Raw genomic sequence first — 115,343 nt, forward strand, 5'->3', positions numbered from 1 at the left:
TTCTCCTGTTGGAAAAACAACCAGATAACCAGCATTGGATTGATCTATATTCTCAATTCGATACTTATAGGTTACCGATTCAAAATTCCACTTATTGATATTAGGCAAATAAAAAACAGTAGGTGATTTAGAATCTAAACTTTCATTCCATTCGCAAACAAATTCGCCTGTTTTAGAATTATAGTTATTAGAAATTAGAGTCCCCGAAACCACATAAGGCTGTGGACGCACAAGCGCCTCTTTAAAATATAAAAGATCCTCAACACCTTGGCTATATGCCCAGTAGGTTTCGCTAAAAAAGTACTTATCAATATATCCCAGATTTGCTTCAGCCAGATTTTTCATCCCTGCTGAATTACCTGAAAGCGCCCCCCATTCCCCTATAATAACAGGCACATTCATACGCCGACTACTTTTGTGAACATTTTCATAAATAACCTCTAACCGAGCATGGCTTGAATTTTCTAAATTTTCGGTATCCACTAACAAATCGTAAACATGTGCCGCGTAAGCAATTAACGAATCTTTCTCATGACCTGCTAAATGCATGGGTTCCAGTGCCGTTTCAATTCCACTATTACAAAAGTAACTGTGGTTTATAAACAAGAGCTTCTCTTGGTCTATGGAGCGTATACTATCTGCTACTTTTTGGTAAAATGGCTGTAATGCTGTTTTTTCAAAGACACTGTTTAATTCGTACAACGCTCCAATTAAATCAGAAAAAAGTTCCTTGTCATTTAAATTCTTTAAAGCTTCGTATCGACCAGTGGTTGTCGACCATTGTGAAATCAAACCCTCAATAGCAACGTATTCTCCCGTTTGCTCTTCCAATATGTTAGCATAGGCACCAAACAACACAGGCATAAACGATTGAGCTACCGAACCCGGAAATGGTTCATTCATTAAATCATATCCAATAACAGTATTATTCCCTTTATAGCGTTGAGCCAATACCTTCCATGCATTTACATAATAATCCTGTACTCCAATGCCATTCTTTACCGGTGTGTTTTTCCAAAAATTATCAAAGGCTGTTTGTACTGCAGGACTGATTAAATACGAATCGCTCCAGACTTCACCTTCATAGTGAGGTTGTCCGCCATCAAGAGTAGCCCACTTGGGTGCACCATCACTATATTTTACACTAAATAAATCCTGATGCATATCAAGATACACAAATAAACTTGCCGCTTCTGCCCATTTAATTTGCTGATCAATTTTCTTTAAATACACTTCATTGTATTTGCCTGGTTCAGTTTCCAAACCATCCCAAATAACTCCCAAACGTACCACATTAAATCCCCACTTTTTAAAGTTCTTGAAGGTGATGGAGTCTTCAGTGCCTATATAACCAACTTCAGGATTTTTATTAACCAGGTTCACCCCGTTTAATATCACTTTTCTACCTAACTGATCCACAAAGGAAGTGCCTGATATACTAATTTTGGTTGGCAATAAATTTTCTGAGGTTTCCGTAATGCCTTGAACACAAGAAAGCATAAAGGCCACTAAAAGTGTAAAAATTATAAATGCTATTTTACTTCTCATTATTTTCTAAATTGAGCCATCACCGGATAGTGATCAGATAGCAAATCATTATCCACTCCATTTAACGCCTGAGCGACAAGACTATTAATATACAATGCCCGTGAAACAAGCATATAATCTATTCGTTCACCACAACTATCTACCTGGCTTTCTGTCTCAAAATATCTAGGTATTAATGCAGGCGTAGGAAAGCTGATTCTTTGCTCCAGAGCCTGTGAATACGGTAACAATACATCATATAAGTTCATTGACAAAAACCCGGAAATCACAGAATAATCCAACTGGCCATTATCTAAATTTCCGTTAAGTCCGGTTTTCTTATTATCTTCCTTTTCCATGCGTTTTATAAGTTCTCCATTAAGATCATAAAGATGTTGATCGAACGGTGAATTGGAATTAAAATCACCGAGCACTATAAGTTTGTCTGTCGTCTTTAAAATGTCTTCAATTTTACGAAACAACACCTTCATTTCATTTCTCCGCTTAGCGATGTTTTCCGGATTTAAATGCACTATTATATAATCGACATCCTGAATTTTACAATGCAAAGCACCATGATGTAAATCTTTAAGTATTCTTTCTTTAAGCTCTATTGGATATTTAGAAGTAATCCCAACAGAATACCCTGTATTCTTTAAAAGCAATGTATAATTATGCCCCCATTGTTTGGCTTCCTCCTGTAACCTTTGGTCGGTATAGGAACACAACTCCTGAAGCGCTGCTACATCAACATCCTGTTGCTTCATCCAGGTCTGGAAATTTTTCAAACGCATCGTATCCTTACCGAAATCAAATCCGTTCCAAATGTTATAAGTAAGTACTTTAAATGTATCTGCTTCCTGTGAATAGATATTCACAAAAAACAAACCTGTAATGATGTATAATATATATTTCATTTTTATCATATTTTCAATATTAATAGAACTAGAAATCGTTGAGGCTAAACTTCAAAAAAACCGGTACCACGACATGTAATACCGGTTAAAACAATTCAACAATTACATAAAAAAATCAACTAACTCTTTAGCTGTAATTTTAAAGCTTTTCCTTCCATACCGTCTCCCAACTCTGTCTTGTTTAAAATCTCCAACACGGTTGGAGCAATTTGGTTAGTGAACAAACGCTCTTCCGAAGATACTTCTCCCAAAGCTTCTACTCCCTGACCAAAAACAATCATCCAAACTTGATCGGCACCGTTTATTTTTCTACCGTGATTTCTCCAATCGTCAACAGGCTTCTCACCACGACCATGATCTGTAGAAATAATAAATACGGTATTGTCTTTATAAAAGTCATCTTGCTGGGTAAAATCATATAATTTCTTGATCAATCCATCGGTATTTCTAGCAGCCTTTAAATAGGAATCATATTCCCCATCATGGGCAAAATCATCGGTTTCCCCAAAAGCCACATACACCACTTCTGGATGCTCCCGCTTCATATACTCAACAGCATAACCTGCCGTAAAGGCATCCAACCTTACCGAATCCCATGGCGATGGCACCTCTGGCTGAAGTTCATTCAAAAACAATTCTTTTTGCGATAAACTATCGCCTTTTGCAGTTTTAAAACCGGCATTTACAGGAATTCCAGAACGCTCTTCATTAATGATATAAGGAAATACATCCCAACTGCCAAACGCAGCTATTTTCCCGTTATAGGCAGACGTATTTTGAAGTCTTTCCAAGAAGGTCACATTTGGATTGTTTATTTTCTCGTTACTTGTGATATGCTCGTCATCGGCCTTTCCTGTTAAGATTTCATTATAGCCCGGATACGAAAACCACATGTTATTGGTTAAGTTCACATAACTCCCTAAGTTTCTATTGCCATGGATTTGTCCCATTTTAGCAACTTGCCCCCAAACAAAAGGCATCAAGGTTGCTCTTCTTTCATTAGGATTTTCTCGCCAAAATTCAGTTTTTAATCTTTTGGGATTATCTACATATTTTTTGTTTTCCACCAATTTGACATCAGCACCAGAAAACAACTCCTGCCAACGCAATCCGTCCATAGTAATCACAACAACCTTTGGAGTGTCTGTTTTTGTTTGGGCTTTTACAGTGCTCATTGACAGTAGCAATACCCCTACTGATAATAGTATTCTTTTCATCACTTTAATATTTATTGTTTTGTTTCAAATGATAATACTTGGGACCATTCACTCCAGTTCAGGTTTTGGTCCCTGTACCTTACCCTCCAATAATAGGTCGTGTTAGGTTTTAGCCTATTGGTTTTCTCATCGGTTAAATCATCCCCCTTCTGGCGGTCTTCCAAATAGTACCAATTCTCAAACTGCTTCCAACTATCAAAAACAGGCTTTTCAAAACTTTGATCTTCCGACACCTGCCAATGGGAAGCCGCGTGAAACGCATCCTTAAAATCACTTTCAAAAGGACCTGCTTTCAGCATAACCCCTTCAATAGATTCCTGTGCATTGGGTGAAATCGCCACCGGAGCTTTTGGCTTTCTTTCCTTTTTCCAAACGGTAATACTATCCGTTAGCTCATTATCCTTTGTTCCAACAATATTGTTTCCACGACTGATTCTCTTTATGGTGAATTTTGGGTTGTGATGATCCCCATCTACTTCTACCATGACAAACCCATATTCATCCTGGGTTACAGTGAATTCATTGTAATCGCGACCTTCGTACTCTCCCCAGTTATCAATAGCGCCCCCAGCCGAAGCAACATTGATCCACAAATGCTTGTGCTCTTTGGATTGTCCTCTGGAATATCCGTGTGTGTGCCCAAAAAAATGAATACTAGGCTTTCCTGTTTTCGTTGAAAAATCCTCCAGCATTTTCACCACTTTTCCACTAAAATCCGTTTCCCCAGGAATCCACAATTCGGATTTATGAGGATGGTGCATTTGAGCAAAAACAAAATCGATATCTTCATTGTTTGCTGTGTCTTCCAACAGTTGTCTCAACCACTCGTATTGGTGTTTGCTATCTCTGTAACCATCGTTGGAATTTAAACCGATAACACGTGTATTTCCATAGTCTTTATACCACCAATGCTCAGCATAGGCAGGTGTTCCATTTTCCGGAAGGCTGAAATATTTAAAGTAGAACACCGAGTTGTTTTCATGGTTTCCTATAGCAGGATACACAGGCACTTCGGAAAACAACTTTTCTCCCGGTTTGAAGAAATCGTTTTGCCATTGGCCATATTTCGTACCGTCCTGCACCAAATCACCCGGGATTAAAACCATTGCCAAATTTTCTGGCAATTCACCTTCAAAAGCCTTATCCAGATATTGTAAAATACCATCGTTAACCACTTCCAAAAACTTATCGGGATGATTGTGATCCTTTTGCATATCGCTCATAGCCACAATATTGAAAGACTCTTGATCTGAGGCAAAAGGAGGCGTTTTAAACTGATAAATATCCGAGACCAATTTCCCCGTTCTCACACGGTAATAATACTCGGTAAAACGTTTCAAGCCTTCCAATTTCACGGTATGTAATCTTGACTTTCCGAAGTCTACATTTTCAGCAGTACCTATTGATTTCTTGCCCAGTTTAGGTGTTGGCCCGTATTCTACAATACTTTCTTCACCTTGACTGGTTTCCCACATAATCTTGATTGAACTTGGTTCTGCATCCTGAAGGTAGGGTTTCACTAAAAACTCCATCTTTTCGCTTTGTGAGAAAACTGAATGTAAACTTATAAATGCGATTACCGCTAATCCTATTTTTTTCATGTTATTGATTTCCATTTACAATGGTTAAACTTGTATCTAATATGTGCAATGCTTTATCCAAATCTTCTCGTGAAATGGTCAAAGCGGGCGACAACTGCAAGACGTTACCCGAGGACACTTTAAAACTCAGTCCTTGTTTTAAACATTCGTACATGACTTGCTCAGCTTCTTCAACAGCTTTTTCTTTGGTGATTCTATCTTTTACCAACTCAATTCCCCAAAGCATTCCCAAGCCTCTCACATCACCAATGATATCATGTTTCTTTTTGAGTGATGACAAAGCAGTTTCTAAATATGTTTCGTCTTGATGAACTTTTTCCAAAAGGCCTCCATTTTGTAAAAGCTCAATAGTGGTCAGACCTGCTACAGAGCCCAAAGGACTTTTTTCATGAGTATAATGACCTAGGGAAATATCTCCAAAGACATTGTAATCGTCTCTAGTGATAATGGCCGCCTGAGGGACAATGCCTCCACCCAATCCTTTGCCAATACAAAGAATATCTGGCTCAATGCCATAATGCTCGAAGGCAAACATCTTCCCTGTTCTACCTAAGGCAATTGGGATTTCATCCAAGACCAGCAGTACGCCATAGGTATCGCAAAGTTTTCGGGCTTCTTGCCAAAAATGCTTTGATGGGATTTGCACATCGGTATTTCTGATGGTTTCGGCAATAAACACTCCTATGTCATTCTCTTTTGAAAACACATATTCCAAATACTCCAAGCATTTGTCTTCGTTGTTTTCAAAAATACCCCGATAGGTCACTGGTGGGGGAATACGTTCCACACCCGGCATTAAAGGCCCCATATATTCTCTAAAAACCGATTCCCCCCCTACACTAATGGCATCCAAGGAAGCACCATGGAAGGAATCCCAAAACGAGACCACTTTAAACTTTTTAGTTATGGCGCGTCCCAACTTTAAAGCAATCCCAACAGCAGAACTTCCATTAGGGGTTAAGAGTACCCTGTTTAAATTGGAAGGTGTCAAGGAGGCTAACTTTTCAGCGAAATTGATGGCGGGCTCGTTGGTAAATCGTCTAGGTGAAAATGACAGTGTTTGCAGTTGTTTGATCAAATTTTCAACTAGTTTAGGATTTCCATATCCTATTTGATGTACATTATTACCGTGAAAATCCAAATAGGTTTTCCCTGAAATATTTTCAAATGAAGGTCCTTCGCAGGCTTGTAAAACATCTAAACATGGCGTAGACATAGACTGATGCAAAAAATAACGCGCGTCCTTTTCCAACAACTCAGCCGTACTTTCATCCACTTCTGTTTTCAACCAAGATTCTCGAGCGGGAGTCATGTTGATATCCCCCTCGGTTCTTTTGTTCAGGGAAGTACTATCTTGATTCATATGGTCCAAATTGTTTTAGCAACTCACGTGTTTGGGTAGTATCATTCAACACAAAAACTTTGTAAGCATCTCCACCCTTTTCCACTCGCACTACCACATGTCCGTTTTGACTTTTGTATTGATCCAGCTTTCCTCCAATAACATCTCTATTGGCCTGGAGCATAGTGGTAGAAAACACATCTCTTTCACCAGGATATATTTTTTCGGATAAAATTCTTCGCAATACATCATCCCCTGGATGATCAGAGGACCAATTTTGCTGCACCCAAACTCTTGGGCGAATCGTTCTTACATAATAGGCATTTTGCGAATCCCTGTTCCCGTGATGGTTCAAGGCAGCTACATCTACAGCTCCAACCACCGGTGCAATATTAGATTCCAAACTATTGAAATTCGTACCACCCAATTCATCAATTCCATTCACATCGCCTCCTGTGAAATAATCGAATTTTCCATAGGTAATTTTAATACAGGTACTTAACGGATTTTCACCTGGATAGTCGCCTTCCTTGAATAAATCAAAAGTAAAATTCTTCTCTCCCGTCCAGATTTGACCATTTACGGCCACATTCTGGATATGAAATTCAGGATAATTCTCAGGTGCATATAACAATTGAATTTGATACTTCTCTCCGGCCTTTAGCGTTTCGTGAACCAATCCGTTGGTTTTATTCTGAAAATCTATAAACTTCCAGTATTCCCTTAAGGTAGCCATCATTTTATAGGAATCATTGATGAAACGCTCCTGCGACTGCACCTTTTTATCTTTTAGATTGATAGGAAACTCACTCCCTCGATCAATGAGTGTTTTTATGGGCATCAAGGTTCCCACTTCCATAATCCCCGTAAGCTGATAGCCCCCAGGAGCCAGTGTTCTCACTGAATCGGCTTCCCCAAAATGGTCATCGTGATAATGAGTAATCAGGGCATAGTCCAAATTCACGGGTTTGCTTTTAGGAGCAAACTGACGGATATAATCTACAATCCATTCCGGTGCCGATTTGGTATTATTAGGTTTCAGCACTTCATTCCTTGCAGACAAGGTCCTTGGATGGGTTTCGGAAGTATCCCCAGCATCGATCAGTAAGGTGGTACCATCGGGCATTATGACGAAGCAAGCATCACCACGCCCTGTGTTAATGTGGTGAATTTCCATTACTCCTTCTTCCCAAGAAGGAAATTCTTCCTGGGAGAAAAGAAGTAAACTAGACAAAAAACCACACAATAAAAGCTTGTATTTCTTCTTAAAAATCATGTTTATTTTAAAATTGTAGCAGGAATGATTTGTTTGGTCATGGTTTTGGTTTGGTAGGACACATCCAACCAACTTCCGCCACCACCGTTAAACCAAACTACCTCTAAAGGATATACCCCTGGTTTAAGCGTTATTTTTCCGCCTTTTTCTTTGACACCGTGGTCGCCATCATTATCAACCACCATTTCATTGTTTACCTTTAAATAACTTCCGTCATCAGATCTTGTGTAAAAACTGTACTCATCCTCCGTTTCAACAACAATTTGAGTAGAGAATCTCACCACGGTATTTTCCTTGATTTTAGCCTCAATTTCATCTGAAGTAATTTCAAAACAAAGCCCAGTTTCATTAGCCTTTTGATTCCCTAAGAACGGAATGCTCGTCAAGTCATTCATATAAAATATGTCATAGGAAACCGTAGGCTTTGCATTGGCAGGAATGATTCTAAAAAACGCTTCGGTTACTGTACTGGCCACAGCTCCTTCTTTAAAAACCGCACTTTTCACCACGGTATTTTCAGTAACTTTAAAAGGTTCTTTGTAAAGCTCTGAAGATGCATTTGGCATGCTGCCATCCAATGTGTATCTAAGTTCTCCGCTTCCGTTAATAACAACTTCAGCATCATCCTTGAACATACCTCCCGCTCTTTTATACGTATCGAAATTTGGCAAAATAACAGGCGCTGCAAATCGTTTTGCAATAGGATAGGCATCTGCTTCATCAAAACCAACAAAGGCATTTTTTACAGGGCGCCCAATACAGGCCATTGGCAATTTTACGCCCAGAGCAAAGGCCACCGTAGCCGCATTGTCATATTGGTACACAGGGTATTCAAGGGTTACGCCCTTTTTTACAGATTTCCCCCAAACGATAAACGGAATTTCCATTTCCTGCAGCGTTTCTCCTCCATGACCATTCCCCAAACCACCATGGTCCGAACTGATAACAACTACCGTATCGTCTGCCATTGGAGACGATTTGATAGCCTCCATAACTTGTCCCAATAAAGCATCGGCTTTCTCTACAGATTTGTAATACTCCGCAGTACCATGCCCATATTCATGCCCCGCATGGTCTACGTGGTCAAAATGAACGAAGGTAAATGTGGGCTGTTTTTCTGAAATATATTGTATTGCCGTCTTAGCGGTCTCATCTTCACCTTTAGGGTTGACATCAAAGTCTACAGCATCTTTTTCAAACAAACGCCCGAAACCTCCCCAATCGTAAATGGCACCGATTTCGGCATTTGGTATTTGCTTGTTGATATCATTAAATATGGTTGGAAAAAGGAAGTCTTCACTTTTAACAACCGTAGGCATCACAAAATTGTTCTTTTCCCAATTGTTGGATGTTATACCGTGTTGCTCCGGACCGGCCGCCATAATCATAGACGCCCAATTGGTACTAGAACTGGAAGGCAGTACAGACCTTGCCTGCATGGAAGAAGCGCCTTCGCTTATAATTTTATCAAAATTTGGGGTTTGTGCATTTTCAATCCCATCTGGACTTAAGCCATCAAAACCAATTACCACTACATGCTTTACAGGTACAAACTCCTGTGTCTTTTCTGAAACACAAGACCATAGGGAACAAATCCCTATGGTCATGCTTAAAATTTTAGTAAACTTCATGCTGTTCTAAAACCTAGTTATTATCAGCAACATCCCACCAAAGGCGGATATTGATATCATCACCTCCCATATGGTTAACCGCCTCTTGATAATTGGCATTATTAGTAGATTTCACATCGTTTGGATACATAAAGCGTACTGGAACTTTACCACTATTGGCAGCACCAGGCCCTGGAACCACTTCTGGCATCCCTGTACGTCTCCAGTCTGACCAACCTTCAAAACCAGTGTAGAACAAACCAATCCACTTTTGCAAAGCAATCAACTCCAATTTCTCTTGTGTAGATCCTGTGTAAAGAACTCCTGCTTGATCTAAATAAGCCTCAAGATCTGTATTGGCCATTGCATTTGCAATATCTGTCCACTCTGCCACTCTTTCCGTGTAATATTCAAAAGATGCCACAATCCCATTTTCGTAGTAGTTTTGTGCAGTATCACCCGAAGAAATCAAGCCTCTTTCTTTAGCTTCCGCCAAAATGAAAGCCAATTCAGAATAGCTCATCAAAATAGTTTGGGAAGCGGTAGCCGAAGCCAATTCTGTATTACAAGCTCTACAAGCCAATAGGATTCCCATTCTAGAAATATAGTTGGAACCAGACTCCTCTGGATTTCCAGAAGGGCTGTAAGACAAGGCAGCTTCGTCATCCAAACCATTAGGCATCCCTACGTAATCGTCCCAGTTATCTGAGTAAATTCCTGCTCCAGAAGCCGATGTTGGTTGTGCAAATACTTTTAAACGGGTATCGTTGAATGCTTTCAAACGCGTTTCCAAGGTTTGACTTAAACGCACCTCATCGAAACTCCCCGAACGCGTAGTATATTTAGGCTGTGGGTTATCGGTATTCCATTGGATAACGGCCATGTCTTCATTCCCTCCAAAAACAGGATATTGAGAAGGGTTAGACACAATCTGCTGCATTTCCTGCTGTGCTCTTGCCTGATCTACATCGCTAATACGCATTAGCAAACGCAAACGCAAGGAGTTGGCAAATTTCCGCCACATGCCCACATTTCCTCCGTAAATAATATCTCCAGAAATGTTTGTAGCATTGGCAAGGACTTCATTGGCAAGTGCCAAGTCGTTCAACAACCCTTCATAAATTTCACTTTGATATGAAAAATCTGGCGTAATGTTATTGTCCCTAAGCCCCATGATGGCATTGGCATAAGGGATATCTCCATAGGCATCTGTAGCATAGGAGTAAATGAAGGATTTCAATACCAAACCAACACCATAGTACCCTTGCATATTTTCGTTATCCCGAGATACGTTGATCACGTTCATGACATCTCTCATATTGTCATATGTAAAGTTGTAAGGATTGGAAGCTGGATTCCAGATATAACGATCTTGATCTGTAAACTGTAAACGGGCTGCGTACTGAACGGTTGTAAAGCCTTCTTCCCAAGCTTCACCTCCCCAGTAATATCCCACTTCGCGCATAATTCCAGGAATTAAGTATTCCGGTGAGGCAGACCCTGGATAATTGGGGTTTGTGTTTACTTCTTCAAAGTCCTTTGTGCAAGACAGTGCTGTAGCCAACACGCCTCCTAGGAGCACTAATTTTTTGGTTTTATATAAATTTAATTTCATGAGTAACAATTTTTTAGAAATCGATATTAATGTTGAATGTAAAAGTTCTGGTACTTGGCAAAGACATGTTCTCTATACCAGGCTGTAAAGTTCCTCCAGCAACAGCAACGGTTTCTGGATCAAAGTGCGGGTTGTCTGTCCATAACACCAAGTTGCGCCCAGTTAGGGAGAAGCGTACGTTTTCAGCAAAGATTTTATCAGTAAAAGAGTTTGGTAAGCTATACCCTAAAGTCACTTCTCTCAATTTGGTGTAAGATGCGTCGTATTTTGCGGCTTCCACATTATTACGATCGTAGTAGCTGTAGTTCCAAGTTCTCGCGTTTACGTTAACGCTATTGGGCTCATACACTCCTGGAGATACCTCTACCACACCATCACCTACAATACCAGTTTCTCTACCTACCAAAGTTTCCTTCAACTGACCTGCTGTACTTGCAATGGTTTTAGTTCTAGACACTACGATACCTCCTTCTCTAATGTCAAACAAGAAACCAAAATCGAAGTTTTTGTATTTGAAGGAGTTTTGGATACCCAATGTAAAGTCTGGAGCATAATCTCCTTGGTATTCCAAATCACCTGTTTTTAGTGGCAATCCGTCAGAACCGTAAATGATTTCACCGTAATAAGGACTGTTTTTATCTTCTACTCTTTGGAATCCGATACCATAAATAGCACTTACAGAACCGCCTTCACGTGCTTGGATATAAGCGCCGTTTCTGCTGGTCAAGGTGTAGTTTACACCACCCAAATCGGTAACTTCACTTTTGTTTTTCGCAAAATTGAACATGGCATTCCAGGTGAAATCATTGGTCACCACTGGCTTGATGTTCAACATCGCCTCAATACCGTAATTTTTCACCTCTCCGGCATTGATCAGCTTACTTGTATAGCCACTAGCAATATCGGTATCAATTCCAATAATCTGGTTTTTGGTCGTACTGCTGTAGTAAGTGGCATCAAGATTCAATCTACCACCGAAGAAACGCAAATCGGCACCAAATTCATAAGAAGAGGTCAACTCCGGCTTTAAGTTGGCATTTGGAAGTGCAGAAGACTCCGTTAACACAGGATATGATCCAAAAGCAGATTCATTGTTGAAGTAACTGGTCAATTTATATGGATTGGTATCGTTACCAACCTCGGCATAAGCGGCACGCACTTTTGCAAAAGTTACAAACTTAGGCATGTTCACCATTTCGCTAAGAATCGCACTTAAGGTAGCCGATGGGTAGAAATAAGAATTGTTGCTTGTTGGCAAAGTACTAGACCAGTCATTTCTACCAGTAATATCCAAGAACAATTTATCATCGTAAGCAAAACGGGCAAAGCCATACAAACTGTTGATTCGCTTCTCATAATCAGAAACTGTAACGGCCAAAGGCGACCTTGCATTATTGAACGAATACACTCCAGGGTTGATCAACTGGTCTGCTACTGTTTGTTGGTAATCCTGTTTTTGTTTCATTTGGTTTCCACCTACAGAAAGGCTGAAATCCCATTTATCGTTAAATGTTTTGTTGTAGCTCAACAAGAAATCGGAGTTGATTTCTTCAAAAAACACATTGTCTTCTCTGTAGTACCCCAAGGGGAAACGCTGCGTACTAAACGCTCTTTTCTTCATACGAAGGTCACGGTAAAAATCTCTACCTGTACGCACCATCAAGCTAAGTGCATCGGTGATTTGGTAGTTCAAATTGATATTACCATATACTCTGTCCTTATCCTGGGCGTTGGTGTTTTCATATACATTGAAATATGGGTTGTCATGGTAGTTGTAGTTGTAATTGAATTGTTGGATTCCTTCCAAGCCATCCATCCAATAATCTCTTAAACTGGCAGTATTGATCTGACGTCCGTACCATGTCCATAAATACATTACGTTTTCAGTACCGTAACTTAAAGAAGGACGGTTACCACTGTCGCTCTTCACATAGTTTACGTTTGAATTCAAGGTAATTTCATCTGTCAAGTTGATAGATGCCGCCATGTTCACCGTATGTCTTTTCAAATCGGTGTTAGGCACTACTCCTGTTTGATCGAAGTTTTGGTAAGAGAAACGTACGCTTCCCATATCTCCCGACTTTGACACAGACAAGCTGTTGGTGTAGGTATATCCTGTTTCGAAGAAATCCTTAACGTTATCTGGATGAGACACCCAAGCCGTAGGAATGATAGGTGAAGAACTATTCAAGTCACCACCGCGAGTTCCGTCCTCTCTAGGAGAATCAAACTGAGCGATCATTAAACCAGAATCCAATCTTGGCCCCCAGCTTTCATCTACTCCATCCGCAATACCACTACCAGCACCATCAACAAAAGAGAACATCATGTTATTACCTTGTCCGTATTCATTTTGAAAATCAGGCAACGTAAAAATGTTATCAATACTCACAGCACTGTTTACATTCACTTTAAGTTTTCCTTTTTTCCCTTTTTTGGTCGTAATAATGATAGCACCGTTCGCCGCTCTCGATCCATACAATGCCGCTGCGGCAGGCCCTTTTAATATATTGATAGACTCAATGTTATCTGGGTTAATCTCCGCAGCTCCGTTACCGTAATCTACATCCTGAGTACCAGAACCTGTAGATCCTACAATTTGGTTACTAACAGGTGTACCATCCACAACAAATAGTGGAGAGTTGGCATTCATATTTAAAGAGGCATTCCCTCTAATGGTAATATTGGCAGAACCACCAATACCAGAAGACCCATTAGTAATGGTCATACCGGCAACCTTACCGGACATGCTGTTTAAAAAGTTAGGCTCTTTTGATTGGGTAAGCTCTTCTGAATCTACTTCCTGAGAGGCATATCCTAATGATTTTTTCTCCCTTTCAATCCCTAAAGCTGTTACCACGACTTCATCCAACATTGCCGCATCCGGCTCCAATACAAAGATGGTTTCTGTGGAGTCGTCGATATTCACCTCCATTTTTTTGTATCCCATATAGGAAATCACCATCACCTTGTGTCCCTCTGGCAATACAATAGAAAATTCCCCATCAAAATTGGTGGAACTTCCTATATTAGTTCCTTTAACCTGCACGGTAGCTCCCGGCAAAGGCATTTGATTTTCGTCCTGCACCACCCCATTAAATGATGTTTGTGCAAAACCTAATACACTCATAAAAAGCGTAAAGATTAATACTAGCTGTGTCTTGTTCATTTTAGATAGTTTAATTTTATTTGTTTACAAATATTAAACTACCAAGTAAACTTAACCGCTTTTCAAAATGAACAAAACATTTATAAATCCTTAATTTTGTTAAACAATTGTTAAGGCCTTTATTTTACAAATAGTAAAAAACACAAGGCAACTATTCTATTAAATAAAAATGTATTTTTAGCCAAAAAGAACGAAATGACAGATTACTTAGTTGGTATAGGCAAACATATTAAGGAGGTAAGAAAATCCAACAATCAGAATATTAGCGACATAGCGCAATTGGCAGAAGTAAGCAACGGTCTTATTTCCAGAATTGAAAATGGAAGAACCATTCCTTCCCTGCCCGTTTTATTGAATATCATCAACGCTCTCAATGTGGAAATTGCCGAATTTTTCAAGGGCATCCCCCAAACTAGCAATTCCAATTTTATAATTTCCAGAAAGGAAGACAACACAAATATTGAAAAGGAAGATGAAGCCGTTGGGTTCACTTACAAACATATTTTTAGTAAACAGATTTCTTCCCTAGGGTTTGAAACCGTACTCTTGGAAATAGCTCCCAATTCAAAACGGGAAAAAGTAACCACAGATGCTTTTGAGTTTAAATATATTCTATCTGGTGAGTGTTCCTACATTATAGGTGAAGAAGAAGTGCTGCTTAAAGAAGGGGATTCTTTATTTTTTGATGGAAGAATTCCGCACGTACCCATCAACAGAGGGACTGAATCATCAAAAATGTTGGTTATTTACTTTTTTATGTAATAGCAAATAACCAACATCGATTACTATTTTAGAAGAATACCTCTGAGTTCTGATAGAGATTCCAACACAAAATCAGGATTGGCCGATGCCAATTGTTTTGCCGTGTGAGCCCCAGTGGTCACACCAACCGTTAAACCACAAGCTGCATTTTTACCTTCCTCAATATCGATAATGGAATCTCCAGCTTTCAATACTTTTGAAGGTTCAGTGATATTGGTTTGTTTCATGGCTTCAAAAATCATATCTGGATTTGGCCTACCATTTTCCACATCATCGGCCGTAAACAAGGCATCGTAATGCACTCCCAAATCCCATTTCATTTTACCCAACAACAACTGAGCTGTTGCTTTATCATACCCTGTATTCAAGACCACCTTAATATTGGCATGCTTTAAATCCTGAATTAATTCCTCCACACCATGATAACTTGTCACTTCTAAAGCTTTATAGGCTTCCGCCAACAACACTTTGAATTTCTCAAAGATTCCATTAGACTTTGCCTCAAAATCCTCTATCCCGATTTCTTCCAAAATATCTTTAATAGCGTGATGCTTCTCTTTCCCAGCTCCAAATTCTAAAACAAAATCCAAAGTCACATCAAACCCTTCATTATTGATAACTTGCTGCAATGTTTTGTACACCAAATTACCCTCATCTACCACAGTTCCAGCCATATCAAAAATGACCAATTCTATATTATGCATATTTAAAAATTAAAAATTGTATTAATATTATGTTTTGAAAACCCAGCGCTACCGGTCATTCCCTTACCTCCAATACCTGTGACAATATGAATGTTTTCTCCAATGGTATTTTGATAGATATCTGAGGTTTTGCATTGGGAGTACATCCCAAACCAACGGTGCTGGATTTCATAATTTGGCAGGCCCATAATTTTCTTTGCTTCCTGGATAATGAAGTTGTCTATATCCATGTTCAAATCAAACCCAAGATCATCCATATTGGCAGCATCGGCATATTCATGGGAATCCCCAATTATCACCGATCCATCCATAGCCTGTTTGAACAAAATATGAACGCCCCATTTCTTTTCCAAAGCACCTTTATCCTCTTTGGCCTTTATTTCTTTATAAGATTTACATTCCTCAAAGGCTTCATAACGTCTAATGGAAAGCCCTGTTAACACAGAACCTTTCAATGTGTAATTGGCTTGCGGCTTGGTTGACATCATTTGCAATTTAGAGACTACCAAATCACTTTCTGCAAACATTTTAGGATACAAGGTTTGAAAATCGCTCCCGTTACAAATAATTACTTTTGAAGTCATAAAAATTTCATTTGTAGACGTCCTCAATTTAACTTCCCCATTGACTTCTTCACAGGTAACTACCTTCGACTTAAAAAAAATGTCCATGCCCTCAGATTTCAAAAAGGCATGAAGTTTATTGATCATCGTCAATGGCTCTACGGTAACTTCTTCCGGAAAGAACAATCCTGCTTGCACATAATCGCTTCTAAGTCCACTGTAATTGGTCAAGCACTGCCCCTTTGTCAAAAGTTTTGAGTTGTATTGATTGGCTTTATTAATTTCCGACAGCTCTTCAATAAGGGTTGCTTCTTCATAATTTGAAGCCAGGTATACCGAACCATTTTGACGTATGGATATATCAAACTTCGATTGGATATCCTTGTAAATCTCCAGACTTTCCCTTCCAAAGTTTTGCCATTTTGTATTCATTCCAGATGGCACCACCTGGCCAAAATTTCTAACCGTGGCCCCTTGTGGAAATTGATCTTTTTCAAGTATGGCAACCTTTAATCCTTTTTGTTTTGCATGGTAAGCATGGAATGTTCCCAACACACCGCCACCTACAATAATTACATCGTATTTAGTATCCATGATTTATAGTACAGCTTGTAATTCCGCTTGAGAACTACTTTGGTTTCTTTTATATTTTTTTCTGAAGTATACCAGGGAAGCAATAGAAATGACACCTCCCAAAACAGCTATGAAATAGGTTCCTTTAATGAAAAAGTCGAGCCAAGAAATGGAGCTCTGACCAAAATTCTTATAAAGCAAAACGCTCATACTTCCCAAATAACCAAAGGCATCGGCGATGTAAATTAAAAAGCCCGCATTTCCCTTAATGCGAAAGGTAGCAATCATCCTATCAAAGAAAATACAGTTAAAAGGCACATAGCAAATGTAAAGTCCAAATCCAACGGCCACCATCCAAAAGACGGGAGAAAGCAAGTTCATTTGAAATAAAAAGGTGGCAAGCCCAATGGAAATGGCACCAAAAATCAAAGCGTAATGATAAGATACAAATGCCTTAAAATTATGTTTCATGACACCTATCCTTCCCATAATTACCAATACCAAAATGGCTATAGGAATCTCACTGACGGTATACACCGAAGTATTGTTTTCAAACCCTAAGGCATCCCAAATTTCCCGTGAAAAATTGTCTCTAAAATCTCTGAAAGCTGTTAGAAACACATAGAACAGCACCAATAGAATGATAGGCAGTAAAAACGTCCTGAATACCCTTTTTCGGTCATCGGACGTCATGATAAAGCGCTCCGACCTCAACTCCTTATCTTCCTCAATTGGACTTGGCAACCCATTCAACAACACGGCAAACAAGCTAAACGGCACCACAAAAATTGCCCCGGTTATGGCCGGCATCCAAAATTGGGACACCTGAAGATGATCCATCACCAACAACCCAATAGATTTTACCGCCCCACTGGACACAATAAAGCTGGAACACAGAATAACGCCAAGTAGTTCAGACAACTTTCGACCTTCCAAATATGAAAAGACAACGCCCCAAACCATCCCCAAGGAGAGGCCATTCAAAAACATAAAAATGAAATTATAAGGCGCTGCTACCAATCCAAAACAAAGCAAAGAGGCTTCGGCAAACAAGATCATCCCCAACAGATAGAAAATACGCTTATCGGTTTTGAGTTCAGAGATTAATTTAATCCCCAAAAACTTGGCAATCATATACCCCAGCACCTGAGCGATGATCAAAATAATTTTATAATCCACACCCCATAATGAAAGGCCTTCAAAAGTAGCCACTGTAAAAGGCTTCCTAAACGCATACATACAAAAATAGGCCCCGAACGAAGCAAAGGAACCATTTAATAAAAACCGAAAATCCGTTTTGGATAACCTCACAACAAAAATTACTATTAGTAAATATTACACAGCAATAGTATCCAAATATTTACTATTAGTAAACTTTCAAAGGTTATATGATTGTTACGTAAAATTTAAGAAACCGAAGAAGTCCCCATAAAAAAGCTCCTTAAATCTTGAGATTCAAGGAGCTTTCCAATAGTTACAACAACACTATTTCTATATTTTTTAATCTTCTGCTTTTCCGAAGAGGTATCCGTAAGGCGTCCCCACAAATAAAGCACCGCCAACAATATTACCTAAGGTGGCCGGAATTAAATTGGACGTAAAAAAAGTACTCCACGTAATATCGGCGCCTTCAAAAATAGCCAATGGAATGAAATACATATTGGCAATACTGTGCTCAAATCCCATAGTAACAAAGGCCATGACAGGAATCCAAATAGCGACAATTTTTCCAATGGTATGTTTTGCCGCAATCCCTTGCCAAATGGCTAGACACACCAACCAATTGGCTCCAATACCCTTAATAAAAGTGACCAAAAAGGAATGGCTGGTTTTGCCCTCCGCAATTTTACGAACCATATCTATATACGGCGTATCACTTACCAAATGGGTTAAATGTGTGATAACATACGCTAGAAAAAGGGCACCCACAAAATTCCCAATGTAAACTAATCCCCAATTCTTCAACATGGCATAAACCCGCTGGCGTTTAGTTAAAATATTCGGAATAAAATAGGCATTGTTACCTGTAAAAAGTTCAGCACCAACAATTACCACAAGGATGAGCCCTATTGGAAATGCTGCCCCAAACAGGAATCTCGCCAATCCAGGATTGCTAGCGGCTATTCCCGGAGAACCTCCAGAAACAATAATGGACAACAGGCCTCCAAAAGCCACATAGGCCCCTGCCAAGAATGCCAAAATCAATGTTTTGCTTACCGTATAGCCTTCTTTGTTCAAGGCTATTTCATTTATGATTTTTATCCCTTCTTTAGGTGAATTCATAATAACATATTCAATAATGGTTAGTTAATCAGTTCGTTTTGGTTTAGTTCACTTTAACTTCTTTAAAGTAGTCCTTCAGAATAGCTACAGCTGCGTCAATCTCTTCTTGGGTATTCTCTCTGGCATCTTTAAGCTCATACACCCAACCTAAAGCTTCCCATTTGTGGATTCCCAATTTATGGTAAGGCTGCAGTTCTATTTTCTCGATGGTTTTATACGCTTTAAAATAGTCTCCCAAAGCGTGAAGTAATTCAGGAGTATTGGTAATTCCAGGAATCAATACATAGCGCAACCACATAGCTTTGCCTGATTGCTCCCGGTGTTTCGCAAAGTTAAAAGTGGTTTCCTTGTTTTTGGCTCCCGCCAAGGTTCGAAAGCCTTCTTCGGTCATGTGCTTGATATCGAGCATCACCAAATCGGCATAATCATCTAGAAGTTCCATAGTAGGATGATTCAGCAATCTTCCATTGGTATCCACATTGGTATGGATGCCCTCTTCTTTTAAGCGCTTAAAAAACGGAATTAAGGCTTTGGCCTGTAGAAGCGGTTCTCCACCCGAAACGGTCACACCTCCAAGATCCCCAAAATAGGGTTTCATACGAATGGCACGTTGTACTAAATCTTCAATTAGATATTCTGTACCACCTTGTGTATCTATGGTATCAGGATTGTGGCAGTATTGACATTTCAGTTTACACCCCTGCAGGAAGATTACCAATCGTATTCCTGGTCCATCATGAGTTCCAAAAGACTCTATAGAATGTACACTTAAGGTAGTATCCGGAGTTTTCATCATCGATAGGATTTAAGAATTAAAAAAAGAGGCATCCAAAAAATGTATCACACCTTTTAGAATGTTCGTATCATTTTTTGAACACCTCAGAACTTAATCAGCAGAGTTATTGTTACATAGATTGGTGGAACGAACGGGAAATGACTTCCATCTGTTGTTCTCTTGTCAATCTAATAAAGTTTACCGCGTATCCAGAAACACGAATGGTTAATTGAGGGTGATTTTCTGGATGTTCCATTGCGTCTAGCAATGTGTCTTTATCTAAAACATTCACATTTAAATGCTGCGCTCCGTTGGAGAAATATCCCGTAAGGGTTGCTACCAAGTTGTTGATGCGCTCTTCTTCAGTAGCCCCTAAAGATTTAGGTACTATGGAGAAGGTATTGGACACACCATCTTGTGAATCTTTATAATCTATTTTTGCTACGGAATTCAATGATGCAATCGCTCCATTGGTATCGCGACCGTGCATTGGGTTGGCTCCTGGTGCAAATGCTACACCTGCTGCTCTACCGTCCGGTGTTGCCCCAGTTTTTTTACCGTACACTACGTTAGAAGTAATGGTCAATACAGACATTGTAGATTCCGCATTTTTGTATACTTCCAATTGTTTCAACTCATCGTTAAAGTCTTGTACCGCATCGTGTGCAAACACATCTACTCTATCATCGTCGTTTCCATATTTAGGGAACTCCCCTTCAATTTCGAAATCAACAGTCAAGCCTTCTTCGTTTCTAATTGGTTTTACTTTGGCATATTTAATAGCCGATAATGAATCTGCCACAATTGATAGTCCTGCAATACCATAAGCGATATTGATATCTGGGTTGGTATCAATTAAGGCCATTTGCGCTTTTTCATAATAGTATTTGTCGTGCATATAGTGAATAATGTTCATGGAATCATTATATACACGTGCTACTTCTTTCATGGCTATTTTGAAGTTGGCCATTACTTTATCGATGTTCAAATACTCATCTGCATCTTGCTCGATGCCATCCACCATCAAGGTTCCGGTTTCCTCGCAACGACCACCATTTAAGGCCAACAATAAAGTTTTAGCCAAGTTGGTACGTGCTCCAAAGAACTGGATTTGTTTTCCTAATTCTTGGTAAGACACACAACAAGCGATACCGTAATCGTCAGACCCACGTAGATCACGCATTAAATCGTCATTTTCAAATTGAATTGAAGAAGTATCGATAGCTACCTTAGCACAGAATTTTCTAAAGTTCTCTGGCAATTCTGGGGACCATAACACGGTAATATTCGGTTCAGGTGATGGACCTAAGTTGTATAGGGTATGCAAGAAACGGAAGGCTGTTTTGGTTACCTTAGTACGTCCGTCTTGCAACATTCCTCCAATGGCTTCAGTTACCCAAGTTGGATCTCCTGCGAAAATTTCGTCATAGGCCGACATTCTTAAGTGACGTACCATGCGTAATTTCATCACGAATTGGTCGATATACTCTTGAGCTTCAGTTTCTGTAATAAATCCCGCATTCAAATCTCTTTCAATGTATATGTCCAAGAAGGTAGATACATTCCCCAAAGACATGGCAGCACCATCCTGCTCTTTTACAGCTGCTAGGTAAGCCATATAGGTCCATTGCACAGCTTCACGAGCAGTTGCAGCAGGACGACTCAAATCCAAATCGTACGCCTGTCCCATAGCAATCATATCCTTTAAGGCTCTGATTTGCTCAGAAACTTCTTCTCTCAGGCGAATTTTGGCATCGGTCATTGGACCATTGATATTGGCTAAATCTTCTTTTTTAGCCGCTATTAAGGCATCAATTCCGTATAAGGCTACTCTACGGTAATCCCCAATAATTCTACCACGGGCATAATTATCTGGCAATCCTGTTAAAAGCCCTAAGGATCTATATTTTCTAATTTCATCGTTATAGGCATCAAAAACACCATCATTATGGGTTTTCACATACTTAGAAAACAATTCGTCAATTTGATTTGCTGGTTGTAAACCATGCTCTTCCAACGCTTTTTGCACCACTTTATACCCTCCGAAAGGCTTCATGGCGCGTTTCAATAGGGCGTCCGTTTGCAAACCAACGATTACCTCATTATCCTTATCTATATATCCAGCTCCAAAGTTTGCAATCCCCGAAATGGTATCTACATCTACGGAGTGTAATCCATTTTTTTCTCTTTCAATTTTAGTAGCGTCCTTACAAATTTCCCAAAGCTTCTGGGTACGCTCACTCGGGCCTACCAAAAATTCACTGGTTCCATAATAAGGAGTAAGATTTTTAATTACGAAATCACGTACGTTAATCGCCTTAGTCCAAGCTCCGTTTTGGAATTCTTTAATTCCTAGGTCTTCTTTTTTTAACTCTGCTACATTCATATGATATCTGTTTAAACTGTTTTTGTCTTAACTGATTTGTTATGAGGCAAATTTCGTGACATAGCAGAGCTTAAAATATGATAAAAAGCAGTTTTTAAAGAATTGACAAGAATGCAATTTTACCCCCTAAAAACTACTATTCCTGCACAAAAAAGGCACTCCTACCTCAACTTTGTCAACACTCTCATTTCCGTATTGACATTATTGAAAATAAACCCTATTTCATTTAAGAAAATTTAAGAGCGCTTTAAGGTTTCCTTTTCAATACAAACAATTCAAAACTAGTCATCTACATTAAAAAACCACCAAAAAAGCATAGAATCATGCATTTAGTATTTTTAGATTTTCTTACAGAAAAATAAAAGTCAGATTACACTAAAATATGCTACCTCAAAATTAAACATAAAAAATGCGACCTATTATAGTCGCATTATTATTATTATTATTATTATATAGAGGTTATTCCTCTTACCCTTAATTTCCTTCTTTAATTAACTTTAAAAGAACTGACGAAGGAATGATTGCTTTCAATACCATTTGTGTTTTACTATCGTCATCGGAGTGTTGCAAAGTTTTGGTATACGTTACAGTCCCCATCACATTGCCATATTGATCGATAATCGCCGCACCACTGGATCCAGCTGCAAAGTCAGCTGAAATGGCCATCAAATTCCTATATTGCCCAAAATTGATTTCACTAAATTTATCGGTAACCATCCCGGAAGAAAATGCATAAAAATACCCTTTAGGATGGCTTACTATATACACTGGATCTCCAATTTCTGCATCTTCGGTTGCAACTCTTAGTGCGGGAAGTTCCACACCCCTAGGATCAATTTTTATAATGGCCAAATCATTAGATTTGTCTGCAAGCAAAACCTCTTTTACAGGAAAAACTGTCCCATCCTTCAACATTACCACTAGAACATCTCTGGAAGTCGTATTGTACTTTGTAACATATCCATTCACAACGTGATAATTTGTCACTATGATACCTTTTGAATCGATGATATATCCAGAAGCAGGATACGTATGTATACGTTTACACTCAGCCCCACCTTCATTTACCTCTCCACATCTACCCGCTGAAGACACTATTACAGTAGATTCAGACACTTGATCATATATATTACCTGGACTCATTTTTTTCTTTTTCATCGATTTAAGGTTTACGTCCACGGAACCATAACCTTTTGCCTTAAAGGTAGTATTCATTGAATCTGCCGACACCACATCTCCTAAATCAATCAGTTTCTCAGACCGGCCTTTCAATTTTACCTTATATTGAGTAATATTATTTTTATAATTCTGACCTTGTAGCGGTTTTGCAATGAAAATTGTTATTAAAATGATAAATGTTTTAAAAAAATACTTCATAATTATTGGATTAATACCTGTCTAAATTATAGACAATTTAATACTGTTACTCGTTTAGGCCCGCAAGTTACATTTTTATTAAAAAAAGCTTTAGCTATCAAATGAAAATAAACATCCAATTCATTTTTAAAATTATCACTTCGATGTTTTTATGATAAAAAAATTATTCCTTTAGGGCCTGATCCATTAGCCTCCTCATCCAATTAAGACATCTGAAAATATGATTAATAAAAGAACAATTGTAAGCTTCCCTAACAATCTATATGAATCATGAGGCAAGGTTCCCAAAGCATTATCTCCCCTAACCATACTATTCACATTTTCAACTATTCAAAACAATCAAATTGACAATGTCAGCCTTTAAATTTAGAACTGAATTACTAATTATTTAATGATAAAAAAATAATCTTTTTTTTCCTACAAAACTTATAATAAAACCCTTATTTTTAGCCGCAATAACAAACATAATACTACAAACATTAACTTTTTTAACTTAATTTTTTATGAGAAAAACTCTACTTTTTCTGAGCTTTGTCTTGTTATCTTTTCAATTCAAAGCACAAACAAACTATGTTTCATTTACACTATCAGGTCTCAATGAAGATGTTGTGGCCGAAACCAGCAGTCTAGATGAAACAACTACATCTAGTGTAGACATCTTAACAGGCAACTACTGCTTTATAACTCAAGATGTAGGAAGCACCTATGGCCTTCCTGTTGACGGGGCAATCACTTATGGTGATATTCCTTATCAATTAGCACCTTACACAGGCAACAACTCCCTTAGACTAATTGGCTCCAATAATCCTCAAGCAGGAGCCGGACAACCAGAAGAGGGCAATCCTATTAGTGGCTCAGTTACTTTTTCTGAAACTGAAAAACTAGAGGTTGCTTATTTAGCGGTAACTTCAGGTAGTGGTGCCAGCCCAGTTAGTGGAACCATTAATTTTGATGATGCTAGTACACAAGCTTTCTCTTTTACTGCGCCAGATTGGTATGGAAGCGGCACCAGAATTGTCACTAACCTTGGTCGAGGAAACAGAAGTGACAATACTCTCTCTGGAACACCCTCTGGAGGGCCCTATATCTTCCAATTTGCAATCGCAATTGATATTGCAAATCAATCTAAGAATGTTACTGGAATCTCTTTCCAAAATGACACTACAAGCCAAACTATTTTTAATTTATTTGCTGTTAGTGGAAAAAAAGCAGCGCCATGTCCTTCCCCTTCAAATATTTCATTGACAGCTGTAACAGCTTATGATGCAGACCTAACTTGGGACGCTTATGATGTTAATGACACTTTTGAGGTTGCTATTGTTCCTGCTGGTGATGCTGAACCTACAGAGGGTATTGATGCAGCAACAAACACTTATAATTTTACCGATTTAACTCCTGATACTTCTTATGATGTTTACGTAAGAACGGTTTGTTCCCCAGAAGGCTATAGCTATTGGACAGGTCCTTTTAATTTTTCCACTCCTGTTTCTTGTGTTGCTCCAACAGGACTTACAGTTTCTTCCATTACTACCTCTACAGCAGAAGTGTCTTGGGATGCTGGTACAGCTACGGACTGGGAATTTACCTATGTCCCAGCAGGAGATCCAGAACCTAGCTCAGGAACACCCTTAACAACTAATTCTTCAAGTCTTTCTGAATTAACAGATAATACTTCTTACGATGTATATGTTAGAGCTAATTGTGGCACTGTTGATGGCTATAGTACATGGACCACAACTACTTTTACAACTACATGTCTTCCTGCTTCTGGAATTAATGAAGGATTTGAAGACACTAACGGAGGCTTCCCTAACTGTTGGTCTGTAATTAACGGAGGTTCCGCAAATACTTGGACTGTTGAAAACACTTCTTATTACTACCCTTCCCGTAGTGGCTCCAAATATGCTAGGATAAAATACGGCTATGATGGAGCGCATAATGATTATCTAATTACACCGGCTTTTACTGTAACAGCCAATGTAAGCGATATTATTAGCTTTTGGGTTAGAAATTATAACGCAACTTATAAAGACCAATTTGATGTTTTGGTTTCTTCAACAGGAAACCAAGAAACCGATTTCACGGATACTTTAGCCTCTAATGTAGAACCTTCGACCACCTATACAGAATATAGTTATGATCTTTCAGCATACATTGGACAGACAATTTATTTTGCCATTAGAGCAACTTCTTACAATAAATATTATTTATTTGTGGACGATTTTGCTACTTCAGGAGCGCCACTTTGTGAGGTTACCGCATCTGATTTAACAGCTAGCACAACACCAACCACGGCTACTTTATCTTGGACTGATGCTACTGCTTCTAGCTGGGAAATATTAGTTCAAAATGCGAACCTGGATGCTCCTGATGGAGCAACAAATGGTGTTACGGTAACGGAAACCACTTATGAAGCTACAAATTCAACAACAGATCTTCAAGAGTTTTATGTACGTTCACTTTGTCCTGATGGCACAAACTATAGCCCTTGGGTAGGACCTGTTGCTTTTGGAGGAGGTTATGCACCTATAGATCTTGCAGGATTCAATGCCGACGTTATAGCCAACGGCATTGGAGACTCATCAGTATCTGCTCCTCAAGATATCGATGGATCCAATTATGCGTTTTTTAGCAAGGATTTTAAAGCAACAGAAGGCAGCAGCGATTTAACCTATGGTCTTCCTATTAATGGAACTGCATCCAGTCAAAATACAGCAAACCTTACTTATAAGTTTAATTCCTACAGTGAGAATAATTCCTTAAGAATGGTAGCCACTGGTGTCGCACAGACTCTGACCGTTTCAAATGCTTATCCCGCAGAAAAGGTTTTCCTTTTGGTTACTGCTGGTTCAGGTTCAGGTATGATCTCAGGAACCATCCATTTTGATGATAACTCAACGCAAACATTTTCTTCTTCAACTGTCCCTGATTGGTTTAATTCAAACACGCTCCCTGTTGCTTTATCTGGATTTGGAAGAATCAATACGTCTAACAACAACACCGAAAACCCAAGTGGCAACCCGCGATTGTATGAATTAGGAATAGACCTGGAAGCTGCAAACCAAAGTAAGACCATTTCATCAATAGATATCACAAAAGATTCAGGAGGAGGTATAGTTAACATCTTTGCCGCTAGTATTAAATACTCTTCTGCGACCTTATCTGTCGAAGACATTAACAATCTTCCTCAACTTAGTGTATATCCTAATCCAGTTAAAGACAATTTATATATAAATGCCCCTGAACAATCTAGCATTAAAGTATATAACATCCTAGGTAAAGAAATGTTTTTAAGCTTTCAGAATAATACGATTAATATGTCTTCTTTAAGCAATGGCATTTATTTAGTAGAAATAACCCATTTAAATCAAGTAAAAACATTTAAGGTAATTAAAGATTAATTACACAATTGTTTAATTTCGAAAAAGGACGCCAATCTAGATTGGCGTCCTTTTTTTTTACCCCCCTATCTAATAGCCTAACAAAATTCAGTTTCACAAAACAAATTCCACCATCCGAGCTCAAATAGAATCCATGGCGAAATAAATTTTTGCTATTACCAAATAGTTAATTGAAATAGAAAACCAAATGATTCTCCTATAAAATCATTAATTTTAAGGGTGTTACATAAACCCTACAGACATTATAACATTTTAAATCCAGTAATATGAAGGAAAATTCAAGTTCAACAGGCGGAAAATGTCCGTTTGTACACGGTGCCAACACCGGAGTGAAAGATTCAGTTATGGAATGGTGGCCTAACTCATTAAACTTAGATATTCTAAGTCAGCATGACACAAAAGTTAACCCACTTGGAGAAGATTTTAATTATCAGGAAGCTTTAAAATCACTCGATGTAGAAGCTCTTAAGAAAGATGTAACCAATTTAATGACCGATTCCCAAGATTGGTGGCCTGCCGATTGGGGGCACTATGGAGGATTGATGATCCGTATGGCATGGCATGCTGCAGGATCTTATAGAATTGCTGATGGTAGAGGTGGCGGAGGAACCGGAAATCAGCGATTCGCACCGCTTAATTCTTGGCCAGATAACGTGAGCTTGGATAAAGCCAGACGCTTGCTTTGGCCTATCAAAAGAAAATATGGCAATAAGGTAAGCTGGGCCGATTTAATTATTTTGGCCGGAACCATCGCTTATGAAAGTATGGGATTAAAAACCTATGGTTTTGCATTTGGTCGCGAAGATATTTGGGCTCCAGAGAAAGACACCTATTGGGGAGCTGAAAAGGAATGGCTGGCACCTAGTGACGAGCGTTATGGTGATGTTGGCAAACCAGAAACTATGGAGAACCCTTTGGCTGCCGTACAAATGGGATTGATTTATGTGAATCCGGAAGGGGTGAATGGCAAGCCCGACCCTATAAAAACAGGAGCTCAAGTACGCGAAACCTTTAAGCGTATGGCCATGAATGATGAGGAAACCGTAGCACTAACCGCAGGTGGACATACCGTTGGAAAAACCCACGGGAATGGAGATGCCAGTATTTTGGGACCGGATCCCGAATCGGCTCCTGTGGAAGCCCAAGGCTTCGGATGGGCCAACCCAACACGAACTGGCGTAGGTAAAGACTCAGTAACCAGTGGCTTGGAAGGCGCCTGGACTACCTATCCTACAAAATGGGATAATGGTTTCTTTGAAATGCTTTTCAACCACGATTGGGAACTGCGCAAAAGTCCTGCTGGGGCTTGGCAATGGGAACCGGTAAGCATTAAAGAAGAAGATATGCCTGTAGATGTGGAAGACATGACTACCAGACACAACCCAATGATGACCGATGCTGATATGTCCATGAAAATGGATCCTATCTATAGAGAAATTTCATTAAAATTTAAAGACGATTTTGAAGGCTTTTCCGATGCCTTTGCCAGAGCTTGGTTTAAGTTAACACACCGTGACATGGGACCAAAAGATCGCTGGTTTGGACCGGACGTCCCTTCCGAGGATTTAATTTGGCAGGATCCTGTTCCAAAAGGAAAATCCGATTATGATGTGGCTGCTGTGAAAACTAAAATTGCTGCTTCAGGATTGAGCATTCCTGAAATGGTTTCAACCGCTTGGGACAGTGCAAGAACCTATAGAGGGTCTGATTTTAGAGGCGGTGCCAATGGAGCGCGCATTCGTTTAGCCCCTCAAAAGGATTGGCAAGGCAATGAACCTGAAAGATTGGCCAAGGTTTTATCGATATTGGAACCAATTGCAGCTGAATTTGGAATTAGCGTTGCCGATACCATTGTGTTAGCAGGTAATGTTGGGGTTGAAAAAGCAATTACAAATGCTGGCATGGACCTAACCATACCGTTTGCTCCTGGCCGTGGTGATGCCTCTCAGGAGATGACCGATGTGGATTCTTTCGAGCCATTGGAACCTTTAGCTGACGGATTTAGAAACTGGCAGAAAAAGGACTATGTGGTCAGTTCAGAAGAAATGTTGCTGGATCGCGCTCAATTGATGGGACTAACCGCACCAGAAATGACTGTATTATTAGGTGGTATGCGTGTTATGGGAACCAACTACGAAGGCACCAAACACGGAGTATTCACCGATAATGTAGGTGCTTTAACCAACGATTTCTTTGTAAACCTAACCGATATGGCCTACACCTGGAAGCCTGTTGGCAATAATGTTTACGACATATGTGACCGTAAATCTGGAGTTACCAAATGGACAGCCACAAGAATCGACTTGGTATTTGGTTCCAATTCCATTTTAAGAGCCTATGCCGAAGTGTATGCCCAAGATGACAACAAAGAAAAGTTTGTAAAAGACTTTGTGAATGCTTGGGTGAAAGTTATGAATACCGACCGTTTTGATATATAAACCCAAAACCATTCCATTTATAAATATGAAAGCCGCTTTCTTTAGAAAGTGGCTTTTTATTTTAATCGAATAAACTTGAGGATGTTAAAATTTATGGTTCAAGAATCTCCAGTATATGACTTACCAAAACATTTAGCAAAACCGCACAATTTATCCCAACCTAATGGAGACAAACCATAGGCTTTTAAACACTACTTACTAAGCGATATTTTTTGGTCCCCAATGAGAACACAACATGTCCGGCGCAGCTTTTGTTGGATTTGGGCAACTTGGCGTTGAAAATCGCAAACAGGTTGCACAACTGGTATCGTCTTTTAAGGCCAGCTTCATATCGAAAGAATCACAAGTATAGTCATGATTTACCTTAACATGATGCACTGCACACATATGAGTTGCTTCCATATTGGCGCAATGGTCGCAGCTATGAGAGAATCTAATTGCCATGATTTCAAGTGTTTAAATTATATACAAATATACAATTCGATCACACTAAAAACAATCTAAACAATTAATTTACAATCATTTACATTTAAACTAATTTTAAATAAATTATCAATATCAAAAAATTGAATAGTTAATCAGGAGTTATAAAATCAGTTTTCCTTCAACTCACTTCCTCTTTTTGCACCATATTCATCTCTTATGACCTCTGCAAGGTATTCAAGTTGTGCTTTTTCCCCATAATTTTGAGCAATGAGTTTTTCTACAAAATCCAGAAGAGTTTCTTTTTTTCCATCAACTATTTCATAGGAATTGAAATCAACTCCACCTTCTTCATATTCGAAGAAAATTTTATCAAAAATACTGAAAATTCCCAGTTGGGCTGTTTGTTTTAAAAAATAACCCGCACGAATATTTCGTTGTTTATTTTCTGGACAAATAAAATGATCGGAGTATTTTTTTAAGAATTCTGGGAAGAAAACTTTGAATTCTTCTTTTGTTCCATTGAAGACACCAATCTTAGTAAGATCTTCTTGATATCTATCTTTATTGATTCCGGTTAATTCAACTATATAATTCATATTACAAAGAACTTTTTTTGCTTTTTGAAGTTGCTCTTCATTTAATGAATCAAGTTCTACAGGCCCACCAGAGACTGTTCCGTTTTCAATCAAGTTTTCAACACTACTTTTGGCATCCCAAACAGGATTGGTTGTTACTGTCTCAACCGGGAGTAATTTTGTAGATGTTAAGCTTAAAAGGACAATAAAACTAATGATGTATTTCATAATTTTCCTTTATTAATGGTAGACGTCACTGAATTATGTTGTGCAACTTAATTCTTTTTTTTGTTCAAACGCAAATTATATTTCTTTGTTACAGCTTTCCTTAAAAATGTTTCAATAATTGCGTTCTGTAAGGGTAATGCGCTTATCCTTTACCTTAAAACTGTTAGAAATTTAGTGTAGGGCATAAAATTTAGGATTTTGCTTTCACGAGTTAGCTTTGCCTACACATTTCCAGAAAACCACTCGAAAATGCAAAAGTTGGTTTCCTTTAGCTATCTTTAAACATACAATGTGGTAACGGCAAAGTTTCACCAACCTTTCAGCAATATAGCAATGAATAAAAGTAAGCTCATTCAATATTACAACAACCAATCGGACACTTTTCAAAGGTATTTTAATCAAGCGCAGGAAAGTATGGAAATGGAGGCCATACACCAAATGAGAGTGGCTATAAAAAAACTCAAAGCCATTTGGTGTTTACTCGAGATGCTAAGTGATAAAAAATGGAAGAAAACCAAGCATTTTTCATTGGTTAAAAATTTATTTAAATCTGCTGGAAAGTTGCGAGAAACACAGTTAAACCTACTGATGACAGAGCAATTTGAGGATATTAATTTACCGGAATACACGGAGGACTTGATAAAACAGGAAAAAAACTACAGCAAGAAACTAACCCTGTCCCTCGAAAAATTTGAGCTCCAAAAACTGGAAAGATTGAATGCGAAGTTGCTTAAAGCGATTATAAACATTCCAGACGACATTGTTTTAAAACAAGCTTTGGCCAATGTTAAAAAAAGGAACAAAAAAATCGCGAAAACCAAGGGGTTGCTTTTCAACGAACATAAACTTCATAAAATTCGGATTCAATTAAAAGCCATGCAGGAAATATTGGCTGTTATAGAAGAATTAAATACCAACAACGCAATGGTTACCCTGCGAAGTCAAATAAAGTCACTCAATGAACACATAGGCCAATGGCATGATTATAAAATACTAAGCAAATCCTTAAAGCAGTTCCTTTCCAAAAACCCACATAACCAAAATACTTCCTTGATAAAAAATGTAATTAAAGACATAAACTCTGAACAAAAAGAACGGCAACAGGAAATATTTGGGCTTATAGAGATGTACGTTGCTGAACACAACCCTAAACTGAACCGTTATATATAAATCTTCCCAAATCTAAAGTTGCTATGTAGCATTAGTCACCAAAGAAATGGATTAAGGTTCTTAAATTTATATATGAAAACGTTTGTACTACTTTTTGTCATTGGGGTTTCATTTCTTACGTCTTGTGAAAAGGATGAAGCTCCTTATTTAAGCGACCAAGAAAAGGCCGATTTGCTATTTTTGAGGGAAGAAGAAAAGTTAGCAAGGGATGTGTATCTCTATTCCTATAACATATACAATCTGAGTATATTTTCCAACATTTCCAACAGCGAGCAATCCCACATGAATGGCGTTTTATCCTTATTAAACAAGTATGAACTTGTCGATCCTGTAACCAATAATGCCGTAGGCATCTTTTCAAATAGCGAACTACAGTCACTTTACAATCAATTAACCGCTATCTCCGATATTTCCTTAAGCAAAGCCATTGAAGTAGGCGCCAATATTGAAGACTTGGACATCAATGACATCAATACCTTTGCCAATCATACTTCAAAAACCGACTTACTGGAAGTTTATGACAATTTAGCCTGTGGATCCCGCAATCATCTCCGAAGCTTTGTAGCCCAATTAGGAACTTATACACCCATTTATACCAGCCAATCGGAGTATGATGACATTATTAGTTCTTCGCAAGAGCAATGTGGTAACTTGGGAAACTGAATTGAATAGTGCAGAAAATATCTTTAGGGAATGGTATCTCAGCAGCTCCCTACACATTTAAAAACCTCTTCCACTCAAGATTCTTTTCAATATTGGATTGTTTTGTTCATGAGTTTGAACCCAGCACTACAAGCTTTGGAAGCTCACCCGGAGTATGAATCTGTCATGAAAAAGATTGACGAGCGATTTTGGAAAAACCATGACGAGTTGCAAGAAACCTTGGAGGCAAAAGGGCCGCTTTAAGCATTTCCATTTTTCTTCAGAAATACTCTTCCAATATGCAAAAATAGATTAATTGATACCAATACAATGGTTATACCCTTTTATCAAATTTCGAAGAATTAAACCATAAAAAAAGCAGCTTGATACCAAACTGCTTTTTTATTTCTCATGAATTTTAAATCCAGAGATTCATTATTCAATCAAAGAAAGTACAAAAGAATAACTATATGTTTTTCCTAGCAATCTATATGCATCATGAGGTAAGGCTCCCCAACTATTGTCGCCTCCAACTCCTCTTTGGTTTAGATCAACATGTAGATATACCTTATCCTCAAAATGAACATCCGTAGTGTGACGCTGCGCTTTGGTTTTCCCCGGATCCAAGGACTCCGTAGATACTGGCAGAGCACTAAATCCAAGTGGCTGCATCCCTTGAATTTTCAATCCCACACCATTCGTATTTACCAATGTTAACCAACGGACATCAGTTTTATATCCATTTTCTTGAGGACGTATATATTCCCACACAAACTCATCCTCCGGCGTACTTTTGTATTTTCCTAAAAATGTAGCAGTTTTTCTATCGGAATAGTTTTCCCATGGGCCACGGCCATAATACTTTAATTTGGAGTACTCTTCAGGAAGCTGCATACGCATTCCAAATCTTGGTAATTCCGGAAGTTCTTTACCGTTCATATCGATGGAAGCCGATACCTGGATATCTCCACTATTCAAAATCACATATGCAACAACGTAGGGTACCTCAACACCCGCTAATTCATAGGTTACTGTTATTGGCAATCCTAATTCGTTTTGCTTTCCAACTTCAACAGACAGCACTTTAGACATTTTATGCGCTCCCTTCCAGACTCCTAAACGCTCAGGCATGCCATTTCCAAAATCGTTATCTGTTGGAGCCCTCCAAAAATAAGGTTCAGGAAAAGCTAGCATTACTTCTTTTTCTCCCTTTTCGTGATAGGAAGTCAAGGTTCCTTTTTTAAGATCAAAAGCTCCTTCTACTGCTCCTGTTTCAAACGTCAGTACATCCCCATTTTTGGCATAAGTCAATTCCTTTTTGGGTGCATTTTTTTGAGATAGGTTTGCAAAGAAATCATTAGCACCTAACTGAAATTGCTCTCTTGCCAATTCAAAATTAGCAGGCACCAAACTAGAAGCCTTACTAGTTAAAGCATAAACATTCAGAAAATATTCTGCAGCCTTGTCTACCTGTGGCAATTGAATTTCTTGAATGAATTTACCTTGGGGCTTACCATCTATTTTAAAAGTCCCTGTCTTTACAATTTCTCCATTTCTCAATACTTCCCACTTAAAATCAAATTGATCCAGGTTGGTATAGAAATAACCATTTGATATTGTGACTTTTCCGTTCTGAAAACCAAATTTGACAGGCTGGTATACTTTTTTTACCTCATAAATAGCTGGATGCACAACCCTATCAGCCGACACCAGACCATTGGCACAGAAATTTTCATCATTCTGAAGATTTTCACCTCCCAAATCTCCTCCATAAGCCCAATATTCCTGACCATTTTCTTCCGCCTTCAAACCTTGGTCAACCCAATCCCAAATGAAGCCGCCTTGCATGTGCGGACTATTGTCTATAATATCAAAATACTCTTGGAAATTTCCATTGCTGTTCCCCATCGCGTGACTGTACTCACACATGATAAAGGGACGTTTTTTAGTTGTATCTGCGGCATAGGATTTCATATAACCTATCCCCGGATACATTGGGCAAACAATATCTGTGTTGTCTTCCTCCCCTGCCTGTTCAAACTGAACAAAACGGGTATCATCAAATGCCTTCAACCACTTATAGCCCTCATGGAACACTGGGCCATTGCCACATTCATTCCCCAATGACCATAAAATGATACTCGGATAATTTTTATCACGCTCGGCCATTCTTTTTATTCGATCCAAATGTGCTGGAGCCCATTCTGGTAAATAGGCTGGATGCACCGATTTATCAAAATACCCCTGTAAGGTGGCCCCCATACCATGGGTTTCAATATTGGCTTCGTCAACTACGTATAAACCATATTCATCGCACAACTCGTAAAGTCTGGTATCATGAGGATAGTGGCTCATTCTAATAGCATTGACATTGTGTTGCTTCATCAATTCCAAATCCTGTCTCATGGTAGCTTCATCTGGTGTATGTCCCTTTGTTCCGTGGTGCTCGTGAAGGTTGACTCCATGAACTGTAATGGCATTTCCGTTAACCAAAAGCTGAGCATTTTTTATCTCCACACTTCTAAAACCTGTTTTACCAGAAATACGATATTCTTCTTTCTTTCCAAGCTTCCAAACTATATCATACTTATACAAATAAGGAGTTTCGTCACTCCACAGATGCACATCTTTTAAAACCGTTTTAAAGTGGATTTCCTTGTTAGCACCCTTTAGGTTTTCTGTCTGCCTGAAAACTTCTTGTCCTTCTTGGTCAATCAAAATGAAGGAGACCTCTCCCTTCTTTATTTTTTTATCACCAAAAGCCCTAAAATCTAATTCAGCATCCAAAATCCCATCAGTGTAAGTGTCATTTAAACCTGCCTTGATAAAGTAGTCCCAAACCGTCACTTCCGGTAATGCCTGTAAATACACATCTCGTTCAATACCACTCAAACGCCAAAAGTCCTGATCTTCCAAATAGCTACCATCATGCCAGCGGATTACCTGCACCGCCAACAAATTATCTCCAGACGTTACATACGGAGTAATATTAAACTCTGCTGAAGTTTTTGAAGCCTTGGTCACCCCAACTTCCTCTCCGTTCAAGTAAATTCTTGCATACCCTGAAATAGATTCAAAATTCAACATGATCTCTTTCCCCTTCCAATCCTTTGGAATGGTAAAGGTCTTTCGGTAGGATCCTACGGGATTGTAATCGCCATAAATAAAAGGCGGATTCTTTGGAAACGGATAAGCAACATTGGTATAAATAGGAATGTCATACCCTTGTAATTCCCAATTGGAAGGCACTTCAATAGCCCCCCAATCAGTATCATTCAAATTAGGTTCGAAAAAATCAAGAGGCCGTTGCTCTGGGTTTTTAACCACATTGAATTTCCAATTCCCATTTAAACTTTTCACATAGGAAGAACTATTGGAATCTTTCGCATCAGCAACCACAAAATGTGCTCTCCCCTCCTCCTTGTTTCGGTCTATCACATTAGGGTTTTCCCATTCGTTTTGCTGCTGTGCAAATGCGAACTGCACAAAACAGAATAAGCCCCATATAAAATGTTTTCTTGTCATAGTTTGAGTATAATAACTGTATTAATTGAATTCTTTATTTCTATTCTATTTCCGCTTTGAAGACCGTTTTACAAAAAACGGTCTTTTATTTATTGGACACTAATTCTAGCCTCTCCGGATTGTAGCCACGGTGAAGAAAATTTCACTACTACATCGCCGTTGGTATTTCCCAACTGAACATAAGCTATCAATCTTCCGTGGTAAACCCTATGTTTATTATCGGTATAATCAGACATATCGGAATTATTACTAGCTTCAAGTCCTAACAACTTAGCATCTCCAGTAATTTGACATGTAAGTTCCTCGTCTGATAACATTACAGGAATTCCATTTTTATCCACTACCTGCACTACCAATTGGGCAAGCTCTCCCTTTTTATAGTTTCCTTCACCAGAAATTAACTTGATAGCATCAGGTCGACTAGAAGACTGAACTCTATACTGGCTTACTTGATTTCCATTGTTATCCAATCCCAATACTTCAAGGGTTCCTTTTTGAAAAGGAACATCCCAAAATATAATACCCGTCTCGTTGTTGTATGTTTTTCTTTCTCCTACGATTTTGCCATTCAAATGAAGTTCTGCCTGAGCAGCATTGGTATAGCAAACCACACGTATCATTTGGCCCTCTTCATAATTCCATACAGACCAGGCATCCATGGATGGGCTTCTTTCTCTATTCCCTGGAGAAGGATAAGTGCCCAAATAAGCCATTGGCCTATCAGACCACAACGACTGTCTAAAATAACCTCTTGGCTTGATGAAACCTCCAAAATCCAAAAGACCAGAATAAAACCCTCGGGAAGGCCAAGCGCCAGATTCCCCTAAATAATCAATTCCCGTCCACAAAAATTGCCCAAACACAAAATCCCTTGAGGTAACTTCCTTCCAAGCCAAAAAATCATGACGGTTTTCACTACCATACAAAACTCTGTTTGGGTATTCGGCATGGTCATGGTCATATAAGCTTTCGGTATAATTATACCCTGCAATATCCAAAGCAAAAGGATATTCTGTTTGATTGGACATGGCTACTCCGGCCAAACCAGCTGTGGTTGGTCTTGAAGGATCATATTCTTTTACAACCTTTACCAATTGTTGGGCTATGGCTCCTAAACGCTTGGCATCTGGCGCGTCCTTTCTATAACCTCCAAAAATAGGCTGGGTAAAACCTGTATCCCTTCCGCCATCCAAAACAGGGTGCGAGTAAGGATCGTTAGGATAATCTACCTCGTTGCCAATACTCCAAGCAAAAACAGACACATGATTACGATCGCGCTTCACCATATCTGCCAAATCCCGCTCTCCCCATTCCTTGAAAAAATCATAGGAACCTTGAAAACCTGGCTCTCCTTTATTCCATCCCTTTAACCATTTACGTTTAGGGAATTCCCATTCATCAAAGGCTTCGTTTAAGACCAAAAGTCCCAACTCATCACATAAGTTATACAGGTCCGGGGCCTGAGGGTTATGACTTGTTCTAATGGCATTGACACCTATTTCTTTTAAGGTCAACAATCTTCGTTTCCAAACCGCCTTAGGGACTGCAGCCCCAAGCACACCTCCATCATGATGTAAACAAACACCTTTCACCTTCATCCAGTTCCCATTTAGAGCAAATCCTTTATTGGAATCAAAGGTAAAATCGCGAAAACCTGTTTTTGTAAGACTCTCATCCACCACCTTTCCATTACTGTAAACAATAGTTTTTAAGGTATATAAATTTGGGGTATCTACCGACCAAAGATTTGGCCGCTTTACCTTCAAGGAAGTTGTAAGCTTTTCGGTTTGATTTGGCTGGACCTTTAATTTTCCAGTACTTTTCGCTACTAGATTATTCTTAGAATCGAATAGTTGATTTTCTACTATCAAACTTTGAGATGTTCCCAATCCATTTTCCAAGTCTACTTCGACATTTAAACGATAGCCTGAATTTAATTTTTCAGGATAGGCATACACCCCCCATTGTGAAACATGAACTGGATTGGCATATACCAACCAGGCATCCCTGTAAATCCCAGACCCCGTGTACCAGCGGGAATCGGCAGATTGACTGTGATCAACCCTAACGGCAATAACATTATCTCCCCCATATTTAATAAAAGGTGTGGCATCGTACATAAAAGACACATAACCATTAGGACGTTTCCCCAATGAGTGGCCATTTATAAATACTTCACTACGATTATAAACCCCTTCAAAATATAGATAGACTTTTTCGCCTTTTTTATCTAAAGGAATTTCCAAATGCTTTCTGTACCATCCCGCACCACCAGGCAAATACCCCGTTGCACTGGCCAACGTTGGACTCAACTGTCCTTTTACACTCCAATCGTGCGGTACAGATATCGTTTGCCAATGACTATCATCAAAATCATTTGTGGCATTTTCAGTAGCATCCTTTAAAGTAAATTTCCAGCCCTCTTTTAATTTTTCCGATTGCCCAAAAGACACTTGAGCCACCATGACTGCAGCTTGACAAAAGACCATTAATAGGACCATTATATTTTTGAATGCTTGGAACCTCTTTCCAATTACATTGACTCTTTCATCTATCATTTCTCGTTTTATTTAAAAGGTTTTACTACAACTAGCTTATCGCCTGAATCATCTACTTCAAACAAGCGAGGAATCCGAACATACTCTCCATCTTTATCTACCCAGTGGCTATGTAAAGCCATTAATAACTTTCCTTCAAAAGTTCTGAACAACATACCATGTCCATAGTTTGGAGGCGTAATTGGTCTAGGTTCCTGCACCCATGGGCCATCTAGAGTTCCACTTTCGGAATAGGCCACTCCTTGGGTATAGTCACCAAAAATCCAACTAGTCCATAACATGCCTAATTTCCCTGTTTGTGTTCTAAACAACCAAGGGCCATCCGTTACTTTATTAGGCACTAGATTCCCTTTCTCATCGAGCTCTTTACTCCAAGGACTATCACTCGCCTTAAATAAGATTTTAGCCTTCCCTTTGGTTCCGCTTAAATCAGATTTCAATTGTTTTTTTTCAATGGTTCCATCCCAATTCTGAAGCCATTCATGGCAATACACTAGATATGGCTTCCCATTATCAACCCAAAGCGTTCCATCCAAGGTTGGCATATTGGCCGGCAAGTAAACATCATCCTTCATAGGTTTGTATGGACCATTAGGTTTGTCGCTTACTAAAACATGGCAAGCCCGACGTTCAATAACATTATTCCGAAAAGTATCAATCTTCACTTCTTTGTTTGTAAACGTGGCGAAGTAGTAATATTTGTTTTTATATTCATGCAACTCAGCTGCCCAAATCATGGGGTTTGGCCCCATCCAAGACTCCTGATCTATTTCGGCTAGGTCATAAGGTCCAGACCATAAGTTCAAATCGTTACTCTTCCACAACTTTCCTCCTGTTCCAGTCATGTAATAGGTTTGAGTTTTTTGATCGGCTAGAATAGCAGGGTCACTTAAACGAATACTATCCAATGGGATATCATGGCGGGTAGTCCTCTCTATTCCTTGACCAAAACTTTTAAAAACAGAGAATACCATCACCAAAATCACTAATTGGCTTTTATAAAAACTTATTTCAGTAGGCTTGTTCATTTCAAATTAATTAATAGGATCAATTCCATTAAACGTTGGCTTCACTTCAACAATAAGTCCGTCCTCGTCAAACACCATTTTGTCGATACATACTTCACGATGAAAGCCTCCTTTTCCTCCCATAGCCACTCCTTTTGGGTAGGTAAAACGGTGATACACCAAGTACCATTCATCTTTTCCTGGAATTTGAATGGCCGAATTATGTCCAGTAGCAAAAATGTTGGTTTCAGCATCGCGCTGAATCACAATGTTATTTTCAGGAATTTGAAGTTCACCTAAAGGTGAGTCACTTATGCCGTAGCGAACTTTGTAATTAGGGCTACGGGTATCATCTTCAGACCACATAAAATAATAGGTGCCATTTCGATAGATGACATATGTTCCTTCTCTATAAGTATTATCGACTTTAAAGGTTTTATGCGTCTCTTTTTTAATGGACACCATATCCTCATTCAATTCCACTCCTGCCATATAGCCATTACCCCAATACAAATAGCTCTTTCCAGTTTTTGGATCTGTAAATACATCAGGATCTATTTCCTGCCCGTGCTCCACACCCTCTGGCTTGAAATCAATCAATGGTTTTCCGCTATCTACAAAAGGACCGGTAGGATTATCTGCAACCGCCACACCTATTTTTTGTGCTGCCGTGAAGTAGTAGAAATATTTGTATTCACCATCTATTTTCTTTTCAACAATACAAGGTGCCCATGCATTACGGTCCGCCCAGCTCACATCTTCCTTTAAATCCAGAATGGTTCCCTCATCTTTCCAATCCACCAAATTATCTGAGGAAAAGGTTTTGAAATACCAACCCGACCATCCATCAAACCCATCGGTTGTTGGATAGATATAATATTTTCCAGTTTTTTCTGAATACAGCACATCTGGATCGGCATAATAGCCTTCCAACACAGGATTATGATCTTCTGAAGCCGTCACTTTATAAGTTATATCATCATGCCCCTCAATAGAAATGTTATAATCTACAGCACCCTTTGAAAAATCCTGAGGACCTTGTGGACTTACCGAAAATCCCGGCCACATTTTAAATCCTGGATCAAAAGCAGTAAGATTAACACCTCTTTTCACAGGCAAATGAATGCTCGCTTTTTTACCATTTATATCCACATTTAGAGCCTTCAAGTCGGAAGAGGTCACCTCCATCAAAGGATCATCTTGTCTCCCCCATTTTTTTATCAAACTTTGATACTCATTCATTGTAATTGGCATCACGGTACCATGACGAGGATGAAAGTTCATGGTGACATCTTCATCAATCACCTCAAAATGCTCCAGGTCTTTGCTTTTGGTAAATTGATACCTTCCCGAACCATATACATCATACATCAAGATCCATTCATCGGAATCATTCAGCTTAAAAACTCCAGAACCTTCTACCCTGTCAGTCTCTTTATCTACACGATCCATGTTTGGATAGGAATACCCCTCTGTTAGCTTATCGGAAACTGCCAATTTAATACCAGGGGCACCGCTTTCCGATTTATGGAACAGATAGAATTTATTGTCCTTTTTTATGATATCACCATCAATACAAGCATTCCCATCTGGGTTAAAAAGCAATTGTTTTGGAGCCGATTCAAGAACCGAAAAATCTTGATTGACATAGGCATAATAAATGATGTCTGGATGATTTCCTTTCTCTTTCATGGAGAAATACACCATGTATTTTCCATTGGTTTCGTCATAAATCGTTTGAGGTGCCCATACGCGATCTACATTTCCAAATTCAGTTGGATGTGTCTCAGGGATGTTAATAATGGAACTTTCCCAATGAATCAAGTCTGTTGATTTCATTAAAATCAAAGCATAATTGTTCCACCCCATTTCTGGCACATACAAATCGGTTACCACCATATAAAAGGTTTTGCCATCTGCACCCCTTAAAATGTGTGGATCCCGAACACCGCCTGTAGAACTGATTTTTTTGGAATCTACAATAGGTTCGTTATTGTTTAAGGCACGATAATGATATCCATCCAAGCTCACCGCATAGCGAATGGCCTCTTCTCCCGGACCATTTCCTGTGAAATAGGTGAATAGGTAAGCTTCATTTTCAGGAGCCTTCTCATTACAAGCTAAAACGCTGGCCAAGAAAATCAATGACATGAATCTCCAAAAGCTAAGTTTACTTTTCATAACATTTAAAATCATCATTAATTACTTTTAATACTGAACAACCCACAGGCATGAGCCTTTAAATTTTGACTGAATTCGCCTTTGAAACTTCCAAGATTCTCATCTGTCCACATATTTGTTACTACACATTCATCTACCAACCCCAAATCTTCCAAACCAACCTTAAGTTCCCTTGGGTTTTCGTCATCAGAGATATTAAAAAGCGCCAAATAAGTCTCCCACGTTTTAGGGTTCTTTGAAGTAATAGCTACTGTACCATCTTGCTGAAAAACCTCTTTTACATCTACACTCTCACGATGCATTTTCAGCACCTCTTTATTGGTTAATAGTGATAAGGTGAACTCGTCATTACTTGGCAAATCACCACCAAACATTAAGGGCGATTTAAAGATAGAAAACAGGGTCATTAGAGAATATTGTTCCTCTTTGCTAAGCCGCGTCATGCGATCTTCGCCTCGTTCTCCTCTAATGGAAATCCTTCCAAGGGGTATCATATCACAATCTGGCCAAGTACCATTCCCTATATAGGGGTACCACTTTTGAGCTACCTCCATTAAATGGGTAAGATGCCCCCAAGTATCCCAAACATCATCCACCATACGCCACATGTTGGCATGGTTTTGAACATGTTGAGCAGCCTCTACAGGTGTTTCTCCCGGAGATGTGCTCAATACCATGGGGCGTCCACATTGGTCTATGGCGTTTCTTATAAGTTCTATTTCCCCATCATGATATGGGCGCGATAAGTCATCTACTTTCACAAAATCAACACCCCATTCTGCATACATATCAAAAATGGAATTATAATATTCCTGCGCCCCGGGTTTATCTGCCAAAATAGTGTAATTATCCCTTAACCATTGACATTGCAATTCTGTAGAATAAATTTGATCTGCAGTAATTCCGTTTGTGCCAAGTATTGGCAACTTTTGCTCTACAGCTACTTTTGGAATCCCTCGCATAATATGGATTCCAAACTTCAAACCTTTATTATGGACATATTCTGCTAAATCCTTAAAGCCTTTTCCATCCTTTGCCGAAGGAAATCGGTTCTCGGCGGGTTGATATCTTCCATACTCATCAATTACATATCTTGGATCTGTTTGATTGTAACCGCCTGCTTTATCATTTTCCACAAACCAACGGATATCAACCACGATATATTCCCAACCATAATCTTTAAGGTTTTCTGCCATATAATCGGCATTGGCTTTCACTTCATGCTCTTCCACAGTTGGCCCATAACAGTCCCAGCTATTCCATCCCATAGGAGGGGTTTGTGACCACATCTTGAATTCCCCCTTGGTAAATTCTGTTTTCTTGTTTTCTTTTGAACAGGACAACATCATCCCCAAAAACAATAATGATATGATGATATAATTCTTTTTCACTACTTTTTAGTTTTTATATTTTTATCTTATTTCGTTACCTGAAAAGTATTTAAGGAATGTGGTGCTAATACCGTATTCAAAAAACGCTTTCCTATTTTTACAGTAACTTCCTTGCTTTCATCATTAAAGTTCCCTGCAAAAACAACTTTATCTTGTTCTGGAGTTTCAATAATCATTATTGGTAACTTATCCTCCTTACCTTCTTTAGCCGAAATGATTTTACTTCCCGGAGTTACATAATGGGAATAATGTTTTACGGCATAATATTCTGGTGTGTAGGTAGCCGTTCTGGTGTTTGAATCTACACGAATCAAGGCATTTTGCTTCCATCCCCAACCACTAACCCCATCATCAGCTAAAATGGCATTCCAAAAGGTGTATTCTTCACATCCATTTCCCAAATAATGATTGATTAAATTAAAGGTGTGTTCAGCAGCCCCCCAATCGAAAGATCCCCAACCACATTCACTTTCTGTCTGTACATATTTATAATTTGGGTATTTCTCTCTAAGCTTCGGCATTATTTGCCCACCTTCCCATTGAAAGCCCAAACCTTTGATAGTTTCTGGCATACGAGGGTCTGAAAGCACCTCATCAACTACCTCAAAATGGTTTGTATTAATAGTTCCCAAATAAATCTCAATCTCTGGATGTTGCTCTTTAAGTGCAGGAGCCAAGTATTCTGTATTAAAGCGAATGATTCCCTCGGGGGTCCAAGCACATCCGGGATAAGGCGTGTAACTCCAAGCCTCATTTTGAAACATGACCATATTAATTGGAATACCTTCTCCCTGATAAGCCGAAATAAATTTGCAGAAGTAATTGGCGTAGGTGCTTAGGTACCTTGGATCCTGAATGAAATAATCGTTGACGGCCAATTTCCTTGGAAACAGGTTATCATAGGTAGTTTCCTGACCTTCAAAAAGCAATGCGTCCAATTTAGGATCCAATTCATTAAATTCTGAATTGCTCACCACCGAATAATAATGGTTAATTTTCATCCATGAAGGCGGTGACCAAGGAGATATCCAAAATGTAAGGTCTGGATTGAATTCTTGAGCAGCCTTGATAAACGGAATCAAAGTTGTTTTATCCCTATCTATATTGAAATACTGCAGTTGAAAATCTCCACTCACCTCATCACAGCTATACCAATCCCTGGCATAGTCATTGGCATTCATGGAAAAGCGCCCCATGGTAAATTGCAAATCATCATTTGGACCAAACAATTGGCTCAAAATGGTTTTCTGTTTTTGTTCTGTCAACAAATTCAATGCATCCCACCCTCGTTCGTTAAAACAAGTTCCCCATGCTTTAAAAGTTGTGATACTATCTGTTTTATCCACCGAGAGCAAAGGCTCCACCAAGGGGTTTCGTTCCAATTTCAACTTGGATTGGTTCCAAGTTTGATTTTCGGTACTGGTTGTCATAATAACTGACTGCCCATTGACCTTCGGAGTCAAAGACCCCAAAACAAGGATTGCCAAATAAACCCTCTTATAACTATTTAAACGGGATGAAAATAGCCTCCCAACAATAGCCTTGTAATTCATTTTCATTTTAAAAACGGTTCTAAAACTTGAAAAAAATGCGCAAACCAGATATTATTTAGTAAGCGCATTTTTTTAGTTATTCAAAAATTTCTATTTCTAACAATTGCACATCTCCTCTTCAACAACAACTTATTATAGTTGTACAAAAGCCAAATTGTTATATGTTAAATCATAAGGTTGGTTGGAACCACTCTTGATGACGATATAAAAGGTCTCAGGAGCATCGAAGGTATAGATTCCATCTACAGGATATTCTCCACCTGCATTGGCATCCCCTAAACTATAAGTTCCAGCATCTGTAGGACTTCCATTCCAAGTACTATAAATTACCTGATATGGAACCCCAGGTGTATAATCTTGACCATTTTGAGGTTCAATGTCACTAAATATTAGCTCCGCCCAAGTTTCATCGATTACAGAATTCACCGTTATTGTACCGCTCAATTGGTAAGTACCGGCCTCAACCGATACTTCTTGATAAATATGGGATCCTGACCAACCACCAATACCTGAAAAATTAATGGTATTAGATGAAATATCTACGGTTACGCCTGGGCTAGCCACGTGTTCAATCCAAGCGGACATATCTATCAATCCAGAATCAAAAGGATTCAATTCCCCGTAAAATTCCAATTCCGCCACATTGCAATAGCCGTCTGGGGGCGTTACGTAATATACATATCTGTAAGTTCCAGTTTCTGTAATTCCAGCTTCCGTCAAGGTTCCTGATGTAGGTTCTTCCGTAATGGTATACAGTACATCATAATCTGTTAAAGTAGGATCATTGGAACCTCTTAATTCCGCATTTACCATTCTACTTCCAAAACCATCTCTTGGCGCATATTTAATCAAGGACAATCTAACCTTATTGCCCTCTCCATAATCATAGCCCACATATCCTGAAGAAGCATATTCACTTGGAGCATCCACAAAAGTTGACAAGTCCCCATCAAAAGCATCTCCAATCAATCCATTCACACCATCCCATGAACCTGGATGCCCAATGATTGTCCCTTGCAGCAAATTCTGAACTTCTCCTGCATTTACTGTTTGGGTAACCACAGCTGGTGTTGTATCTGGGAATCCATTCACAGTTAAGGTTACTTCATATTGTCCTGAAGCTTCATAAACGTGTGTTGGATTTTCTTCAGTAGAGATAGTACCATCACCAAAATCCCAAGCAAAAGAAGTTGCATAAGTGGTACTGCTAGTGAAATTCAACTGCAAAGGATTACTTGTACTTGTGCTATAGGTAAAAGTGGCCGTTGGGTCAAATAATTCAATAGTAATAATTTGTTCCACCACAGCAGGCGTAGAACCTTCCTCTCCGTAGGCAGTTAAAGTAACCGTGTAAACGCCTTCCTCTGCATACACATGGTTTGGATGATACACCGTTTCTGTAGTACCATCTCCAAAATCCCATATGATAGATTTTCGATCCCTTACATTACTGGTAAATTCCACTTCAAAAGGATTCAATTCACTTATTGCATAAGTAAATTCGGCTTTTGGATCCACCACGTGTTCCATGGTATCATCTTCATCGCATGAAGAAAAAAGCATGAAAGCCAAACTTGCCAAGAAGAATCCATATTTTATATAATTTTTCATCATTTGTATTTTAATTATTAATGACCTAATCTTAAATATCGCTTGGAGCAGTATTGGCTGAGGTAGACCATCCCGGATTTTGATAAATCGGAGAGCTAGAACCTCCTGTTATTAGAAAGTGTGATGCCGCAATAGGGTTTAAATAATGCGCCATGGTCCATCTATACCCATCAAACACCAATTCATTTCCTGTTTTTTCATAAGGTCTCAAGTAGTCGCTCAAGGATGGAGAAGACACACTTGCTGAAGGTGTTCCATAAGTTAAGTTAGAAGCATTGTACCAATCCTGCATTGGCCCCCAAAGCTTAAATCCTTCAATATGATAAGGCTCATCAATCATTTGATCCATGGCTCTCCAACGTTTCAAGTCCATCCAACGAAGTCCTTCTGCCATCAACTCACAACGTCTTTCACGTCTGATATTATAAAGAGTTGGATCGATCAATTGTCCAGCAGAATAGGCTCCCCAATCGTTTTGGGCCTCCAAGCTCATCTGTGTATTTGAAATAGTTACTTGGTAATCGGTATTAACACCTGCTCGATTTCTTATCGCCATCCAATAAGAACTAGCCGTACCATCTAAGCTACCGTTCTTTTCGTAACACGCTTCAATGTAATTTAGGTAAGCCTCTGTCGCTCTAAATACAATAGCTCCAGTATATCCACCTCCATTGGCACATTGTGCCGCATCGTAATTCAGACCTTTTCGGATAGCATAACCAGTACTATATCCCTGTTCTGGATTGGAATTGGTAATGTTAGGAATTGGCTCTATTGGTGTGGCATGGGTGCCAATTGTAGATTCATACAAAACATTTACTTGATCTGGCTCCTTTAAAAACAACCAAAGTCTACCATCTCTATTTTGTCTTACATCAGAAATTAAATCATCGCCTTGATAATTGGATGCCGCATAAATAGGCAGTCCATCTTCCATTACGAAACTTTCTACCATTCCTCTGGTTAACCCAACACCATGGTTCCCTAATTGCGCATATACAGGCACATTATGGGTTATTCCCAGTCCTCCATCGTAACGTCTCCATAACAACACCTCATTATATCCAGACATGTCGACAGAACTAAACATGTCGAAATATGGATTATTGGCATCGCTAAGCGATTGTTGAAGCACCCCATTATTTGGTGTCAAACCATACGTATTTGCCACGGCTGCCGCGGCTTCCATAGATTGGTCAAACAACCAGTCGATTTCTCCTTCAAGACTTCCTGCCTGGAATTGGTACCCTGGATTGTAATCAGCACCGGGCCATCCAGGTCCGTTTGGTACAAAGGCCGTATTGTTAAAATATTTCAACCATGTTGCCTCATACAATGCTACTCTTGATTTCAACAATTGAGCACAGGCTTTGTTGATTCTGTTTTTGGCCCCATCCGGTGAGCCGGCAGCCAACAAATTGATTGCCTCATCAAGATCTGAAAGAATAAATCTTACCACTTCTGTTCTTGGTGCTCTTTTACTAGCCTCGGTCAAGGTTTCCCATTCATCCGGAAGGGTTGTTTCTACGATAGGAAAATCACCCAGTGTCTGTACTCTTTTAAAGTATTCATAAGCTCTAAAAAAATAAATCTCTCCTATGTAATGGTCAACATTTTGAGGGCTTCCAGTAATTTCACCAGCTTCCCAACGAGGGATTACCGTCTCTAGGAAATAGTTACATTGACGTATATTCCAAAAATCCCAATCCCCACCAGATTGTCCCACACGCCATTGTCCTGGTGCATATTTATTATCATATCCAAAGGAAGCCATATTATCGGTATTCGCATCTATACCGAAGGTTCCAAAAGACCATTGTCCATGTGTAGGCAATGTTCCATATCGTTCAATTGCATAGGCTGCAAGCTCTGCCTCATCCCACAAATATTGATCTGGTGTAATACTTGAAAGAGGCTCTCTATCCAAGAAATCGTCTTCACAGGAAGTGAAGAAAATCATACCAACCAACGCAAATACTACTGTTAATTTATAGTGTGTTTTCATTCCTTTTCAATTTTAAAAATTAATGCTTAAACCATAAGAAATGGTTCTATACAGCGGGTAATTGTTCCCTGTCCATTTCGAGCCAATAGTTTCTGGATCGAATATATCGGTCATTTTGGTCCAAGTCAAAAGATTTTCTCCTGAAATGTAAAAACGCATTTTTTGCAATCCAAGCTTGTCAATTACCTCATCTGGCAAACTATATCCAAACTGAAGGTTTTTTAGGCGCACATAAGAAGCATCTTGTAAATAGCCTGTTTGGGCATGATGGTTTTTGTTATTTCCAAATAGAGGACGCGGATAATAGGAATCCAAATTTTGACCTAATGGATGGTCTGGATCTGCACGATAGTAATCTTTATGCTGCTCCAAACCGGTAGACCACCAAACACCCCAGTCCCAGGCACCCCAGAAGTAGTAGCTGTTTACGTAATAATCACGTTTTAGTACTCCTTGGAAAAAGGCTCTAAAATCAAACCCTTTATAGTCCAAATTGATATCTACAGACATAGGAAAGCGTGCTGTATTATTTCCAATAACCTTAAGATCTCCATGATCTCCTTCGGTATAAGCTCCAGAATCAATTCTTCCATCACCATTTAAGTCACTGTACATGATGTCTCCTGCGGCCCATTGGCTTCCCAAGGCATCTTGGCCTCCATTCTGCAAAGAAGCCAAGTGCGATTCCATTGCTTCCTCATCTCTAGCAATCCCAACGGTTTCATAACCCCAAATTTCACCCAACATACGACCTTCTACATAGGTATCTAGATTTCCCGAAGGGTTTGGATAGCGAGTAATTTTTGTCTGAGAATCCGACAGCAAGAAATTAACACTATAGCCTAAGCCATTTTCCAAGCGATCTCTCCAACTTAAGGCCAATTCAAAACCATAGGTCTTTAAATCGGTATTATTAACACTTGGCACATAAGCTCCTAAAATAACTGGTAACTCTGGCGCTGGCCCCACCATATCCAAAGTATAACGGTTATAGTAATCGAAATTTGCAGAAAGCCTGTTATTAAACAAGGCCAAATCCAAACCTACATTCCAGCTTTTGATACGCTCCCAAGTCAAGCTTTGACTCACCAATCCAGGCGCTGAACTTGTATTTGGTTGCGCACCATTTATCAACCACCCTCCATTGGATGTCCCCACTGGCATTGTTTGGTAGGTAGGATACAAATTACTAGTGTTTTGATTTCCCAATTCACCATAAGACCCTCTAAATTTGAAGGTTCCTACCACATCAACCAACGGTTCCCAAAAAGGCTCTTTAGCAACATTCCATCCTGCGGAAACTGAAGGAAACCAGTTCCAACGTTTGTCTGATCTAAATCTAGAGGTTCCATCATAACGTAAATTCCCCTCTATTAAATACCGCTCCTTATAGTTATAATTTAAACGACCAAAGACACCTTCAGTAGCCCAGTGGTTATAGTCACCTGCAACACCTGGAGGAACAATTTCCCCATTAAAATCGGTTCCTGAAGTTGTATTGATGGTTGGTAGAGAGGCAACAATTATCCCATCTCTTTCAGCTGATAAAAAGCGTGTTTTGTTCAACTCTGACTGATACCCAAACAATACCTTAAAATTATGTCCCTCACCTACTTCTCTTTGATACTCAGTAATAAGGCTGGTATTTAAGTAGTTTTCCTTAAAGCCCTGTTCGTGCACTTGACTAAAGTTACCATAAGGGACAGGATTACCATCTACATCATAGTTATACGTTTTTTGAGTATCCCAATGACGGAACTCATTTCTGGTACGGTAATTTAAGGTTCCTGTAATGGTCCAATCCTTAACAGGCTCCAAAATCAATTGTCCTTGTTGATACAACCAATCATTCTGGGTTTTATCCTGTCCACCATCTCTTAAACCTAATGCTGGCGATGGCGAAGAAAATAAATTTCCATTTGGATCATAAACCGGAAGCATTGGCCACCCCTGTCTTGCAAGTGTTTCAAACAAGCCATCAGTCAAAGCCGCTGGTCTTTTAAAATCTTCACGGATAAAACGATTGCTCACACTTACTTCAGCCCATTCTGATAGCTTTGCTTTAATATTGGCCGTTGTAGTATACCTTTTAAAAGTATCTGTATTAAACTCCATAAGACCATCTTGCCCCAAATAGTTTCCAGAACCGTAATATTGAAGAGCATCAGTTCCTCCACTCACACTAAAATTGTGTTCTTCCGAAAAAGAATGATCTTTATAAATCACGTCATACCAGTCATTATTGGCTTGACCATAACCATAACCATCTGCCCAATATTGAGGGTTGCTAGGGTTTTGAACAATTTCGTCATTGGTCAACCCATTTTGATAATCAAGAATTGCCTGTAATCTCTCATCAGAAAAAAATGGGGACTGTCCTCCATTAATATTGGCATCGTTAAAATAGAGTGCAAATGTGTAGGAATCCATCATTTCCGGAACATTGATAGGCGTATTCCATCGGAAATTATTATTGTAAGTCACTCTTATTTTGCCTTCTTTACCTTTTTTGGTAGTTACCAAAATTACACCAAAAGGTGCTCTAGACCCGTAAATGGATGAGGCAGCAGCATCCTTCAACACTGAAATATTTTCAATATCCTGAGGGTTTAAAGCGTTAAGATCTCCCTCCATACCGTCTATTAAAACCAGCGGTGCTCCTGTAGAACCTTGCCCAATGGTAGCCGTACCACGAATATTTATAGTTGGACTTTCATTCAAGGCCCCTCCTGTTTGGGCAATATTTAACCCAGCTGCTGTACCTTGAAGCATTTGCGTAGCATTTTGAACTGGTCTAGATTCCAATTTTTCCGAATCAACCACCCCAACAGCTCCAGTTAAATTTTCCTTTTTCTGAGTACCATAACCAACTACAACGATTTCGCTAAGAGACGCGACATCAGTTAGCATCACCACGTCAATTTTTGTTTTAGCACCTACCAAAACCTCCTGAGTTTTCATACCGATATACGAAAACTGAAGAATATCTCCCTCTGAAATATCGGAAATGGTATAATCTCCATTAAAATCGGTAGTTACTCCATTGGTAGTACCTTTCACAATAATATTTACACCGGGTAAAGGCATACTTTGTTCATCTACCACATTACCCGTGATAGTTTTTTGTTGAGCCGATGCCAATAGTCCACAAAAGAGCATCAGCACCAAAATCATTTTTGATTTGCTTGTTTTTGATTTCGTTTCAAAACAAGGGCTCAAACCATTAAAACAACGTTTTTCATTCATAATGTTAGTAAGTCTTAGAATTAGTAAATTGTTATTTATTTAAATATGAACACATTTACAACTTAAAAAATGTGCATTTATCATTATGCTAATGTATTTTTTATGAATCAATCAAATAATCTATAATTCATCAAAATGTATCTCATTCTCACCACCTCCCCTTCAAGCCACTCTATTACAGCTACTTTACTATAAGCCAAACATGGTTAAAAATTCCATTTTTAATATCCCTTGACTCAAATTCTTCTTGGGATTGTGATACCTTAATAGCAATCACATTTTCCTCCTCATAGTTCAGATATGATTTTAAATTCAATTGAAATGAATTGGATTTTCCGATGGATTCAGTTATCTGGAGCCCATTAATAAAAATCTCGGCACCTTTACCGATACCTTCAAATTCAATAATCACATCCTTTCCAATCCAATTTTCAGGTATATTAAAATGTTTTCTATACCATCCTACAATCTCACCAGGAGCACTAGGTTTTTGAATTGAGAAATCAGCTTCGGTGGACCAATCATGAGGCAAGTCTATATTTTGCCAACCATGATCACTAAAATCATTCTCAGAAGCAAACTTGCTCTCGCCGTAACTAAACTTCCAATTGAGATCAAAAAGTTGCTTTTTCCCAACTGTTTCATGACTGTTATTACAGTTAACACAGACCACAAACAATAGCATTATTGATATTTTAAAAACTACTTTACGTAACATGTTGAGAAGTAAAATCAATGAATAAAACCAATAGTAAATGTTATCATAGAAACTCAATAATAATTGGAAAAAATTCCTTGGATAAAGCTAGATAGATAGTCCTGATGACATGCTATAGAGACTCGTCATTCTAGTGGCAGAAATCGGTCAACCCCAGAATCTTTAAGGAATTGCGGAAGGAGCTTATGAGATTTTAATTATTTTTACAGGGGGGAGCAAACAACATAAAATTTTATGACACTATTCAAAAGGCAACTACTCTTAATCATACTTTCTTTATCAGGATTTATTGCAATTGCCCAAGTCAACGAAATTAAAAAAATTGGAATTGAAGATGGCCTATCAAACAGTAATGTCGTTGGCATTACTCAGGACAAGGAAGGCTTTATATGGATATGTACCAAGGATGGCCTAAACCGATTTCATGTCAACTCTTTTAAGGTCTTTAAATCGAGTGAAACGGATCCAAATACCATTTGCAGTAATGTTCTAAACTATGTCTATGCCGATAAATTTGATGATGTAGTTTGGATTGCTTCCGAAAAAAACGGTGTAGATGCCTACAATTACAAAACGCATGTTTTCACTCATTATGAACATGATTATTTAAACCCAAATACCAACGACTTAAGCTCTAATGGAATTACGGATATTGATGGTGATGAAAATGGCAACTTATGGTTTGCAAATTATGACGCAGGGATTGATCTATTTGATAGAGCATCCGATAAGTTTATAAATTTCAACACTTCAAATACTCCGGGCTTAGGCTCCAATTATAATTGGAGTGTTTTATATGATACTGACGAAAAAATTTATGCAGGACATGTACGAGAAGGCTTTAGTATTATTAATTCAAAAACGAATACTGCCGTTAATTACAGGCATAAAATGGGAGATCCTTCTTCCTTAGCGGATAATACGGTAACCAGTATTTTAAAAGATTCCAAAGGAAGAATATGGCTGGGAACTCATAACGGTTTAACACTTTTCAACCCGATTAGTGAACGTATGGTGACCTTTAGAAATGATCCAGAAAACCCCAATTCCCTATCAAACAACTTTATTCAAAAAATGTTTGAATCCTCAGACCATAAGCTCTATATAGGTACTGAAGAAGGTGGATTGAACATTTTGGACTTAACCGATTTTAACACCAACAAAGATCTAACCTCTGTCAATTTTCAACATATTTCCTCAAATGAAACACCTAGTGGACTTTCAAGCCCTTCTGTGCATGCCGTATTCCAAGACTCCTTTGGAAATATTTGGGCAGCTGGACTTGGTGGCGGTGTGAACTTTATTCCAAACACTCCAAGCAATTTTAATAAAATTAAGTACCTGCCCTATATAAATAACACCAATAGCCTTAACGACAAACCTGCACATAGTATATGTGTGGACAAAAATAACCTAGTATGGGTGGCCAACGGTGTTGGAGGCATTGCCGTTTATGAAAACGGCACAAAAATCAAACAAATTGACAACATTCCAAATATCCCATACCAACAAAGTTTCCGAAGTCTCTCCACCTCAAAACAAAACGGTATTTGGATAGGAACATCCAAAGGCGATATTTTTTATTTTGATACAGGAAAAGAAACCTTTTCCGTTTTGGATGCTTTTCCGGATCTCAAAAACAATGCAATCTACAATCTATTTGAAGATTCCAAAGGGAATTTATGGATTGCTACGGATGTTGGGCTACGAATGTACAATCCTGTTACAAAAGAATGTCTAGCTTATACAATTCACAACTCAAACCTACCCGATGACATTATTAGAGCTATTACGGAAGATGAAGAAGGGAACTTATGGGTGGGAACCTATATAGGTGGACTTTCGGTTTTTAATCCAGATTTCAATCTTATAAAAAACTATGGCCAAACCTATAATTTTGACCGGATCAACCACATATATAGAGATCCCAAAAATAGAATTTGGATAGGAAGTGAAAATGATCTTTTCCTTATTAAAGACAAGGCTAGAGATTCTGTACTAAGAGTTGGAGAAATGTCTGGTCTGCAAGAATCCAACATTCGTGCAATTTCAAAAGGGGCTACTGATCAGGATATTTGGCTGAGCACCATTAATGGCATTAGCAAGATTGACCTCAACACAATGCATATAAGTAACTTTGATATTAGTGATGGAATTGTCCCTGGCGACTATCTAAATGCATCCGTAGCTAAGACCTCTGACGGGAAAATATATTTTGGATCTCAGGACGGGATTACCTGGTTTGACCAGAATATGCAACAATTAACCACGCCATCTGCCAATGCTTCCATTACCAAATTTTCTGTCTCTAGCAACAAAAACTATTTGAATGAGTTCTCCGATATTCCCTTTTACAATGGTATTGAATTAAACCACAATCAAAATTCCATTCAAATCAACTATAATGTTTTGGATTATTCACTTTCAAACAAAGTTGAATTTGCCTACCAAATGAAAGGACTCGATAACAATTGGTTTTTGGATGATGACAAAGATGTGACCTTCCGTAACCTAAAACCTGGAAATTACACCTTCAATCTAAAAGCGAGAATTCAAAACAGCGCATGGTCCGAAGACATAAAACCTTTAACCATAAGGATTGCACCTCCAATTTGGCTGACTTGGTGGATGAAATTGATCTACTTCATCATAATTTTGACTATGTTCTATTTCGCTCTTAAATTTTACAAAAAGAAACTTAAGATTGAAAACGATCTTCTTTTAGAAAAAAAGAGTCGTCAGCAGGAACAGGACTTAAATGAAGAAAAATTGAGGTTTTTCACCAACATTACTCACGAACTTCGCAGCCCTATGACCTTAATTTTGGGGCCTTTGGAAGACCTCATTTCAGAAGGATCGTTTACACCAGAACAATCCAAGAAACTGCACATGATCCAGCGCATTTCGAGTAGGTTGTTACGCATTGTAAATCAAATATTGGAGTTTAGAAAATCTGAAAACAAAAGCCGTAAACTGAGTGTTATAAAAGACGACCTTGCCAAATATGTTTATGAAATAGGTGATAAATATAAAGAACGCGCTAAAAGCAACGGCATTGATTACAAAATCATAATTCCGGACACCAAGACAGAAATCTTTTTCGATCCTGATGTTGTCACGATTATCACCGATAACCTATTGTCTAATGCTTTCAAATATACGCGTGAGGGCTCTATCACTCTGGAATTGAAACAATGTCTTGAAGACAATATTGAGTATACCAAAATTGTAGTTTCCGATACAGGATATGGTATTTCAGACGAGAATTTACCTTATATATTCGATCGTTATTTCCAAGCAAAAAACACCTCCCACCCTGTAAAAGGAACAGGAATTGGTCTGGCTCTTGCTAAAAATATGGTGGAGTTACATGAAGCCGAAATTACGGTGGACAGTGAGCTGAACAAAGGCACAGAATTTAAAGTCAAATTTCTTACCAACAATAGCTACCCAGAAGCTGTTCATTACTACCCTGAAGAGAACCAAATCGAAGAAATGGAAGAAAATTCTAAAAATGTCATTTTGGTAGTAGATGACGACCCTGAAATTGTTGAGTATATTTCAGATTCCTTGAGCGACATTTACAATATCATCTCTGCCGAAAATGGAAAAGTTGGGTTTGATATAGCTTCTGAGGAAATTCCAGACATTATTATCAGTGATATCATGATGCCAATTATGAATGGCTTGGAAATGTGCAAGCAACTCAAACAGGATGTAAGGACCAGCCATATTCCAATTGTCCTATTAACGGCAAAAGGCTCCCTCCATGACCAAAAGGTAGGGTATGATATGGGAATTGATTCCTATTTAACAAAACCTTTTAGTAGCAATCTTTTAAAAAGCCGTCTTAAAAACATCCTTGATATACGACAAAAACATTCTCTGTCCAATTCATCGGAATTCAAACAAAAACAGGAGCTTTTAAATGAATCAATAGGGGAACTGGATAAAGAATTTTTAAAAAAACTAACGGATGTCATTGAGGAGAATTTGGAAGATGAGAAAATGAACATCTCCTATGTGGCTGCCCAATTGAACATGAGCCACTCTACCCTTTACAGAAAAATTAAAGCTTTGACTAATCTAACTGCTAATGAATTCATTAGAAAAGTCCGTATCAATTATGCAGAACAGCTTTTGATTACAGGTCAATACAATATTTCTGAAATTATGTACCAAGTAGGTATTAACAGTAGCAGTTATTTTAGGCAATGTTTCAAAGAAGAATTTGGCGTAAACCCAAGTGATTACCTACAAAAACTAAAAGAAAACCAAGACACATAAACACTTAAAACACAACAACATAAAACCAAACCTTTACAATCGTTAGGATATCCTAAAGACGAATTAGTGACTTTTTTCGCCTAAAATGAGGCTGTGTTTTTATTTAATTTAAAGGAAATTGTAATCATAAAATTTGATTTCAAAATCCATAAATTAAATAATGAAATTATTCTCATTCCTATTTATTTTAATTGTTGTTACTACTAATGCCTTCGCACAGAGTATCGATTCCTTACGCAAACAGAATTTTAATTTTGATTGGAAATTCAATTTAGGAGACACACCAGAGGCATCCAAAATCAATTTTGATGATGCCAATTGGCGAACCTTAAATGTACCTCACGATTGGAGTATAGAAGGCACTGTCGATTCTTCCAACCCCTCCGGCAACGATGGCGGATACTTCCCTACCGGAACAGGATGGTACCGGAAGAGTTTTGAAGTTCCACAGAATTGGAACGGAAAAAAAATAGGAATTTACTTTGAAGGCGTCTATATGAATTCCGAGGTGTTTATTAATGGTAAATCCATTGGTATTCAACCGTACGGCTATACACCTTTTCACTACAATTTAACTCCTTATATTAAAGCTGGGCAAGAAAACACCATTGCCGTTAAAGTAGACAACTCCCAACAAAAAAATAGTCGTTGGTATACAGGATCTGGCATTTATCGCAATGTATGGCTAACCGTAACTGAGCCGATCCACATCGACCTTTGGGGAGTTAATATCACAACACCTGAAATCACTTCAAAAAAGGCAAAGGCACAAATACAAACTGCTATCAATAATACTTCCAAATCAAAAAGAAAGATTCTAGTACAAACTTCAATTTTTGATGACAATTCAAAAAAAGTAGGCACCAATGAATCTTGGGTAGAAGTTGAGGCAGAAAGCAAAAGCGATATCTCACAACTGATTTCTGTAAAAAGACCAGAGCTTTGGAGTCCACAATCTCCAAAACTTTATACTGCTGAACTTACCCTATTGGAACTAGGAAAACCTATCGACAGATTTACACTTGATTTCGGAATCAGACACATTGAATTTAGTATTGAAAAAGGATTTTTACTAAACGGAACAGAAGTTTTGATAAATGGTGGTTGTGTTCACCATGACAACGGCTGCCTTGGAGCCGCAGCCTATGACCGCGCAGAAGAGAAAAAGGTAGAACTATTGAAAGAAAGTGGTTTTAATGCTGTACGAGCAGCACATAACATTCCTTCGAAAGCCTTTTTAAATGCCTGTGATAGATTGGGGCTCTTGGTTATAGACGAAGCCTTTGATGGTTGGAGAGAGAGTAAAACGCCACATGACTATGCAACCTTATTTGATAATTGGTGGCAAAAAGATCTTGAAGCCATGGTTCTTAGAGACCGTAATCATCCGTCTATTATTATGTGGAGCATTGGTAACGAAATTATTGAACGAACCAAACCAGAAGCTGTTGAAACAGCTAGAATGCTAGTCAATGCCATAAAAGACATAGACAAGACAAGACCAGTAACCTCAGCAATGACCACATGGGGACAAGGATGGGATGTCTTTGATCCATTAATGGCAGAACATGATGTATGCGGATACAACTATCAATTACATGAAGCCACATCCGATCATGAAAGAGTACCGTCCCGCATAATACTTCAAACAGAATCTTATCCAAAAGATGCCTTTTTCTGTTGGAATTTGGTTGATGGTAACCCCTATATTATTGGGGATTTTGTATGGACCGCTATGGATTATCTGGGAGAATCAGGTATTGGAAGATGGTATTATTCTGGAGATGTCCCTGGAGAGCACTATGACCGTGACCTCTTTCCTTGGCATGGCGCCTACTGTGGAGATATTGATCTTACCGGATGGAGAAAGCCTATTTCTCATTACAGAAGCATGTTGTACAACGAAACCGAAAAACTATACATGGCAGTTAAGGAACCTGAACAATTACCTATAAAAACCCATGTTACCCTTTGGAGCGTTTGGCCTACTTGGGAAAGCTGGACTTGGCCAGGTAAGGAAGGGAAAGACATTGAGGTTGAAGTCTATTCAAAATACCCAAAAGTACAACTTTATCTTAACGATAAGTTGATTGAAGAAAAAGCCGTTGGTAAAGAGACGGAGTTTAAGGCAACATTCAAACTTCCCTATCAAACTGGCACTTTAAAAGCTGTTGGAATTGACAATAATGTTGCTAAGGAATCTGTTTACTTAAAAACCTCTGGAAAAGCATCAAAAATTAAATTATCCGCGGATAGAACTGAAATCGGGGCTAACGGAGAAGATTTATCCTATGTAGTTGTTGAAATTACCGATGACACAGGTATCAAATCTCCAAATGCCAATAACCTTTTACATTTTGAAATTGAAGGGCCAGGTTCCATTATTGGAGTTTCCAATGCCGATTTTAAGGATACAGACCCATACATTTCGAATTCCAGAAAAGCATTTCACGGAAGGGCTTTGATTATCATTAAAAGTAATCAAAATGAAGGAACCATCAATCTAAAAGTCAGTTCCAAGGACCTGATAGCATCTTCCATAAAAATTAAAACAAATCACCTTAAATAGAATTAGTTTATAAGTGTTATTATACTATTACAGGTGTGCCCCCGATTACATATCGGGGGTTTGTTTTTATGGACCTAAAAACAATAAACGTATCACAAAATACTGAACAACTGCAACAGTTCCACCTAAAACACCAATAGTCAAAATCAACTAATTAACAAGAGGCTCCATACTAAATCAACAGTTCAAAAAACAAAAAATAATTTTGTGATATTTTTTTTATCACAAAATTATCACAGGAATTATTACGAACCTCCTACCTATCCCAGAATGTTTTTAAGCAAGTTCAGCATACTCGACCTTTTCAATAATACTAGGCACATCGCTTTCAACTTTTGGACTAAAAAAATCTTTGCTCACCGAATAGGCTTCGAGGCGCTCTTCAGGAAAGGTATAGTTAATGATGTCCTTGATGTCTGATTGGGTAAGGTCCATGGACAGCCAGTTATGAGCATAATCGGCATCGAGTATCAATGGCTGCCGTTTTTTCTTATTATGGATTTTGGCAAACAAGGGAGAGGCTTCCCTAGTTAGGATGGTAAAGGTAATATAGGTACCGATAAGGGTATAAAGGCCTGCCAATGCCAAGGGCTTGTTTTCTTTATCCCTAAAGTAAAAAGGGTATTTTTTGCCTTTGTGTTCATGGGGTTCGAAAAAGCCAGACACGGGTATGATGCACCTTTTTTCCATGATGGATTCCCTGTAGAGAAAATGTTGGAATACTTTTTCGGAACGGGCATTTAAGCCGGCCCCATACTTCACAGATTCTTTGTAATAGGGTTTGATTTCTTCCACTGTTCTGTCCTTTGGAACGATGCCCCAACCCCCGGGTGCCAAAACCGCCGAGTTTTCTTGAGGAATGACCAACATGTTGGGATGGGAAAAGCCATTGTGATGGTAATGTGGTTGTTTGAAATAAGGCCGTAGGCTTTCATCTGCTAATTTTACCTTAAAATTCCTTTCTAAATTTTCCGGCTCTTGATATGTACTAACATGGAAACACATGACTTAAATTTACTAAAAATAACCGTTGCGACGATCGTTGCTTAGAAGCCCTCTTAAATTAGTTTACGATATCGGTATAAATAAAATTGGCCGAAATTTAAAAAGACACAAAAGCACTTCATCAAGTGAGACAATTAACAATACCCTCCAACTATTAACTTCCAACTCTAACATACAGTGTTTCAAAATCACTATCGGTCCATTTTATTTTTAGCGTATCATTTACCGAATAAGTAATGGTGCCTTTATGCTTAAGCCCCTTATGAAATACCGTAATTTTATCTTTTTACAAATTATAAGGATTATGACCTCCTTCATCAGGATCAACCACGTTAAAGGATGTTGCCGATATGTGAAAATCCGCAAAGGGAGCGGTTGGATCCTGGGACCAAAGACCAAATATTTTTGTTGTTTCCACTTCTAAATTCCGAAAGACCGTTCTTTTAGGTTGTTTAGTGTATTGCACACCATAAATTTGAGGCGTCAACCAAGATGACTTTTAAAACTTCTAAAGACAATGAACAGGCCGGTCTAACAGTTTACAGAACCAATAAAAATCACTTCAAACTTTTAAAAGACAAGAATTCCTTGGTCTTGATCAAGGCCTTTAAAGGTGACCAAACAGAAATAGCCCGTATAACTTACAAAAACAAATAGGTCTATTTTCATGTAGAAGGCAACGATTTGGACATTCAATTTAGGTACGGAGAAACTTTGGATGCACTAAAACCCATTGGATAAAAACAAAACCTGATTGTCATTGCAGACCTTCAAGGGAATGCAATGTTCAATGGCCCAGGCATAGGCATGTACGTAACCAGCAATGGCAAGGACTCCAAAACAAAGCTGTTTTTGATTGGTTTTATTATGAAGGGAAGTTATTGAAAGAACCTTCAAATTGTTGATATAAACAAAAAACAGCTCCAAAAAATGGAGCTGTTTTCTATTATTTGTGTGTTCTCGAAGTTGATACCAACTACAGCAAAATAACTAATCTAAAGATACCTTATTGCTTTGAAGCTTCTAAGGACACTTTACGAAATTCCTTCATTAACTTGGTCATTTCCAAAGTTGCTTTACGAGCTCTTGTTCCTGCGGCTTTGTTTCCATTCTCCAATTGTGCTGCTGCATCAGTTGAAAATGCTTCGAATTGTGCGCCGATTTGTTCTAAAAGTTCTTTCATAGATTCAAGGTTTAAAATTAATTCTGGCGAAAATAGCACTTTAAAGGCTATATACAAGGGATAAATCACCTAATTGCCCTTAAACAGTCCAGTATTTATATAACTTTTGAAGGAGGACATCGTTTTACCTATCGAAAAATCACCTGCTGTCCTGTAAGTCGGTTTTCTTTACCTATCTTTAATCCAAGTAATCCTACAATGGAGACCTTACACAAGCCCCTTCCCAAAACTGATGCCTTAGCCAACCATTACTTACAGATTTTTAAATTATTGCCAAGTATGAAACATACAGATATTGACACCGCCAATCCATCGACCAACTCCCCAGAAATTAAAAAAAAGAAGTCCCATCCGTTTTGGAGATGGTTCTGGCTCACTTTCCTTGTGGTTTCCCTTGCTTATGCGTGGTATTCCTTTTATGTACCTTCCAATGATGTGGCCTGGGCAGACAATATGATCTCAGCAAAGGAACTTGCCAATGATTCCAACAAGAAGATGCTCCTATTTTTCACTGGAGAGTGGTGTGTGCCATGCCGAATTATGAAACGTGAAGTTTTTGCGGATAAAGAAGTCATGCAGGCCATCAATTCGCAAGTTGTACCAGTAATGATCAATATCGACGACCCCAATGCCGCAGAAATTGTAAAGCATTATAAAATTGGAGGCACGCCAATAACAATTTTTACCGATCCTGAGGGAAGGGTACTTGATTACGCGGTTGGAAAGATTGGTAAGACGGAGTTCCTCGAAATGCTTAAAAATTGGGAGAAGGCAGGCTCCTAATTATGGCTGAGTCTGTTCGAAAAAACATTACTATTGCCGTATGGATCTTTGGATTGAAAAAAAGACGTTTGGTTGGCAAATCGTGTTCTAAAACGTGTTCACTTTCTTGTTCTAATTTAAGCAATTCATTCAAATTGGACATAAAAAAGCAGTTTAGCGTGAACTAAACTGCTTATCTGAATGATTTCCAATTAGTAGCAGGAACTGGACTCGAACCAGTAACCTTCGGGTTATGAGTTTGAAAACAACCCCGAATTTGACGCTAAAAACACCTTTATTTAGAAAAACCGTTTACGAAATGGTTTACGGTAATTAGACTTATTTTAATCAAATATAGTAATTAAATTTTAAGAATTAACATCTAAAATAAAACTAACGGTTTCAATATGCCAATAACTATTATTCCTGTAAACTGGATGAAAAATAATTACGGAAATCCCTACAAAACCATCTTATATTTTTATTATTTTAGCGGTCAACCAAGCCAACCGATCAATGCACTACACGATACAAAGCAAAGTTTTTTCGTACAATACGTATGTAAAAACAGTTAACTTTAGCCAAAATAAACAACCATACAGATATAACGGGAATAAATACCATGGTGTTTAGCCCTATGTTGTATGCCATATACCCGACATGAATGAAATTATAAATAGAATTGACAACTTACCACCAGAATTAGATTCAATTGCAAATCAAGCAAAAAAATATATTGAGAACAATTCAAACATGAATGACTCTGTTCTGAACATCCTACACCGACCTTGGGTAGCAAGATTGAACTGGGGATTGATGCTATATCAGGGAGCACAGGTCAATTGGTTCTCTGAATTCACAAAGAGAACCGGAAAAGAAATCCCTAAATTTTACATAGACTTTTTAATAAGCATCAACGGAGGATTTATTTATGACCTCTCTCTGTATGGACTGACGCCAACCCTATATAATTCAGGACAATTAAATCGAAGTATTTTACAATGTCATGATCTGACTACAGCCAACAATAATTGGATTAGAGAATTTGATGTTGACCCAGAGCTGTTTCATTTCGGTGGACGGTCTTACAATTATGATGAAAATGTCGGATATTTTTACGATGATCAAAAAATTCTTTGTTACCGAAAAAATGGTGAACTAATCAACAATTGGGACACATTTAGCAATATGTTATCGGACGAAATTAAAATTGTCGAACAAGAAATGTTGGGTGAAGTACCAGAGGGTATTGATTTAACAACAAAATAAATACGGCATACAACACAGTGTATAATTCATTGCTTCCGATTTTCCTCGCGGAAAATCCTCGCAACTTTACTATCTTAGTTTCTTAACCTGAAAATCCTGCGGATTTTCACGCAACGAAACTATACACAAACCGTTGTAAACCATGCAAAAATCTTGAATAAACAATAATGAAATACGTCATCTCCGTTATATTAGTTTTAGTATGCCTTAAAGGCTATTCACAAATTCCTGAGACACTATATGATGAAGCAAAAAAATTAGAATCTCATTACGCCACAAAAATTGACTCAATAAAAAATCTGAGTAACAATTGTAAAATAACTTATTCTTCAGATTCAAAATTTAAGTGCATTCATTTAAAGCTTAAAAATGACTCTATAATTCCATTAGACATTAGATTAAAAAATAACTATCAGGGATTTGTAGCTTTTAAATCGGACTTTGATAACTACATATTGATTAACGAGCGTGGTGCTGGATCTGGAAATCCTACATATATAGTAAAAATCGATAAGAATAATGGTAGAAGAGAAAATTATGGTGAGGAGCAAATAGATTATTAATGTTTTTAAAAAATAAAAAAAACACGGTGTACAACACCGTGTATAATTCATTGCTTCCGATTTTCCTCGCGGAAAATCCTCGCAAGTTTGCTATCTTAGTTTCTTAACACGAAAATCCTACGGATTTTCACGCAACGAAACTATACACAAACCGTTAGCCATCATTAATGAAGCACATTTCCTATATATTAATCCTAATTGTTTTTATTGGCTGTAAATCGGAGAATAAAAAATCTGACTTTGAACAAAATATAAAAACGGAAAAACAAATTAAAAGTCCAATTATTGGAAAATGGAAAGTGATTAAATCGAATGTTGAACCTTTTCAAATAATATCTAACGGAAAAAAACTTTATTTAAATACAATTTTTGAATTTTCGGAAAACGGAAAACACCAAGTTTATGAGAAGAATAAATCGGATTTTTTCTCTTCGGTTACTTATCGAATTGATGAGAAAAAATTAATTATGGTCGATTTAGATATGGTATTTGAATATGGAATTGAAAGTCTGACCACTGATTCTCTAAAATTGAAAATAAAGAAAATACCAACCTACTTTTGGACTGATGAAAATCTTTCTGACCAAAAAGTTCAGGATAAGATTGCTCAATTACAAAAAGGCGGAGTTTTACTTGAACTAGAAAAAATAAAAAACGGTGGCTAACACCGTGTATAATTCATTGCTTCCGATTTTCCTCGCGGAAAATCCTCGCAAGTTTGCTATCTTAGTTTCTTAACCCGAAAATCCTATCGGATTTTCACGCAACGAAACTATACACAAACCGTTGTGCAACATTCCCAATATCATGAAAACGAGATTAATTTCGTTGGCTAACGTGCAAATTTTGTGGAATTTTATAAACTAAAAATTTGACGTTAGTCAGAATTTCAAAAATGAACAATCTGAATAAATATGAAATGATAATTTATTGTCTGATTTATCCAATCTTGACAATGACATTTTTTATGATTTGGATTCATCAATCGACATTACCAGGTGGAGACATCGGGATGACACCTTTTCTCGTCGGAATAGTTTTGCTAATAGTATTCGGAATTGAAATCACTCTCGTTTTGCTCTTTAGAAAAAGGATAATCAGTTTGCGGAATAAATTGACCTCATTAATTGTTGCATTTCTTATTTACGAACTGACAATGTGGATTATGGGAGGATTTGGAGAAATTGTACTTTTCGAATCTTTTAAAAAACCATTTGAGGAAAATATAAAAGGTGCATTTTCATTTTCATCAATTTTCGCTCTGACAGTAATACTTGGACTGATAATATTAAATGATAAACTGAATAAAAAAAACGTTACACAACACCGTGTATAATTCATTGCTTCCGATTTTCCTCACGGAAAATCCTCGCAACTTTACTATCTTAGTTTCTTAACACGAAAATCCTGCGGATTTTCACGCAACGAAACTATACACAAACCGTTGGCTATAATGTCTTGAATGAAAAACTTCAAAATTAAAATACTTGACCAATATTGGATTGACAAAAACCCAAACAATAAAACTGATTTATGTTCCCATGGATTAATTCAGCTTGAAATTGGAGAAACAATAATTATAGATGAGCAAGATAATGACTGGACATTAAATACAGCTGGTTTAATGTTGCTAAGGACAATAAATAACTCACACGATACAAATAGTTCATTTCCAATAATTCAACATTGCGGACAACTTGCAATGCTAGGTTGCCCAATTTCAGTTGATTGGCAAGTATCACATAAAAATGGTAATGTGGTTATTTCTGACCCTAGAAAACTACTTACTACTGACAGTAAGGACCTAATTAATTACTCCATCGGACGAGTAAATGTTGAACGCAAAACTTATATTAGAGAAATTGTCAGGTTTTGTGACGAAATCAAACGATTTTTTAAAGATAAAAATAGAGACTTTACAGACGAGTATTATAAGTCTGAATGGTCAGGTTTTTGGCAAGAGTTTGATGATCTCTTAGAAAAGCACAGAATTGAGCTTAAAAACAAATCAACACTATAGCCAACACAGTGTATAATTCATTGCTTCCGATTTTCCTCACGGAAAATCCTCGCAACTTTGCTATCTTAGTTTCTTAACACGAAAATCCTACGGATTTTCACGCAACGAAACTATACACAAACCGTTGTAGATAATTATAACTTTATGTCCAAAGAACCTTTAACTGAAGAAAATCTACTGTTCTTAAATGAGTTTTACTCTTTGGTCAATGCATTTGATAACAAAAAAGAAATGGAGATAAAGGCTAATATTAAGCTTAATTATCTAATACGAATTGCAGAATTTTTAGTTATTGCCAATCCTCAATCACAAACTAAAAAGCATAAAGAAAATCTTTTAAATTACTTAAAAGTGCTTCAGAACACTTTGAATGACAACGAATATTCAAAATCAAAGTACATAGGATTAAAACACACTATGCTTTATCCAATTACTCAATGGATGAGAAAATACGGATTCCGAAGTTCATACGAATTGATAAATTTTAAAATTTATATTGGTCTTGTTTTCGATTTAATCTTTTGGGTTTTACTTTTAAAAGAACACTTTTATTTCGTTCCTATATTTACCTTATTATTTGTCCTCAATGGATTTTGGAATTTAATGAAGGTAAAAAGAGAGAAAAAATTATTGAATTTATAAAACTATCTACAACACAGTGTATAATTCATTGCTTCTGATTTTCCTCTCGGAAAATCCTCGCAACTTTACTATCTTAGTTTCTTAACCCGAAAATCCTAGCGGATTTTCACGCAACGAAACTATACACAAACCGTTGTACAACATTAAAAACTGAATTTTTGATTACCGAAATAATATCTACTGAAGGTGACCAAATTAGATTTTGTGTAAATCTGGGAAATTCGAGAATAAAGATTTTTTCGATTTTTAGAGCAGCAAGTGATGGTTCATTAGCTTTTCACGATTATTTTAAAGGAAATATAATTGGAGAATTAAATTCAGATTCTATAGAAAATGGACAGACATTTCTTGCTAAAGATGCGGAATTTAAAGATTTTAAAGTCCATAAATTTAACTTCCACAAATCAGGAACTGTTACAGTGAAGGATAAAACTGGAAATCGACCGAACGATGATTATTCATCAATTGATTTTAGAAAAATTCCTGACGCAATTACTCTTTTTGTCTATCAATTAACACAATTAGAGAAGTATCCGATAATTTCTGACCAAAAAGAATATTATGACTTGATACAAGGAAACAAAGCACATCTTCCGCCCAATGTTCAAGTAATTTTATCAAAAAAAAGTTATGATTTAAAATCTGACTTTGAGGAAAAAAATGATAGTATTCTTTTCATTAATAGTTCAATCCTTTCGCAATACGACCTTAATTTATGTATTAACGTACGTAAACATAGTTCAGGAAAATATGCCGATTTTGCCGTTTTAACGACAATAAAATATTAAAAAACGTTGTACAACACCGTGCATAATTCATTGCTTCTGATTTTCCTCGCGGAAAATCCTCGCAACTTTATTATCTTAGTTTCTTAACACGAAAATCCTGCGGATTTTCACGCAACGAAACTATACACAAACCGTTACTTGCAATTTAAACTGACCAATGAAAAAAGTAATTTTAATAACGCTAATTAGCTCATTAATTCTTGGACTAGGATATTTCGGATTAGATATGTTTGATTTTGCCAAAGAAGCAAAAACAGACATTAAAAAAAATGTGGAAAAATCAATAAACATTGAGGATTCCAATCGTATTGAACAAAAGAAAGAATTTAAACTTGACACAATTGATATTGAAAATTTCAATATTATTTTCTTTCACCCAAACGAAAATGAATTTGAAGAATTACTCAAGGAACAGAACGACGAAAACAGCGGACTTTATGAAGTTGATTCTGATTATGCTTATTACGCTAACAATTTCCTCGATTCGATTTCAAAAACTGACCTAAAAACTAAAATTATAACGGAAAGGATAATTAAATACTCAACAAAAAATGGCATTAAATATCTTGACAGACTAAAAAATCCTGAACATCCTTACGGAATAATATTCAACAATGTCATTTGTGATCCGCAAATTGAATTTGGAGTAATGACTGACATTGATATATTTCAATTGTTAGCTGAATATAATAAAAACTGCAAGTAACAATATGTAACATGCATTGCTTCTGATTTTCCTTCGGAAAATCCTCGCATGCACCAATTGTTGTTTTCGTTTAGCTATCTTTAATCCCAAAACCAAACGCAACGGCAGTGTTACATGAGCCGTTGTAAAACATTTAAAAAACTAATGACAAAACAAAAAGTATTTCTAATTCTGACTTTTATCAGTATTAATGTTTTCGGACAAACTGGGGACGAACTGAATGAACAGTCAAAGAAATTAATTGAACAACAAAAGTTTGAAGAAGCAATCCCAATTTTAAAAAAAGCGGCTGAATTGGGAAATGCCGAAGCGCAATATAATTTAGGTTATTGTTATCATGCAGGAGCTGGTGTTGAACAAAATACAAAAAAGGGTATTGAGTGGTTTGACAAATCAGCTGAACAAGGATTTAACGATGGACTTTATCAAATGATGATGGCTTATGGAAATGGTGACGGAGTTGAACAAGACTATAAAAAAGCATTCCAATTTGGGCTAAAGTGTGCTGAAAATGGAGATGGAACTTGTATGTGGAATGTTATCAACTGCTATTATTCAGGAATGGGAGCTGAAAAAAATATGGACAAAATGCTGGAATGGGCAACTCGACTTGGAAAATTTGAAAACCCAGAGAATTTATCAAAAAGCGGCTACATAACTTCAGTTAGATTACAGCTTGCCCAAATGTACAGAGATGGTGGAGAATTAGAGAAGGACTTGTTTAAAAGCTATCAATGGTTTTTAATATTCAATGAATTCAAAAGAGACTTCTCTTATGTTCAACAACAGCAAATTGTAAAAGAAATACAAGAATTAGAAACAAATCTGACCTCTAACCAAAAAGTAAACGGGCAAAAAGAAGCAGAGAAATTATTAGGCAGACCATTGGAAAATATGGAAAACCTTTACAAAGCCGAACTATAAAAACGTTTTACAACAATATATAACCGCAATTACAGCGGATTCGACTACGTCCGAATCCACTCGGAATTGCTAACGCCAGTTCTAAACCGAAAATTAACGTATTTTCACCCGTAACTGACGGTTATACGAGCCGTTGTACCACATATGCGAAACCGAAATCTGTCATACATAATTAATGTCTTTATTCTTCTTCAAACTTTTGGCTTAATTGCACAAACGTCAAAAATGGAAACCAACAAAAATCGAATGGACAGAGATTTTGTTCCTTCCTCTGGATTAAAGATTCAGTTTAGTGATTTATACAAAAGCGAAAATGAAATCATTCTAATTTTAGAAAAAACTAACGATAGCCTATACTCTATTTATGTTTATAATAAAACGACTGACTCATTAAAAATCTCAAATCAAGATTGGCATTTATTCTTAATTCAGGAGGCGAAAAACCAAAATGGACAATGGCAACCAATCGAGTTTTGGAAATATTCTACGTGCACAAATAGTTATCTATCAGATCAAATAGAACCCAGTGGAATTATAAAAACGCAATCCAAAGTTTATAACGGGAGTTTTGAAACCCAAATAAGATTTAAACTCTTAAATGACAATAAAGTTTATTATTCAAATTCCATAACTGGATTTATAAATTTATCTCAATTTGACATTCCAAATGACCAAACAGAGTTTAGGACTTATAAACGCATTGAAAGTCGTGGTGGTATAAAAATTTTAAAAAAGATAATATTTCTAGAACCAAACGGATGGACTGAATTTATAGAAAAAGAGGATGCCTATTTAGAAAAAATGGCGGAATTAAAACAAAAAAATAAGAACTAAAAATACGTGGTACAACACCATGTATAATTCATTGCTTCCGATTTTCCTCGCGGAAAATCCTCGCAATTTTGCTAACATAGTTTCTTAACCCGAAAATCCTAGCGGATTTTCACGCAACGAAACTATACACAAACCGTTGTAGCACATTACAAAAAGCCCTATCAAAATGATTTTGAAACTACCCATCTTTGTAATTCTTTTATTTCTAACATTTACAAAATCAAGTGAATTAATTACAAATCAACGGACTGATTATGAACTAAACTTAGAGTCCGCTTCAAAATACTACTTAAAGAAAAATAATATTCCGGACACAGTTTTGATAAAACTAGTTCCTACTAACTATGAGGAATTTAAAATCTATTATGAGACAACCGAACCTGATCACAACCTAGGGAAAACGGACTTTTTCTATGAGACTACTCAACTGATTTTTGACAAAGTTACTATCAATAAAAACTGGGACTTTTATATTCCAAGTCTGAATTTAGCAAGTTTCGCAGATGGTGAATATGCAGAAGGTTTTATAGAAAATCTCAAAATGATAATCGAATTGGATAAGCAAAAATTTTGCAATGCCATAAGTGAAATTAAGTTAAGAGATCGCAATCCGATAAAATACTATGGTGAATTACACAGGTGTAAATAAAAACGTGCTACAACACCATGTATAATTCATTGCTTCCGATTTTCCTCACGGAAAATCCTCGCAACTTCACTATCTTAGTTTCTTAACCCGAAAATCCTGCGGATTTTCACGCAACGAAACTATACACAAACCGTTGTAAGCCATTAAAGAAATGAAGACAAAACAAATTTTTACGTTACTTCTAACTATATTATTCTTTATTGCTTGTAATCAAAATAAAAGAATCGAAGCTTTCCCATCTACTGGTTATAAAATTGAGATTCCTGATTGGTGGAATGTAAGTGAAATTATTGACGCAAATAATATTAGTGGCACATTACCCCTTTTAGACTCCAAGAAAGATAATATTTCCATTCGTTCCTTTAATAAGTCAGAATTTATAAATTATGAAAACTTTGAAAACTGGGTTATAAAAAAATACGGTATTGGCCAACCGCCTGATTGGTCACTTGAAGACAGGATATTGAGTACTATAAAAACTTTTGATTTTGAAAATTTAGGTACCACCTATAAAACCAAAATCTTAAATAATGGCCGAGAAGTCTTGTGCTGTTACATTTTAATAGAAACTAGTACTTCATATATTTGGGTTAATTTCAAATCTACGGAAACAACATATACTAGAAATTTCAAAAAACTTGATTACTTAATGTCTACGTTTATTAAAATAAATTAAATAACGGCTTACAACACTGGCTATAATCCATTACTAACCTCCTGCTCTATCCTAAAAATATTATCTTTAACCAGCTACAATTCCTACTCGGAAAATCCTACGGATTTTACTCGCAACGGAATTATAGCCCAAACGTTGTACAACATTAGATAAAAAAATTCACTTTTGACTGAAATCTTAAATTTCATTACTGACTTCATAAGAATTGACATTTTTGTTGGATTCGGATTTTACTCAATAATCTACTTCATTTTGAGAGCTTTATTAAAAGACAAAACAGTTCTTTCAGATTTTGACAAAAGTGCTGTTCAATTAATAATTTATCTAGGCTTTGTCTGGATTATTTTGTGGCTTTTCGGAATTATGGTTTTCTATTTAGGATTAGAAAATGAGAACGAAAAAGTGGAATATATCAATCGATTGACGGGAAAATATGCTTACGCAATATGGATTCAACCAATATTTTGGTTTTTGTTGACCCAGACATATCGAATACGATTCATAAAAAAATATTTAATTAATAGAATTATAATCAGTCTACTCTTTGTTATAACATTTGAACGATTTGTAATTCTAGTAGTAACATTACACCGCGATTATTTACCAAGTAGTTGGACCTTAAATAAGGAATACGGAATTGATACAGGAGTTATAGTTGCTGGACTATTGGGGAAAATTTTAGTTTCTTTAGTAGTTTTCTGTTTGTATCATTTCGGAATGAAAAAATTAAAAAACGTTGTACAACACCATGTATAATTCATTGCTTCTGATTTTCCTCTCGGAAAATCCTCGCAACTTTGCTATCTTAGTTTCTTAAACCTGAAAATCCTGCGGATTTTCACGCAACGAAACTATACACAAACCGTTGTGGTGCATTAAAGAAAATGATGGAAAACAAAATTGAAATTCAATTAAGCAAAACTAAAATTCTTCTTCTCTTAATCGGAGCGACTGTTTTTGTGACTCTTGGAATATTGTTTATTATCAACCCAGAACAGTATGCGAACATACGTTTCCGAAATGCCGAAACAATTAGAGTTGCAGGAATAGCATCAGCAGCATTTTTTGGATTGTGTTTGGTATTTATCACAAAAAAACTATTTGACAAAAAAGTTGGACTAACAATCGACCAAAATGGAATAACCGACAACTCGAATGCAACAAGTATTGGACTTATTGAATGGGATGATATAAAAAATATTGGAACGGTTCAGGTGGCTTCAACAAAAATTCTAATGCTTGAGACAGACAAACCTGAAAAATACATTGGACGAGCAAAAAATAGGATTACGAAAAGAGCCATGAAGGCTAATCATAAAATGTACGGTTCACCATTATCAATTATTTCAAATTCACTTAAGATAAAATATGACGATTTAGAACAACTGATTAGAGAAGAATTTGAGAAGAGAAAAAAATAAAAAACGCACCACAACACTGTATAAAAATAATGCTAACTTGGCTACCTAACCCAGAGTTCGTGCGTCTTTGGTCACTCTGATTTTCCTGCGGAAAATCCTCGGACGCAAAACCGCACTATCTCTATACAAACAGTTGTACATAATAATGAAAAACCTTAATCTGAAAAAACATTTCTTCAAAATTGTACTTCTGATTTTCGGGGTTTACTTAACGTACGACTACTTTGGCAACAGAAAAAAGATAGAAAATCTGAATTACGGAATCAAAGCTAACGAGTTCAGAAAATCTTTAAATGTTCCTATTATCGATTACTATATGACAGCGCAAAATAGGCACGATGAATTTTTCGGAAATAGATGGGAATCGTGGAGAGAAAAACCCAAGGAAAATGAAATACTTCACGCTTGGAAAAATGTAATTCCATCTGAAAATGAAAAATTCATATTGAACGAGGAAATGGACGCGTTTCGGATAAAAGAATCAAATGGAAGAATAAGGCAATTAAACATATATAGTAAAATAGTTAATGATTCTATTTTGACTCGAACAGGAAGAACTTTTTTTAACACTGACCCAAGAGAGGTATTAGAACTGAATGAAATTGGAGTAGATAGTGTCGTGAAAAGCTGGAAATTAAATTATCTGATTAAAAAATAACTATGTACAACACAGTGTATAATTCATTGCTTCCGATTTTCTAAAAAATTTGTTTACAATTTTCATAAAAAACAAAAACTGTCTTACAATCAACAATGCTCCAATAATAACCAATAACCGTTATTGGAACTATATACACCCGAAAACCCCTTAAAACAAGCTATTTTCGACCACAAATGTGGTCAAATCAACTGTTCAAAAAACAAAAAAGAAATTTGCAAGACAATTGTCTTACAATTGTCTTACAAATTGTATTACAAAATTCACCTCGTCTTTTTCAATGGAAAAGGCGGTAAATTTGGAACCTTTATCGGCTTTGATAGCAGAAATTTTTCAAGCTTTTCGAAATCGAATTTTTCCTTTTCCCCATAACCCTTTATAAAATCATAGGTAGAATAGCTATTATCCCTGTCAATGGAAAGAAGACTCTTCAATACTTTATCAAATTCTTTCGAAAGATCCACTGGTACATGGTCCCCAACCTGCTTCAGCGTCTTTATATGGTCATCAAGGTAATCAGTTTCCTTATTGTATTTCTGCGCTTCACGCTTACTGTACATCCATACCAGCAACTGCATAAATTCCTTGGACTTCAAAAACGTCTGGTTTTCCAGTTCCTTGATCCTTTCCCTTTCTGCTTGGCACACCCTATCCTCCACAACTGAAGTCAATAATTCCCTCAGATACTCGGACAGCTTGACCCCCTTCATTTCTGCACGCTGATTGATTTTATTTTTAAGCGCCCTGGGTATCCTAAAGGTTACGGATTGATCGTCTGTATCGGATTTCGCCATATCACTGATAATTTTATTGTTGTTTATTTTACTAATGCTCTACTGTTGTTTTTCCTGTCGGGACTCCAAAGATATAATCCAAAAGATAGTCGTCCGCCTCCGTCTCTATCTTTGCCTTTAGTGCCTTTATCCGTTCACTCCTGTCCTGCTTGGGCACCACCGTCTCCTGCACCGTGGCCATCCCTTTGTTCAGGTTCTCCATGCCCATCAGTTCCATAATCTCGGGAAGCTCCATTTTTTCTCTTGCCACAGGGGCACTGGATGGGTTTTGCTGTTCAAGGGCCCGAAGTCCAAATCGCCTGTCAACATCCAAGCGGTGTTTTTCCAACTGATCATATTGCATCCCGAATGAACTGAGAATCTCCTCAGAAACATCGGGAACTACAATCCTTACATTGGCCTGAAGCCATTCGGCGGCAAAGGTATATCCCTTTAGCTGCTCAATATACTTTTCAAGAATGAATTCAAATGTGGCCGTATCGAATTTCTCCTTCCACTGCAAAAGTTTCAGGATGTTCCCATCAAGAAGCACGCTTTTCTGAAGCACATGGTAAAGTGATGGACTGTTGTCCTCCAAAAAATAGTTCTTGCCGTTGCCCTCGATAAGGAGAACCTTTCCTCCATATTGGTCAAAATCGATGGTATCGTTTTTCTTTTTGGCCTCTTCTATCATGGTACTTGGAATGAAAAGTACCGAGGCCTTTATGATGTTTATTCCAAGTTCATAGTTGATCTCTTCAATGGATGTCATATCGATTTCCTTATTTCTTTATAGCATTGCCGAATAGTCCTCTGGAAGCTCCGCATCGATATCCCTAAGGTATTTCTCAAGTGCTGTCATGGAACTGTGGCCTGTTATCTGCATCAGCTTGCTCTTGGCTGCGTGCGGCGAGGAATCTGCCACCAAGGCCCTGTATAGCTTTGTAATGAAGGTATGCCTGAAGCTATAGAGGCCATGGTCCTCTCCCAGTCCAAAGGATTCCTTGACCACTTTCTTGAATCGCTTGGTAAAGTAGTTGCGCTTGTTCTCTAGGCTCGTCTCCCATTCGCCTCCTATTCCCTCTGGAGTGAACAGGTAATGCCCTTTATCTTTATTCGATAGGTCAGGAAGGTCACGTAGCAAAAGGTCGGGAATGATCTTGGTCTTCATAGGGCTGTTCTTCGCCTCAAAACTGAGGGTCTTGTGCTTTAGGTCGATATCCCCAACCTTTAGCCTGCACACCTCCAATGGTCTCAGGAAATTGTAGGATATGAACTTGATGAACAAGAGCAGAGTTGGATCTTCCTTTTCCAAGAAGTCGAAGATTTCCTCCTGTTGTCCCTTGGAATAGGTCTTGTTGCGCTTTGGTGTGGATTTGAGAACCTTGATCTTGCCCACAAAGTTGGAAGGGACAATATCATTGTCCTCCAAGGTCTGGAAAAGGCTGCTAAGGCTTGCCCTGTAGTTGTTCCTGTTCCTTGGCGTAGAGGTCTCCAAAAGGCTCGTCAGAAACGTTAGCACCAGTTTCCTGTCCACCTGTTCGATGAATTCCACTTCAGGATGCTCCTTTTGGAACCATTCATAGAATACCTTGATATGGCTCTTGTATGACCTGAGGCTGCTTTCCCTGAGCTGTGCTGATTTCAGTGAAAAGTCAAAGTCGAGGGCTTCCTTAAAGCCCATGCCCCTTTCCTTAACGCTTTCCTCTATTTCTACTTCTTTTTCTTTGGGAACAACCTCGGTATTTTCAATGTTTTTTTCCTTTACCACAACTTCAGGCTCCGCTTTCCCCTTCTCTTCTTCCTGTTGGATGCCATTATACCTATCGAGATTGTTCTCATATGGACTGTAGCCTTCTTTGAGAAGTTTTAACAACCGCTGTCTATAGACACTGAGTACCGTCATGCGTTCCTCTTTTGTCCTGTAGCTGTTGGCGACTCCGTAAATATTCCTTTTGTAGCGCTCGAGCTTTCCCGTTTCTGGATTGCGATAGGAAAAATAGACCTACCATCTTTTCGATAGGTCGCCCTTGGCGGTGTGGATTTTTGGGGTGGAAAATAATTTTTTGGTAGGCAAATCGTGTTCTAAAACGTGTTCATTTTCGTGTTCAAATGTAACCAATTCATTCAAATTCGACATAAAAAAAGCAGTTTAGAGTGAACTAAACTGCTTATCTGGATGATTTCCAATTAGTAGCGGGAACTGGACTCGAACCAGTGACCTTCGGGTTATGAGCCCGACGAGCTACCTACTGCTCTATCCCGCGATATCGTGGTGCAAATATAAGACGTTTTTTGAGAATACAAAGCATATTTTAAAAAATAACTCCCAACAATTTCTTGCCGGGAGCCACACATTTATTACGGACAACTTTTAATCTTCTGGGTCCAAGGTTACTATCACCCCTCTACCCTCTGTATTTTGCACATCAAAATTTTTCATTTTTGGAAAGTTTTTTTCCAAAGCCGCCAAATCCCCCTTAAAAGCGTTGTTTCCTAAGAGCAAAACTTTCAGGTTTACCAAGCTGGCAAGCTCATTTGGCAAATCTCCATAGAAAGCATTGTTGGCCAAAACTAACTCTTCCAACCCAGCTAACTTACCAATAGACTTTGGAACAATACCTAACATTTTATTATCAAAAACACTCAACACTCTAAGTGAAGTCATTCCTGATATTTCAGTGGGCAATTTTCCGGTTATTCTATTACTACTAATTAAAAGCTCTTTAAGCTTCGCTAACTTTCCTATTGACTTTGGAATGGTCCCTTCAATATCATTATTGTACAGTTCCAGATATTCCAAATTAGCCAAATTTCCTATCTGTCGAGGAATCTCTCCCTCAATTCTATTCATAAACAATTGCAACGACACCAAAGATTTTAGATTTACAATAGAACTTGGCAAAGCCCCATTTAACTCATTAAAAGCCATATTAAGCGTTGTTAAACTTGTTAAATTCCCAATGGAAGAAGGAATCTTTCCTGTAAGGTGATTTCTGAAAAAGCTAATTTTTTTCAAGTGGACCAAATCTCCCAATGCTTCAGGAAGTGTCCCTGTAAGGTTATTGGAATCCAAGTTGAGCCCTACAACCTTATCATCTTCTATAATCACACCGCACCAGGTATATACCGGAGCATTAAGGTTCCATGTTTTAAACCAATTTTCACCTTTGGTAGAAGAATTCAATGCTATTAAGGCTGCTTTTTCTTTGGACGATATTGCGCCAAATGACAATACACTAATTAAACAGAATAGGAAGGATAGTTGGAGTGTTTTCATAACTGTAGATTTGATGCGAGAAAAAATTTACACTAACGAATATAACCTTAATTCGGTGAAATACAAATTTTTTTCGACGAAATACATAATCCCACAAAAAGAACTACAACATAAATCACTATAAACCAAAATAATGCACCCGAAACTACCATTTACAGCCCACTTGCTTGAAAGTAAAATATGTCATTATTTTTAATACTGATTTCCAAAGAGATAGGATTACAGCATACTTCACAATCTTCAATATAGGCTTGATTGGGAATAGACTTGTCTACCACAACAGAGATTTGTTGCCAACAATATGGACATTGAAAGAAATACGTTTCCATACTGTAAGTTACAGATTTTGGAACGATTTTTAATCCCTCTATTTTATATGAATGCCTATTAATTAAAACTATCAAGTTCCTCGTGAATTGTTTCCCAATCCAGCATCAGATTATCCAATTCATCTTTTTTGGCTTGATAATTTTTGAAAAAACCAGGGTCTGCTACTAAAGCATCATAATTTATAGCAAGTTCGGCATCAATAGCCTTAATTTCCTTTTCCAGTTGACTTATTTTAGCTTCAGTATTGCTCAACTTATTGGCTAAGGATTTCATCTTCTTTTGGTCCTGGTAAGATTGTTTATTGACCTCCTTTGGTTGGTCTTTTACAACATCACGCTTTTCAACGTCCCTTAAACTCTCTACATTACGCTGTTCCAAATAAAAATCGATATCTCCAAGATATTCCTTGATTCGTTGATCTTTGAATTCATACACTTTGTTGGTCAACCCTTGAAGAAAATCACGGTCGTGAGATACTAAAATCAAAGTCCCTTCAAACTTCTTCAACGCTTCTTTTAAAACGTTCTTGGATTTAATATCCAAGTGGTTGGTAGGCTCATCCATTACCAACACATTCAAGGGTTGTAGCAACAACTTTGCTAGGGCCAAACGGTTTCGTTCCCCTCCAGAAAGTACTCTCACATATTTATCAACCTCCTCACCACGGAATAGAAAAGATCCCAAAATATCCCTTACCTTGCTTCTATTGGTTTCGTTGGCCGCATCAATCATAGTATCCAAAACGGTTTTATTACCGTCCAAATATTCCGCTTGATTTTGAGCGAAATACCCTATTTGCACATTATGCCCTAACTTTAAATGACCTTCATGCTTTATTTCCCCAACAATAATTTTAGCTAAAGTAGATTTACCTTGACCATTCTGGCCAACAAAAGCAGTTTTAGAATCTCTTTCAATACTTAAATCTATGCCATTTAAAACCTGTAAAGCGCCATAATTCTTGGTAATATTTTCGGCTTCAACCACCACTTTACCAGGTGTAATGGACACTGGAAAATTTAAGGTCATTACACTGTTGTCATCTTCATCAACTTCAATACGCTCAATTTTATCCAATTTTTTGATTAAGGATTGCGCCATGGAAGCTTTGGAAGCCTTAGCCCTAAACTTTTCTATAAGTTTTTCAGTTTGCTGAATTTGCTTCTCCTGATTCTTTTGAGAAGCCAATTGTTGCTCCTTGATTTCCTTTCTAAGAACCAAGAACTTTGAATAGGGTTTGTTGTAATCGTAAATACGCCCCAAGGATATTTCTATTGTTCTGTTGGTCACATTATCCAAGAACATTTTATCGTGCGACACAATCACCACAGCTCCAGAATAACCTTTTAAAAATCCTTCCAACCAAATAATGGATTCAATATCCAAGTGGTTGGTGGGCTCATCCAATAGCAAAATATCATTGTTTTGAAGTAGCAGCTTGGCCAATTCAATACGCATACGCCACCCACCAGAGAAAGTGTCGGTAAGCTTATTGAAATCCTCTCTTTTGAAACCAAGACCCTGCAGGATTTTTTCAGTTTCACCTTGATAATTGTAACCTCCCAAGATTTCGTATTGATGCTGAATTTCATTCAAATCAACCATCAATTGGTGATAGCGTTCACTTTCATAATCGGTGCGCTCAGCCATTTCCATGTTGATTTCTTCCAATTTGCGCTCCAAATCCTTAATCTCCTGAAAGGCTTCATAGGACTCTTCCAAAACGGTTCTTCCCAGAATAAAATCAATATCCTGTCTTAAAAAGCCAATACTCAAATTTTTATCAGAAGCAATTTGTCCTGAATCAGGTTCCATATCTCCAGACAAAATCTTAAGCATGGTAGATTTACCTGCGCCATTTTTACCTATCAAACCAACCCGGTCTCCTGGATTCAGTTTAAACGTAATTTCTTCAAATAAATATTCGCCTTGAAACGAAATAGAAAGGTTATGGATATTGAGCATTTAGTGACTTTTGTTACAATTAATATTTCTATAAAACGTAACTTTACAGTTCAATAGAAAACGCAAAAATACACTATAAATCCATGATAAAAAAAGGGACCAAACTGTATAGTATTTTGAAAGGAACTTGTCCAAAGTGTCAAGAAGAATCTATGTACGTAAACAAAAATCCGTACATCATTATTGACACTTTAAAAATTCATGATCATTGCTCCCATTGTGGTACTAAATATAGATTGGAACCATCGTTTTTCTATGGCTCCATGTACGTAAGCTACGCTGTTGGTATAGCCTTTGCCGTTGCTGCGTTTGTGATAAGCTATTTAATTTTAGGAACCTCCTTAAAAACCGCCTTTATCGCTATTGTAGGTACGATGATAGCCTTTTACCCTGTTATTATGCGCTTATCAAGAAATATCTGGATCAATATTTTTATGCATTACGACAAAGAATGGGCTAAGAAGAAAACCGCTTAATGTCGATCTCGGGGTTTAGGGGTTGATTGTTTTCTATTTGCTCATATAGCTGTTCAGCCACATAAGGTGCAATCATAACACCTCTAGTTCCCAACCCATTTAAAATGTACATATTGGGTTGTTCTGGATGTTCCCCTACCAAAGGACGTCTATCCTTTACGGTTGGCCGAATACCTGCCTCCTGATCTATCACAGTAAAGTCACAATTGATAAGCTCCTTTACTTTATTCACCAATTCTTCACATCCTTCTTGACTAGGTTGATTGGTTTTATCCGTCCAATTATAGGTCGCACCAACAGTATACACATCGTCTCCAAGAGGCAATAGAAACGCTGATCCCTTCAAAATAACATCCAATTTAAGATTAGGAGCCTTAATTGTGATGGTCTCCCCTTTGGTACCATTTAAAGGCAAGTGTTGGAAATATGGATTCTTCTTTATACCAAATCCTTCGCAGAAGACAATTCTATCGGCTGTATATTCACCATAATAAAATGTGTTGGATTCAACATTCAATAGCTCATGATTGAAGGCTACAGAAACAAGCCTTCCTTCTTTTTTTAAGTAGTCCTGATAACCATCAATTAAGGCCGTGGTATCCACACGTCCGGTATGCAATACCTCCCCAAATCCAAAAGGCGCATTGATTTCTTCATTATGGTTTTTAACTAAAGAAATAGATAAGAATGGTTCCAAAGCTGGTTTATCTGATGCGGAAAACCATAAATTCTGTTCTTCAATAGAAGCAAACCTTCTATGAATAGGAATAGGATAATCAACTTGTGTCTTTAAAAGCTCTCCTACAACTTTATATTTGGGCAAGGCCAATTCCAACTGTTCCTTAGCCATCCAAACCTCAGAAAAACGTTTTAAAATAACCGGATTGTACAATCCCGCCGCTACCTTGGATGATTGTTGGGATCCGTTATCAAACACCAAAAAAGATTTATCATGTTGGCGCAATTGCTCACAAAAAGCGATACCAGCCAAACCACAACCTATTATAAAATAATCTACATTCATATTTGCAAAATTACAAGGATTGGAACAATAACTCATACCCAAAAAAGAAAAAGCCCACTAAAAAGTGGGCTTTTCTCTATATTGACAGTGATTTACCTTAGTAAGACCACATATCTTGTTCGAAGTTACGAATCTTCTCTTTGATTCTGTCAGACTCCAACAACTGCATTAAAGCGTTGTCCGCAATATACTCCTTAACTTCTCTGTCTCCATACACGTTTTCTTCCTTGTACATAACGCTGCTAAAACGTCTAGAATTTAACAAGTGATCAAACGAAATTGGTACTGCACTGTTCTTGTTGTTAAACGATTTTGCTTCGTGCAACACATCTCTGGACTCTGGGAAAAATATCCAGAATAATTCAACCAAATCTGGGTTTTCTTCGTCAATAAAGTTAACATCTGGACAAACCGGTGCTAATCCTAAAAGACGGTATCTTAATTCTCCTTGACGCTTGTCAAAATACCATAATCCTTTCATACGGTATTCTTTGATATCATAAGAAGAGATTTCTCTTTTTCTGATATACTGTGGATCTACAATACCTTCAGCATTGTATTGCTCAAAACCAAGGTTTGTAGTATCAATAAGCTTTAATGCTCCGTCAAGATCCTTAAGCGTACGCTTTTCCGTGAAATAAGAGTCTGCATAAATATTTTCAATATTACCATTTTCTACATTCTTCATGATAACATCAAATAAAGAACGTCTATTACTCCCAATATTATTAGTATCTACAGGGTAGTAAAGCGGGAAGTTGGCACGCTCATCTAAAACGACTCTTTCCCAGGTCATTTTTGAAAACAAAATGTCTCTGTCATCTACATAACCGTACTCTAATGGTCTGTCATGATCCAATGCCAACTGAGCTTCTGTTTTAACTCCTATTTGGTCTGGTGTTTTAGCATTAAGGATATTTGCCTGAGCAAATGCCCCTGTTGTGGCAACAACTCCTAAAACGGTTAATATAATATTTCTAATCTTCATCTTAAATCTTTTAATGTTTGGGACTTTAAGTCTCTACGTATAAAACGTTTGTTGTCTAACTAAATTATCTTAGTTTGTTAATTCGATAAATACTGGAGATACCTTTTTCAACTTATAACCGCTATTTCCAGAAATTTTGGCGTCGATATCGAAAATTTGAACTGCATCACCACGTTTTGCCTTACGCAACGCAGCTTTAGCACGGTCATTTAATTTATTTCCTCCAACAGTAATCGTTGGTTGACCTGGAACCTTGAATTTGAAACCTGAAACAGCTAATGGTAAATCGAAATCGAAATCTTCTAACATAGCTCCGATAGAAGAAATTTCCAAACCATTACGTTGCATTGGTACAACTCCAGCCTCCCCACGAATAGTTCCAGTTGGTGCAGGAATATCTTTAATACGGAAAGTAGCTTTGTCACTAACTTTAGTTCCATCAGGTAATGTACCAGATACATTGATAGTAACTTCTCTACCTGTTCCAGGATTCATAACATATTTACCAACACCTGACCCTTTACTTAATCCAGGAGCAGAAGCCGATACATTGTTATCAGAAACTCCAGCGAAAGAAATTGTCATTGGGTTAGATACACCTCGATAAACAACGTTCATCTTATCAGCTGAAATAGTAGCTGAGTTAGGTTTCGGTACAACCGCATAAGTACTCTTTACAGGGATTGAGATAATAGAGTCACCTTCTTTAAATTGGAACTCTCCTTCAATAGTTTGCTCACCAACATTACCAGCAGCGAACTTCAACATAGTTTGTCCAGCTTGCATAGCTTCAGCAGGTAATTCTTTACCATTGATAATTACTTTATCAGCTCTTAAGGTTTTATCATTTTTACCTAAAATGATTCTACCTGTAAACTCTTCTCCCGAGAAGAAAGCAGTTTTGTCCGGTACAACGATAGCGTCAAAGTTTGTTAAAGATGCTTCCACTTTAAGTTGCTCACCCAACATAGATTGCAATACTTCAGTTTCAGTAGTTTTAACGTCAGCTTGCATTTGAGTTAACTTTGTTAAAGAAGCAACCAATGGGAATCCTTTGTAGTTATGGCTTAACCATTCTACAGTTCCAGCACCTCTTTTTACATCGTCTGTAGCAAATTTTGCCTTAACAGCTGGTGCCATAGAAGCTGTAGTAGGATTGCTTTCCAAAATTGCAACTACTCCATCTCTAAATTTAGCGATTTCAGCCTTAAAGGTCTGTCCATCATCTTTTAGCTTATCTCCTTTAAACCAAAGGTTATCCAAATAATCACCTTTGTCCATAGACTCATACTGAGTAGGATCTTCCAACTTAGCGGTCATATCAGTTTTAAGGCTTGCGATATAAGAATCTAAACCAGTAGCCAATTGATCAATTTGATCAGCTGCATCCTTTAATGGTTTGTATTTAGCTGGTTGCTCATCAACCTTAGCTGCCAAACCATTCATAAACTGAGTGTTTCTTTCAGTAGAAGCCTCATTGGATTCGGTCAATTTTTCATTCATCAAACCGAAAGCCGAAAGTACTTCTTTTGACATATTCAATGCTAACATCGCAATGAAGATCAAATACATCAAGTTAATCATTTTCTGCCTTGCAGATAATTTTCCTCCTGCCATTTCTAATTAGTTTTTTGTGTTGTTAATTGTTTAAATTTCAGACTAAAAAACCCAATTAGTTTTTGTTCATAGCAGATAGCATTCCACCGTAAACACCGTTAAGTGTAGACAAGTTAGATGCCAAAGATTGCATTTGTTCTTTAAGTTTAGCTGCGTTTTCTACTGCTTCTTCATTAATTGAAGCCTGACGTGATGCACTTTCTAACTGTACTTTATAAAGACTGTTTAAAGACTCCATTTGAGCAGCTGCTTGAGATAATTCCTCACCATACTTTTTAGTAGCAGCGATAGAATCTACTGTAGGGCTAATTCCTTTTGCAGCACCTTCGAAGTTTTTGATGCTGTTTCCTAAACTTGCCATCAATTCACCATCAATTTTAGCTTCTTTCAACAAGTTGTCTAATTTTTTAGATAAAAGACCTTCAGCGTCTTTAGGCTCTTCTTTCTTAGCTTTTGGAGCTGACTTACCTCCAGCTAATTCTGGGTAAACCAAAGACCAATCCAATTCATCGTCTACTGGTTCGAATGCGGAAATCGCGAAAATAATTGCTTCAGATACAAGACCAATAGTTAACATTACGTTACCTGTAAGTGGTCCTAATTCGAAGTGAGTAATCTTAAAAAGTGCTCCAATGATTACGATTGATGCTCCTAATCCGTAAGCCATGTTCATAAAACGCTTACCTGCTTTTGACTGTGCCATAATTTTTTTGTTTTTTAGTTTAAGTTAATTGTATTATTACTTAAGTAGGTTAATAGATAGTTTTATTTTTAATGTGAATTTTTAGTCACTTCAGTTCCCATATAATCCTGAACAGTTCTGAAACCGATGTAACTTCTAGCTGAATCTGCATACTCATAGTCTCTTGAACTTACTTGCAAGAAATACGCAACATCTTTCCAAGAACCACCCCGAACAACTTTACGTTCGTTAGCCGCATCGTTTACATTAGGATTAATAGTTGACAAATACTCGTATGATGCTGGATCATATGAACCTTGAACCCATTCAGACACGTTACCTGCCATATTATATAAGTTATAATCGTTAGGCTCATATGCATCAGCTTCTACAGTATACAAAGCTTGATCTGCTGCATAATCTCCACGCAGTGGTTTGAAGTTTGCCATAAAGCAACCTCTATCATTTTTGGTATAAGGACCTCCCCATGGGAAAGTAGCTCCTTGAAGACCACCTCTAGCAGCGTACTCCCATTCAGCCTCTGAAGGCAACCTGAAAGAATTAACGTGAGCTCTCCCTCTAGATTTTTGGTAACCATTCTTATAAATTGTACGCCATTGACAGAATGCATTAGCTTGTTTCCAAGAAACACCTACTACTGGATACGCTCCATAAGCGTCATGCCAAAAATAGTCATTGTGCATTGGCTCGTTGTAGGAGTAAGCAAAATCGCGAATCCAAGCGGTGGTATCCGGATATACAGCTACTTCATCAGTAATCAACACATCTTTTCTTCTAAGGTTTCTGTTTTTTGCAGCCTTTTCGATATCCATATAGGTGTATTGGAACTTAAATTTACTTACATCCCAGGTACGCTGTCCATTATAGGACTCCTCTATAGGCAAATACATGGTATCCATTACTTCTGCATAATATTCATCCGGATAGTCATTGGTATCAAAAATAAGATCGACATCTTTGTTTAGTTTTCTACCTTCATATCCTGTTGGACCTAAACCACTATAGTTATCCAACATGTACTTTTCGTACACACTCATGTTGGCTGTATCTGCATCCTTGAACGCAAACTCTCCAACACCTCCATCGTCTGGTGTCTTTCCGATTTCATCGGCCAAGATAGCCAACTTAGTTCTCACAATTGAATCACGTACCCAATTCACGAACTGACGATACTCACTATTAGTGATTTCAGTTTCGTCCATATAAAACGCCCTTACGGTTACCGTTTTAGTTGGTGCATCTTGAACACCAGCAAGATCATCATCCGATTTACCCATAATAAATGCTCCTCCCGGAACAAGGGTCATACCATAAGGTTTTTCAGGATGCCATTTCTTTCCTTTAACTCCTACCAGTTCTCCTCTGTCACCAGAGCTACAACTGTGTAATAGAGCTAATACAGCGGTTAATAAAGCAAACTTCTTCATATTCATAGAAACTCGAGGTTAAATTATTTAGTTGTAATTATCTTTTTTTTCAAAAAAACACTGAGCGTATTTTTTTAAAGGCTGTAAACATATCTATATATTTTCAAAAAAACAATTTTTTTTTGATTTTTTTTGCATTTCATCCTGTAAACTTTGCATTTCATCGATGATATACTGTTAAAGAAATCAAAAAAAGTAAAGATACTAAAAACTATTCTTTTTGTAGGCTTTATACCATCTTTCAGGAATTTTGCCTTGAGTAGCCTCCACATAATCTTCGTACATGCAAGGTAATAACGTATGCTTTTTCAATTTATTATTAACATTTGGTAAAAAAGGGATTTCAATCCACCATCTTCCAGTTTTAATACTTTTAAAAAATATCAGCTCATCACCTTCAATTAACACATTGTATTTCTGATAATTAGCATCATTTTTAAAATCATCATCCTTTACCCTGCAGTTTACACCTTCGATGAAATACCATATCATTTGCGCAACCAACATCGCCGTTACCCCATCTTCCCTAGATGGCTTAAACTCATATATCCCAAAAGACGACACCTTATTACTGATGCCCGCATATCTAGCTACAGCACAAATTTCTTTCCCATCCAAACCGTTTGGAGAATAGCGTTGACTTGAGCTAAGTTCTGAGGCTTTCACCGATTTTAAATCTACACTTACTATATGCGCATCTCTCATAACCGGTTCTACCAAACTAATACTATTGGAAACTTCTCCTAATCTGTAAGCTTCAAAATAGAGCTTTTCCATCAAGTCAATTTCCTCTTGCGAATTAAAATAGGTTTGATAGCCTACAGCAGAATAGTTGAATAGATTGAAGGGCTCTTCTAAAATGATCTTTCCAAGAAAGCTATTGTTCTTAATAGGAAGTGATGCATCGCCTAAATCAAAATTACTATCCACATTTACAATGTTGATCATAGGCGCTATGGTGTCATATGCCCTGTAATTGGCATACGTTAAGTCTTGACTCCCTCCTAATATAATAGGTATGATTTGTTTTTCTAACAAACTACCTATAGTAGTTCGAAGAGCGAAATAAGTATCTTCAACACTTTCTCCTGGGAGAATATCCCCTAAATCGGCCATGGTAGTGTACCAATTTCCAGGGAACAGACTATACAAAGAAGTTCTAATAGAATCAAAAGCAACAATTTCCCCCATGTAATTGACATCATTTCGGTTTTCATGCACACCTATGATAGCCATCTGCACTCCTTCTAAATCTGGAAATCCGTGTTGTTTTGAGTGAACCCTAATTTTTTTTCCTAGTGCTTGTTGCGATAATAATTCGCTATGGGCTAGCACAGCATCGGATATGGGGGTCAAAAAACTAAAGCTCATTTATGGTACTCCTATTACTTCTTTTTGGTTGCCGTTTTTTTTCTAGTCGTTTTTTTCTTTGGAGCGTTCTTCTCAATGATAGCCTTGGCTTCATCCAAAGTCATTTTAGAAACGTCTTCCGTTTTGGGCAATTCAATTTTCACTTTGCCCTTTATAACATTATGCCTACCCCATCTGGCCTTCTCCACTCTAATACCTTCTTCTTTCCAGTCATGGATAAGCTTATCTTTCTCCTTTTGAATTTTATCTTCAATAAGTTCTATAATGTCTGATTGAGAAAGATTGTCCCAATCATACTTTTTATTGACATTAATAAACATATTGTTCCATTTTATATATGGTCCAAATCTACCTTTACCTTTTTGCACAGGTAAATCTTGATACATATATATAGGAGCGTCTGCCTTTTGTTTTTCCTTGATTAATACAATTGCATCTTCCAACTCTACACTCAAAGGATCCATTCCCTGCGGCAAGGATACGAAAGAATTTCCAAATTTCACATAGGGACCGAAACGTCCGTTGTTAACTTCTATAACTTCTCCCTCAAATTCCCCTAAAGTTTTCGGCAATTGGAACAAGTCCATAGCCTCTTCAAAAGTTATAGAACTCAACTGCTGATCTGGCGCTAAACTAGCAAATTGTGGCTTTTCTTCATCATCAACCGTCCCAATTTGTACCATAGGCCCAAATTTACCCAAGCGCACACTTACTTGTTTTCCCGTTTTAGGATCAACTCCCAAAATACGCTCTCCAGATTCTCTTTCGGCATTTTCCTCTACATCTTTTACCTGAGGATGAAAATCTTTATAGAAGTCCTTCATCATTTTGGACCAGTCAACTTTACCTTCGGCAATCTCATCAAAGTCCTCTTCAACTTTTGCCGTAAAGTTATAATCCAAAATCGTCTCAAAATGATTCACCAAGAAATCGGTTACAATCATCCCAATATCGGTAGGAACTAATTTCCCTTTATCAGAACCTACTTTTTCAGTAAGCTCTTTTTCTTTTACCGCACCGTTTTGAAGTTTCAATTGACTGTAAGGACGTTCAACTCCGTCAACATTCCCCTTTTCAACATAATTTCTATTTTGAATGGTAGAAATGGTTGGCGCATAGGTAGACGGTCTACCAATTCCCAATTCTTCCAATTGCTTCACCAAAGAAGCTTCGGTATAACGGGCTGGCGGTCTTGTATAACGTTCGGTTGCGGTTATATAATTATTAAGGAGCGTTTCATTCACCTTAAGTGCTGGCAACATTCCTTCTTGTTCAATATCTTCATCATCGGTTCCTTCCAAATACACTTTCAGGAATCCATCAAAAGTAATCACCTCTCCATTTGCAGTAAACACATTACTATCGGTAGACGAACTAATCTTTACATTGGTACGTTCCAATTTAGCTTCACTCATCTGGGAAGCAATGGCACGTTTCCAAATTAAATCATACAAACGATCTTGATCTCTATCTACACTAATGGAATGACGTGAAAAATCAGTAGGACGAATGGCCTCGTGAGCTTCCTGCGCTCCCTTGGCCTTTCCTTTATAGTTTCGTGGCTGACTGTAATCTGATCCGTAAGCTGAATTAATTTCGGCTTGGGCTCCTGCTCTTGCCTCATCAGATAGATTCACACTATCCGTTCTCATATAAGTAATCAATCCAGATTCATACAGGCGCTGTGCCAAGGTCATAGTTTTACTTACCGAAAAATACAATTTACGAGCAGCTTCCTGTTGTAGAGTAGACGTGGTAAATGGTGCTGCAGGTGATTTCTTCGCCGGCTTTTTCTCTAGATCGGCTACTTTGAACTCTGCTTTGGCATTGGCTTCCAAAAAGGCATAGGCCTCTTCTTTTGTACTGAAGTTCTTCGGAAGTTTCGCCTTGAACACTTGCCCATCCTCATTTGAAAACTCGGCATCTATTCTAAAAGACGCTTCCGCAGTAAAGTTTTGGATTTCGCGTTCGCGCTCCACAATCAACCGAACGGACACAGATTGCACCCGTCCTGCAGAAAGCCCTCCTTTCACCTTTCTCCACAACACTGGAGATAATTCATATCCAACAATTCTATCCAACACACGACGTGCCTGTTGCGCATCTACCAAATCATAATCTATCCCTCTCGGGTTTTCAATTGCTTTTTGGATAGCCGTCTTTGTAATCTCGTGAAACACGATACGCTTGGTCTTGGCTTTATCCAATTTTAAAGTCTCAGCAAGGTGCCATGCAATCGCTTCTCCTTCACGGTCCTCATCACTTGCTAACCATATGGTTTCTGCCTTACCTGCTAAATTCTTTAGTTTTTTAACAACTTCTCTCTTATCCTTGGAAACTAGATATTTTGGCTTAAAATCTCCATCAACATCTACCCCCAATTCTTTTGAAGGCAAATCTGCAATATGTCCAAAACTAGACTCCACCTTAAAATCCTTTCCAAGGAATTTTTCGATGGTTTTTGCCTTCGCTGGGGACTCAACTATTACTAAATTCTTTGCCATTTTTCTTATTTTAAGGCTACAAATGTATACCAAAAAAAATATATCCTCCTAATTTAATATTTTTTAACCCTCAGATATTGTGCAATTTTTATCGATTAACAAAAAAAGCCTGAAAAAATTCAGACTTTTACAACTATAATTAAAATGAATAGAAATGAGCTATTCCAAAGGCAATTCGTAAGGTTCAAAACCAACACTGTCCTTATATATATAGTATACCGGCAAGTAAGCAAAAGATGCTGTTATCAAAAGTCCAACCCCACAAAGAACAAGCCCAATAACTTCAGCAAACAATCCCGAAATTACAATCAAGCCAAAAGTGATAAGCCACTTCCTATTTCCCAAATCAAAACTTGACTTCACAATGTCCCCAACAGCCATTTCTGGATTAAAGGCAAAAATCACATTCATTAAACTTATCGGCACTATAACGTATAATATAGGTAATACGCACAACATTGCAGCCAAAAGAGAAATCCCGTAACTGATCAACGCCAACTTAACCACCTTTACCAAATAAGGTTTCTTCAAATAATAGAAGTAATCATCCTTTTCCACCAAACCAAGATCCTTCGCCTTGCAAATTCGGTAAAAGGATGCCTTAAGCCCAAAAGCGATGACCATGGCAAAAAAAGCAAACAGCAACATAAACACCACAAAAGGAATCATCAAAAATGGATTTACATTATTATCCTGTAAAGCTTCCGGATTCCAAATACCCATAGCCACCATTGGCAAATACATTATAATGTAGAATGGCGCCAACATGGCAATAGTTATCAAAATCATGATAAGACCTTGTACCCAAACTTTTTTAAAAAGCTCGATACAATTACTGAAGATAGTGCCAAAATCCAATGGTTTGGCAGCATTAATTTTGGATTGAAGTTCTGAAAAAGTCATATTTAATTAATTGGTTACCTGTTAAAAATAAGCCATATTATTAACATATTAAAATCAACAATAACACTGCCATCTTGTCATAGATTACAAATAAATCGTATCTTTGCACACTTATTGAACACGGAACGCTTCAGTATTATATATGGAAAAGATTATAGAAGAGAACAAGCAGGGCCAAAGCCTTGTTTTAGAACAAAAGGAAGGTAACCAGCGAAAACTGTTTATTGAAAGTTATGGTTGCCAAATGAATTTTAGCGACAGTGAAATTGTAGCCTCGATTCTTTCTGAAAACGGATTTAACACCACCCAAAACCTTGAAGATGCCGATTTGGTTTTGGTGAATACTTGCTCCATTAGAGACAAAGCAGAACAAACGGTTCGTAAACGTTTGGAAAAATATAATGCCGTAAAAAAAATCAACCCCAACATGAAAGTTGGTGTGTTGGGATGTATGGCTGAACGTTTGAAAAGTAAATTCCTAGAGGAAGAAAAAATTGTAGACCTTGTTGTAGGTCCAGATGCCTACAAAGACCTGCCTAACCTTGTTGCCGAAGTGGACGAAGGAAGGAATGCTGTAAACGTGATTCTTTCTAAAGAGGAAACCTATGGCGACATTTCTCCTGTGCGTTTAAACTCGAATGGGGTTACAGCATTTGTATCTATCACAAGAGGTTGCGACAATATGTGTACCTTCTGCGTCGTTCCTTTTACTCGTGGTCGTGAGCGCAGCCGTGACCCACAGAGTATTATGGAAGAAATCAATGATCTTTGGAGTAAAGGCTATAAAGAAGTGACCCTTTTGGGACAAAATGTAGACAGTTACCTTTGGTATGGAGGCGGACTTAAAAAAGATTTCGAAAAGGCCTCAGACATGCAAAAAGCTACGGCAGTTAACTTTGCAAACCTTTTGGAAATGTGTGCCACTGCGCTACCAAAAATGCGCTTCCGTTTTTCAACATCCAATCCTCAAGACATGACTTTGGATGTGATTGAAGCCATGGCAAAACACAATAACATCTGTAATTACATCCACTTACCGGTTCAAAGCGGAAGTAACCGTATTTTAAAGGAAATGAACCGTCAGCATACGCGTGAGGAGTATTTTGAATTGATTGACAATATCAAAAGACTCATTCCAGACTGTGCGATTTCTCAAGATATGATTTCTGGTTTTCCTGCCGAAACTGAAGAAGATCACCAAGACACATTGAGCTTGATGGAATATGTAAAATACGACTTCGGATTTATGTTTGCATATTCTGAAAGACCAGGTACTTTGGCAGAGCGAAAAATGGAAGATGATGTTCCTGAAGAAACCAAAAAACGTCGTTTGGAAGAAATCATAGTACTACAACAAAAACATGCCCTGTACCGCACCGAGCAACATCTTGGTAAAGTTGAAGAAGTGTTGATTGAAAAAGAATCCAAAAGATCTGACGCTCATTGGTCTGGAAGAAACAGTCAAAATACTGTGGTGGTATTCCCTAAAGAAAATTACAAAGTGGGTGATTTTGTTAACGTAAAAATTACTGAATGTACTTCAGCAACTTTAATAGGAGAAGCTGTAGGATATTCAGAAAATAATTAGATTATAAAAGACAGTAGGACAAAGAAAAAGGAATCAAGAAAACCTAAAATATCTTGGTTCTTTTCTCTTAACTCTAAAATCTAACAGATAAATGGAATCAGTACAAGCCATTAAACAACGATTCGGAATCATTGGTAACGACCCAAAACTTAATCGTGCCATTGAAAAAGCCATACAGGTTGCCCCTACGGACATTTCGGTATTGGTTACGGGAGAGAGTGGTGTTGGAAAAGAGAGTATTCCGAAAATTATCCATCAACTTTCACACAGAAAGCATGGAAAATATATTGCTGTTAACTGTGGTGCCATCCCAGAAGGGACCATTGACAGTGAATTGTTTGGGCACGAAAAAGGCGCCTTTACTGGAGCTACCCAAACCCGAAGTGGATATTTTGAAGTAGCCGATGGCGGAACCATATTTCTTGATGAAGTTGGAGAACTGCCTTTGACCACTCAGGTCCGTTTATTACGTGTTTTGGAAAATGGTGAGTTCATTAAGGTAGGATCAAGTAAGGTCCAAAAAACCAACGTGCGTATTGTGGCAGCGACCAACGTGAACATGTTCGAGGCCATCAAAAAGGAGAAATTCCGAGAGGATCTTTATTATCGTTTAAGCACGGTTGAAATTAACATTCCTCCACTTCGTGAACGAAAAGAAGATATCCATTTGTTGTTCAGAAAATTTGCCAGCGATTTTGCGCTTAAATATAAAATGCCAACCGTAAAACTTACGGACGATGCTATTGATTTATTGCAGAAATACAGATGGAATGGTAATATTCGTCAATTGAGAAACGTTGCAGAGCAAGCTTCGGTATTGGAACACAACAGGACATTAAACGCCCAAGCATTACAACATTATTTGCCAAGCGGCGGCAGCAATCTTCCTGCGGTGATCAGTACTACCAAATCCGAAAGTGATTTTAGTAGCGAACGTGAAATTCTCTACAAAGTCCTTTTTGACATGAAAAGCGACTTGAACGATTTGAAGAAATTGACCATGGAGCTTATGAAAAATGGCAATGTCAAAGACATTCAAAAAGACCACGAAGGTTTAATTTCCAAAATCTACGGGAATGCTTCGGCAGATGAAAATGACATAAGTGACATTGAAGATTTAGAAGTATTGTCTATTCCTGAGAAAACCCATGAACCAATCGATATTCCAGAACCTCCAATGGACAAATACCATTTTGCAGAAGAAATTGACGAGGAAGAAACACTGTCATTACAGGACAAGGAATTGGAATTAATAAAAAAATCACTTGAACGTCACCAAGGAAAACGTAAATTGGCTGCTGCCGAACTCGGTATTAGTGAACGTACCCTTTATCGCAAAATAAAACAATACGACCTATAATGAGATTTTTAACCTACTTCATTTTATGTGCCCTTTCATTGGTAATGGTATCCTGTAAAGTTTCCTATGGATTTACAGGGGCTTCAATTCCTGCTGGCACACAAACATTTCAGGTAAATTATTTCCAAAACAATGCGCCCTTGGTAGAACCAGGGCTGGATAGAGACTTTACGCTCGCCCTTCAAGATTTAATTTTGAATCAAACCAGTTTGGACTTGGTAAACTCTGGAGGAGATTTGGTATACGAAGGAGAAATTACAGAATACCGTATTTCTCCAACTACAGCCACTTCCGACAATAAAGCAGCTCAAAACAGACTCACCATTGGTGTAAATGTGCGTTTTTATGACAGAAACAACCCAGAAAGCGATCTTGAACAACGCTTTTCCTTCTTTTATGATTACCCCGCCGCGGCGCAACTTATAGGAAGCACAAGAGACACCGCCTTTGAAGAAATTTTTGAAAGGTTGACACAAGACATTTTTAATGCTACATTAGCTAAATGGTAATTTAATTCAACCTATGCAATTGCAGGATATTACATATCTACTTCAACACCCTCAGGAATTTACTTCGGAGCAATTGAGTGACATCACGGCTGTGATTAAGGAATATCCTTATTTTCAGGCGGCACGTGCATTGCATTTAAAAGGCTTGAAACACACTGAAAGCTTTAGGTACAATCCAGAATTGAAAACTACTGCTGCCTACACCACAGACCGCAGCATCCTTTTTGATTATATCACTTCAGAAGCTTTCAACCAAAATGAGATTTCATTTCAAATAAAACAGAATTCAGAGCACATCAAGCAATTAGATGTGAATGAAGAAAATGATATTTCCATAAATAAAAGTGTCCTTATTGATGATGCTCTAAAACAGCATATCAAAGACTCCGAAAGGGTTTTGGACCCATTTTTGTTTGAAGAAAAAATTACCGAAGAGGAGGAAATCGAAGAAGTTGAAATTGCTACCGAGGAAATCGAGGAACTGCCAATTATTGCTGTAGACACTGAAAATATTGAGCAAAGCCCGGAAGACCAACTTCAGATTGGGAAACCTTTGAATTTCGAAAAAAACGAAACCCACTCCTTTTCCGAATGGCTTAAAATAACCAGTTTTAAACCTATTGAAAGAAAACCAAATATTGTTTCTGAAAATGTAGCAATTCCAGATGTTCCAGAAGAGCCAGAGCCCAAACCAAAAGCAAGGCCTATGGACAACAAATTGGACCTAATTGATAAATTCTTGAGCAGCAACCCTAAAATTGTACCTTCCAAGGAAGTTGCACCAAGCCCGAAACTCAACCTCAACAAGGATGACAACCAAAATGACGGCTTAATGACAGAAACTTTGGCCAGAATTTATCTAGAACAAAAAAATTATGACAAGGCTATTCAATCTTATAAAATTTTAAGTTTGAAATATCCAGAAAAAAGTGGTTTCTTTGCAGACCAAATTAAAGCAGTTAAAAAATTACAAGAAAATAATACTAAAGAATAAGAATCATGTTTACAGTTTTTTTAATACTTATTGTGCTTATCGCATTTTTGTTGATCGTAGTGATTATGGTACAAAATCCTAAAGGAGGCGGGTTATCTTCTTCTTTCGGAGGTGGAGGCACCCAACAATTGGGAGGTGTTAAAAAAACTACCGACTTCCTAGACAAGAGTACTTGGGGATTGGCTACCGTGTTATTGGCACTTATCTTGTTATCTAATGTAGCTATTGGCGGTGGAAACGGTGCTGCAGAATCGAAAGCTTTGGACGATTCTACTGTTGAGCAACCAGTTCAAGAAACTCCTGCTGCAACAACGCCAACTACTCAAGAAAGTAATCCTGTAAGCAACGATTCAACAAACTAATTGAATTTATAAATTCATTAAAAATGCCAACCCTTTCGGTTGGCATTTTTTATTACTGAAAGTTTGTCAGTCACTTTGAATTGGCACATTTTTGGCTTCATCCAATTTCGAAAAACAAGTTTAATTAATCATAAAAATATAATACCAATGGGATTAAACATTAAACCATTAGCAGACAGAGTTCTTATTGAGCCTGTAGAAGCAGAAACTAAAACAGCTTCAGGAATCATTATCCCTGATACTGCAAAGGAAAAACCCCAAAAAGGAAAAGTTATTGCTGTAGGTAACGGAACCAAAGACGAACCTATGACTGTACAAGTTGGAGAGATGGTATTGTACGGAAAATATGCCGGTACTGAGCTAAAATTGGAAGGTAAAGATTATTTGATCATGAGAGAAAGTGACATTCTTGCAATTGTCTAATTCCCTTTCAAAAATACCAACAAGGCTCTCAATGAGTTTAACGTTTAAAAATATTTCAATTTAAATTTTAAAAGAATTTATTATGGCAAAAGATATAAAATTCGATATAGAAGCACGTGACGGTTTAAAACGTGGTGTGGATGCATTGGCAAATGCAGTAAAAGTAACTTTAGGACCTAAAGGTCGTAACGTAATCATCAGTCGTTCTTTTGGTGCGCCTCAAGTAACCAAAGATGGTGTAAGTGTAGCCAAAGAAGTAGAGCTTGAAAATGAGCTTGAAAACATGGGGGCTCAAATGGTGAAGGAAGTTGCTTCCAAAACTAACGATTTGGCTGGTGACGGTACTACTACTGCAACCGTTTTGGCACAAGCTATCGTAAAAGAAGGTTTGAAAAACGTTGCTGCCGGCGCTAATCCAATGGATTTAAAGCGTGGTATCGACAAGGCTGTTGAAGCTATTACTGCGGAATTACAAAACCAATCTCAAGAAGTAGGAAACTCTTCTGAAAAAATCAAACAAGTTGCTGCCATTTCTGCCAACAACGATGACACTATTGGTGATTTAATCGCTCAAGCTTTTTCTAAAGTTGGAAAAGAAGGTGTGATTACTGTTGAGGAAGCTAAAGGAACCGATACTTATGTAGACGTTGTGGAAGGTATGCAGTTTGACAGAGGTTACCTTTCTCCTTACTTCGTAACAGATGCAGATAAAATGATTGCCGATTTAGACAATCCATACATTTTATTGTTCGACAAAAAGATTTCTAACTTACAGGAAATTCTTCCAATTTTGGAACCAGTTGCACAATCTGGCCGTCCTCTATTAATTATTGCTGAAGATGTGGAAGGTCAAGCCTTGGCTACTTTGGTAGTAAACAAACTTCGTGGAGGTTTAAAGATTGCTGCTGTTAAAGCTCCTGGATTTGGTGATCGTCGTAAAGCGATGCTAGAAGACATCGCAATCCTTACAGGTGGTGTAGTAATTTCAGAAGAAAGAGGTTTCTCTCTTGAAAACGCAGACTTGAGCATGTTGGGAACTGCAGAAACTGTAACAATCGATAAAGACAACACTACAATTGTAAACGGTTCTGGAAGTGCTGATGACATTAAAGCAAGAGTAAACCAAATCAAAGCTCAAATTGAAACAACTACTTCAGACTACGACAAAGAAAAACTACAAGAGCGTTTGGCCAAATTGGCTGGAGGTGTAGCGGTACTTTACGTTGGTGCTGCAAGTGAAGTTGAAATGAAGGAGAAAAAAGACCGTGTGGACGATGCTTTACACGCCACAAGAGCAGCTGTTGAAGAAGGTATCGTAGCTGGTGGAGGTGTGGCCCTTGTAAGAGCCAAAGCTGTATTGGATAGTATTACTACTGAAAACTTGGATGAAGTTACAGGTATCCAAATTGTAGCACGTGCTATTGAAGCTCCTTTACGTACTATCGTTGAAAACGCAGGTGGTGAAGGAAGCGTAGTAGTTGCCAAAGTAAAAGAAGGAGAAAAAGATTTTGGTTACGACGCGAAATCTGAAACTTATGTAAACATGCTTGAGGCAGGTATTATCGATCCCAAGAAAGTAACCCGTATTGCCCTTGAAAATGCAGCTTCTGTATCAGGAATGATCTTGACCACAGAGTGTGCTTTAATCGACATTAAAGAAGATGCTCCTGCAATGCCTCCAATGGGAGGTGGCGGAATGCCAGGTATGATGTAATATCAACCTTTATTAATCATAAAAAAACCGAAGCTTAATGGCTTCGGTTTTTTTATGCTATAGCTCCCCAATCTATAATCGAAATTAAATTCAATTAAAAATTAGCCGACTTCCTAAGTCCGTATTTTTTGAAGTCCTATCACTTTTATTGATTACAAATTTTCGTTTTCCCGATGAGAGCAATGGTATTTCGCTTACATATTCAAATGTAATCTCTGCACTCGGCCCTAAATGATTTAGGAATTCTTCCTTGATGTCTTTTTCAGAATTGAAGGCCTCTTCGACATTTAATTTAAATACATAACTTTTATCCCCTTCCTGAATGAACTGATATTGTTTTACATGAGGGTATTTTAAAATATTATAGACAAAATAGGACGAAATAAAATTGCCACTAGCATCAAAAATCATGTCCATTTTTCGACCTTCTATCTGCTTTAAAACCGGATACTCACAACCATAACCTTCCTCATACCCCATCATACCGATGTCACCAGTGTCGTACCTAATCATAGGCATACAGCGATTGAAGTAGTCTGTAATCACAATTCTACCTAACTCCCCTATTTCGGCTGGCTCATTACTATCAAATTTCAACAGCTCCACATAATAACTAGCCCAATTGATATGGAATCCTAATCCATCTCCCAATAATTGCTGAGCAATGATTCCATTTTCAACATTGGAATATCTTGAAATCACTTTCACACCATAGTAGTCTTCTATGACTTCTTTGGTATCTTCATTTAGCTTTTCTCCTATCGTAATAATAAACTTAACCCCTGCGTCCTTGGTCAATCGCCTACCCGACTTTAAAATATAATCCCTTACTTCATCCAAAGCAGACGCGTATGACACAATTCCCTTTCGAATGGTATCCTTTTCTATTTCATCCAAAAGATTTTTGATATCACTTTCGGATAATTTGGCAACGGGGTGCATGTATATATGATTCTTCCAAGCTTCAAAAGGGGTTTTGCTATTGTATTGATCCCAATGACGTATGTAGAAAACTTTATCTCCAACATCAAACCCCAGAAGTTTGGCAAAATAAATTACGTCAGCAGTGTTTCTTTGCTTTTTTTCAAGGTTATGATACACTTTAAAAGGAGTTCCTGTAGAACCGCTTGTATAGGCTGAAAAATTAGTTTTATCTAAATACAATGAGGATTTAAAATTGTCATAATTATCCACTATAATATTTTTGTTAATCACAGGATAATCTGTTAGTTCTAAAGTATCTTTATAAGAATAATAAAAAGGTGTTGTGCTGGAAGCATGCTTCAAAATAGCTTTTAAATTTACACGCTGCGTTTCTTTCGAACTTTGGCACCCTAAATCATCCAGAACATCTTTAACCTCTAGATAATTATTTTTGATATTGTTACCTTTAAAAAAGTCTACCCCCCAAAAAACTTTTTGCCTTAATACCCCTAACATGCTTAAAATTTTATAATTAATGATTTATCCATAGTTCAATTTCCAATTATTATTCCTTTACAATTTTTCTTCTCTTCAACAATTTCGAATTCTGAAGAATCTCCATAATATACACGCCACTTTTCAAATAATTCAAATCATCAATCAAATATGAGTTCGTACTTTCAAAATGCTTCTTGAAAACAAGATGCCCTGAAATGTCATAAATGATAACCTCATCAATTTTCTGGTCATTTGTTCCGTCTATCTTAAGATCTAAATAACTATTAAATGGGCTTGGGGATACTGTTACCTTAAACTCCGAGGATAATTCTGTTGGGCTATAGGCATCTTTATTTAAAATTGCAGGATCATAATCAAACGGATTTGGATTGTTGATTCGAGAAGCCAACATTGTAGTGCTATCCAATCTAGAAGCTGCATTTCCTGCATCTATAGAAGCTATAAATGAACTTCCCAATTCAGCCGTAAACCCAGACAATAAATTTATTTCATTTACTGAAGTAACACGGCAATTGGTTGCTGTGGGTACCAAAAAATTGTTACCAACATCAATAACATATTGATAATAGAAATTCTCCACATCATGATAGGTGTTGGACACTGTATACCCCGATAGATTAGCTAAATGGTTTTCCGCATAAAATACTCCCAAAGCCTTACTATCCACAATATCATCAGGATCCACCAATGGCAATACTTGTCCATTAAAAACATAAGTACCATCGTAGCGAATCATGGAGGTTATAATATGATTTGACCCTCCTGGATTAGCTGTTTCCCAATCATCCCATAATTTATCAATAAAAGTATGATGTAGATAAAATATGGGATCTCTAGGTGATAAAGGAGTAGGCATGACTCCACCAACCCACCTATGCGCTCCCGCATGTACACGACCCCGTTCCATCGTATTGGCATAGTCCAAAAAATCTTGAATTGCCTGTACATTAGAAACCTCTTGTGGCGTGGGTAATAAATTTATATCATTGTTCACGTAATTACGATTCAAAACCCAAGCAGCATTAAATTGCCCCATAAAATCTTGATTCCAAACGGGCGAAGATGTTGACTGATCTACCGATGAATCCCACCAAGGAATACTAATAATAGGGTTAATCGCTTGCATTGCCTGTTCCATTTCAAACATTTGCCTTCTATGCCAAGCAAAGAAAATTTGTCGTTCTGGTTCATCAGGAAGATTAAAATGGATATCCAGCTGAGTAGGATCTGAGGAATTATCAAAATTGAAAAAATCAGAATGGAATTGAGCCAAATCTGCCACCAAATCCGGGCCATTACGAAGTTCGTAAAACGCATTAACCAATTCGTTTCTTTCGTAATCTGTCATCTCTTGATAATTTTTCCGAATGCTTTGAGCCAATAAACTTTGGACCGTTAAGCAACTTAAAAATACGGATATTTTCAAAAACTTTCTCATTAACAAATTAATTTTTAAAACTTTCCACCTTTTCCTCCAATTGTTGAATCCGAGCTTCCTGATGCAAAATATACAAAGTCAACTCTTCTATCTTCTCCAATAAAACAGCGTTCATTTCCCCCAAACCAATTCCCTGTTCCAAAACTTCGCTTTTACTAGGCACATTAATTAAATGCCCCTTTTCCTCAATATGATTTTTAACCTCTAATAAAGATGGTAACTTGTATGTACTATCAAAAACATAATCTGGCCATGAAGCCTGTAAGGCCACCCTAACTTCTTCTGCAATCATATTGCCGGCAACAGCAAGCCTGTAACCTTGTGTATTGGTGGTTCCAACTCCAATATTTCTTGCCGCAAACAAATCCCGTCCTATCCAATCTACGGTGTCCAGATTAGCATTTAAAGAGGTATAATTTATACTATTGACACTCGTAGTTACCAAAAGTTCCGAACTAGCTGCGGAAGAATTCCCAGCGGCATCCAAAGCTACTACCGTAAAACCATACTCCGTTTCAGCAGTAAGTCCTCCTATGGAAAAACTCAATGCTCCACTACTAAAACCAATACTCTGCCCATCTTGAAATACTTCATAATTAATAACCCCCACGTTATCAGTGGATGTTATCCAACCTAAATCAAAACCACTAGTTGTAACATTGCTGGCGAAAAGTCCGGTAGGAGCTGTTGGAGAAATTATATCTTGCAAAGACAAAGTAGTAACCATAAGCTCCGTACTTGATGCGGAAGCATTGCCTGCAGCATCCAAGGCCAAAACAGTAATGGCATATTCTGTTTCAGGAGTAAGTCCTGTAACTGAAAATGCTAGAACTCCTTCACTAAAACCAATGCTCTGACCGTCTCGGAACACCTCATAATCAACAACTCCAACATCGTCTGTAGAAGCCGTCCAACCTAAGTCAAAACTGTTGGCCGTTAAATTACTAGAAATAAGTCCTGTTGGTACTGATGGAGGTGTAACATCTGAACTCTCCAAAGTAGTCACCAAAAGTTCCGTACTCGCAGGAGAAGTATTTCCTGCAGCATCTATAGCTATAACCGTAATAGTATATTCCGTATTTGCTGTAAGATTCCCAACCAAAAAGGCCAAGCCTCCCCCACTTAATCCAATACTTTGTCCATTCCGAAATACCTCATAATCTACAACCCCAACATCATCTGTTGAAGCCGTCCATGTTAAATCAAAACTATTGGTAGATATATTACTTGCTATAAGGCCTGTAGGGGAAGATGGTGCTATTGTATCTGGTAAAGGTAAAGTAGTTACTAAAAGTTCTGTACTGGCTGGTGACGTATTTCCCGCTTCATCTATGGCCACAACCGTAAAACTGTATTCTGTTTCCTCAGTTAAGTTTCCGACTGAAAAACTTGGAGTACCATCACTGAAACCAATACTTTGACCTTCTTGAAACACTTCATAATTCACAACACCAACATTATCTGTCGAAGCTGTCCAACCAAGATCAAGACTAGTTGCTGTTAAATTGTTAGACACAAGGTTCGTGGGAGCTGTTGGAGGTGTTATATCAATAGCTGACAAAGTTGTCACCAAAAGTTCAGTACTGGCTGGTGAAGCATTATTCGCTGCATCCAAAGCTATGATTGTAAAGCTATATTCAGTTCCTGCAGCAAGATTTCCCACTGGAAAGCTCAAGTCTCCTCCACTAAACCCAATACTTTGTCCATCCTGAAACACTTCATAGTCCACAACTCCAATATTATCAGTTGAAGCAGTCCATCCAAGGTCAAGACTTGTGGAAGTTAAGTTACTAGCCACAAGGTTTGAAGGACTTGATGGTGATTGAGAATCTGCCACAAGAATGCTAACATTGTCGATAAATACTTCGTGCCCGACTTGCCATCCAGAGTACGGTGCTGTATAAACCCTTATGAGAGGAGAAGAGTTAGTAGCGGTTAAAGTCCATGTATATTCTGTCCACACAGTCCCTGTGATAGCAGTTGTAGCAAATCCTTGAAACCCGGTCCAATTAGCAAAGGCTGGGGAAAAGCTAAAATCTCCCTCTCTTGCCCAAATAGTAATTTGGTACTGCTGCCCAACCACAGCATTAAAGGTATAATTCATATCCCTTGAGTTTTGTCCTGTAGCAGCTACCCTAAGGCTAAAATTTCCAGAAAAGGGATTATCCAGTGAGGAAGTAATATCTGCATTACTATTCCACCCGGTAGTAGCATTTGCTTCATTTAATATAGAAGCAGCATTTGCATCATCATGTAGGTTTTGACTAAAGGCAGACCATACAGACAAGTACAACAAAAAAACACAAAAATTTTTCATAGCCTAGAGTAATTAAAAAAGATAATATAACTCGTTGAAGAAAAATATGTTATTAATCTTCTACTCTTCGGTGCTATTAATCTGTGCTTAAGAAGTCTGTATAGTATCAACAGGAGATACTCTTAAAGATATCAATATTGTGAGGAGAAAAAAAAATTACACTTCCTATTCCATAAAAAAACGACAAAATACATTTTAACACTACTAATATTACAACTTATTGATTTAAAGCGTTTTATGACTTAAAAATTAATTAAGAAACCCCTTAATTTAAATGTAAATACCTTTCAAAAAATGTATCAGAAAAGGTATAAAAATACTCTAAACACCCATTCATTTAGTTTGTGCTACTTTTAGCAAACAAAAAACCCGCTTCAACCTATATTGAAGCGGGTTTTAAATGTATTCGTTATGGTCAACTGATGAACCTTAGTTCATCACCTCATATGTGCCATCTGCTGTAATGGTTTTCCAATTATCGGACCTAAAAGGGGATGCTGGAAATCCTTCTTCATTATACAAATTGCAATCGCCTGCATCGTCGGCCCATCCATACCTAATGGCAACAGGATTCGTTACATTATCACAGTAAACAACCACCTTATTATCCTTGATATAAGCTTTGGCATAATAAAACTTTTGATCTTGTCCTGCAAGCTCAAATCCTTTTACATAACCATATCGGTCTGGAGTCATCAAACCACTACCCATATGCTCAAAAGTTACGGTAACCTGATTACCCTCTACTTGCATTGATTTATAAATAGGACTTTCACAAACGATATTCTTACCATATACATTACGTAAAGCTATCGCTGATAATCGTTTACCAACATCCTGTTTATTTGTTGGGTGAATATCCTTGGCGTTACCAATATCTGTAGTCACACACATCGCTGTATTTGGAACAGTTTGAGCCGTGTAAGACTGAGCTTCCCTTAACTCGGCCCAACGACTTCCGCTATTGCTGTTTCCATTAAACTCGTTAAAGCTCGATAATTGCACAAAATAAAAAGGAAACTCACCTTGCCCCCAATGCTTTCTCCAATCGTTGATCATTAAAGGAAAACTCTTTTTGTACTGTTCAGCTCTATGGACATTTGCCTCCCCTTGATACCAAATAACCCCTTGAAAACTATAAGGCATCAACGGATTTAACATCGCGTTATACAATAATGAAGGGTAGTTGTTAGGCGAAAATTCATAGCGCACATCAATAACGTTGAACTTCCATCCTCCTGCCAAAGCAATATCGGTATCACCAACTGTAACTTTCAAATCTGCAGGGTCTCCATAAATTCCACCACCACCAACATAATCGGTAACTTTTACAGCGATGACATTAGAACCTGCCTTAAGTATCCCTTTAGCAACGGAATACTTTCTGCTTAAATCGTACTGACCTGTAGTTCCTACTTCAACACCGTTAACATAAGTAACATCAACATCATCAACTTTTGCCAAATTCAAAATAAAAGGTTTACCCGCCAAATGAGCTGGTACTTCAAAGGTTTTTCTAAACCAAACAATCCCATCCATATTAGGCAATTGTTGGTTTTCCCATGCATCTGGAAGCATCATTGTTGGCCAAGTGGTATCTTTAAACTCTAGAGTAGTCACTTTGCCCAACTCTTCTTCACTTAATATTTTGCCTTGGATGTTTTCAATTTTCTTGGCTATAACTGCCTTTTGCTCTTTAATGACACCTTCCAAATCTAGATCTGGTAGATTGGAAATATATTTACCAAATTCATCACTCTTTGACAAACCTTCCTTGCTCGTCCATGTCTCTACACAGGTTCCTCCCCAAGTAGTATTAATCAATCCTATTGGAACATTCAATTCCTTATACAGCTTTTTAGCAAAGAAGAAGCCCACGGCCGTAAAATCCCCCACATTATCGCGGTTGGAAACCGTCCAATTTCCTTGTTTTAAATGTGACTTTGGTTGGGCACTCATATCCTGGGTCACCAAAAATTGTCTGATTTGAGGATAGTCGGCGTCATTCATTTCCTGTTCGGCATTGGTAACACCACTCACAGCAAACTCCATATTGGATTGCCCACTGCAAATCCATACTTCTCCAACCAAAATGTTTTTGATTTGAATGGTATTCTTCCCCTTAATGGTCATGGTGAATGGCCCTCCAGCCTTTTCCGCTTTCAATTCCAAAGACCATTTTCCATCCTTGTTCGCTTTAGTTTTAACTTTTTGTCCGTTAAAGGATACTTCTATTTTTTCGTTGGCATCGGCCCATCCCCAAACTGGAATAGGTTTGTTGCGTTGCAAGACCATGTCATCTGCAAACAGTAAAGGCATTTCAACCTTGGCATAGCCAAAAACGCTCAACAACAAAATAAATGGCAATACAAACTTTTTCATCTTCCTTCGTTATTTTTTAGTTTCAATTTTAATTACAAATGCTTTGTCATCGATCGTTTCACTTGGTGTGGTCAACTTCAGTCCTTCTTCTTCAAGTGAAAAAGGAAAATCCTGGTCCGATCCTAAAATGCTCACTTTTTCAATAGAAAGTCCATCTTCACCTAACACGTTTGAAGTTACAGACGATAAGGTAATTGGCGTATCATTACCGGGCCAGCCCAGTACAATTGCATAGATAGTATTTCCTTTTTTGGTGTACCTCACATCCTGAGATGTATAGGTTAATTTATCCAAAAACATCCCTGATTTCTCCTGCTTGGTTGGTCCTTCCCCGAACACTTTCCACGTTGAAGCCCCATAAATAGCCTCTCCGTTGGTGTTCAGCCAATCCCCAATAGTCAATAAAATTTGTTGTTGGTTTTCTGGAATGATGCCGTTTTCCATAGGTGAAACGTTCAACATCATTGCTCCATTTTTACTCACAATATCGGCTAACAGATCAATGATCTCATCTGCCGTTTTCAAACCTAAATCATGGGTATAGCTCCAACTTCCTACTGACACAGTTTCATCTGTCAACCAATAATCTTCGGTAATCTTGTTCATACGACCCTTTTCAAAGTCTTCTACACTCACCGATTTTGGCAACTCGCCTTCCTTATGGGTAATGACCACTTCTTGGTTACGGGCTAACGATTGATTGATATAATAGGCCGCAAATTCTTCTTTGTAGGTATCAGGAATTTTATCCAATTTCCCGTCAAAATAAATTAGATCCGGATGGTAGTTATCAATCACTTCTTTTAATTCTGCCAACCAATTACTATAAAACACCTCTTTTTCAATGTTTCCATATAAAATACTCAACTCAGGATCATTAGAGGAAGTTGGCATTTTGGGATTGTATGGAAAGTACGAGGTGTCATCCAACCATTTTGTAGAATCCTGCTGAAAAATCTGAAGGTTTCTGGCCTTGTGGAATGAGGTAACAAACTTCATCCCCTTCCCGTGGATAGCTTCACCTAGTTCTCCAACAATATCACGATTTGGGCCTTTATCCATAGAATTCCATGGATTGGTATCACTATCCCAATTGGACCAACCGTCATGGTGCTCTGCTACGATGCCTGCAAATTTAGCCCCCGACTTTTGAAATAAATCGGCCCAAGCTTCGGCATCAAAGTTTTCGGCCTTGAACATTGGCACGAAATCGTGGTATCCAAATTCTGATGGCTCACCGTAAGTTTCTACATGGTGTTTGTTTTCAACGCTACCTTCTACGTGCATCAACCTAGGATACCAATCGTTGGCAAATGCCGGCACCGACAATACACCCCAATGGGCATAGATTCCAAATTTGGCCTCACGGAACCATTCCGGAGCTTCTTGGTAAGCTGCCAAGGAATCCCAACTAGCGGCATAATGAGGTGTTTTTACGACCTCTTTTTGCGGCTCCTTTTTACTGTTGTTACATGCTGTAAACACAAAGATAAGCACCAAAAGGCTGATGCTTATCTTTGTTACTCTAATCCTATTCATCGTTCTCTTTTAATTATTAGTAACGGCATCAATAATATCCGGGAAGTACTCTTCGCCAGTCGTTCTATTGAACAATCCCATTTGGTGGTTGTCTGGATAACCATTATCCCAAACCACTGGCACCAAACCATGGCTTAAAGCAGCTTCTGTTGTTTTCTTATAATAGTAGGACCTGTAAACTTCTGCACCTTCCACTTCACCTCTATAACTTGCTCCGTATTCACCTAAAATGACACCTATACCTTGGTCTACAAAGTTAGTTTGCATTTTAGTGAATTGGGTTTCCAACCAATCTTCATCACCCCAACCGGCGGTTGCCGAAGGATCTGTAGCAATTTCTCCCCATTGACAAACTTCGTCTGTGCTGACATCCAAAGTAAATTGATAAGGGTCGTAATAGTGTACTTCCATCAACATTCTATTTGCAACTGTATCTTCTGGAAGTACCGCAAAATTAACGGTGTGATCAATGTTGGTATTGAAGCCTTGAACCGTTAAATAACGGTAAGCATTTCTTCCTCCTGTGGCACGAACTGTAGAAATGAAAGTTTGATTGAAACTGTTTTGAACCGTATAATATTCTTCCGTTGGGGTACCATAGTCGCCATCTACCATGACTTCATTGGATCCTGCAAATATCAAATGGTAATCGTAATCTCTAAAATGGATGGCAATTTGCTGCCACATTTTGGCCAACCTATCGTTTACATAATCTTGATCCTCATAGGTAGGCTGCATCCAACCACCATCCCAGTGAAGATTCACGATTGCAAACATATCATTATCCAATACGTAGTTTACCACTTCCTCTACACGGGTCAAGCCTTCATTACTGATGGTGTAATTATCATCTCCCTCTTGGATATAATTACTCCAAGCCACCGGAATTCTAATAGTATTGAATCCTGCAGCTTTCACCGCATTGATTAAGTCTTGGTTGATCAATGGATTCCCCCAAGCGGTTTCACCCCCTACAGCTTCCAAAGAATTACCAACATTCCATCCCAAGCCCATAACCTCTGTTAATTGCACAGAAGTATACTCACTCATCTGACTTGAATCTGGAGCAATTGATAAAATAGAACCTGCCTGAGTCACTTGAATTTCTTGACTAGACTCCGAAGTATACACCTTGATAACAGCTGTACGATCTGTTTCCACATCGCTTACTGCTGCTTGAACTGTAACACTTCCATTACCCAAACTAGAAGAATTGGAAAGAGTCAACCAATCTGCCTCAGTATTTACTCCCCAAGTAATATTAGGAGAAGTTGACACATTAAAAGTTGCTTCTCCTCCACTTGAAGGAAAACTCAGCTCATCAGTGCTCAAAGTAAAATTAACACTTCCTCCACTATCTTCATCGCTATCACTATTGCAGGAAGTAAAGCCTACCAGCATTACCACTAATGCCATAGCTTTAAAAATGCTATTAATTGTTTTCATAGTTAGAATCTTGAATATTAGTTAACTGTTATTGTTTGTTCTGCAACTATATTTCTTGAGGAGTTCCCCACTCGAATCTGGTAATTTCCTTTTTCAACTTCCCATGACTTGGTAGCTACATTGTAAAATGCCAACTCTTTCACAGGAATTTGAACAGTTACCGTTTGGGAAGCCCCTGCCTTAACATCTACTTTGGCAAAGCCTTTCAATTCTTGCGCCGCACGCTCAACTTTAGATTCTGGTTTAGAAACATACACCTGAACTACTTCTTTCCCTTCAACAGCTCCTGTGTTTTTCACGGAAACCTCTACAGAAATGGTTTCATTTTCTGTGTAAGCCTCGGCATTGGTTTTAACACCAGAAATTGAAAAATCTGTGTACGACAATCCATAACCGAACGGATAAAGAGGTGCTACATTTTTAGTGTCGAACCAACGGTAACCAACCAAAATACCTTCCTCATATTTCACAACATCATCACCAGGGAAGCTGTTAGTAGCATGCGCAGGAGAATCTTTTAAAGCCACTGGCATCGTCCAAGGCAATTTACCAGAAGGGTTGATATTACCCAATAACACATCGGCAAGTGCATTTCCACCTTCGGAACCATTGAACCAACTCCACACCAAGGCTTTGGTACTTTCACTCACATTTTTAATGTCGAAAGGCGCTCCGGCAATCATCACCACAATAGTATTAGGATTTACCTCCATTACTTTTTTGATCAACTCTTCCTGACCAAATGGCAAGTTCAAGTTTCTACGGTCTGAAGCTTCTGTTTCATAATCTCTGTTTGACCCGGCAAAAATGATGGCCATTTCTGAATTTTTAGCAGCTGTTAAAGCTTCTTCCAACTTCGCTAGATCCAATTCATCCACCGTAATTGGGCCTTTTAAGGTTACTTCCTGCTTTTGATCGTTTTCATTTTTTGAGTAGCGCTCCAAATAGCCTTCGGCATAGTTGATTTCAATGCTCTCTGGCAATCTGTTTTTCAATCCTTCTAAAGGCGTTACTTCACGTTTGGTTTTTACACCGGCTCCAAATCCACCCAAGGCATTTTTCTTGGTAGCATTATTTCCAATAACGGCAATGCTCTTCAAACCTTCGGTTTTAATTGGCAACATATTGGCGTCGTTTTTAAGAAGTACTACAGACTCCGACGCAATCTTGTAAGCATCTTCAAAATGCGCTTCGGTGTTGATGCTTCCGGTAGCACGACCCTTATCGTCAATGCTCTTAAGCGTGTACATTACCTGCATGATTCTACGTACGGATTTATCTACCTGAGCTTCGGCAACTTTTCCTGATTTCACGGCTTCAATCAAGGCATCTGCAAAGTAAAATTCATTGAATGGTTTTGGTGTTCCCATTTCAATATCGGTGCCATTCTCCAAAGCCTTTTTGGTATCGTGAACAGCTGCCCAATCGGAAATTACGATTCCTTCAAATCCCCATTCATCACGCAGGACTTTGTTCAACATATAGTCATTTTCACATAGGTAATCACCTCTAAATTTATTGTAAGCTCCCATAAAACTATAAGCATGGGCTTCTTCCACAGCCGCTTTAAAAGCCGGCAAGTAAATTTCACGAAGGCTACGCTCATCAATTTGAACGTCTACAAAATCACGATTGGTCTCTTGGTTGTTGGCCGCATAGTGTTTTACACAAGCCGCCACATCATTTTCCTGAAGCCCAACGATAAAAGGTACCGTCATTTTTTTGTTCAAAAACGGATCTTCGGTAAAGTATTCATAGGTTCTACCTCCAAGCGGCGTACGGATAATGTTTATAGCTGGCGACAATAACACATCCTTATCTCTTGCAATGGCTTCTTCCCCTACGCTGGTTCCAAAAACATAACTCAACTCAGGATTCCAAGTTGCCGCTACACCACCACCCGCTGGATAGTACGTCGCAAAGTCATTGTCCCAACCAGCAGCTGACCAATTGTCTTTTGAGATTTCCTCACGAACTCCCAACGGCCCATCAGCCATGGTCAATTCTGGAACTCCCAAACGCTCCACGGCAGCAGTTGCAAACATGGTGCTTCCGTGCAACATACCTACTTTTTCTTCCAAGGTCATTTGTCTCATCAACGAATCGATTTTAGCATCGAATTCGTGGGTTACCGGTTTCCCTTTATAGGTAGTCTCCACTTTGGCACTCTCGGCCACTACTTGCTCGGATGTCTTTTCTTCCTTACATGACATTGCCAGCAAAGAAGCTGCAACTACAGAGGTATATATTAATTTGTGTTTCATTTGTAATATCTATTATTCTATTTGAACTGACGGTGTCTCTAAATTGTCTGTAACTTATTTCAAGTTGATAGTCTGTGCTTGTCCGTTGTACTCGACAGTTTGTCCTTTGGCATCATAAGTAAATGCCTTTGGATTGTCTTTGTTAACAGGCACAATCACGAATGTTCTATTTTTAAGCATCCCTTCAAACGCTCCTTGACGTTCCCCAATGGTCAAAGTCCCTTCGGCCTCATTGTATTGGAATGGAATGTGTGCATACTTTCCTTGTTCATAGTTGTAGTTCACGCCTTCGTCTTCATATAAATTGAAGCTTCCATCTTTTCCTTGGTATACATACAACACGATTGTTTCGGCTGGTTTTTGATCTGTATACTGAATTTCCGGACCTACAGGAATGATAGCTCCTTCTGGAATGTACAACGGAATACGGCCATAAGGTGCCTCTACTGTTTTCGACTGTCCTCCGTTGATAAATGCTCCAGTGTAGAAATCATACCAACCAGAAGTACTTGGGAAATACACCTCACGACTGCGTGCTCCATATTCGTAAACTGGGTTTACCATTAACGATGGTCCAAACATGAACTGATCACTGATGTTTTCAACTTTCTTATCATCAGCAAAATCCATTACCAATGGACGCATAATGGTATAATCATCAAAATAGGTTTTCCCTGCCAAGGTGTAGATGTATGGCATCAAACGGTAACGCAAATTGGTGTAATACAAAATTGACTCGTAAGCTGGGTGCCCTCCCGGTGCGATGTGCCATGCCTCACGGAATGGATACTGACCATGTGCTCTGTACAATGGTGCGAAAGCACCAAATTGATACCAACGCGCATTCAACTCTCTCCATTCTTTATAATCTTCAGTCTCTTGTCCAGATTTGTTATAATCCAATTGAGCCGCGACATAACGATCCTCAACACAGAACCCACCTATATCCATGGTCCAGTAAGGAATTCCACTTACCGCGAAATTAAGTCCAGCAGAAATCTGTGCTTTCATATCTTCCCAACGGGTAGCGATATCCCCACTCCAAGTAGCGGTTGAATAACGTTGTAATCCAGCAAAACCAGATCTCGTCAACAAGAACACACGCTTATTTGGTTCAACATCTCGTTGACCATTGTAAATAGCTTCGGCATTCATCAAGGCATAAGTATTGAAGTATTCTGTTGAAGGTCCCAAAGCTGTTGGTCCTTGCAACGCTTTGCGGTATTCCATATCTGTACAATCCAAAACGTTTGGCTCACTGGCATCCATCCACCAAGCGTCGATGTTCAATGGATAGTAATGCTCATAAATTTGGTTCCAGAACAGTTTTCTTGCATCTGCAGAATAGGCATCGTAGAACGATCCAATATATCCAGGACCTACCCAATCGCGAATGCTATCCTTGATAGCCTGTCTGTACATCCATCCTTTTTGATCGAATTCCTTGAAGTGTTCTGTATTTTGATAGAACTTAGGCCATACAGAAATCATCATTTTTCCGTTCATGGCATGGATAGAGTCCAACATACCTTTTGGATTTGGGAAGCGCGCTTTATCAAACTCATGGCTTCCCCATTGGTCTTCTTCCCAGTGGTTCCAGTCCAATACAATATTATCGATAGGAATTTGGCGTGCTCTAAACTCTCTCAAAGTACTCAAAATCTCATCCTGAGTTTTGTAGCGCTCACGGCTTTGCCAGTACCCCATAGCCCATTTTGGCATCACCTGGGATTTTCCTGTAAGGGTGCGGTAACCTTTAATAATCTCGTCCATTGAGTTTCCGTGAACAAAGTAATAATCCATTTTTTTGTTCATTTCACTCCACCAAACCTGGTTGCCTTTTTCAACTTCCGGTTGTGGGGTTCTCACACGTAAACCACAGTAAGAACTTCCTCCGTTTGGTTGCCATTCTATACGCAATGGCACACGTTTACCAGCTTCCATATTGAAGGTAAACTTATAGCTGTTAGGGTTCCAAGCGGTTCTCCAACGCTCAGGTACCAAAAGCTCATCATTCAAGAATACTTTAATGTATCCTGCGTAGTACAAGATAAAGTTGAACTCACCACTTTCAGCAGCTTCAATGTCCCCTTCATACAATACTTCAGCATTTTTTAATGGGAAGTTGGCCGGTAAGTTTTTAATGCTCTTAACGTCTTCAAAGAAAATAGACGGTTCATCCCTTACAATCGTTTGCCCGCCATTATCGGCTGTTTTGTAAGTTCCGGTTAACGCATTTTCCTTGCCTTCTTTATTATAAAGTTTAAACACTTCGTTCAATTGCAGGTACGGACGGCTGTCACCAAAACGGCTCAACGCATAACTGTCCCAAAGCAATCCATAGTTTTTGTTGGACACAATAAATGGCACGGAAACTTTAGTGTTATATTGAAATAACTCTTCGCTTTTATCTTTATAATTGTATTCATCGGATTGGTGCTGTCCTAAACCATAGAACGCCTCATCTGCAGGCGAATCGAAAATTTGACGAACACTGTAACCTTTGGTTCCTTCAACCTCAATAGGCTCAAAAGTTTTTCCGCCTCCAGCTTGTTCTGACAGAACTAGCTTCCCGTTTTTATCCTTAAATGTAATTCCTCCATCAATGCTAGACACCAAGACATTTAGAGCCTTTGTTGAAAGCGTGATGGAATCACCAGTTTGCGCAACGTCAAACGGAACCGTCTTAATATTTGGAAGAATAATTAAACTAGAATCTTTTGGAAATTCCTGATCGGGAGTTGCCGACACATGAATCAATTCATCCCCTAAAACTTGCAGTCGCAGTTTATGTACATCGGTGTTGTTGGCCTGCTTCACATTAACAACAATACCATCAGTAGTTTTCTGATACAGTTGTTCCTCCTTCGCACAAGAGGCAAAAAGCAAACCCGTTAATAAACCCAGGTATATTTTGTTTCTTTTCATTGTGATTGTGTTTTCTTCCTTTAATTTATGATTTGAAATACATTTAAATATTACTTAGTTGTCACCGTAATTGTCGCCTCTTGCAAGCCATCCGAAGTCACTTTCAGTGTGGCAATTCCGGCCTTATCTGTAGATTTCACTACTACCAAACATTTTCCGTTTAGAGCTTTGTGAGTCTTCCCTTTGAACGATTCATGATTGGTTGGGTCTCCATTGCCCACAGCAAAGATTTCCCCGTTTCCTTCTATTGAAAAATTCAATTGATTTTGCGCTGTTGCCACAAAATTCCCATCGGCATCCACCACATCTACCGTTATAAATGACAGGTCTTTGCCATCTGCGGTTATGGTTTGTCTATCAGCCGTTAATTTAACTGTTGCAGCTTCTCCGGAAGTTTTTAGTTCTTTTTCAAGGACTACCTGACCATCTTTTCTGGAAACAGCTTTCACTGTTCCTGCTTCAAAAGGAATTCGCCACATCACGTGCAAATCGTCTCCCTCCTTTTTCTTAATGCCCTGTGATGTTCCGTTGACGAATAATTCCACTTCATCGGCATTGTTGTAATAAGCCCAAACATCAACGGTTTCCCCTTCAGTCCAATTCCAATGTGGGAATATGTGAAGTACATCCTTATCGGTCCATTCACTTTGGTACATGTAATAGACATCTTTTGGAAAGCCTGCCAAATCCACAATTCCGAAGTAAGAACTTCTGGAAGGCCATACATACGGCGTAGGCTCACCTATATAATCGAAACCTGTCCAGATGTACATTCCAGAAAGGAAATCGTATTTTTTAATGATCTTCCAAGTTTCCTCATGGGTGGAGCCCCAAGGAGTGCTCACCTGGTCGTAAGCTGACACGGTGTTTCCAGGATTTCCGCCATCAAAAGGTAAATCCCAACGTACTGGCCAACGCTTTAAAGTATCCGATTTTTTATCGTAATACCCTCTGGTTTGTAATCCCGAAGTGGTCTCCGTTGCAATGAACGGTGTCTCTGGGAAATTCTGTTGGTGAAAAGGAAATGTATTATGTGCGTAGTTGTAACCTATCAAGTCCAATACACCTGAAGCAGCTACAGGATTTAAACTCGCTTTTTCTACATCGAATTGTGTCGTTACATCGGCATTTGGCATGTTTACCGGTGGGTTCATCGCCACGGTAATTGGTCTAGTAGTATCCAAATTTCGAACAATCGCCTTTAATTCCTTAGCCGTGGTTACACCTTGCTCATTCCATTGCTCCTGAATTTCGTTACCTACACTCCACATAAAAATACTAGGGTGGTTACGGTCACGAATAATGAAGTCTTCCAAATCCTTTTGATGCCATTCTTTCCAGTAATTGGCATAATCGTGAGGAGATTTTGTGTTGTTCCACATGTCGAACATTTCGTCCATCACAATGAAGCCCATGGTATCACAAAGTTCTAACAGTTCTGGTGTTGGAGGGTTATGGGCGGTTCTAATGCCGTTCACCCCCATGTCTTTCATGATCTGCAATTGTCGCTCTAAAGCGCGTGTGTTTACAGCTGAACCCAAAGGCCCTAAATCGTGATGATTACAAACCCCTTTAATTTTTACTTGTTCACCATTCAACAAAAAGCCTTTGTTCCAATCGAATTCAAAAGTTCGGATACCAAAAGGTGTTGTATACTCATCTACGGTTTGCCCTGCGACCTGAACTTCGGTTTTGGCGGTGTAGATTTCAGGATGTTCCACAGACCATAGTTGCGGATTTTCCACTGTGATATTTTGAATAATCGTTTTACTGTCATTGGCATTGATACTTGCTGAAGCAGTAGCAGTGCCCACTTGTACATTGCCTTTATAAATACTTGTGATGACCGTAGCTTCTTTAGCTTCGGCATCCTCATTTTTAAGATTGATTTCCAAAACGGTTTCAGCCTGCTCTGTTGACACGTTTGGGGTTGTAATAAACGTTCCC

86 protein-coding genes and 1 tRNA gene (2 of these 87 cut by a window edge) are annotated in these 115,343 nt (G+C 38.1%); 33 read left to right on the forward strand and 54 right to left on the reverse strand.

Annotation, left to right across the window (positions count from 1 at the left end; all coding sequences use genetic code 11):
- The 9 genes from ZA06_RS02695 to ZA06_RS02735 form a co-directional block, all read right to left on the reverse strand.
- Positions 1–1,548, reverse strand: the 5' portion of a protein-coding gene (locus tag ZA06_RS02695; protein WP_082331902.1) for a cellulase family glycosylhydrolase. 33 nt of this gene lie to the left of the window's left edge; only the first 1,548 of its 1,581 coding nucleotides appear in the window; the start codon lies at positions 1,546–1,548; its stop codon lies beyond the left edge, outside the window.
- Complete coding sequence (locus tag ZA06_RS02700; RefSeq protein ID WP_168155201.1) at positions 1,548–2,444, reverse strand: endonuclease/exonuclease/phosphatase family protein; 897 nt, start codon at positions 2,442–2,444, stop codon at positions 1,548–1,550. The genes ZA06_RS02695 and ZA06_RS02700 overlap by 1 nt, the downstream gene beginning before the upstream one ends.
- A 119-nt stretch (positions 2,445–2,563) precedes the next feature.
- On the reverse strand, positions 2,564–3,661 hold the full coding sequence (locus ZA06_RS02705) for an alkaline phosphatase family protein (protein ID WP_053975872.1): 1,098 nt from the start codon (positions 3,659–3,661) through the stop codon (positions 2,564–2,566).
- 11 nt (positions 3,662–3,672) lie between these two features.
- Positions 3,673–5,262, reverse strand: a complete 1,590-nt coding sequence (locus ZA06_RS02710; RefSeq protein ID WP_053977029.1) for a fibronectin type III domain-containing protein — start codon at positions 5,260–5,262, stop codon at positions 3,673–3,675.
- A gap of 1 nt (position 5,263) precedes the next feature.
- Positions 5,264–6,625 (reverse strand): (R)-1-hydroxy-2-aminoethylphosphonate ammonia-lyase, encoded by a 1,362-nt coding sequence (gene pbfA / locus ZA06_RS02715; protein ID WP_053975873.1) that lies wholly within the window; start codon positions 6,623–6,625, stop codon positions 5,264–5,266.
- Positions 6,612–7,880 (reverse strand): ComEC/Rec2 family competence protein, encoded by a 1,269-nt coding sequence (locus tag ZA06_RS02720; protein ID WP_053975874.1) that lies wholly within the window; start codon positions 7,878–7,880, stop codon positions 6,612–6,614. Before ZA06_RS02720 ends, pbfA begins: the two co-directional genes overlap by 14 nt.
- Positions 7,881–7,882: 2 nt before the next feature.
- Positions 7,883–9,511 (reverse strand): alkaline phosphatase family protein, encoded by a 1,629-nt coding sequence (locus ZA06_RS02725; RefSeq protein ID WP_053975875.1) that lies wholly within the window; start codon positions 9,509–9,511, stop codon positions 7,883–7,885.
- Positions 9,512–9,524: 13 nt separating this feature from the next.
- The gene (locus ZA06_RS02730; protein WP_053975876.1) at positions 9,525–11,105 is read right to left on the reverse strand and encodes a SusD/RagB family nutrient-binding outer membrane lipoprotein; all 1,581 of its coding nucleotides are present in this window, start codon (positions 11,103–11,105) and stop codon (positions 9,525–9,527) included.
- A gap of 13 nt (positions 11,106–11,118) precedes the next feature.
- Positions 11,119–14,274, reverse strand: a complete 3,156-nt coding sequence (locus ZA06_RS02735; protein ID WP_053975877.1) for a SusC/RagA family TonB-linked outer membrane protein — start codon at positions 14,272–14,274, stop codon at positions 11,119–11,121.
- 195 nt (positions 14,275–14,469) lie between these two features.
- On the opposite strand from ZA06_RS02735, the gene ZA06_RS02740 reads away from it, so the two are divergent.
- Positions 14,470–15,036, forward strand: a complete 567-nt coding sequence (locus ZA06_RS02740; protein ID WP_082331903.1) for a helix-turn-helix domain-containing protein — start codon at positions 14,470–14,472, stop codon at positions 15,034–15,036.
- Positions 15,037–15,059: 23 nt separating this feature from the next.
- On the opposite strand, the gene ZA06_RS02745 is transcribed toward ZA06_RS02740, so the two are convergent.
- From ZA06_RS02745 to ZA06_RS02775, 7 genes are all read right to left on the reverse strand, one after another.
- On the reverse strand, positions 15,060–15,740 hold the full coding sequence (locus ZA06_RS02745; RefSeq protein ID WP_053975879.1) for a phosphonatase-like hydrolase: 681 nt from the start codon (positions 15,738–15,740) through the stop codon (positions 15,060–15,062).
- 2 nt (positions 15,741–15,742) lie between these two features.
- Positions 15,743–16,897, reverse strand: coding sequence for a TIGR03364 family FAD-dependent oxidoreductase (locus ZA06_RS02750; protein WP_053975880.1), 1,155 nt, complete (start codon positions 16,895–16,897; stop codon positions 15,743–15,745).
- 3 nt (positions 16,898–16,900) lie between these two features.
- Positions 16,901–18,187 (reverse strand): DUF5690 family protein, encoded by a 1,287-nt coding sequence (locus ZA06_RS02755; RefSeq protein ID WP_053975881.1) that lies wholly within the window; start codon positions 18,185–18,187, stop codon positions 16,901–16,903.
- Positions 18,188–18,376: 189 nt separating this feature from the next.
- Positions 18,377–19,159 (reverse strand): formate/nitrite transporter family protein, encoded by a 783-nt coding sequence (locus ZA06_RS02760; protein ID WP_053975882.1) that lies wholly within the window; start codon positions 19,157–19,159, stop codon positions 18,377–18,379.
- A 43-nt stretch (positions 19,160–19,202) separates the two neighbouring features.
- Entirely contained in the window at positions 19,203–19,955 is a 753-nt protein-coding gene (gene pflA / locus ZA06_RS02765; RefSeq protein ID WP_240472190.1) for a pyruvate formate-lyase-activating protein, read from the reverse strand.
- 109 nt (positions 19,956–20,064) lie between these two features.
- Positions 20,065–22,320 carry a formate C-acetyltransferase gene (pflB, locus tag ZA06_RS02770; protein WP_053975883.1) on the reverse strand — a complete coding sequence of 752 codons (2,256 nt, stop codon included), beginning with the start codon at positions 22,318–22,320 and terminating at the stop codon, positions 20,065–20,067.
- Positions 22,321–22,794: 474 nt separating this feature from the next.
- Positions 22,795–23,697 carry a S1 family peptidase gene (locus tag ZA06_RS02775; protein ID WP_053975884.1) on the reverse strand — a complete coding sequence of 301 codons (903 nt, stop codon included), beginning with the start codon at positions 23,695–23,697 and terminating at the stop codon, positions 22,795–22,797.
- 503 nt (positions 23,698–24,200) lie between these two features.
- Between ZA06_RS02775 and ZA06_RS02780 the strand changes: the two genes are divergently transcribed.
- Positions 24,201–27,098, forward strand: a complete 2,898-nt coding sequence (locus ZA06_RS02780) for a T9SS-dependent choice-of-anchor J family protein (protein ID WP_053975885.1) — start codon at positions 24,201–24,203, stop codon at positions 27,096–27,098.
- Between the two features lie 266 nt (positions 27,099–27,364).
- The gene (gene katG, locus ZA06_RS02785) at positions 27,365–29,536 is read left to right on the forward strand and encodes a catalase/peroxidase HPI (RefSeq protein WP_053975886.1); all 2,172 of its coding nucleotides are present in this window, start codon (positions 27,365–27,367) and stop codon (positions 29,534–29,536) included.
- Positions 29,537–29,734: 198 nt separating this feature from the next.
- Here the strand turns inward: katG and ZA06_RS16715 are convergent, their stop codons facing one another.
- Entirely contained in the window at positions 29,735–29,980 is a 246-nt protein-coding gene (locus ZA06_RS16715; RefSeq protein ID WP_076664041.1) for a hypothetical protein, read from the reverse strand.
- 149 nt (positions 29,981–30,129) lie between these two features.
- Positions 30,130–30,765 (reverse strand): hypothetical protein, encoded by a 636-nt coding sequence (locus ZA06_RS02790; RefSeq protein WP_053975887.1) that lies wholly within the window; start codon positions 30,763–30,765, stop codon positions 30,130–30,132.
- Positions 30,766–31,098: 333 nt separating this feature from the next.
- On the opposite strand from ZA06_RS02790, the gene ZA06_RS02795 reads away from it, so the two are divergent.
- The 3 genes from ZA06_RS02795 to ZA06_RS02805 all read left to right on the forward strand — a co-directional run bounded on the left by ZA06_RS02795 (position 31,099) and on the right by ZA06_RS02805 (position 32,841).
- Positions 31,099–31,935, forward strand: a complete 837-nt coding sequence (locus tag ZA06_RS02795; RefSeq protein WP_053975888.1) for a CHAD domain-containing protein — start codon at positions 31,099–31,101, stop codon at positions 31,933–31,935.
- Between the two features lie 72 nt (positions 31,936–32,007).
- Positions 32,008–32,598 carry a DUF2202 domain-containing protein gene (locus tag ZA06_RS02800; protein WP_053975889.1) on the forward strand — a complete coding sequence of 197 codons (591 nt, stop codon included), beginning with the start codon at positions 32,008–32,010 and terminating at the stop codon, positions 32,596–32,598.
- 30 nt (positions 32,599–32,628) lie between these two features.
- Entirely contained in the window at positions 32,629–32,841 is a 213-nt protein-coding gene (locus ZA06_RS02805) for a hypothetical protein (RefSeq protein ID WP_053975890.1), read from the forward strand.
- Positions 32,842–33,012: 171 nt separating this feature from the next.
- Here ZA06_RS02805 and ZA06_RS02810 read toward each other — a convergent pair whose 3' ends face one another.
- From ZA06_RS02810 to ZA06_RS02855, 10 genes are all read right to left on the reverse strand, one after another.
- A complete protein-coding gene (locus ZA06_RS02810) occupies positions 33,013–36,102 on the reverse strand; it encodes a glycoside hydrolase family 2 TIM barrel-domain containing protein (RefSeq protein ID WP_053975891.1) in 3,090 nt (1,029 codons plus the stop codon).
- An 89-nt stretch (positions 36,103–36,191) separates the two neighbouring features.
- Positions 36,192–38,660 (reverse strand): sugar-binding domain-containing protein, encoded by a 2,469-nt coding sequence (locus ZA06_RS02815; protein ID WP_082331904.1) that lies wholly within the window; start codon positions 38,658–38,660, stop codon positions 36,192–36,194.
- A gap of 8 nt (positions 38,661–38,668) precedes the next feature.
- A complete protein-coding gene (locus ZA06_RS02820) occupies positions 38,669–39,688 on the reverse strand; it encodes a glycoside hydrolase family 43 protein (RefSeq protein WP_240472191.1) in 1,020 nt (339 codons plus the stop codon).
- Positions 39,689–39,694: 6 nt separating this feature from the next.
- A complete protein-coding gene (locus ZA06_RS02825; protein ID WP_053977033.1) occupies positions 39,695–41,848 on the reverse strand; it encodes a family 43 glycosylhydrolase in 2,154 nt (717 codons plus the stop codon).
- Between the two features lie 17 nt (positions 41,849–41,865).
- Positions 41,866–43,239: a glycoside hydrolase family 27 protein gene (locus ZA06_RS02830; protein WP_240472192.1), complete on the reverse strand. Its 1,374-nt coding sequence runs from the start codon at positions 43,237–43,239 to the stop codon at positions 41,866–41,868.
- A gap of 26 nt (positions 43,240–43,265) precedes the next feature.
- A complete protein-coding gene (locus tag ZA06_RS02835) occupies positions 43,266–44,669 on the reverse strand; it encodes a glycoside hydrolase family 30 protein (protein WP_157503056.1) in 1,404 nt (467 codons plus the stop codon).
- Positions 44,670–44,924: 255 nt separating this feature from the next.
- Positions 44,925–46,403, reverse strand: coding sequence for a PKD domain-containing protein (locus ZA06_RS17220; RefSeq protein WP_316931738.1), 1,479 nt, complete (start codon positions 46,401–46,403; stop codon positions 44,925–44,927).
- A gap of 31 nt (positions 46,404–46,434) precedes the next feature.
- A complete protein-coding gene (locus ZA06_RS02845) occupies positions 46,435–48,408 on the reverse strand; it encodes a RagB/SusD family nutrient uptake outer membrane protein (protein WP_053975893.1) in 1,974 nt (657 codons plus the stop codon).
- A gap of 12 nt (positions 48,409–48,420) precedes the next feature.
- Entirely contained in the window at positions 48,421–51,654 is a 3,234-nt protein-coding gene (locus ZA06_RS02850; RefSeq protein WP_082331906.1) for a SusC/RagA family TonB-linked outer membrane protein, read from the reverse strand.
- 181 nt (positions 51,655–51,835) lie between these two features.
- A complete protein-coding gene (locus tag ZA06_RS02855) occupies positions 51,836–52,339 on the reverse strand; it encodes a sugar-binding domain-containing protein (RefSeq protein ID WP_053975894.1) in 504 nt (167 codons plus the stop codon).
- Between the two features lie 267 nt (positions 52,340–52,606).
- Here ZA06_RS02855 and ZA06_RS02860 point away from each other — a divergent pair, with 267 nt between their 5' ends.
- Both ZA06_RS02860 and ZA06_RS02865 read left to right on the forward strand, forming a co-directional pair.
- A complete protein-coding gene (locus ZA06_RS02860; RefSeq protein WP_053975895.1) occupies positions 52,607–56,659 on the forward strand; it encodes a hybrid sensor histidine kinase/response regulator transcription factor in 4,053 nt (1,350 codons plus the stop codon).
- A 160-nt stretch (positions 56,660–56,819) separates the two neighbouring features.
- Entirely contained in the window at positions 56,820–59,228 is a 2,409-nt protein-coding gene (locus ZA06_RS02865; RefSeq protein ID WP_053975896.1) for a sugar-binding domain-containing protein, read from the forward strand.
- A gap of 276 nt (positions 59,229–59,504) precedes the next feature.
- Here the strand turns inward: ZA06_RS02865 and ZA06_RS02870 are convergent, their stop codons facing one another.
- The gene (locus ZA06_RS02870; RefSeq protein ID WP_053975897.1) at positions 59,505–60,233 is read right to left on the reverse strand and encodes an SOS response-associated peptidase; all 729 of its coding nucleotides are present in this window, start codon (positions 60,231–60,233) and stop codon (positions 59,505–59,507) included.
- A gap of 459 nt (positions 60,234–60,692) precedes the next feature.
- Here ZA06_RS02870 and ZA06_RS16860 point away from each other — a divergent pair, with 459 nt between their 5' ends.
- Complete coding sequence (locus ZA06_RS16860) at positions 60,693–60,890, forward strand: beta-xylosidase family glycoside hydrolase (RefSeq protein ID WP_262493376.1); 198 nt, start codon at positions 60,693–60,695, stop codon at positions 60,888–60,890.
- A 349-nt stretch (positions 60,891–61,239) separates the two neighbouring features.
- Here the strand turns inward: ZA06_RS16860 and ZA06_RS02880 are convergent, their stop codons facing one another.
- Positions 61,240–61,416: a histone H1 gene (locus ZA06_RS02880; protein WP_053975899.1), complete on the reverse strand. Its 177-nt coding sequence runs from the start codon at positions 61,414–61,416 to the stop codon at positions 61,240–61,242.
- A gap of 198 nt (positions 61,417–61,614) precedes the next feature.
- On the opposite strand from ZA06_RS02880, the gene ZA06_RS02885 reads away from it, so the two are divergent.
- From ZA06_RS02885 to ZA06_RS02960, 16 genes are all read left to right on the forward strand, one after another.
- The gene (locus tag ZA06_RS02885; protein ID WP_240472193.1) at positions 61,615–62,199 is read left to right on the forward strand and encodes a thioredoxin family protein; all 585 of its coding nucleotides are present in this window, start codon (positions 61,615–61,617) and stop codon (positions 62,197–62,199) included.
- A gap of 732 nt (positions 62,200–62,931) precedes the next feature.
- Positions 62,932–63,447, forward strand: a complete 516-nt coding sequence (locus tag ZA06_RS02890; RefSeq protein WP_157503060.1) for a hypothetical protein — start codon at positions 62,932–62,934, stop codon at positions 63,445–63,447.
- A 167-nt stretch (positions 63,448–63,614) separates the two neighbouring features.
- Positions 63,615–64,010, forward strand: coding sequence for a hypothetical protein (locus ZA06_RS02895; protein WP_053975901.1), 396 nt, complete (start codon positions 63,615–63,617; stop codon positions 64,008–64,010).
- A 167-nt stretch (positions 64,011–64,177) separates the two neighbouring features.
- Entirely contained in the window at positions 64,178–64,675 is a 498-nt protein-coding gene (locus ZA06_RS02900) for a hypothetical protein (protein ID WP_053975902.1), read from the forward strand.
- Between the two features lie 302 nt (positions 64,676–64,977).
- On the forward strand, positions 64,978–65,346 hold the full coding sequence (locus tag ZA06_RS02905; RefSeq protein ID WP_157503062.1) for a hypothetical protein: 369 nt from the start codon (positions 64,978–64,980) through the stop codon (positions 65,344–65,346).
- Positions 65,347–65,472: 126 nt separating this feature from the next.
- Positions 65,473–66,030, forward strand: a complete 558-nt coding sequence (locus ZA06_RS02910) for a hypothetical protein (RefSeq protein ID WP_053975904.1) — start codon at positions 65,473–65,475, stop codon at positions 66,028–66,030.
- Positions 66,031–66,174: 144 nt separating this feature from the next.
- Entirely contained in the window at positions 66,175–66,672 is a 498-nt protein-coding gene (locus ZA06_RS02915) for a hypothetical protein (protein WP_053975905.1), read from the forward strand.
- Positions 66,673–66,830: 158 nt separating this feature from the next.
- On the forward strand, positions 66,831–67,460 hold the full coding sequence (locus tag ZA06_RS02920; RefSeq protein WP_053975906.1) for a hypothetical protein: 630 nt from the start codon (positions 66,831–66,833) through the stop codon (positions 67,458–67,460).
- 157 nt (positions 67,461–67,617) lie between these two features.
- A complete protein-coding gene (locus tag ZA06_RS02925) occupies positions 67,618–68,166 on the forward strand; it encodes a hypothetical protein (RefSeq protein ID WP_053975907.1) in 549 nt (182 codons plus the stop codon).
- Positions 68,167–68,310: 144 nt separating this feature from the next.
- Positions 68,311–69,090, forward strand: coding sequence for a tetratricopeptide repeat protein (locus ZA06_RS16720; RefSeq protein WP_168155203.1), 780 nt, complete (start codon positions 68,311–68,313; stop codon positions 69,088–69,090).
- Positions 69,091–69,315: 225 nt separating this feature from the next.
- Positions 69,316–69,924 (forward strand): hypothetical protein, encoded by a 609-nt coding sequence (locus ZA06_RS02935; RefSeq protein ID WP_053975908.1) that lies wholly within the window; start codon positions 69,316–69,318, stop codon positions 69,922–69,924.
- A 166-nt stretch (positions 69,925–70,090) separates the two neighbouring features.
- Positions 70,091–70,573, forward strand: a complete 483-nt coding sequence (locus tag ZA06_RS02940; protein WP_053975909.1) for a hypothetical protein — start codon at positions 70,091–70,093, stop codon at positions 70,571–70,573.
- Between the two features lie 151 nt (positions 70,574–70,724).
- Positions 70,725–71,249: a hypothetical protein gene (locus tag ZA06_RS02945; RefSeq protein ID WP_053975910.1), complete on the forward strand. Its 525-nt coding sequence runs from the start codon at positions 70,725–70,727 to the stop codon at positions 71,247–71,249.
- 165 nt (positions 71,250–71,414) lie between these two features.
- The gene (locus ZA06_RS02950; protein WP_053975911.1) at positions 71,415–72,005 is read left to right on the forward strand and encodes a hypothetical protein; all 591 of its coding nucleotides are present in this window, start codon (positions 71,415–71,417) and stop codon (positions 72,003–72,005) included.
- Between the two features lie 131 nt (positions 72,006–72,136).
- The gene (locus tag ZA06_RS02955) at positions 72,137–72,670 is read left to right on the forward strand and encodes an STM3941 family protein (RefSeq protein ID WP_082331975.1); all 534 of its coding nucleotides are present in this window, start codon (positions 72,137–72,139) and stop codon (positions 72,668–72,670) included.
- 145 nt (positions 72,671–72,815) lie between these two features.
- Entirely contained in the window at positions 72,816–73,328 is a 513-nt protein-coding gene (locus ZA06_RS02960) for a hypothetical protein (protein WP_053975913.1), read from the forward strand.
- Positions 73,329–73,591: 263 nt separating this feature from the next.
- Here the strand turns inward: ZA06_RS02960 and ZA06_RS02965 are convergent, their stop codons facing one another.
- The 7 genes from ZA06_RS02965 to ZA06_RS02990 all read right to left on the reverse strand — a co-directional run bounded on the left by ZA06_RS02965 (position 73,592) and on the right by ZA06_RS02990 (position 79,676).
- Positions 73,592–74,122: a hypothetical protein gene (locus ZA06_RS02965; protein WP_053975914.1), complete on the reverse strand. Its 531-nt coding sequence runs from the start codon at positions 74,120–74,122 to the stop codon at positions 73,592–73,594.
- A gap of 31 nt (positions 74,123–74,153) precedes the next feature.
- Positions 74,154–74,873 (reverse strand): hypothetical protein, encoded by a 720-nt coding sequence (locus ZA06_RS02970; RefSeq protein ID WP_053975915.1) that lies wholly within the window; start codon positions 74,871–74,873, stop codon positions 74,154–74,156.
- 18 nt (positions 74,874–74,891) lie between these two features.
- Positions 74,892–76,007 carry a tyrosine-type recombinase/integrase gene (locus tag ZA06_RS02975; RefSeq protein ID WP_053975916.1) on the reverse strand — a complete coding sequence of 372 codons (1,116 nt, stop codon included), beginning with the start codon at positions 76,005–76,007 and terminating at the stop codon, positions 74,892–74,894.
- Between the two features lie 288 nt (positions 76,008–76,295).
- Positions 76,296–76,368: transfer RNA gene (locus tag ZA06_RS02980), tRNA-Met, on the reverse strand.
- A gap of 107 nt (positions 76,369–76,475) precedes the next feature.
- The gene (locus tag ZA06_RS02985) at positions 76,476–77,381 is read right to left on the reverse strand and encodes a leucine-rich repeat domain-containing protein (protein WP_053975917.1); all 906 of its coding nucleotides are present in this window, start codon (positions 77,379–77,381) and stop codon (positions 76,476–76,478) included.
- A gap of 152 nt (positions 77,382–77,533) precedes the next feature.
- Positions 77,534–77,710, reverse strand: a complete 177-nt coding sequence (locus ZA06_RS16725) for a CPXCG motif-containing cysteine-rich protein (RefSeq protein ID WP_082331976.1) — start codon at positions 77,708–77,710, stop codon at positions 77,534–77,536.
- Positions 77,711–77,768: 58 nt separating this feature from the next.
- The gene (locus tag ZA06_RS02990; RefSeq protein ID WP_053975918.1) at positions 77,769–79,676 is read right to left on the reverse strand and encodes an ABC-F family ATP-binding cassette domain-containing protein; all 1,908 of its coding nucleotides are present in this window, start codon (positions 79,674–79,676) and stop codon (positions 77,769–77,771) included.
- A gap of 83 nt (positions 79,677–79,759) precedes the next feature.
- On the opposite strand from ZA06_RS02990, the gene ZA06_RS02995 reads away from it, so the two are divergent.
- Positions 79,760–80,152, forward strand: a complete 393-nt coding sequence (locus ZA06_RS02995) for a DUF983 domain-containing protein (RefSeq protein WP_053975919.1) — start codon at positions 79,760–79,762, stop codon at positions 80,150–80,152.
- On the opposite strand, the gene ZA06_RS03000 is transcribed toward ZA06_RS02995, so the two are convergent.
- The 8 genes from ZA06_RS03000 to ZA06_RS03035 all read right to left on the reverse strand — a co-directional run bounded on the left by ZA06_RS03000 (position 80,133) and on the right by ZA06_RS03035 (position 90,689).
- The gene (locus tag ZA06_RS03000; protein WP_053977039.1) at positions 80,133–81,176 is read right to left on the reverse strand and encodes an NAD(P)/FAD-dependent oxidoreductase; all 1,044 of its coding nucleotides are present in this window, start codon (positions 81,174–81,176) and stop codon (positions 80,133–80,135) included. The genes ZA06_RS02995 and ZA06_RS03000 overlap by 20 nt on opposite strands.
- Positions 81,177–81,273: 97 nt before the next feature.
- Positions 81,274–82,164: a type IX secretion system ring subunit PorN/GldN gene (gene porN / locus ZA06_RS03005; protein ID WP_053975920.1), complete on the reverse strand. Its 891-nt coding sequence runs from the start codon at positions 82,162–82,164 to the stop codon at positions 81,274–81,276.
- A 69-nt stretch (positions 82,165–82,233) separates the two neighbouring features.
- Positions 82,234–83,781 (reverse strand): type IX secretion system motor protein PorM/GldM, encoded by a 1,548-nt coding sequence (gene porM / locus ZA06_RS03010; protein ID WP_053975921.1) that lies wholly within the window; start codon positions 83,779–83,781, stop codon positions 82,234–82,236.
- Between the two features lie 55 nt (positions 83,782–83,836).
- Complete coding sequence (gene porL / locus ZA06_RS03015) at positions 83,837–84,484, reverse strand: type IX secretion system motor protein PorL/GldL (RefSeq protein ID WP_053975922.1); 648 nt, start codon at positions 84,482–84,484, stop codon at positions 83,837–83,839.
- 68 nt (positions 84,485–84,552) lie between these two features.
- A complete protein-coding gene (gene porK, locus ZA06_RS03020; protein WP_053975923.1) occupies positions 84,553–85,911 on the reverse strand; it encodes a T9SS ring complex lipoprotein PorK/GldK in 1,359 nt (452 codons plus the stop codon).
- 204 nt (positions 85,912–86,115) lie between these two features.
- Positions 86,116–87,282 (reverse strand): formimidoylglutamase, encoded by a 1,167-nt coding sequence (locus tag ZA06_RS03025; protein ID WP_053975924.1) that lies wholly within the window; start codon positions 87,280–87,282, stop codon positions 86,116–86,118.
- A gap of 14 nt (positions 87,283–87,296) precedes the next feature.
- Entirely contained in the window at positions 87,297–89,786 is a 2,490-nt protein-coding gene (topA, locus tag ZA06_RS03030; protein WP_053975925.1) for a type I DNA topoisomerase, read from the reverse strand.
- A gap of 159 nt (positions 89,787–89,945) precedes the next feature.
- On the reverse strand, positions 89,946–90,689 hold the full coding sequence (locus tag ZA06_RS03035) for a hypothetical protein (RefSeq protein ID WP_053975926.1): 744 nt from the start codon (positions 90,687–90,689) through the stop codon (positions 89,946–89,948).
- A gap of 142 nt (positions 90,690–90,831) precedes the next feature.
- On the opposite strand from ZA06_RS03035, the gene miaB reads away from it, so the two are divergent.
- The 7 genes from miaB to groL all read left to right on the forward strand — a co-directional run bounded on the left by miaB (position 90,832) and on the right by groL (position 97,639).
- The gene (miaB, locus tag ZA06_RS03040; protein WP_053975927.1) at positions 90,832–92,277 is read left to right on the forward strand and encodes a tRNA (N6-isopentenyl adenosine(37)-C2)-methylthiotransferase MiaB; all 1,446 of its coding nucleotides are present in this window, start codon (positions 90,832–90,834) and stop codon (positions 92,275–92,277) included.
- 91 nt (positions 92,278–92,368) lie between these two features.
- A complete protein-coding gene (locus ZA06_RS03045) occupies positions 92,369–93,637 on the forward strand; it encodes a sigma-54 interaction domain-containing protein (protein WP_053975928.1) in 1,269 nt (422 codons plus the stop codon).
- Positions 93,637–94,146 carry an LptE family protein gene (locus ZA06_RS03050; protein WP_053975929.1) on the forward strand — a complete coding sequence of 170 codons (510 nt, stop codon included), beginning with the start codon at positions 93,637–93,639 and terminating at the stop codon, positions 94,144–94,146. Before ZA06_RS03045 ends, ZA06_RS03050 begins: the two co-directional genes overlap by 1 nt.
- Before the next feature lie 13 nt (positions 94,147–94,159).
- Entirely contained in the window at positions 94,160–95,140 is a 981-nt protein-coding gene (locus tag ZA06_RS03055) for a hypothetical protein (protein WP_053975930.1), read from the forward strand.
- A 5-nt stretch (positions 95,141–95,145) separates the two neighbouring features.
- Positions 95,146–95,502: a preprotein translocase subunit SecG gene (gene secG, locus ZA06_RS03060; RefSeq protein WP_053975931.1), complete on the forward strand. Its 357-nt coding sequence runs from the start codon at positions 95,146–95,148 to the stop codon at positions 95,500–95,502.
- A gap of 147 nt (positions 95,503–95,649) precedes the next feature.
- The gene (locus ZA06_RS03065) at positions 95,650–95,925 is read left to right on the forward strand and encodes a co-chaperone GroES (RefSeq protein WP_053977040.1); all 276 of its coding nucleotides are present in this window, start codon (positions 95,650–95,652) and stop codon (positions 95,923–95,925) included.
- An 82-nt stretch (positions 95,926–96,007) separates the two neighbouring features.
- A complete protein-coding gene (gene groL / locus ZA06_RS03070; RefSeq protein ID WP_053975932.1) occupies positions 96,008–97,639 on the forward strand; it encodes a chaperonin GroEL in 1,632 nt (543 codons plus the stop codon).
- 90 nt (positions 97,640–97,729) lie between these two features.
- Here groL and ZA06_RS03075 read toward each other — a convergent pair whose 3' ends face one another.
- The 9 genes from ZA06_RS03075 to galB all read right to left on the reverse strand — a co-directional run.
- Positions 97,730–99,079, reverse strand: coding sequence for a phenylacetate--CoA ligase family protein (locus tag ZA06_RS03075; RefSeq protein WP_053975933.1), 1,350 nt, complete (start codon positions 99,077–99,079; stop codon positions 97,730–97,732).
- A gap of 49 nt (positions 99,080–99,128) precedes the next feature.
- Positions 99,129–100,430, reverse strand: coding sequence for a tyrosinase family protein (locus ZA06_RS03080; RefSeq protein ID WP_168155204.1), 1,302 nt, complete (start codon positions 100,428–100,430; stop codon positions 99,129–99,131).
- Between the two features lie 97 nt (positions 100,431–100,527).
- Positions 100,528–102,837, reverse strand: a complete 2,310-nt coding sequence (locus tag ZA06_RS03085) for a fibronectin type III domain-containing protein (RefSeq protein ID WP_053975935.1) — start codon at positions 102,835–102,837, stop codon at positions 100,528–100,530.
- Positions 102,838–103,266: 429 nt separating this feature from the next.
- Positions 103,267–105,219 (reverse strand): sialate O-acetylesterase, encoded by a 1,953-nt coding sequence (locus ZA06_RS03090; protein ID WP_053975936.1) that lies wholly within the window; start codon positions 105,217–105,219, stop codon positions 103,267–103,269.
- A gap of 9 nt (positions 105,220–105,228) precedes the next feature.
- Positions 105,229–106,758 carry an alpha-L-fucosidase gene (locus tag ZA06_RS03095; RefSeq protein ID WP_053975937.1) on the reverse strand — a complete coding sequence of 510 codons (1,530 nt, stop codon included), beginning with the start codon at positions 106,756–106,758 and terminating at the stop codon, positions 105,229–105,231.
- A gap of 9 nt (positions 106,759–106,767) precedes the next feature.
- Positions 106,768–108,204, reverse strand: a complete 1,437-nt coding sequence (locus tag ZA06_RS03100; RefSeq protein WP_053975938.1) for a cellulase family glycosylhydrolase — start codon at positions 108,202–108,204, stop codon at positions 106,768–106,770.
- A 17-nt stretch (positions 108,205–108,221) separates the two neighbouring features.
- Entirely contained in the window at positions 108,222–110,468 is a 2,247-nt protein-coding gene (locus ZA06_RS03105) for a glycoside hydrolase family 3 C-terminal domain-containing protein (protein WP_053975939.1), read from the reverse strand.
- 54 nt (positions 110,469–110,522) lie between these two features.
- Complete coding sequence (locus tag ZA06_RS03110) at positions 110,523–113,396, reverse strand: TIM-barrel domain-containing protein (protein ID WP_157503064.1); 2,874 nt, start codon at positions 113,394–113,396, stop codon at positions 110,523–110,525.
- A 50-nt stretch (positions 113,397–113,446) separates the two neighbouring features.
- Positions 113,447–115,343, reverse strand: partial view of a beta-galactosidase GalB gene (gene galB, locus ZA06_RS03115; RefSeq protein WP_316931740.1) — the 3' portion only. The gene runs 539 nt beyond the window's last position; 1,897 of the gene's 2,436 nt are visible here — the last part of the coding sequence; the start codon falls outside the window, past its right edge; its stop codon occupies positions 113,447–113,449.

Origin of the sequence: Mangrovimonas xylaniphaga (assembly GCF_001280435.1) — a bacterium.
Classification (GTDB): Bacteria; Bacteroidota; Bacteroidia; order Flavobacteriales; family Flavobacteriaceae; genus Mangrovimonas_A; species Mangrovimonas_A xylaniphaga.

What these genes read in the sequence shown, in the direction of transcription:
- ZA06_RS03090 (WP_053975936.1), bottom strand. Translation starts at nt 105,219, where the DNA reads ATGAAAAAGTTTGTATTGCCATTTATTTTGTTGTTGAGCGTTTTTGGC.
- ZA06_RS02940 (WP_053975909.1), top strand. Translation starts at nt 70,091, where the DNA reads ATGATTTTGAAACTACCCATCTTTGTAATTCTTTTATTTCTAACATTT.
- ZA06_RS02915 (WP_053975905.1), top strand. Translation starts at nt 66,175, where the DNA reads ATGTCCAAAGAACCTTTAACTGAAGAAAATCTACTGTTCTTAAATGAG.
- ZA06_RS17220 (WP_316931738.1), bottom strand. Translation starts at nt 46,403, where the DNA reads ATGAAAAATTATATAAAATATGGATTCTTCTTGGCAAGTTTGGCTTTC.
- ZA06_RS03100 (WP_053975938.1), bottom strand. Translation starts at nt 108,204, where the DNA reads ATGAAAACAATTAATAGCATTTTTAAAGCTATGGCATTAGTGGTAATG.
- ZA06_RS02820 (WP_240472191.1), bottom strand. Translation starts at nt 39,688, where the DNA reads ATGAACAAGCCTACTGAAATAAGTTTTTATAAAAGCCAATTAGTGATT.
- pflB (WP_053975883.1), bottom strand. Translation starts at nt 22,320, where the DNA reads ATGAATGTAGCAGAGTTAAAAAAAGAAGACCTAGGAATTAAAGAATTC.
- ZA06_RS02895 (WP_053975901.1), top strand. Translation starts at nt 63,615, where the DNA reads ATGAAATACGTCATCTCCGTTATATTAGTTTTAGTATGCCTTAAAGGC.
- ZA06_RS02835 (WP_157503056.1), bottom strand. Translation starts at nt 44,669, where the DNA reads ATGACAACCAGTACCGAAAATCAAACTTGGAACCAATCCAAGTTGAAA.
- ZA06_RS03055 (WP_053975930.1), top strand. Translation starts at nt 94,160, where the DNA reads ATGCAATTGCAGGATATTACATATCTACTTCAACACCCTCAGGAATTT.
- ZA06_RS02730 (WP_053975876.1), bottom strand. Translation starts at nt 11,105, where the DNA reads ATGAAATTAAATTTATATAAAACCAAAAAATTAGTGCTCCTAGGAGGC.
- ZA06_RS02850 (WP_082331906.1), bottom strand. Translation starts at nt 51,654, where the DNA reads ATGAATGAAAAACGTTGTTTTAATGGTTTGAGCCCTTGTTTTGAAACG.
- ZA06_RS02870 (WP_053975897.1), bottom strand. Translation starts at nt 60,233, where the DNA reads ATGTGTTTCCATGTTAGTACATATCAAGAGCCGGAAAATTTAGAAAGG.
- topA (WP_053975925.1), bottom strand. Translation starts at nt 89,786, where the DNA reads ATGGCAAAGAATTTAGTAATAGTTGAGTCCCCAGCGAAGGCAAAAACC.
- ZA06_RS02790 (WP_053975887.1), bottom strand. Translation starts at nt 30,765, where the DNA reads ATGAAATACATCATTAGTTTTATTGTCCTTTTAAGCTTAACATCTACA.
- porN (WP_053975920.1), bottom strand. Translation starts at nt 82,164, where the DNA reads ATGAAGATTAGAAATATTATATTAACCGTTTTAGGAGTTGTTGCCACA.
- ZA06_RS02855 (WP_053975894.1), bottom strand. Translation starts at nt 52,339, where the DNA reads ATGCTATTGTTTGTGGTCTGTGTTAACTGTAATAACAGTCATGAAACA.
- ZA06_RS16720 (WP_168155203.1), top strand. Translation starts at nt 68,311, where the DNA reads ATGACAAAACAAAAAGTATTTCTAATTCTGACTTTTATCAGTATTAAT.
- pbfA (WP_053975873.1), bottom strand. Translation starts at nt 6,625, where the DNA reads ATGAATCAAGATAGTACTTCCCTGAACAAAAGAACCGAGGGGGATATC.
- ZA06_RS02710 (WP_053977029.1), bottom strand. Translation starts at nt 5,262, where the DNA reads ATGAAAAAAATAGGATTAGCGGTAATCGCATTTATAAGTTTACATTCA.
- ZA06_RS02825 (WP_053977033.1), bottom strand. Translation starts at nt 41,848, where the DNA reads ATGAAAAGTAAACTTAGCTTTTGGAGATTCATGTCATTGATTTTCTTG.
- ZA06_RS02780 (WP_053975885.1), top strand. Translation starts at nt 24,201, where the DNA reads ATGAGAAAAACTCTACTTTTTCTGAGCTTTGTCTTGTTATCTTTTCAA.
- ZA06_RS02845 (WP_053975893.1), bottom strand. Translation starts at nt 48,408, where the DNA reads ATGAAAACACACTATAAATTAACAGTAGTATTTGCGTTGGTTGGTATG.
- ZA06_RS03080 (WP_168155204.1), bottom strand. Translation starts at nt 100,430, where the DNA reads ATGACAGATTACGAAAGAAACGAATTGGTTAATGCGTTTTACGAACTT.
- ZA06_RS02885 (WP_240472193.1), top strand. Translation starts at nt 61,615, where the DNA reads ATGGAGACCTTACACAAGCCCCTTCCCAAAACTGATGCCTTAGCCAAC.
- ZA06_RS02880 (WP_053975899.1), bottom strand. Translation starts at nt 61,416, where the DNA reads ATGAAAGAACTTTTAGAACAAATCGGCGCACAATTCGAAGCATTTTCA.
- ZA06_RS03045 (WP_053975928.1), top strand. Translation starts at nt 92,369, where the DNA reads ATGGAATCAGTACAAGCCATTAAACAACGATTCGGAATCATTGGTAAC.
- ZA06_RS02945 (WP_053975910.1), top strand. Translation starts at nt 70,725, where the DNA reads ATGAAGACAAAACAAATTTTTACGTTACTTCTAACTATATTATTCTTT.
- ZA06_RS02735 (WP_053975877.1), bottom strand. Translation starts at nt 14,274, where the DNA reads ATGAACAAGACACAGCTAGTATTAATCTTTACGCTTTTTATGAGTGTA.
- ZA06_RS02725 (WP_053975875.1), bottom strand. Translation starts at nt 9,511, where the DNA reads ATGAAGTTTACTAAAATTTTAAGCATGACCATAGGGATTTGTTCCCTA.
- ZA06_RS02775 (WP_053975884.1), bottom strand. Translation starts at nt 23,697, where the DNA reads ATGAAGTATTTTTTTAAAACATTTATCATTTTAATAACAATTTTCATT.
- ZA06_RS02925 (WP_053975907.1), top strand. Translation starts at nt 67,618, where the DNA reads ATGAAAAAAGTAATTTTAATAACGCTAATTAGCTCATTAATTCTTGGA.
- porK (WP_053975923.1), bottom strand. Translation starts at nt 85,911, where the DNA reads ATGAAGAAGTTTGCTTTATTAACCGCTGTATTAGCTCTATTACACAGT.
- ZA06_RS02860 (WP_053975895.1), top strand. Translation starts at nt 52,607, where the DNA reads ATGACACTATTCAAAAGGCAACTACTCTTAATCATACTTTCTTTATCA.
- ZA06_RS02900 (WP_053975902.1), top strand. Translation starts at nt 64,178, where the DNA reads ATGAAGCACATTTCCTATATATTAATCCTAATTGTTTTTATTGGCTGT.
- ZA06_RS03075 (WP_053975933.1), bottom strand. Translation starts at nt 99,079, where the DNA reads ATGTTAGGGGTATTAAGGCAAAAAGTTTTTTGGGGGGTAGACTTTTTT.
- ZA06_RS02905 (WP_157503062.1), top strand. Translation starts at nt 64,978, where the DNA reads ATGATTTGGATTCATCAATCGACATTACCAGGTGGAGACATCGGGATG.
- ZA06_RS02745 (WP_053975879.1), bottom strand. Translation starts at nt 15,740, where the DNA reads ATGCATAATATAGAATTGGTCATTTTTGATATGGCTGGAACTGTGGTA.
- ZA06_RS16715 (WP_076664041.1), bottom strand. Translation starts at nt 29,980, where the DNA reads ATGGCAATTAGATTCTCTCATAGCTGCGACCATTGCGCCAATATGGAA.
- ZA06_RS02990 (WP_053975918.1), bottom strand. Translation starts at nt 79,676, where the DNA reads ATGCTCAATATCCATAACCTTTCTATTTCGTTTCAAGGCGAATATTTA.
- ZA06_RS02750 (WP_053975880.1), bottom strand. Translation starts at nt 16,897, where the DNA reads ATGGATACTAAATACGATGTAATTATTGTAGGTGGCGGTGTGTTGGGA.
- ZA06_RS03095 (WP_053975937.1), bottom strand. Translation starts at nt 106,758, where the DNA reads ATGAATAGGATTAGAGTAACAAAGATAAGCATCAGCCTTTTGGTGCTT.
- ZA06_RS02910 (WP_053975904.1), top strand. Translation starts at nt 65,473, where the DNA reads ATGAAAAACTTCAAAATTAAAATACTTGACCAATATTGGATTGACAAA.
- ZA06_RS03085 (WP_053975935.1), bottom strand. Translation starts at nt 102,837, where the DNA reads ATGAAAAATTTTTGTGTTTTTTTGTTGTACTTGTCTGTATGGTCTGCC.
- ZA06_RS03105 (WP_053975939.1), bottom strand. Translation starts at nt 110,468, where the DNA reads ATGAAACACAAATTAATATATACCTCTGTAGTTGCAGCTTCTTTGCTG.
- ZA06_RS02740 (WP_082331903.1), top strand. Translation starts at nt 14,470, where the DNA reads ATGACAGATTACTTAGTTGGTATAGGCAAACATATTAAGGAGGTAAGA.
- miaB (WP_053975927.1), top strand. Translation starts at nt 90,832, where the DNA reads ATGGAAAAGATTATAGAAGAGAACAAGCAGGGCCAAAGCCTTGTTTTA.
- ZA06_RS02795 (WP_053975888.1), top strand. Translation starts at nt 31,099, where the DNA reads ATGAATAAAAGTAAGCTCATTCAATATTACAACAACCAATCGGACACT.
- ZA06_RS02810 (WP_053975891.1), bottom strand. Translation starts at nt 36,102, where the DNA reads ATGACAAGAAAACATTTTATATGGGGCTTATTCTGTTTTGTGCAGTTC.
- ZA06_RS02955 (WP_082331975.1), top strand. Translation starts at nt 72,137, where the DNA reads ATGGAAAACAAAATTGAAATTCAATTAAGCAAAACTAAAATTCTTCTT.
- secG (WP_053975931.1), top strand. Translation starts at nt 95,146, where the DNA reads ATGTTTACAGTTTTTTTAATACTTATTGTGCTTATCGCATTTTTGTTG.
- ZA06_RS02815 (WP_082331904.1), bottom strand. Translation starts at nt 38,660, where the DNA reads ATGATAGATGAAAGAGTCAATGTAATTGGAAAGAGGTTCCAAGCATTC.
- ZA06_RS02995 (WP_053975919.1), top strand. Translation starts at nt 79,760, where the DNA reads ATGATAAAAAAAGGGACCAAACTGTATAGTATTTTGAAAGGAACTTGT.
- ZA06_RS02700 (WP_168155201.1), bottom strand. Translation starts at nt 2,444, where the DNA reads ATGAAATATATATTATACATCATTACAGGTTTGTTTTTTGTGAATATC.
- ZA06_RS03025 (WP_053975924.1), bottom strand. Translation starts at nt 87,282, where the DNA reads ATGAGCTTTAGTTTTTTGACCCCCATATCCGATGCTGTGCTAGCCCAT.
- ZA06_RS02760 (WP_053975882.1), bottom strand. Translation starts at nt 19,159, where the DNA reads ATGAATTCACCTAAAGAAGGGATAAAAATCATAAATGAAATAGCCTTG.
- ZA06_RS02975 (WP_053975916.1), bottom strand. Translation starts at nt 76,007, where the DNA reads ATGACGGTACTCAGTGTCTATAGACAGCGGTTGTTAAAACTTCTCAAA.
- ZA06_RS02960 (WP_053975913.1), top strand. Translation starts at nt 72,816, where the DNA reads ATGAAAAACCTTAATCTGAAAAAACATTTCTTCAAAATTGTACTTCTG.
- ZA06_RS02935 (WP_053975908.1), top strand. Translation starts at nt 69,316, where the DNA reads ATGGAAACCAACAAAAATCGAATGGACAGAGATTTTGTTCCTTCCTCT.
- ZA06_RS02865 (WP_053975896.1), top strand. Translation starts at nt 56,820, where the DNA reads ATGAAATTATTCTCATTCCTATTTATTTTAATTGTTGTTACTACTAAT.
- ZA06_RS02970 (WP_053975915.1), bottom strand. Translation starts at nt 74,873, where the DNA reads ATGACATCCATTGAAGAGATCAACTATGAACTTGGAATAAACATCATA.
- ZA06_RS03035 (WP_053975926.1), bottom strand. Translation starts at nt 90,689, where the DNA reads ATGACTTTTTCAGAACTTCAATCCAAAATTAATGCTGCCAAACCATTG.
- pflA (WP_240472190.1), bottom strand. Translation starts at nt 19,955, where the DNA reads ATGATGAAAACTCCGGATACTACCTTAAGTGTACATTCTATAGAGTCT.
- porM (WP_053975921.1), bottom strand. Translation starts at nt 83,781, where the DNA reads ATGGCAGGAGGAAAATTATCTGCAAGGCAGAAAATGATTAACTTGATG.
- ZA06_RS03065 (WP_053977040.1), top strand. Translation starts at nt 95,650, where the DNA reads ATGGGATTAAACATTAAACCATTAGCAGACAGAGTTCTTATTGAGCCT.
- ZA06_RS02805 (WP_053975890.1), top strand. Translation starts at nt 32,629, where the DNA reads ATGGTATCTCAGCAGCTCCCTACACATTTAAAAACCTCTTCCACTCAA.
- ZA06_RS16725 (WP_082331976.1), bottom strand. Translation starts at nt 77,710, where the DNA reads ATGGAAACGTATTTCTTTCAATGTCCATATTGTTGGCAACAAATCTCT.
- porL (WP_053975922.1), bottom strand. Translation starts at nt 84,484, where the DNA reads ATGGCACAGTCAAAAGCAGGTAAGCGTTTTATGAACATGGCTTACGGA.
- katG (WP_053975886.1), top strand. Translation starts at nt 27,365, where the DNA reads ATGAAGGAAAATTCAAGTTCAACAGGCGGAAAATGTCCGTTTGTACAC.
- ZA06_RS02800 (WP_053975889.1), top strand. Translation starts at nt 32,008, where the DNA reads ATGAAAACGTTTGTACTACTTTTTGTCATTGGGGTTTCATTTCTTACG.
- groL (WP_053975932.1), top strand. Translation starts at nt 96,008, where the DNA reads ATGGCAAAAGATATAAAATTCGATATAGAAGCACGTGACGGTTTAAAA.
- ZA06_RS02985 (WP_053975917.1), bottom strand. Translation starts at nt 77,381, where the DNA reads ATGAAAACACTCCAACTATCCTTCCTATTCTGTTTAATTAGTGTATTG.
- ZA06_RS03050 (WP_053975929.1), top strand. Translation starts at nt 93,637, where the DNA reads ATGAGATTTTTAACCTACTTCATTTTATGTGCCCTTTCATTGGTAATG.
- ZA06_RS03110 (WP_157503064.1), bottom strand. Translation starts at nt 113,396, where the DNA reads ATGAAAAGAAACAAAATATACCTGGGTTTATTAACGGGTTTGCTTTTT.
- ZA06_RS02965 (WP_053975914.1), bottom strand. Translation starts at nt 74,122, where the DNA reads ATGGCGAAATCCGATACAGACGATCAATCCGTAACCTTTAGGATACCC.
- ZA06_RS02705 (WP_053975872.1), bottom strand. Translation starts at nt 3,661, where the DNA reads ATGAAAAGAATACTATTATCAGTAGGGGTATTGCTACTGTCAATGAGC.
- ZA06_RS02890 (WP_157503060.1), top strand. Translation starts at nt 62,932, where the DNA reads ATGAATGACTCTGTTCTGAACATCCTACACCGACCTTGGGTAGCAAGA.
- ZA06_RS03000 (WP_053977039.1), bottom strand. Translation starts at nt 81,176, where the DNA reads ATGAATGTAGATTATTTTATAATAGGTTGTGGTTTGGCTGGTATCGCT.
- ZA06_RS02720 (WP_053975874.1), bottom strand. Translation starts at nt 7,880, where the DNA reads ATGATTTTTAAGAAGAAATACAAGCTTTTATTGTGTGGTTTTTTGTCT.